Here is a 115343-nt window from a genome sequence, read left to right as displayed (position 1 = left end):
AGGCCGCACTCGTACCAGCCTACCTCGCCTGGAAAGGCGTCAAGATCCCTTCGATCCTGACCATTCACAACCTGGCCTATCAGGGGCTGTTCCCGCGGGAGTCGCTGCGGCGGATCGGGGCGCCCGAAGCCTCGTTCCACATCGACGGTCTCGAATTCTACGATCAGATGTCGTTCTTGAAGGGCGGCATCGTTTACGCATCGCATCTGACCACGGTCAGCGCGACCTACGCGAAAGAGATCACGACGCCCGAGCTTGGCTGCGGGCTCGAGGGCTTGCTGCGGCAACGCTCGGACGCTTCGGAATTGACCGGCATCCTGAACGGCATCGACGAAAGCTGGGATCCGCGCGCCTGCGCGCAACTGGCGCAGCAGTTCGGCGCCGGCGATTGGCAAGGCAAGCAAGCCAACGCCGACTACGTCCGCAAGCAGTTTGGTCTTGCGGTATCGCGCGGTCCGATCTTCGGTCTGGTCGCCCGCCTCGTGCATCAAAAGGGCATCGACCTCGTTCTGTCCGCCGCCGACGCGATCGTCGAGGCCGGCGGACAAATCGTCGTCACCGGCAGCGGTGAGCCGTATATCGAACAGGCGCTGGTCGATGCGCATCGCCGCAGGCCGGACGCGATCGGCGTCGTCATCGGTTTCAACGATGGACAGGCGCGGCGAATTTTCGCCGGCAGCGATTTCACGCTGATGCCTTCGCGGTTCGAACCGTGCGGACTGAGCCAGATGTATGCGCAGCGGTTCGGATCGCTGCCGATCGGTCACCAGACCGGCGGGCTGGCGGAGACCATCAAGGACGGCGAGACCGGCTTCCTGTTCTCGCAGCCTTCGGCGGAGTCCTTCCTCGGCGGCGTGCGCCGCGCGTTCGATGCCTTCACTGCGAAAGACCGCCTCGACCTGATGCGTCGCAGCGCCATGGCGCGGTCCTTTAGTTGGGATCTTTCGGCGTCGCTCTACAGCGCGTTGTACCGCAGGACGGTGGGATCGCACGCGGCGTGATGCTGGCCCACACAAAACTGTCATGCCCCGCGAAGGCGGGGCATCCAGTACTCCGCGGCCTCTCCGCTCTATCATCAACGTCTCTGGAATACTGGATCACCCGCTTTCGCGGGCGATGACGACGGGCGGCGCTCAACTCACCGCTGTCCGCTTCGGCTCGACGATCTCGAACATGCGAGGGAATTCGTCCATCAGCATCATCAATTCGCCAAGCCGCATCGGATTGCCGGTGACCTTGATCGCGCCGCTTTCGACCGCTTCTGGAAACGTCGTCAGCTTGGCGATGACTTCGTCGAGCACGCTGCGCGCCAGCGTGAACGTCGCATCGGCGTCCGCCGCCTGTGCGCCCGCCACGTAAGTCAGCGCGCTGTTCTCCAGATTGAGCACGAAGTTTTCGTTGGTGTCCGTAAAATGCCAATTCAACACGATACGCTTGCCTTCGGCTTTGGGGCCGTTGAGGCGCACGCCGAGCACGTCCCATAGCTGCTCGGTGCGCAACGCGGCCAGCGTTTCGCGCGCCATCGCCGCGCGTGCCGGCACCTTCGGCATGCCCAGCCGCAATTCCTGCGCACCGAACAGATAGGCGTTGCGCCAGGTCGAGCTCTCCGAAGCATAGCCGAGCTGCTCGAGCGTATCGGCCAGCATCGCGCGCGCGGCCTGATTGTCGGGATCGGCGAACACCAGATGGCCGACGGCCTGCGCCACAAAGCGAAACTCGCCCTTGGCGAAGTCTTTTCGGGCGCGATCGAGGATCGCCTCCGCACCGCCCATATACTCGACATATTTCCGGCCGGATTCGACCGGCGGCAGCGGATCGAGATTGACCGGATTGGCGTCATACCAGCCAAGATATTTCTGGTAGATCGCCTTCACATTGTGCCGGATATGGCCGTAGTAACCGCGTCCGTGCCAGGCGCCGTCGAGACTCGCCGGCAGACGGATTGTTTCGGCGATTTCGGCCGCGGTGAGGCCGTGGTTCATCAGGCGAATGGTCTGGTCATGCGCGAACTTATAGAGATCGCGCTGCTGTCGGATCATGGTGTCGATCCGATCATGGCCCCACACCGGCCAATGGTGCTGGCCGCACATCGCATCGGCCTTGCCGCCCCACATCTGCAGCGCCTCGCCGAGATATTTCGACCACGCCAATGCATCGCGCACATCGGCACCACGGAACGGCAGCAGATTGTGGAAATTATGCGTGCAGTTCTCCGCCAGATTGAGCAGCTTATAGCGCGGTATGAAGAAATGCATCTCCGCCGGCGCCTCGGAGTTCGGCGCCATCTGGAATTCAAACTCAAGCCCGTCGATGGTGCGCTTGTCGCCGGTTGCAATGATCAAATCGGTCGGACGCAGCAGCGCGACCGATCCCGCCGCCATCGACTTGCCGAGACCGCAATCGACCTGCCCGTGCACGCCCTTGGGCAGCAGCGGCCCGAACTGATATTGCGCCCGGCGCAGCATCGCGGGCCCGGCGATGATGTTTTCGGAGACCGCGTGCTCCATGAAGAAATTCGGCGCTAATATCGGCACCCGGCCGCTCGCCAGGGTTTCGTCGTCCAGCACGCCGCGCGCCCCGCCCCAATGGTCGGTGTGGGTATGGGTGAGGATCACGGCCACGACCGGGCGCTTGCCCCGGTGCTGGAAGTACAATTCCATCGCGGCGCGGGCGCCCTCGATCGAGGTCAGCGTGTCCACCACGATCACGCCGCTGTCGCCCTCGATCAGCGTCATGTTGGCGATGTCGAGCCCCCGCACCTGATAGACGCCGGGGACCACCTCGAACAGGCCGTGATGCATGTTGAGGCGCGACTGCCGCCACAGGCTCGGATCCACGGTCGCGGGGGCTTCCTCGGCCGAAAGAAAACCATAGGGCTCGAGACTCCAGACCACCCTGCCCTGCGGCGAGGTCACCTTCGCGTTTTCGATGGTGCCGAGGAAGCCCCGCGCCGCATCGTCGAAATCGCGCGTGTCCGAAAACGGCAGCGCCTTGAGGGTCACCGCATGCTGCGCAATGACCGGCGCGGAAGCTTGCTTGGGAGTTTCCTTGCGCGTTTCCGCACTTGTTGTTTGGGTCATACTCGTTCACTCCCTCGCGTCGTGACAGAATCCGAAAACAGCTTCAGCGGAACTCCAACCCTTCGAACTCGCCATTGCTGCGCCACGTGTCGATATATTTGAAATAGGCCAGCGGGCCTGCGGGATGGCCGACATTCAGCTTGGCCGCCGGACCGGGTTCGCGCCCCTCATTGTTGTAATAGCCGGGGGTGCAGTCCGGCGCGCCGATCATCCGCCCGGCGCCGGTCAACAGCAGTTCGACCCATTTGTCCTCGGCCTGCCTGGTGACTTCGATCTGCCTGAAGCCGTTTTGCTGTGCGTGCCTGACCATGACGGCGATAGTCTTTGCGGCTTCGGTCAAATTATGCGGCACGTTGGAGATCAGGTTTGCGCCCTGCGTCGGCTGCACGAAGAAGGCATTCGGAAAACCGTGGACGTGGATACCGTGCTTGGATCGCATCCCCTCGGCCCAGTGCTCCGACAGATTGACGCCACCCCGGCCCGTCATGTCGAACCCGGATCGCCGCCTGTATTCGGTGCCGACCTCGAAACCCGACGCGTAGATGATGCAGTCGAGCTGGTATTCCCTGCCCGCGACGACGACGCCCTTCTCGGTGATTTTCTCGACGCCCTTGCCGTCGGTATCGACCAGCTGCGTGCCCGGCGTGTTGAACGCCTGCAGATAGGAATCGTGGAAGCACGGCCGCTTGCAGAGCTGGCGGTACCAGGCCTTGAGCTTTGCCGCGGTCTCGCAGTTATCAACGATGGTGTCGATCCTGGATCGGATCTCCTCCATCTTCTCGAAGTCGGAGTCCTCAAACGCGGCCAACATCTTGGCCGGAACCCGCTCCTCGCGCGGCAGCTGCATGATCTTGGCCCGGATCCGCCGCGACAGGTCGGTCCAGCCGTCCTGGACCAGATCTTCCTCGGCATTGCCGCCGGCCTGGTTGGCCGTGAAGTTTTCCAGCCAGCGCTGCTGCCAGCCGGGCGTGGCAATCCCCGAAAACCATTCCGGATCGATCGGCGCGTTGGCGCGGACATCGACGGAAGACGGCGTGCGCTGGAAAACGTAGAGTCCTTTGGCCGCGCGTGCCAGATGCGGCACGCACTGCACGGAGGTGGCGCCGGTACCGATGATGCCGACGCGCTTGTCGGCAAGCTTGTCCATGCGCGCGCCCAAGGGATCGCCGCCGGTGTAATCGTAATCCCAACGGCTGGTGTGGAACGAATGTCCCTTGAAGGCCTCGATGCCCGAAATGCCCGGGAGTTTCGGCACGTGCAGCGGCCCCGTGCCCATGCCGACGAACTGCGCCGTGAAGACGTCGCCGCGGTTGGTGGTGATGATCCAGCGCGAATGCGCTTCATCCCATTTCAGGTCGGAGACTTGGGTATGGAACAACGCGTTGTCGTAGAGGCCGTATTGCTTTCCGATCCGCCGGCAATGCGCGAGAATTTCCGGCGCGTGCGCGTATTTCTCTGATGGCATGTGCCCGGTTTCTTCGAGCAGGGGCATATAGACCATCGAGGCCGTATCGCATTGCGCGCCGGGATAGCGGTTCCAGTACCAGGTGCCGCCGAAATCGCCGCCCTTCTCGATGATGCGGATATCCTTGATCCCGGCTTCCGTCAGCCGCGCGGCGGTGGCAAGGCCCGCAAATCCGCCGCCGATGAAGGCGAAGGTGACATGGTCGGTCCTGGGATCGCGCGGGGTGACGGGCGTATAGGGATCGTCCAGATAATGCGCGAGCTGTCCCTTGACCTCGATGTACTGGTCGTTGCCGTCGGCGCGGAGCCGCTTGTTGCGCTCCTCCATATACTTCGCCCGCAGCTGCTCCTTGTCGAAAGCGCGGCTGCGCAGGTTTTGCGGTTCGTCCGTGACCGTCATCCGAAATTGCCTCTGATCTGCTGCAGATATACCCCGTAGCCGACACGCAGTAAGCGTCCGCACGGCGAAAAGATCAACCAGGAGATCAGTAAGGCGTCAGTGCTGCGCCCAGAGATAGGCTGCGGTCGCCGCGAAGCCGAGCGCGGTTCTCACGGCATGCAGCCCTCCCCAATGCACGATCAGTCGGCGAGATTCCGGGCCAGCATCGGCGGCGGCGATGGCATTCAGCCTGCGGTTCGTCGGCATGATGCCGAACAACGTGTAGGGCCAGTTGGCCAGCATGAGAATCGCGCCGACGGTCCAACGCCAATCGCCGGTCTGCCACGCCGCGGTCAATCCCAAGACGCCTGAGATCACCGCGCAGCTCGCCTGCATCACAAAGCCGCGCGCATAGCTGGGTTTCCATTGCGTCAGCAGGCTCCTGTCATCAAGCAGCAGACGCGCCGGCTGTTCGGCGAAATTGATGAAGAAGGCCGCGCCGGCGAAGGCCGCGGCGACGACGGTGGCCAGTTGTCCGATGAGCATCATTACGCACTCCGATATTGACAATATGTTGTCATTTCGTATACTCATTGCCAATGAGAAGCAAGCCACATACGCCAGCCGGACAGGCCCTGACCGGGCTGATCCTCGCCATATTCCGGCTCAACGGCCGGCTGTTGCTGGCCGGCGACCGGCTCGTCGCCGGCCTCGAACTCACCAGCGCGCGCTGGCAGGTGCTGGGGGCCATTGCGCTGGCCGAGCGGCCGCAGCCCGTGGCGTGGCTGGCGCGCAACATGGGACTCAACCGTCAGGGTGTTCAGCGCATCGTCAACGAAATGCGGGATGAAGGCCTGCTCGAGCTGCAGCCCAACCCGCATCACCGGAGGGCGCATCTGGTCGTGCTGGCCAAGCGAGGGAAGGAAGCGTTTGAGGCCGCCACGAGGCTTCAGGTGCCGTGGGTGAATGCACTCGCCGAAGGCGTCAGCCTGAAGGATCTTGTGACGACGCAGAGAGTGGTTGCGAAGCTGTGCGAGCGGCTGGAGTCAGGGTTGAACGAGGAGGCTAGCGAGCGCGGATAAACTCTCAGCCGCACTCTCCGTCATGCCCGATGTCCCGGGCATCCACGTCTTTCTGCACCAAAGGAAGCAAGACGTGGATGGCCGAGTCATCTGGCGCGAAGACGCGCTTCGCGCTTGCCCGGCCATGACGAGGAGCGATATCACTCCGGAACGACGCTACGCGTCACTTCTTCACCTTGCTCGCATCCATCTTGATACTCGTGTCGAGCATCTTGGTCGAGAACGCGGTGCCGACCTCGAACGGCTTCTCCATGCCAAGATAGGTCTGCACCAGTTCATAGTCCTTCTTCATCCGCTCGGCGTCGATCCAGCCCAGCGCCTTGGTGGTGGTGAAATCGTCGGTCATCAGGAACTTGATGCGCTCCCACTGGCGTTCCTGGTTCTCCTTGTCGAGCCCCGACGCGGCATCGAGCAGCGCCTTCAGGCAGGGCGCGACGTCGGCGACGCAGGCGGCAAACGCCTTCTGGCTGACCTTGACGAACGCATCTGCAATTTTCGGATTCTTTTCCAGATAGGCGCCGTTGACGATCAGCGAGTTGCCGTACGGGTTGAGCCCGATGTCCTTCCAGTTGACGTAGCCGAGGTCGGCACCGAACTCGATCACCTTGAGATCGTGTTCGTTGTAAAAATCGCTGATGATATCGACGGTATGGCTCTTCAGCGCCGCGATCTTGGCGGTCGGCCCGACATTGACGAAACTGACCGCGTCGGGCGCGATACCGGCGGCCTTGGCGAACGCCGGCCACATCACCCGCGACGCGTCGCCGGGCGGATTGCCGATCTTGTGGCCCGGAAAGTCCTTGGCGCTGTTCACGCCATAGCTCTTCAGCCAGTAGAACGTCTGCCCGGTGTTGGCGTAGATGCTCATCAGCGCCACGACGTCGGCACCCTTGCTGCGCGCCACCAGCATGGTCGCGAGATCGGCGATGCCGAACGGCGAACCGCCGGAGCCGACCTTCAGCGACGACACGCCGGAACCCTTGCCGGTCTCGATGGTGAGATCGATGCCGGCTTTCTCGTACCAGCCCTGCGCCTTGGCATAATAGAACGGCGAATGGTCCGCGGTCGGCGCCCAGTTCAGGATCAGGTTGACGGCCTCGCCGGCATGAGAGGGAGCCGCCTGGACCGCAAGCGCAAGCGCCAGTGACGCAATCTTCAAGCCCTTCATGGCATCTCTCCTGGTTTGCAGACTGGTAATATCCCGGCCTTGTCGTTGCACGCCCACGACGTTACCAATGCAACAAGGACGAGACGAATTGTCAACTGTTTGGTTGGAAATGCCTATAAGACGAGCTGATAGCACCGGGCCCAAGCGGCGCGATCCGGCGGCGACGCGGGAGAAGCTTCTGACGGCGGCACGCCGTGAATTTGCCGATAGTGGCCTCGCCGGTGCCCGGGTCGACGAGATCGCGGCGCGCGCCGGCGTCAACAAGCAGCTGGTCTATCATTACTTCGGCGACAAGGACGCGCTGTATCTGGCGGTGCTGGAGTGGGTCTATGAGGAAATCCGCGCCCAGGAACGCAAGCTCAACCTCGAAGGCCTGCCGCCGCTGCAGGCCATCAAGCGGCTGATCGAGGCCTCCTTCGACCACCTCGCCGCCCATCCCGACTTCATCGTGCTGCTGAACGACGAAAACCGCGGCGGCGCCCGGCATGTGCGCGGCTCCCGCAAGCTGGCGGCAATGCATTCGCCGCTGGTCAGTATGGTCTCGGCCATCCTGAGCGAAGGTGTCCGCGCCGGCGTGTTCCGCAAGGGGATCAATCCGGTGCATCTCTACATTTCGATCGCCGGGCTGAGCTATTTCTACTTTTCGAACACGCCGACCCTGTCGGCAATCTTCGGCAAGGACCTGTCGAGCCCGACGGCCCGGAAGGCCCGCCGCAAGCATGTGGTCGACCTGGTGATGCAGTCGCTGCGGCCGTAACGTTCGGCGTCATTCCGGGGCGCGTCGAAGACGCGAACCCGGAATCTCGAGATTCCGGGTTCGATGCTTCGCATCGCCCCGGAATGACACCCTCCTAATCAACCAACTGGTTGAAACCTAGGCCGCCCCGCGATAGACTGCCACCGCGCGCCCGGGAACCGGACGCGCCCCAACGAGGAGTACGCAGTGTCTGGCGATGCAGGGCGATCGGCGAGGACGGTGGCGATCATCCTGATCGCGCATCTGGCCGTGATCGTGCTCTGGCAGGTGCTGGTCGACGCCTTCCAGGTGCCGAAATTCATCCTGCCCTCCCCACTTGCCGCGCTCTCGACCCTGACGTCGGCCAAATATGCCTGGCTCTCCAACCTCTGGGTGACGGGCGCCGAAATCCTCGGCGGCTTCTGCCTCGGCGCGCTGGTCGGCGTCATGCTGGCGGTCATGTTCACCTGGTCGCCGCTGATCAGCCTGTTGCTGCTGCCGCTGTTCGTCACGCTGAACATGATTCCGAAAGTGGCGCTTGGACCGCTGTTCATCGTCTGGTTCTCCTACGGCATCTTTCCGAACATCCTGATCGCGTTTTCGATCTGCTTCTTCCCGATCCTGCTGACGACCGCGCGCGGGCTGAGCGAGGTCGAGCCCGACCTGCTGGATCTCGTGAAATCGCTGCGCGGCTCGCGCTGGACGCTGTTCCGGAAGATCCAGCTGCCGGGCGCCCTGCCTTACGTATTTTCAGGCATGAAGGTCGGCGCCATCCTGGCGGTCGCGGGCGCCATCGTCGGCGAGTTCATCGCCTCGGAGCGCGGGCTCGGCTATCTCATGATCCAGGTGCAGGCCTCACTCGATACGCCGGCGATGGTGATGGCCGTCATTCTTCTGACCCTGCTCGGCGTGGCGCTGTACGGCCTGGTGCTCGGCCTCGAGCGGCTGTTCGTGGTCCGTGACGTCAGGCTGCAATAAGACAAGGGAACAGGCATGCTGCTGACACGCAACCACCTGCCGGAGACGATTCCGGATATCGCCGCCCTCGACGAACTGCTGTGCCGTCCGAGCCAGGCGCTGATCGACGACCTGCGCAAGGTCGATGGCGACATCATGGTTTTGGGCGTTGCGGGCAAGATGGGGCCAACGCTGGCGGGGCTTGCCAAGGCCGCCGCACCTGACCGGCGGGTTATCGGCGTCGCACGCTTTAGCGATGGCAGCGTCAAGGACTGGCTGCAGGCCCGTGGCGTCGAAACGATTAATTGCGACCTGCTCGATGAGGCCGCCATCAAGGCGCTGCCAAAAATTCAAAACATCATCTTCATGGCAGGGCGCAAGTTCGGCGCCGAGGGCGATCTTTCGCTGACCTGGGCGATGAATGCGCATGTCCCGGCACTGGTGGCGCAGGCCTTTGCCGGCTCGCGGATCGTGGCGTTCTCGACCGGCTGCGTCTATCCCTTCGTGCCTGTGAGCGGCAAAGGCGCCGACGAGGACCTTGCGCCAAATCCGCCCGGCGAATACGCGCAATCCTGCGTCGGGCGCGAGCGCATGTTCGAATATTTCTCGCGCAAGCATTCGACGCCGGGCCGGCTGTTCCGGCTCAACTACGCGATCGACATGCGCTACGGCGTGCTGCACGACATCGCGAGCAAGGTGCTGCAGGGCAAGCCGATCGACGTCAGCCTCGGCCATGTCAATTTCATCTGGCAGGGCGATGCCTCCTCGCAGGCGCTGCGTTGCCTGGCACATTGCGACACGCCGACCTCGCCGATCAATGTCAGCGGCCACGAAATTCTCGCGGTGCGCGACCTCGCCGCCAAATTCGGCCAACGGTTTGGAATTGCGCCAGTCATCACCGGCAAGGAAGAGCCGACGGCGTGGCTGACCAATACGTCGCAGGCCGTCAAACTGTTCGGCCTGCCGGTCGTCGACACCGATCAGCTGATCCGCTGGACCGCCGACTGGGTGTCGCGGTCGATGCCGAGCCTCGGCAAGCCCACCAAGTATGAGGTGCGCGATGGCCGGTACTGAGCACGTCGAGCTCATCGAACTCGGCGTCGGCGATGCGCCGGCTGGATTGCTGTTGTCGACGGAGGCGCATTGGAACCAGAACGAGGCCGACTGGCGGTTTTTCCTGAGCAAGGGAATCGTGTTCGGCGTGCGTGACGGCAAGCAACTGGTCGCGACCGCGGCGCTGTTGCCGTACTCCGCCGGCAATGCATGGATCAGCATGGTGTTGGTGACCGCGAGCTGGCGCCGCCGCGGTGTCGCGACCCGGCTGGTCGACGCCTGCCTCAACGCTGCGACAAAGCGCGGCCTCACCACCTGGCTCGACGCGACGCCTGATGGAGCCAACGTCTATGGCCCGCTCGGCTTCACACCGACGCTGCAATTGCGGCGGCTGCGGCTGGAAGCCCCGAAAGGCGTGAGCGCCGCACAATCGCTATCGAATTGCAGCGTCGCCGATTTCATCGCGCGCGATGTCAGCGCCATGGGATTTGACCGCGGCGCTCTGCTGACCGAGTTCGGCGGCCGCGCCGGCTCCCGCATGGTATCATCAGGCAACGCCGTTGCGCTGGTCCGTGACGGCCGTACCGCGCGCCATGTCGGACCTGTCTTTGCCGAGACCCACGACAGCGCGCTGACCCTGGTCGACGCCATCGTACGGTCAGAGCAAGGCCCGTGGCTGCTTGACGCCGTGCATTCGCAGGACGATTTCCTGCGCGGCCTCACCGAAACCGGCTGGACCATCGAGCGGCCGTTCCAGCGCATGCGGTTCGGCCGCGCCACCATGCTGGCCGCGGAATTGCCGTTCGCGGTCGCCGGCCCGGAATTTGGATAGGGATTTTCATGCACCACAGCGAAATCAAATCCGGGGTACGAAAACTGGTCGCCGACGGCACGGTGATCCCCGCGCATCCGCTGGCGCTCGATGCCAACCGCACGCTCGACACCAGGCACCAGCGCGCGCTGTCGCGCTACTATATCGATGCCGGCGCCGGCGGCCTTGCGGTCGGCGTGCATACCACGCAGTTCGCGATCCGCGATGTCGGACTCTACAAGCCCGTGCTGGAGCTGGCGGCGCAAACCGCGGCCGACTGGACCAGGCGGCCGCTCGCGATGGTCGCGGGCCTCGCCGGTCCGACGCAGCAGGCAATTGCGGAAGCTCAGATTGCGCGCGGCATCGGCTACCACGCCGGCCTGCTCAGCCTTGCCGCGATGAAATCTGCTTCCGAAGACGAGATCATCGCACATTGCGAGGCGGTGGCGCGCGAGATTCCGCTGGTCGGATTCTACCTTCAGCCCGCGGTCGGCGGCGTCATTCTCAGCGCAAACTTCTGGCGGCGCTTTGCAGCGATCGACAATGTCATCGCGATCAAGATCGCGCCGTTCAACCGCTACCGCACCCTCGACGTGCTCCGCGGCGTCGCCGCCGCGGGTGCGCTCGACCGCGTCGCGCTCTATACCGGCAATGACGACCATATCCTGCTCGATCTGATGCTGCCGTTCGACTTGCGCGACAAGGGCGTTACCACCCGCACGTACTTCAAGGGCGGGCTGCTCGGCCACTGGTCGGTGTGGACGGCAGCCGCGATCAAGCAGTTCGAGATGTGCAAGGCCGCGCGCTACAAGGACACCGTGCCGGCGGATCTATTGGCGCTCGATGCCCGGGTGACCGATTGCAACAGCGCGTTCTTTGACGTCGCCAATAATTTCCACGGCTGCATCGCCGGCTGCCACGAAATCCTGCGGCGGCAGGGACTGATGCAGGGGCTGTGGTGCCTCGATCAGGCCGAGGGGCTGAGCCCCGGCCAGATGCAGGAGATCGACCGCGTCTGCCGCGAGCACGCCGATCTCTCCGACGACGCCTTCGTCGCCGACTACTTGCAGAAATGGCTGGCATGACGGCGGAAGAGCCCTTCATCAGCCTGCGCAACGTTCGCAAGGTCTACCGCTCGAAAGGTACGGAGTTTCTGGCCGTCTCCGACGTCACCATGGACGTCAGCGAGGGCGAGCTGGTCTCGCTGGTCGGACCATCCGGCTGCGGCAAGACCACGGTGCTGAAGATTCTGGCCGGGCTGCACGAGGCCGACGGCGGCACCATCAAGATCGGCAATACCAGAACCCCGTTCGATCCCGCGCGCGACATCGGCATGGTGTTCCAGCAGGCCTTGCTGCTGAAATGGCGGACCATTCTCGACAACGTGCTGCTGCCGGCCGAAATCGTCGGCCTGCCGATGAAGGCCGCGCGCGCCAGAGCCCGCGATCTGCTCAATCTCGTGGGCCTTGCCGGTTACGAGGACAAATATCCGCAGCAACTGTCCGGCGGCATGCAGCAGCGCACCGCAATCGCACGCGCCTTTATCCATGATCCCAAACTGATCCTGATGGATGAGCCGTTCGGTGCGCTGGACGCGTTGACGCGCGAACAGATGAATCTGGAAATGCTGCGGATCTGGCGCGAGAGCGGCAAGACCATCATCTTCGTCACCCACAGCATCCAGGAAGCCGTGTTCCTCGCCTCGCATTGCGCGGTGCTCACATCAGGCCCGGCGCGGATGGCGGAGTACTTCCCGATCGAACTGCCGTTTCCGCGCGATCTGCCGATCAAGACCACGGATGAGTTTGGCGCCTATGTGCGCCGGATTTACGGGAGTTTGGGGATGGGGCCGAGCGGGTAGATTTAGCCGTCATTGCGAGCGCAGCGAAGCAATCCACCTCTCAACATGCCGCACTATGGATTGCTTCGCTTCGCTCGCAATGACGGGCCGCTATTCATACGACACCGGCCCGGTGTCACGATAGGCCCAGCAGCTTTCGCGCGGCAGCGACACCGGGGTCTCGGTGCCGACCTGATGCCGGGCGGCGGTGCCGAGTTCGACCACCTCCAGCCGGCGACCGAACAATTCGATGCCATAGGCGGTTTGCGTGCCTTGGTAGCGGCGATCGAGCACGCGGGCGGGGAAAGTATTGGCGCCGTTGCGCTGGCCGATCGTGATGTTCTCCGGCCGCAGCGCGATGCGCACCTTCTCGTCCGGACCCAGCGAATGCAGCAACGCCACCTCGCCGCGGCGTCCGTCGCCGAAATCGACCGTGCCAAATTCGCCGTTGCGCGATACCAGCGTGCCCGGGAGTTCGTTGGTGGCGCCGGTGAAATTGGCGACGAACAGATCCGCCGGCCGGTTATAGATCGCGTCCGGCGTATCCATCTGCAGCAATTTGCCGTCGCGCATCACGCCGATGCGATCGCCGAGCACCACGGCTTCAGCCTGGTCATGGGTGACATAGAGCGCCGTCATGCCGGTTTGCTTGAGGATGACGCGCAGATCGTCGCGCAAACGCAGCCGCAGCTTGGCGTCGAGATTCGACAGCGGCTCGTCGAGCAGCAGCAATTGCGGCCGGTAGACGATGCTGCGTGCCAAAGCGACGCGCTGCATCTGGCCGCCGGACAGCGCCACCACCGGGCGCTCGGCATACTCCGACAGGCCGACCAGTTCGAGGGCTTCATCGACCTTGCGGCGGGCATCGCTGCGCGAAATCTTGCGATGCTTGAGCGGATAGACCACGTTCTGCCGCACCGTCATATGCGGCCACACCGCATAGGACTGAAACACCATGCCGAGCTCGCGAAGGCGCGGCGGAACAAGAATGCCGTTGGCGGGCGCCGACACGATCCGGCCGGCGATACTGATTTCGCCATCGGTTGGATGTTCCAGCCCCGCGACGCATCGCAGCGTCGTGGTCTTGCCGCAGCCGGACGGACCGAGCAGCACCACGATCTCGCCGGCCGGCACGGCGAAGCTGACGCCGTCGATCGCCGGGCGGCCGACCGCAAACTGCTTGCGCAGGTCGGTTACCTCGAGAGTCGCCGTCATGAAGAAGCCTGCGTCATGCGTGGATGCTCACTGCCGGTGACCGTAGGTCTTGTCCCACTCCGCGACCCATGGCTCGTGCAGCTTGACGTATTCGTCGAACTTCGGGAACCAGACCTTGACCACCTTGGGATCGAAACCCTCGGGGTAGACCGGCGCCACCTTGAGCGAGGTCAAATTGCCGAGCTCCTTGATCATGAAGGTTTGCCCCTCCTTCGACAGGCACCAGTTCAGGAACAGCTTTGCCGCATTGGGATTGGCGGCGGTCTTTGGAATTCCCGTGGCGTAGGGATTGACCGGAGCGCCTTCGGGCGGGAAGAAAATCTTGATCGGCGCGCCGTCCTTCTGTTTCGGATAGATCGCATTGTAGAGCAGCGGACCCATCGCGACTTCGCCGCGCACCAGCGAGTCCGACATCGGCGCGCCCGACGGATAAAGGATCGGACGGGTCGCCGCCTGCTTGGCCCAATAGTCCTCACCCAGCACCTGGCGCTCGAACATGACGCGGGTCCAGGTGGTGCCGCCGGACCGGGCGAACACCTGCCCGGTCTGCTTGTCGTATTCCTTCTTGGTCAGATCCATCCACGACTTCGGCGGATTCTTGACCAGTTCAGTGTTGTAGGCGATGGACCAAACCAGGGTCACGCGCGGCCATAGTTTGGGAGAAATCAGCGAATCCGGGTTGTAATCCGCAGCATTCGGCGGCGCGTAGTCCTGGAACAGGTCGGCCAGCGGCTGCATCAGCGCGCGATCGGAATGATCGACCACGTCGGCGATCAGCTTGCCGGCAGCGGCCTCAGTCTTGACGCGGGTAATGAGCTGGCCGCCCGGCGCGCGCACCATCTCGACCTTGATCTCGGGGAAGCGTTTCTGAAACTCCTTGATCACCTGCTGCTCGACCTCGGCGAAATTCGCCGTGTAGAACACCAGTTTCCCCTCCTTCTTCGCCGCCGCGATCAGTTCGGGCGAACCGAACTCCTGCGCCTGCGATGGTGCGCCCCACAGGATGCCGAGACCGGCGACGCCAGCCAGCGCCATTTTGGTGAAGATCCGTCTATGCATAGCAATCCTCCCTAAAGTTTTTTATCCGGTGCGGGCGACGCCGCTCTGCGTCGCCTCGCGCGACAGCCAGTTGGCGCCGCCGATGAGAACACCGAGCAGAACCGTCTGCACCAGGCTGAATGCGGCGGTCTTGCCGAGATTTCCGCCTTCGTAATAGTCGAGCAGCAGCACCGACATCACCATGGTGTTGCTGGTGTAGAGAAACAGCGACGAGCCGAGTTCTCGGATCGCCAGCACGAACAACAGCGTCATCGATGCGATCACGCCCGGCCGCGCCAGCGGCAGCACGATGGTCCGGATGGTGGCGAACATGCCCTTGCCGCAGACCCAGGCGGCCTCCTCCAGCTCGCGATGGATCTGCATGAACGAGGTCGACAGCGCCTTGACCGTGTCGGGCATGAACCGCGCAATGAACGCCAGCGCCAGGATCCAGATCGTGCCGTAGAGGCCGCCGGGGATGCCGATCCAGGCCCACAGATAGGCGACGCCGACCACGAGGCCGGGAATCGCGACCGGCACGGTCGAGATCAGGTCGATCCAGCGCCGCCCCGTCACTTGCGTGCGGTGTATGGTGTAGCCGATCGCAAACGCCAGCGCGCCGCCGACTACCGCCGTGACCACGCCGACCTCGACCGCATTGTAGATCGACCGCAGCGTCAGCGGATTGTCGAAGATGCTGTTGAAATGCACCATCGAGTACTGGCGCATGTCGAACAGGCTGGCGACGTCGCGGATGAACATGAACTTGCGGAACGCCGCCACGATCAGCGCGAGCAGCGGCAGCACCACCACGATCAGGAGGTAGACGATACCGATGGCGAACGTGAACCAGCGCCAGCGCCCGAGATCGAGGCTGCGTGGCCGGAACGCCTTGCCAGCCACCGTCGTGTAGCTGCGGCCGCTGAGCACCCTGTTCTGCAGGAACACCAGCGCGCCGGTGACCACCATCAGGATGATCGCAACCGCGGCGGCCGTGTTGTAGAGCGGCGGTGACCAATTGGTGAGCTTGAAAATATACGTGGTCAGCAACGCCAGATTGGTCGACGACCCCAGCACCGCCGGAATGCCGTAGATGCCGAGCATCACGATGAACGACAGCAGCATGCCCGAGATGATCGCCGGCATGATCAGCGGGAACGTCACCGAGAACAATGTCGCGAACGCGCTGGCACCGGAGATTTCGGCCGCCTCTTCCAGGCTCGGGTCCATGTTACGCAGCGCCGAGGAAGTGAACATGTAGACGTAGGGCGCGTAATAGATGCCGAACACGAACACGAGGCCCCACAGCGAATAGAAATCGACGCGCCAGTCGAGCCCGATCCATTTGAACATGGTGTTGATCAGGCCGGTCTTGGGAGAGCCGAGGATCGCCCATGCCACGCCCGCGACCAGCGGCGGCGCAAACAATGGCAGGATGCTGGCGGCGGCGATAAAGCCCTTGAACGGCGTGTTGGTGCGTACCACGATCCAGGAGAACAGCAACCCGATCACGACCGCAATCGCGGTGCCGCCGCCGCAGGCGATCAACGTGTTGACCAGCGCCTCGCCGACATTGGGATTCGCCAGCACCACGAGAAAATTCGCGATCGAAAGATGGCGGAGGCTGATGCCCTCGACCACCGGGTTGGTGTCGGTGAGCGCCCCCAGCAGCAGCATCAGGATCGGATAGATGACGAGAAAGCCGAGAATAACCAGCAGGAGCACAACCCACAGGTTAGCCCACACGCGCCGACGCATCCCCTCACTGGCGCTACGCATGACCTCGCTGCGCCGGTTCGCCTGTCCGTCCAAAGCGCTTCCCCTTGGCCTGCGACCGTCCGTTTTCGGATCTTGCGCCCGCAATGCGCGGCGAGCCTAGTCGATCAGGCGGCGGGCGGGAAGTAGCACAAAGTCGGCGGCTCAAAATGCCGCGGAAGCCCGCCTTCGCATACGCATCATGCAACGGCGTGCCTGTGGAACATCTCGCGTCCGTAGTACACGCCCCTTAAGGGCGTTACCCGCGCCGACCGTGGAGAGCCCGATCTCGATGTCAGAAGTTGCGACCGCCAAGCCGCCTACCACGCCCGGTATCGACGGCTTGCCGCCGGAACTCCGGCGCTGGGCGGTCGCGGCGATCTTTACCGCACTGGCGCTGGCCTCGCTCGACACGGCGATTGCCAACATCGCGCTGCCCGCTATCGCCGCCGACCTCCATGTCAGCCCGGCCGATGTGGTCTGGGTCGTCAATGTCTATCAGATCGCACTGGTGGCGACGCTGCTGCCGCTCGGCGCGCTCGGCGAAATCGTTGGCCATCAGCGCATCTATATCGGCGGCCTGTTGCTGTTCACAATTGCCTCGATCGGCTGCGCGTTAGCGTGGTCGCTGCCCAGTCTGGTGGCAGCGCGGGCGCTGCAGGGGCTCGGCGCCAGCGGCATCATGGCGGTGAATGCGGCGCTGGTCCGCTACGTCTACCCGACCCATATGCTGGGCCGCGGTTTTGGTCACAACGCGCTGGTGGTCGGCACCGCGTTCACGCTTGGACCGACGATCGCGTCCGGCATTCTGGCGCTGGGTCCCTGGCCGTGGCTGTTCGCGATCAACATTCCGTTCGGCCTGATCGCGGTGTGGATCGGCTTGAAGACGCTGCCGCCGACGCCACGCGCGACGCACGCATTCGATTTTGCGAGCGCCGCGCTGACCACAGGCTGCCTCGGCCTGTTCATCATCGGGATCGGAAGTGCGGCACACAGCGCACCACCGGCGCTGGTAACGGCCGAACTGGCCGGCGCCATCATCCTCGGCTGGATCATGATGCGGCGGCAGGCGGATCACCCGGCGCCGATGCTGCCGATCGATCTGTTCCGGCGCCCGATGTTTGCGCTATCGGCGGCGACGTCGGTGTGCACCTTTGCGGTTCAGGGCATCGCTTTCGTCTCGCTGCCGTTCTATTTCGAAGACGTGCTGATGCGCACCCAGGTCGAGACCGGTTTCTTCATGACGCCGTGGCCACTGGTGGTCGCGATCATGGCGCCGATCGGCGGCCGGCTGTCCGACCGCTATCCGGTCGGCATTCTCGGCGGTATCGGCCTCGCATTGCTATGCGCGGGAATGGTGTTGCTGGCGACGCTGCCGGCGGACCCCGGCGTCGCCAACATCGTCTGGCGCATGGTGGTGTGCGGGATCGGCTTCGGCTTTTTTCAAACTCCCAATTTGCGCGCGCTGATGTCGAGCGCGCCGTCGCATCGCAGCGGCAGCGCCAGCAGCATCGTCGCGACCGCACGGCTGACCGGGCAAACGCTCGGCGCGGCGTTCGCCGCACTGTGCTTTGCGCTCGGCGGCCACGATGGCGCGACGCTTGCTTTGGCACTCGGCGCCGGATTTGCCGCGCTCGGATGCGTGATGAGTTTCCTGCGTCTGGTGGTAAGCGCGCCGCAAGATTGATTGGAGGGAATGTGCCTACCAGGCAGGCAAACCCTGGCCGACCATCGCGAACATGACGGCCATGTGGCGCCCCCTGCGCCCACGAAACCCCGGCCCTTCAATTTTCTTCCGCGCTGCAAACGCATTTTCTTGATTTGAACTATTCCAGATTGCGGTCCAGTGTCCCCGCCGGGTTCAATTGATGAATTGAGCTAACAGGGGAAACGCGATGGCAAACCTCACTATCAACGGCAAATCAATCAATGTGGACGTCGAGGACGACACCCCGCTGCTATGGGCGATCCGGGAGAATGTCGGACTGACCGGCACCAAATACGGCTGCGGCATTGCACAATGCGGGGCCTGCACGATCCATATTGACGGCGTCGCAATGCGCTCCTGCGGCATCTCGGTCAGCGAAGCCGTCGGCAAGCAGATCACCACGATCGAAGGTCTGGCCGCCAGCGATGGCGCACTGCACAAGGTGCAGCAGGCCTGGATCAAGAACGATGTGCCGCAGTGCGGCTATTGCCAGACCGGCATGATCATGGCGGTGGCGGCGCTGCTCAAGGACAAGCCGAAGCCGACCGACAAGGACATCGACGAGACCATCACCAATATCTGCCGCTGCGGCACCTTCCAACAGGTGCGCGAGGCAATCCACGCCGCCGCGAACGCTTGAGGGGGATGTCATGAACAAGCACATCACGCCCACGCTCAACCGCCGCGCCTTCGTCATTGGCACCGCCGCCGTCGCCGGCGCCGGGCTTTCGGTCGGCATGGATATCCCCTTCGGTGGACCGACCGTGGTCCGCGCCGCCGACGGATCGCCTGAAGTCAACGTCTGGGTGGTGATCCGCCCCGACGACACCGTCGTGATCCGCATCGCCCGCTCGGAGATGGGACAGGGAACGCTCACCGGCCTGGCCCAGCTCGTCGCCGAAGAGCTCGAATGCGACTGGTCGAAGGTCACCACCGAGTATCCGACACCGGGTCAAAGTGTCGCACGCAAGCGGGCCTGGGGCGATTTTTCGACCGGCGGCAGCCGCGGCATCCGCACCTCGCAGGATTATGTCCGCAAGGGCGGCGCCACCGCGCGCATGATGCTGGTCCAGGCCGCGGCCAATGAGTGGAAGGTGCCGGTTTCGGAATGCACCGCCGCCAACAGCACCATCACGCACACACCGACCGGCAAGAAGACGACCTATGGCAAGGTCGTGGAAGCCGCGGCCAAGCTGTCGCCTCCCGCAGATGCCGACGTCAAGCTGAAGGATCCGAAGGACTGGAAAATCGCCGGCAAGGGCGTGCTGCGGCTCGATACCGCCGACAAGACCACCGGCAAGATGATGTATGGCATCGACGTCAAGCTGCCGGGAATGCTGAACGCCGCGCTGAAGGATTGCCCGGTCTTCGGCGGCAAGCTGAAGAGCTATGACGAAGCCAAAGTCATGGGCATGAAGGGCGTCAAGAAGGTGGTGCGGGTCAACGACTCCACCGTCGCCGTCGTCGCCGACACCTGGTGGCACGCCAAGACCGCGCTCGACGCGCTGCCGATCGTCTGGGATGAAGGCGAAAATGCCAAGGTGTCGAGCGAGTCGATCGCCAAGTGGCTGGCCGAGGGCCTCGACAATTCGCAGCCCGCTTTCATCGGTAACCAGAACGGCGATGCCAAAGCCGCCATCGCCGGCGCCGCCAAAAAGATCGAGGCGGTGTACAACTATCCCTACCAGAACCACGCCGCGATGGAGCCGCTGAACGCCACCGCGCTTTACACTCCCGACAAGTGCGAGGTCTGGACCGGAACGCAGAACGGTGAAGCGGCATTCGCCGCGGTGATGGAAACCTCCGGCCTGCCTGCCGACAAATGCGAGGTTCACAAGCTGATCCTCGGCGGTGGCTTCGGCCGTCGCGGCATGACGGACTATGTCCGGCAGGCCGTCTCTATCGCCAAGCAGATGCCGGGCACGCCGATCAAGCTTTTGTGGTCACGCGAAGACGACATGCAGCACGGCACCTATCATCCGGTCACCCAATGCAAACTGACCGGCGCCTTCGACAAGGACAACAATCTGACGGCGCTGCATGTCCGGATTTCCGGCCAATCCATCCTGTTCACCGTGCGTCCGGCGGCTCTGGTCAACGGCATGGACACGGCCGCATTCCAGGGCCTCGCGCCCACCGGCGATTGGGCGATCGGGTATAGTTTTCCGAACCTGCTGGTCGAGCACTCGATGCGCAACCCCCACGTCCCGCCGGGCTTCTGGCGCGGCGTCAACGTCAATCAGAACGCGATCTATCTCGAGTGTTTCATCGACGAGCTGGCGCTTTCGGTCGGGGAAGATCCGGTCGCGTTCCGGCGCAAGTTGATGGCGAAGCATCCCAAACACCTCGCGGTGCTCAATGCGGTGGCCGAAAAAGTCGGCTGGGACAAGCCGCCGCCAAAGGGCGTCTACCGCGGCATCTGCCAGCACATGGGTTACGGCAGCTACGTCGCCGGTGCCGCCGAAATCTCGGTGACCGACGGCAACAAGATCAAGGTGCACCGTATCGTCGCTTCCACCGATCCTGGCCACGTCGTCAATCCGGCGCAGATCGAGCGCCAGATTGCAGGCTCGTTCGTCTATGGCCTGTCGGCTTTGTTCTACGGCAATTGCACCGTCAAGGACGGCCGCATCGAGCAATCCAACTTCGACACCTACAATTCGATGCGGATCGCGGAGATGCCGAAGGTGGAATCGGTCATCGTGCCGAGCGGCGGCTTCTGGGGCGGCGTCGGCGAGCCGACGATCTGCGTCGCGGCGCCCGCCGTGCTCAACGCATATTTCGCGGCAACGGGAAAACGCATCCGCTCGGTGCCGCTGAAGGATCAGGACATCAGCTTCGCCTGACACACGCGGGCGGCGGCCTTCACCGGCCGCCGCTCCACTAACCTTTCGGATATCAGCTGATGAAAGCGTTTTGCGTTGCCATCGGAATTACAACCCTCGTGGCGTGGAGTTCGCCGCTGCTGGCGGCTTCAGTCCCTCCGCCTGGTGCTGCGGCCTGTTCCGGCTGCCACGCCGCTGGCGCCGTGCCGGCCTCGCCGGTTTCGCGGCTGTACGGCCGTGACGCCAGCGATATCATGACCGCGATGACGGGATTCCGCGACGGTTCGCTTCCCGGCACGGTGATGAACCGCATCGCCAAAGGCTTCTCCGACGACGAGCTGCGCGCGATTGCGGCGTGGCTCGCGGCACAGAAGTAAGGGGCCACCATGGGTATCAACCATCGCATCAGCCGCCGGGAATTCGTTGGCGCCGGTGCTGCCGCCGTGACGGCACTGGCGTTTCCGCGGCCCGCATTCGCGCAAGCCGCAGCGCGCGTCGTCGTGATTGGCGGCGGCTTCGGCGGCGCGAGTTGCGCCCGCGCCCTGAAACAGATCGAACCGAAACTGCAGGTCACGCTGGTCGAGCCGAACCGGACCTTCACCGCCTGCCCGTTCAGCAACAACGTGATCGCCGGACTGCGTTCGCTCGAGGAACAGCAGTTCGGCTATGACAAGATCGCCGCCGGCGGCGTCACAGTGGTGGCGCAGGCGGCAACCGCGATCGATGCCAAGGCGCGGACCGTTGGGCTCGCCGACGGCACGTCGCTCGCCTACGACCGGCTGGTGCTGTCTCCCGGCGTCGATCTGCGTTTCGAAGCGCTGCCGGGCTACGACGAAGCTGCCGCCGCAAAGATGCCGCACGCCTGGAAAGCGGGCGAGCAGACACTGCTGCTGCGCAAGCAACTCGAAGCCATGGACGATGGCGGCCTCGTCGTGATCGCCGCACCGGCCAATCCGTTCCGCTGCCCGCCGGGACCTTACGAACGCGCCTGTCTGATTGCACATTATCTGAAGACCAAGAAGCCGCGCTCGAAGCTGATCATCCTCGACGCCAAGGACACCTTCTCCAAGCAGCGCCTGTTCCAGAACGCCTGGAAGGAGCTTTATCCGGGAATGATCGAATGGGTGTCGCTGTCACAGGGCGGCAAGGTGAACTCCGTCGATCCGGCGACCAACACGCTGATTACCGATTTCGGTAACCACACCGCGCAGGTGGCGAACGTCATTCCGCCGCAGCGCGCCGGACGCATCGCCACCATCGCTGGCGCGACCGACAATACCGGCTGGTGCGCGATCGATCCCGTCACTTTCGAATCCAAATCGGCGCCGAACATCCACGTCATCGGCGATGCCTGTATTGCCGGCTCGATGCCGAAATCCGCGTTCTCCGCGAATTCCCAGGCCAAGGCTTGCGCGAGCGCGGTCGCCACGCTGATCGCGGGCCGGGCGCCCGAGGCGCCGAAGCTGATCAATACCTGCTACAGCCTGGCAGCCCCCGGCTACGGCTTCTCGGTCGCCGGCGTCTACCAGCCGAAGAACGGGCTGTTCGCCGACGTCGAAGGCGCCGGCGGCGTCAGTCCGGCGGATGTGCCGCGCGACTTCCGCGCGCGCGAGGCCGACTATGCGAATTCCTGGTTCGCGACCATCACGGCGGAAGTCTTTGGCTAAGCTGCGCATGTCGGGTCAGATCCTTGCGGGCGCACTGCTCGCTTTGCCCGGCCTAGCTGCCGCGCAAGAGCTGCGCCGCTACGCCGTGACAGGCGACGCCATTGCGATGTCGCTGACCGGTGCGCCCGGCGATCCCGCGCGCGGGCGGACGACCCTCCTCAACCGCCAAAGCACCTGCATCCTCTGCCACAACGGACCGTTTCCGGAAGAGAAATTTCAGGGCGATCTGGCCCCCAACCTCGCCGGCTCCGGCAGCCGCTGGTCGGAAGGGCAGTTTCGGCTGCGGCTGGTGGACGCGAGCCGCCTCAATGAAGCGACGATCATGCCGTCCTATTATCGCGTGGACGGCCTGCATCGTGTTGGTCCGGTGTGGCGCGGCAAGCCGATCCTGTCGGCGGAACAGATCGAAGATATCGTGGCTTATCTGGTGACGCTGCGCGAATAGGAAGTGACGATGCAACACAAGGATTCCACACGCCGCCAGTTCCTCGGCCTCGCCGGCGGCGCGGCCGTGCTCGGCGCCGTCCCGATCGCGACGGTGCGGCCGAGCGAAGCGACGCCCGCCGAACTCGCATCCGCGATCCGCAGCGTCACCAATGGCGCGCAAGTGCGCACCGGCAAGGTCAAGCTCGACGTGCCGCCGCTGGTCGAGAACGGCAACACCGTGCCGCTGACCGTCAACGTCGCGAGCCCGATGGCGCCGGAGGATCACGTCCGCAGCATCCACATCTTCAACGAGAAGAACCCGCAGCCCAATATCGGCAACTTCCATCTCGGTCCGCTTTCCGGCCGCGCGCAGGTGTCCACACGGATTCGCCTCGCCGACAGCCAGAAGATCGTCGCCATCGCGCGGTTGTCCGACGGCTCGTTCTGGTCGGCCAGCGTCGACGTCGTGGTGACGCTGGCGGCCTGCACTGATGAGGTGATCTGATGGCCTCCGCACTGATCAACGTTCCCGCCAAAGCCAAACGCGGCGATATCATCGAGATCAAGACGCTGATGTCGCACATCATGGAAACCGGCTATCGGCATACCGCCACCGGCGAGGTGGTGCCGCGCGACATCATCACGAGTTTTGCATGCCGCTATAACGGCACCGAGATTTTTCGCGCCGATCTGTTTGCTGCGATCGCCGCCAACCCGTTCATCACCTTCTTCACCACCGCGACAGCGAGCGGCAAGTTCGAGTTCGAATGGATCGGCGATAACGGCTTTTCCGAAACCGCGTCGGCCTCGATATCAGTCGAATGAGATTGGCCGGCCTCATCGCTCTGTCTGCTCTGCTCGCGGTGGATGCCGCCGGCGCTGAAGTTCCGCAAGCAGAACGCCGCTCCGGTTATAGCTTCATGGCGCCGGACACCAGGGCGATGCAGGACGACGACACGACAAATCCCGGCATGCTGTGGGTGCTCGACGGAGAGAAATTGTGGGCGGGCAAGACGGGCGCTGCAAACAAGGCCTGCGCCGATTGCCATCAGGACGCGCGCGCGAGCATGAGGGGCGTCGCGGCGCATTATCCCGCCCTCGACAAGGCGCTCGGCCGTCCCGTCGACCTCGAACAGCGCATCAATCTGTGCCGCGCCACTCATCAGCAGGCGACGCCGCTTCCTTACGAGGGCCGAGAATTGCTGGCGCTGACCGCCTTTGTCGCGCAGCAATCGCGCGGGGCTGCGATCCAGACCCGCAGCGATCCGCAGCTAGCGCCGTTCGTCGCCAAGGGCCGTGAGTTGTTCATGCAGCGGCAGGGCCAGCTCAATCTCGGCTGTACCAATTGCCACGATGAGAATTGGGATAAACGCCTGGCCGGATCGTCGATCACGCAAGGACACCCGACGGGTTACCCGCTTTATCGGTTGGAGTGGCAATCACTGGGATCGCTGCAGCGCCGGCTGCGCGCCTGCATGACGGGCATCCGCGCGCAAGCCTATGATTACGGCGCGCCGGAACTGGTCGAGCTGGAGCTTTATCTGATGTCGCGTGCCCAAGGCATGCCGCTGGAAGCCCCCGCGGTGCGGCCTTAGTTACCGCTCCGCGAACGCCTTCTCAACCACGAACTGCGCCGCCTCGCCGTGATTGCCTTCGACAAAGCCCTTGCCGCCCAGCAGCGTGCGGGTGTCGGCGACCAGCGCCGGGCTGCCGCAGATCATGACGCGGTCGTGCGCGGCTTCGAGCGAGGCAAGCCCGATATCCGCGAACAGCTTGCCGGAATTGATCAGGTCGGTGATGCGGCCGCGGTTGTGGAAGGGATCGCGGGTCACCGTCGGATAATAAATCAGCTGGTTGCGCACGAGTTCGCCGATCAGCTCATCGTTCGGCAGTTCCTTGGTGATCATCTCGCCATAGGCGAGTTCGGCGACGCGGCGGCAGCCGTGCAGCAGCACCACCTTCTCGAAGCGCTCATAGGTTTCGGGATCCTTGATCACGCTCAGGAACGGCGCGAGCCCGGTGCCGGTGCCGATCAGATAGAGGTTGCGGCCGTCCTGCAGATTGTCGATCACCAGCGTACCGGTGGCCTTGCGGCTGACGATGATCTCGTCGCCTTCCTTCAGATGCTGGAGGCGCGAAGTCAGCGGCCCGTCCGGCACCTTGATCGAGAAGAATTCGAGCCGGTCTTCATAATTGGCGCTGGCGACGCTGTAGGCGCGCAGCAGCGGCTTCTCGCCGACCTTCAGCCCGATCATGGTGAACTCGCCGTTGCGAAAACGGAACGAGGGATCGCGCGTGGTGGTGAAGCTGAACAGCGTGTCGGTCCAGTGATGGACGCTGAGAACGCTTTCCTGATTGAAATTGCTCATCTTTCGATCCGATTGGAGGCAGATTGCGTCGGCAAAATCATTCGTATACGATCATTCGTATACGAATGAATAATCCTTCTTGATCCCGCCGTCAAGCCGCGGGCAAGATGGCCGGCAACGCCCTGAAGGCATTGATCAACAAGGAAAATCCGATGGCGCACGACGCACCCCTGGCAAGCGGCCCGAGCAAGCTGGTGATCCGCAATATCGGGCTGCTGCTGTCGGGTATGCTGGAAAAGCCGATCCTGGATGCCGACACCATCGTGGCCGAGAATGGCAAGATCACCGCTATCGGGCGCCTCAAGGACGTCGATACCGAGGGCGCCACGACTGTCGTCAACGCCAACGGCACCACGGTCGCCCCCGGCCTGATCGACAGCCACGTCCATCCCGTCGCCGGCGACTGGACTCCGCGGCAGAACCAGATGGGCTGGATCGACAGCTATCTGCATGGCGGCGTCACCACGATGATATCAGCCGGTGAAGTGCATATGCCCGGCCGTCCCCGCGACGTCGTCGGCGTCAAGGCGATGGCGATTTTCGCGCAGCGCGCGTTCTGGAATCTGCGGCCCGGCGGCGTGAAGATCCATGCCGGCGCGCCCGTGATCGAAAGCGAGATGGTCGAGGACGATTTCAAGGAGCTCGCCGCGGCCGGCGTCAAGCTGCTCGGCGAAGTCGGCCTCGGTGGCGTCAAGGACGGCCCGACCGCGCGCAAGATGGTGGGCTGGGCGCGCAAATACGGCATCCAGAGCACGATCCACACCGGCGGGCCTTCGATCCCTGGTTCCGGCCTGATCGACAAGGACGTGGTGCTGGAAGCCGACACCGATGTGGTCGGTCACATCAATGGCGGCCACACAGCCCTGCCCGACGACCAGATCCGCTGCATCTGCGAGGGCTGCAAGCGCGGCCTGGAGCTCGTTCACAACGGCAACGAACGTTCGGCGCTGTTCACGCTGCGCACCGCGCGCGAGATGGGCGACCTGCACCGCGTCATCCTCGGCACCGACGCCCCGGCCGGCTCCGGCGTGCAGCCGCTCGGCATTTTGCGCATGGTGTCGCTATTGTCTTCGCTCGGCGAACTGCCGGCCGAGATCGCCTTCTGCCTCGCCACCGGCAACACCGCCCGCATGCGCGCGCTCGACTGCGGCCTGATCGAAGTCGGCCGCTCCGCCGACTTCGTCATCATGGACATGGCGCAGCACTCACCGGGAAAGAACCTGCTGCACAGCGTGCAGCTCGGCGACCTGCCCGGCATCGGCATGACCATCATCGACGGCATCGTCCGCACCCAGCGCAGCCGCAACACGCCGCCGGCGACACGGCTGCCGGAGATCGTCGTCGGACATTAGACGCTCACGCGCCGCGGCATCGTGGAGTCCGTGTAGTGACCAAAGCGACGTTAGCGTCGCGGTCAGGCGCCCCGCGCCCTGGATAAGGTCGCGGACGGCAGCTCTGCGAATTGGCGCCGATAGATTTCCGCGAACCGCCCGAAATGCGTGAAGCCATAAAGCGCGGGCACAGCCGTGACGCTTGTCTGCTGTCCGGGGCGCGATAAAGCGCGGCGCGCTGCATGGAGACGAAGTTCGGCGAGCAGCGCTGCTGGCGGACGGCCGAAAGCCTCCACGCAGCTTAAATGAAGCGTTCGTTCTTTTGCGGCAACTGCGATGCAAAGTTCGGTAATGCCTGGCGGATCGTCGAGCCGTCCATGCCGAAGATCAAGAACGGCCCTCGCAACACTTGCGCGGCGGTGCGAGGGCTCAATGAGCTCTGCAGTGTCCCGGACAATGTCAAAAATGCCGGTCTCGATCTGCGACAAGCTTTGCCCGCCCAGATGATCATTCGGCTGCGCCTGGAGTCTTTGCAACAGAGACGTAAGGTGCCGGCTACTGTCGAGAAAAAAGAAGGCCATTGATATTGACGTATTCAACGGCAGAAAGCGCGATCAGAAAGTGATACAAGCGATATCCCGGCGCAGCGTTTTCATCGGGGCATTTCTCATGATGAGCATTTCCTTCATTCCCGCCGCGAGCGCTCAGAACAGCGACGCATGCACGCAAGTCGCCGATGCCTACGGCCGGATCGTCACGATCTGCCGGTAAGGTCTTCTAAACGACAGACAAGAACCGCGGCGCTCTGGAGCTCTGCGGCTTCCTAACCAGCACTCGGCTTAACGAAACGCATTCAGCGTTTCCGAACGGAGGAGGCAAAAATGAAGCTCTCGATTTCGTTGTCAGCGCTGCTGATCGCCGGGTCCATGGTCGCAAGCACTGAACAGGCCAGCGCCGTCGTGTACTGCCAGTACATCTCTTATCCGGCGGGCTGCGTCGTAAGGCCCGGCGTCCGATTGGTGGCGCGCCCGGTCGCACGGGCCGTGGTGACACCCGGTGTCGGTGCCCGAGGTGTCGGAGTGCGTCCGGGCACGCCTATGAACCGTGGTGGTCCGGTGAACCGCGTCGGCAGGCGCTGAGGTCTGCGGGTTGATCTTCCGGAAAGCAGAGATGCGCGCCCGCCGGATCCAGGCCGGTCTGATCCTCGCGATCGGGATCGCCGCATTTTCGCCCGCCCAGGTCAGCGCGGACGAGAACGGTTATTCGTGCTGGTTGCCCGGGCAGTTTGGCAGTCTTGCGGCCGCGCCCGGCGTGCCGGGCTGGGCGATGGCGGAGGTGTAATTACCACACCTCGGTTGCGGCTCCCGGCGCCGTCGCTGCCGCCCGGCAGATCCAGGTCGGCAGATTTCCCGCAAACGTGAATGTCAGCTTGAATGCAAGTCTGACCGGACATGCGGACGCCATCCTGCTCAACCCCAGCTATACGTTCGCAACGCCCGTGCCGGCGGCACGGAGTGGGGGCAGAAGACAATCCGGACACTCTGGAAAATCGGCCCTTGATCGCTGGATCGCCATCGCGCCCGGCGCGTCGGGCCAAATTTTGTGATTTCGCCTCCAAAGCCATGAACGAATTGCCGGCCGGTCACGTCAAATGCGGACGGCCTGCGCCGCAGCCTGCTGCGCCGTCCGAGCATTCGAGGGACATTTGAAGAATTTGCCGCAAATTGCCGGCGGGGTGGCGGGTGCGGCAGTGGGCTTTGCCGCCACCTTGCTGATCGTCGAACTCGTCGGTTCTGGAAACCGCGCCGACCCCATCGGTTCCGCGCTGCTGGCGGTGTTCGTCTTCGCGCCGGCCGGGGCGATCGCAGGCCTCGTACTCGGTACCAAGCTCGCGATGCGGATGCGCGGAGGCGAGAATACCGGCAGCCTAGCCGGCAACAGCTTGAGGGCATTCGGTGCGCTGATCCTGCTCTGCGCCGCCGCCGGCACGGCATACTACGTCTACGCGGTCACGACAGCCACGCCGTGGCTCAACCCGAACGCCGCCACCCCGCTTCTCCAATTCGAAGTCCGCCTTCCCGCGGGCGCGGCGTTGCCGGCTGCCGCGGCAGACGTCGCGGTCGAGTTGCAGACCGATCAGAACAGCATGCCGGGCGTACCGAGGCTCAACCAGTTTCGCCGCGACGGCGAGCGGCCGGTGATCGCAGGCGACGTCGAGCTCGCCTTTCGTACCGCCCATCGCCAACTGGAGGTCAAGATCAAGGGCCAGCCCGCCCGCGTGTACCGCATCGGACTGACCGCCAAGGCGCCGCACGCCGCTCAGCTCGGACCCTGGCAACCGAACGCCGACGGCAGCGAAATCCGGTATCGGGCCAAATGGCCCGGACGCGATTGACCGGCCGCCGCCGTGCCTCCCAGCGCGGTGCCGTTAAGCCGCGCCTGCCATCTGCTCGTGCAGCGCTCGCTCACCGTGACGCTGTTCAAGGGCGGCAATGGTCACCTTAAGATTGTCGCGCCGCTCGATCAGCGTCCTCGCCAGTATGGGATATTTGACGTCGGATCGGTCGGAAACCCGGGCGCGCTCTTCTTGGGCTGCGATTTCAGATTCGATCAGTTGAACCGTGCGAACAAGATCAGCCAGCATCTTACCTATTGCTGCGACCTCTCGCACTGCACTTTCGCGCGCTGTCTCAAAACGAGCTTGTATGTTCATTTTCGTGCTCCCAATGGCCTGGTTCGGCACATCTTGTGCATGGATGCCGAACAGCTGACACACCCATCGCAAGCCGTTTGCCAGTTACGGCCCGTAAGAACACGGTGATCGGAACCGATCGGCGCCAGGGGCGCCTTCGGCCTCGCGCCGCCTACATCGGAAAGGAACCTGCACACATAGTTTTCCTCCAGTGGCCCCCGATAAGAGATGGGGTTTTCACAGCGCAATATCCGTCGAGAAATAAGTTCTTGTGATCGGAGTGGATCTTACAACCATGAATATCCGAACCAACTGTTGGTGGAATGTTTTTCCAACCCTGGAGAGCCCCGTGGGCGAAGTCATCCGTTTTGTTCCGAAATCCGAACTCGAGCGAGCCCGCTTAATCCGGGAAGCCCGTGCGATCTACGAAAGCATATTCCCATCGGATCATACCGTCGGCAGCGCGGAGCATGACCGCAGGGAATGAGCGCCCGAATTGCGCTGACGGTGCACTCAATGAAAGTTCGGCTCGGAAGACATTGATCGAGCGCTATCGCCGAATCAGTGCACTGTCACCGCAATACGCAATAACAGACAGAGGTCATGCGAGCGTTACACCACATGGCCTCTGTTGGTCCCCGTCGGCGCGGGAATTCCATCCTCTCTCCAATAAAACGCCGATCGCGTCCGGACGGTTCCGCGCCAGCTGATGTTTGGTAGCGCCTTGGGAACCGCAACCTTTTTTGCTTACGTGAATTTAGTTCATGGGCCTCAATGCATGATTTATCGCCAGCCGACGCCATTCTTGTCGTCGCCACCCTAGGGACCGGAGTCCCGATCGAGATCGCTGCGTTCATCCTCATAGGGTTGATCTGAGATCGTTCCGCGAGCTTACTTTGAAGTTCAGATCGGCGGGCCGGGCCGATTACTACGGGAGCAGATCGACCCGGGGCGTGAGATGGGCGAGGCTTGAATGCCAAATTCTGGAATGTGCGCTGCCGCTGACATGACGAACCAACAAGAGGTCGCGTGCCCGGTGCAGCTTCGTCCGGCCAAGCGTGAGCGCTAATGCAACTCGAAATGAATGTCCGTTCCCGCAAACGGTGTGCGGCGCTAACCCTCATGCGGAAATCTGAAAAGAAGGGGTAAAATCCCCAGGGTCCACATCCGAGGAGCATCAACATGAAGCGACACATCCCGGAGGAATTTTTCACCAGGTTGATCGACTGGAGTCCCTTCGTGCTCTTGGGCAACACGGTGCCACCCCGAGTTCCTGATGAAGATGAGGAAGACGAAGAAGACGAAGAGGACGAAGAAGGCAACAGCGACCAACCACCGGTCGTGCGCGAGCCCGACGAAGACTAGGATAGCCTGCAATTGGCAGTTGGCGTATAGTGCCTCGCATGAGTTGGGATGCGAAAGACGTAGCGCTGCTCAAAGAACTCTGGGCTGTAGGACAGAGCGCCGCGCAGATTGCGCGCCGTTTCGGATGTAGCCGAAACGCGGTCTGCGGCAGGCTAACTCGTTTGGGCCTGAAACGCGGTCACAAGCCGCCAACAGCAAAACCCAATATAAGGGCGGTCCCGAAGCGAAGGTCGGTGTTGTTGGCCGACGGTGCCCGACCGGTGGCGAAGGATGTGTTGCGGAAGGCAGTCGTGAGGCAGCCTAAGAAATTCAGCAAGCGCGAGCTTTACGCCATGCTAGCTGACGCCGTCAGGAATACGGGCTAGCCCGCCCACCGCGACATCGTTGCGGCGCTGCCTCCGCACCTCGTTCAGTTCGAACGGTTTCCTTGATGCCGGCAATCCCCGATGCACCTGAACGCGCCATGCGGTAATCCGATCTCGGGCCTTCGCTCCAACGAACCCCATCTGAGGCCACCCGCTGGCCATTACAGTGTGCTAATCTGAGCCGGCACGATCCCCTGTCTTCGGCCCGGAGCCGTTGCACCGTGACCCATGATCATAACCCGGCATGGAACGAGGATAGCCGCTTCTCCGGTGCCCTCGACGATGTGATCATCATCCCGCTTGTTTCCGTCGCGCTCGCCGCAAACAAAATCCTGCGTTTCATTCTTTCGATCTTGATGCGGCTGCTCGATTACGCCTTCCCGTTGGCAATGCAGGTTGTCTGGCTTCCGCTCTTCGCAGTCAGGGTTCTTGGCAATGTCACCGTTACTGTCATAAACGGCGCATTGCGCTTCCTGCCCCTTTCCGAGACGAAACGTCGGCAGTGGAGTACATCGATCCGCCGGAACTGGTCGTGGCTCCGGCGGAAGATCAGTTATCGGGCCTTCGAACATGCCGTGTACGTTGCCTTTGAAAGCGGCATGGCGTGGGTATTCCGAAAATGCCGGCATCTGACACCGAACACCGCATTGCTCGTGATCCTGGGCGCGGTGCTTTGGCTCCCGCTCTCTTTCGGGGCTGCAACGGCGATGCACGCGGTATTGTTTGCCAAGGTCACGTCCTGGCCAGCCTGGATGCAACTCTTGCATCCGCTCGCAACGGTCATCGCCAAGAGCAAACTGTTGGTGCTGCCGGTGTACCCGGCAGCCTGGCCACAGGCCAGGAAACATCCGTTCGTGCAGCGCGTATTCAAGAGCTATGAAACCTTCAGGTGCCTGTATGTGATCAAAAAGATCGGTTTTCGCTATCGGCAGGCAGAGACCGCCGGCATCGCGGCGGTCGAGAGGCTCGAGCGCACCGCCGGCCTCGCATCGGCGGTCAGGTGGCTGCGCGGGGCGCATGTCGCCGAGCGGTTCGGCGTGGAAAAGCCCACGCAGAAGTTGCGTTCGTTCTTCTCGCGATGGTCAATTCAGTTCTCGGCCGAATACTACGAAGCGAAGGAACGGCAGCCTCAGATATCCCACCATTAAACGGCAGCAAGCTACGAACGCAGAGATGATCATCCATCTCGCGCGGTCCACGGCCGTGGCTGGCGGCTTGGCCGGCGCCAGGTATCAAAACGACACGCCGCCGGGATCGAAATGGATCGCCCGGCGGCGCTTATTCCTGAACTGGGACACTAAAATTCCCAGCACTGCATAGACTGCACGTCTCGTGCCACAGGGCCATGACACCCGGTTGTGGCTCATGCGCGGCCAGCAACCGGGTCGAGACGACCAGGTCGACACACATCACGGTAAGCTGGCGGCGCTCGGCTCCGGGTGCAAGCGAGGCCTTTCCGGAGACAGCGGTGGCTGCGGCAGACGGCGACTTCCATGAGCTCCTCCCTGCTCGCATCTTCAGAGCACCACGACTTGTGAGCCTTTTGCAGAATGGCCGCGAGGGCACGGGAAACGACGACCGACTGTACGTGAAGGGCAGCTTCCAGACCAAAAGCGAGCAGGACCCTGACGCGCAAAGGGCCTCGTATAAGCCCGCCGAAGCCGATACTATTTCACTATTTCCGATCCAGAGCATCGAGGTGGACATGCACCGTCGTGAATTTCTGGCAGCTCTTGTCGTTACGTCGGTAGCGCCACAACGCGCGGCACAGGCACAGTCGACCCGCCGAACCTGGCGTATTGCAGTGGTCGAGCCGACATCGGCGCAACTCAACGCGACCAACCTCGCTGCCTTGCGGCGCGGTTTGGAAGAGCTTGGATACGTCGAAGGGCGCAATCTTCTCATGGAGTATCGGTCCGCAGACGGCAATGCCGCGCTCTACCCCAGCCTTGTGGCCGAAGTGATCGGCCGTAATCCCGACCTGATCATCGCCCGCGGCACACCAGCCGCGCTTGCGGTCAAGCGGGCGACACGCACCATTCCTACGGTCATGATCGTCGGCGAGCCGCTGCTCGTGGTCGACAGCCTCGCGCGGCCAGGCGGCAACATCACGGGCCTCAGCGGGGTGCAGCCCGAGCTTGAAACCAAGCGCATGGAATTGCTCAAGGAGATCGCGCCTTCGACCACTGGCCTCGCTGCGCTCCTTAACATGGGTAATCCCGTCTCCGCGCCACAATTGGAGGAGCTTCAGAAGGGCGCGCAGTCCCGGGGCTGGCGGTTCAGATTGTTCGACGTTCGCAAGCGCGAGGACATCGAGCAGGCCTTTGCTGCACTCGACAACAGCTCCGACGCGATCATCGTAGGGCTCGAGGCCCTGACCCAGGCCCACCGCGGCCTGATCGCAGACCTTGCCGCAAAGAGTCGCCTGCCGGCAATCTACGGCGGCCGGGAGTTTATGGAAGCAGGCGGGCTGATCTTTTATGGGCCGAGTTTCCCTGACGTCTATCGTCGGGTAGCGACGTATGTTGACAAGATCCTGAAAGGGGCAAAGCCCGCCGATTTGCCCGTCGAGCAGCCAACCAAGTTCGAGATGATGATAAATCTGAAGGCCGCAAGGGCGATTGGGCTCGAGGTGCCGCTGTTTCTCCAGCAGCGCGCCGACGAAGTGATCGACTGATTTCAAGCGGCGTCTGCTTCTGCGCAGCTTTGAGACACCCGCCTATCCCGAGAATATGGGAGCACCTCCCACCCCAAGGAATTCACGATGCCAGCGCGGTCCGAATCATCCGCGCGAGATCGGAACTGAGGTAAGGCTTCGGCAATAGCAGCACGCCAGCATCGAGCCGGCCATGATGGACGATGGCGTTCTCGGTATAACCGGACGTATAAAGCACCTTTAGTCCCGGACGGCGTTTCAGCGCCTCGGTCGCGAGCTGACGGCCGTTCAGTCCCCCGGGGATTATCACGTCAGTGAACAGCAGATCGATGCGTTCGGGACGATCAATGATCGCCAGCGCCTCGGCGGCATTGCCGGCGGCCTGCGTGTGGTATCCGAAACGGTTGATCTGCGCCACGACGTATTCGCGCACCAGCGCGTCGTCCTCGACTATCAGGATGGATTCGTCGCCGTGTTCGCCCCCCGAGATGCCCGTCTCGGCGGCCAGCGCGTCCGGGACACCCGCCGCCTGCGGAAGGTAAAGCTTCACGGTAGTGCCGTGGCTCTCTTCGCTGTAGATCTTGACGTGTCCGTTCGACTGTTTGACGAAGCCGTAGACCATGCTGAGACCGAGCCCCGATCCCTTCCCGACCTCCTTGGTGGTGAAGAACGGTTCAAACACCTTGTCGAGCAGGTTGCCGGGAATTCCCTCCCCTGTGTCGCTCACCGCGATCATGACGTAGTTGCCCGGATTAACCTCGCTGTTCATGCTGGCGTAGTTCTCGTCGAGCACGACATTCTTGGTTTCGAGCGTCAGCTTGCCGCCGTTCGGCATGGCGTCACGCGCATTCAGTGCAAGGTTCAGAATCGCAGTCGAGAGCTGACTGGGATCAATCAGGGCCGGCGCGGAATCGTGCACCAGCATCGATTCGATTTCGATCTGCTCGCTGAGGATCGGTCGTAGCAACCGTACTGCATCGATGACCAGGACGTTGACGTCAGTGTTGCGCGGCTGCAGCGGTTGTCGACGGGCGAAGGCCAGCAGATGCCGCGTCAGGTCGGCCCCCCTCGCTGCGGCGGCGCTAATCATATCGGTGATCTGACCGAGATGCGGACGATCCTTGACCGCCTCGCCGAGGATTTCGATGGTTCCGGTGATCACGGTCAGAATGTTGTTGAAGTCGTGCGCGACACCACCGGTGAGTTGGCCGATGGCTTCCATCTTCTGCGCTTGGCGGACCTGGGTCTCGTTGGCCTCTATCTCCTGAAAACGTTTGACCATGGCCTCGGCCTTGCGCCGTTGTCGGATTTCCTCCTCAAGTGCCGCATTGGCCTGCTGAAGTTGCATGCGTGTCGGCAGCACCAGGATCCGCGGCAGCAGCAGCAGCAGTGCCGCCGTGATCACAACCGATATCAGCGCCAGGACGCCTTTGGTAAAGGCCTCGATGCCGTAGGCCGGCACCCACAGAGTGAGGATCGACAGCAGACGGGTCACCCCGCAGACTGCGGCGAAGATGGCGAACGTCCAGAATACGCCGCGGAACATAACATCACGGCGCCGCCACACGAAGAACGCGAGGACGAACGCGGTAGCAAAGAAGGCGCCGGCGAGCATGGCGTCGGAAACGGCATTCAGCCAGATCAATTCCGGCTTCCACAGCAGGCACGCGCCATGCGGGGTGAGCGTCGACATGTCCACAATATCCTATTTGAGTTGAGACAATGTTAGAAAGCCCACTCGATAGACCTTTCCCAATCCCTGCTCACCCGCATCAGGGAAGCCGAGCGACCACGCGATGGTCGCGCTGCCGAGAACGCCGAGGAATCGCGCCGGTTCATGACAACTCCGTCCCGGGCTAAGGCCGATATTTTCGATACTCAGAACGATAGCACGCAGGGGCTCCGCGGCGTGGGAGATAATCCGTGGTGCACCGCCCCCGCGGTCCCACCTTCCCTGTCCTGACCGGCGGATGATGTCGGGTATTGGCGCTTTTTCGGACCTGAAAGGTCTGGCTGAAGTTGCTCCTTGCTGAGGGCAAAGCGGACTTCCAGTTGCGCACTCAGGCTTCTCAGTTTGACCCAAACCGGACATTTCACCTGTCGGCACTTGGATTGCCGGCGTGGCTATCGCCGAGTTGGTGGTCACATGCCGTTCGCCAGACAGCCTAAGCCTGCTATAGTTCGGCGATAGCGCGGAGAGCGACCAGCGAGGTCACATGCGGCGACGCCAGTTCATAACTCTTCTGGGCGGAGCAGTGATGTGGCCGTTTACGGCAAGAGCACAACAGCCGGCAAGAATACCGCGCGTCATAAGTCTCGCCCCGGTCCACGTTGCGTCGCAGGCGGAAGGAACCCGCAGGATTTTGAGGGAGCTCGGCTACGTCGAAGGACGTAATATTCGTCTTGAGTTTCGGGACGCGGCGGGGAATGTTGATGCGCTCCCTCGGCTGGCGCAAGAGTTAGTACGAGAGGGTGGCATCGACGTCATTCTCGCGATAAGCACGCCAGCCGCGCTGGCTGCTTACAGGGCAACTCAAACAACTCCGATTGTCGCGCTCACCGCTGTTGACCCAGTCGGGTCGGGATTGGCGGATAGCCTCGCGCGTCCCGGCCGCAACGTAACCGGTATCGCGGTTTTTTCCGAGGAAACCACAGAAAAGCGCGTCGAACTGATGCGGGAGGTTGTCCCGCGCGCCCTCCGCCTCGGGACGGTCACGACAAAGCTAAGCAGCGGTGCACAGAGCCTGGCGCCTGTCCTGGAGACCGGCCGTAAGCTCGGTTTTACGGTCGAGTCCATCAACATCGATGACCCCGCTAATCTTGCGAAGGCTTTAGGCCCGGAAGTCCTTACCAGATTTGACGCCCTCGTGTTTGTCCCAGATGCCTTGATCAGTGCTCACATGGCAGAGGTCATCAAGCTGGTCGGCGCGAGCAACAAACCTGCGATCTTTCCTTCGCCCGATTGGGTCGCTCATGGCGGCTTTATGTCGTTCGGGCCGGACTTCTCCGACGCCAACCGTCACCTGATCGCGCAGCTTGATCGCGTTCTGAAAGGCGCGAAGCCGGGCGACCTGCCTTTCGAACGACCTACCAAATTCTATCTCAGGATTAATCTCCGCGTCGCAAAAGAACTGGGCATCGAGCTGCCTCCAACCGTCCTCGCGCGCGCCGACGAGGTGATCGAGTGAGCCTGCCGACTTTCGCTTACATCTTCGAGACATGGCGACCGGCCCTGACGAGTCCGTTTACAGGGAAGAGGACATCGTCGAACGACGGCCAAAGTGACGCGATTGACCCACATCGGAAGTCCGCTTTCGGGGAATGGTGCGCCTGATCGTGTCCAATGCCGATCATCCACGCAGTGCCCAATCAAGACAGTCGTCTAACCGGCGGACCGCGCTCCTCGCGGTCGAAGGACCTACTCGAGACGACGTATTCGATCTCACCGCGCGTCATGCCGATATCCATTAACGCCCGATCGCTCAGGCTGCACAATTCATCCCCTAAGCGTCCGCGTTGACGCCATTCTTGAAACGCACCCCAACAACTCCTGAGGGAGCTAAAGATGCGCGACGCAGAGTCGGTCGTGTGTCCCAATCCGCCTGCACTGTGGGTCATGCTCATTGCGGTATCTCCCGGGGCAGGTGCTACCCCAGAAGAGGATGCCAAGGCGGGGCACGACCCGCTTAACATTGGGCTTACATTTACCTCACCAGCGGCTTACTCTTTGCGCTCTAGCGGTGCCGGAGCTCCCTATTGACGATGGGAGCTGTCCCAAGGGAATGGCAGTTTGCGCTATCTTTTCGGGGAATTCGCATTTGACACCGACCGGCGCGAGCTATGGCGCGGGGCGGACGTCGTCGCCATCGCGCCCCAGGTATTCGACCTACTCGATTACCTGATCCGCAACAGGGAGCGCGTCGTCAGCAAGGATGATCTCATCAGCGCGATCTGGAATGGGCGTATCGTATCCGATGCAGCACTAACGACCCGCCTGAATATCGCCCGGAGCCTGATCGGCGATACCGGGCATGAACAACGCCTCATCAAGACCTTACCGCGCAAGGGCTTCCGTTTTATCGGTCCCGTGCTGGAGGCGCAGGGGCCAACAGGCGAAGCAATTGCCTACATCCCGGTAGAACCGTCGAAGGCCGCTCTTACCCTTCCCGACAAACCCTCCATCGCGGTACTGCCGTTTCAGAACATGAGCGGCGACCCGGAGCAGGAATACTTCGCAGACGGCATGGCCGAGGACATATTGACCGGGCTTTCACGCCACCGCTGGCTGTTCGCAATCGCTCGTAACTCAAGCTTCACATACAAAGGTCGTGCAGTGGATGTGCGCCAGGTCGGGCGCGAGCTGGGCGTACGGTATGTGTTGGAGGGGAGCGTCAGGCGAGTCAGTAGCCGCGTCCGGTTCACTGCGCAGCTCGTCGATACGGCCACCGGCAACTATGTGTGGGGCGAAAAGTACGACGGCGAAGCGGAAGACTTGTTCGACTTGCAGGACCGGATCACCGAGGCAGTCGTGGGCATTCTGGAGCCCACAATCCAGCTTGCTGAAATCGAGCGCACACGGCGAAAGCGGCCCGAGAATTTGGGCGCCTACGACTACTATCTGCGCGCCCAGGCGCTGACCGACGCACTCACGCGCGACGCTGTTCAGGCCATGCTGAGCAACTGCCTTCAAGCGATCACACTTGATCCGACGTTTGCTCCGGCGTACGCCCTGGCGGCACGCACTTACATACAAACGTACACGCAAGGTTGGGGTGCTGACGAGCCGAGGGAACGTGCCGAGGTTCTCGATCTCGTCGAACGTGGTCTTCGCGCTGACCGCCTCGATCCGATCATGCTCGGCACTGCCGGTCATTGCTTTGCCTGGTTCGCTCATGACCTTGCGAAGGGCATCGCCTACATCGACGAGGCGTTATCCGTAAACCCAAATCACGCACACGCCTACTTACAAAGCGGCATCGTCAGAACGCGGACTGGTGATACGGAACTTGCCATCAAGCATCTCAATCATGCGAGACGCCTCAGCCCGCGAGATTCACGTGGTTACGCGATCTTTCAGGCGTTGGCGGTGGCACACCAGGTCGGTGGGAACCTCGAAATGGCACATGATTGGGCCCATCGAGCCGTGCAGCACAATCCGAACTATGTGCCCGGCTGGTCCGCTCTTGCTTCGAGTGCAGCCTCGATCGGCAGACACGCAGAGGCGAAGGCGGCCGCGGAAACGCTGCTCGGGCTCGATCCGCACTTCTCAATAGGCCGGCACATTCGCCGCTATCCGGTCAGCATGCGCGACAAGTTCGAGCCTTATTACGAAGGGCTTCGCTGCGCAGGTGTTCCTGATTAACGCCGCGCCAAGGGCTCCGCTTCGCGCGGGCCCCATTGGGCTCAATCCATCCTCCGAGCTGTTACCGGAACCCTTGTGACAGAACCGCAATGGGGGCGCAGCTTGCGGTTTCGCAATGGAAGGAGCCGCCGCCGAGCCAACCTCGGCGGCGGCTTTTGTGCCGTCAAGCCGCGGTTGATACCTCCTGGTGCAGCGCGCGTTCGTGTGACGGAAACCCGGTGCGCTCTTCTTCGGTGGCGATTTTGGATTCGGTCAGTTGAACGGAGGTCGGCCAGTATCTTACCAAGAACTGCGACCTCTCGTGCTGCACTTTCGCGCGTTGTCTCTAAACGAGCTTGTTCATTTGCCCAATGGCTCGGTTTGGCACATCTCGTGCATGGAATGTTTTTCCAACCTTGGAGAGCCCCATGGGCGAAGTTATCCGTTTTGTCCCGAAATCCGAACTGGAGCGCGCTCGTTTAATCCGAGAGGCCCGCGCGCTGTACGAAAGCATATTCCCATCGGACGATGCCGCCGACAGCGCGCAGCATGACCGCAGGGAATAAGCGTGCCCGAACGACGGCGTAGCGTTTCCTAGAACCTGTACGTCAGGCTGCCCAGCACGGTGCGACCGATGCCGAAGAAGCAGTCGCCGCGCGCAAGGCAAGTGGTGACATGGCGCTTGTCGGCGATGTTGCTGGCATTGACCTGGAGCCGCCAGGGGCCATTCTCGTAACGGATCATGGCGTCGAACAGCGTGTAGTCGGGCGTCCGGATGGTGTCGGTGCCGTCCCAGGACTCGCCGATATAGCGCACGCCGCCGCCGACGGTGACGCCGGGCAGACCGACCAGCGTGAGGCGGTATTTCGCCCATAGCGAGGCCTGATGTTCCGGCACGGTTTCGACGCGCTTGCCGGCGTTGTCGCCGCTCTCGACGATCGCATTGACATAGGCGTAGGCGCCGATCAGGTCGAGCTCCGGCGTGACGCGGGTGATCACCTCAAGCTCGGCGCCGCGAATCCGCACCTGCCCGGTCTGGGCCGAGATCAACGGATTGTCGGGATTGGCCGCCAGCCGGTTCTTTTCAACGGTGTCGTAGATCGCACCGTTGATCGCGGTGCCCGGCATCGGATTGTACTTGAAACCGAGTTCCACCATCTCGCCGCGCTGGGCCTTGCAAATCGTGGCGCAGACGCCGGCGCCGAAGATCGGCGTGAACGATTGGGCGTAGGTGACATAGGGCGTCAGGCCGAACGGCAGTTCGTACATCAGCCCGGCGCGGCCGGTGGTCGCCTTGGTGTCTTCCTTAGGCGATCCCTGCACCTTGTTGGCGACGAAATCCTGGCGCACGCCAAGCACAGCCAGCCACGGTCCGAGGCGCATCTGGTCCTGCGCGTAAAGCCCAAGCTGGCTCTGCCGTACTTCGGGTTCCGGCGACAGCGCGGGCGCCGTGACGCCATTATAGGCGGGCGCATAGAGATCAAACGGCTTGGGATCGACGTCGAATCCCGACAACACACGCTCCTTGAGGCCGCGATAGTCGAAGCCGAACAGCGTCTTGTGCGTCACGGCGCCGGTGGCGAACTTCAGTTCGGCGTTGGTGTCCGAAGTGAAGCTGTCCTTGACCGTTTCACGGTTCGAGATGAAGCGCGTTACGGTGCGCCTGTCAGCATCGAGGAACGGGTTCACCGGGTCTGAATACACGTCCGGGTACATCGTGCGGTAGATGCCCTCGACATGGGCGTAGCGCAGGTTCTGCCGGATCTTCAGGCCATCGCTAAAACTGTGCTCGAACAGACTGCTGACCGCGCCGGTCTCGGTCTGGTAGCGATCAAAGCTCGGATCGCTGGAAAATCGCCGCACCGGAATCAGGCCGTTGGGACCGGGGAACAGCGTGCCCTCGTGCGGCAGGAACGCCGTGGAGGAGCCGGTCGTGTCCTTTTGATAGGTGCCGAGCACGGTCCAGCTGGTGTTGTTGGTCGGCCGCCAGGTCAGCGACGGCGCCAGCACGATGCGGTCATCCTTGACGTAGTCGGTTTGCGAGTTGCTGTCGCGGAACACGCCGACGAAGCGGTACAGCCATTCGCCGTCCTTGGTCAGCTTGCCGGTCGAGTCCAACTGCACCTGCTTGCGGTTGAAGGTGCCGTACTGCACGCCGATTTCGTTCGATGCTTCGGCCTGCGGGCGCTTCGAGACCAGGTTCAGCAAGCCGGCCGTCGAGGTATCGCCGTAGAGCACCGATGACGGACCGCGCAGCACCTCGATGCGCTCCAGCGTATACGGATCCGGCCGCCATTCGTTGAACTGGAAGGTATTCACCACGCGGGTGCCGTCGAGATAGATGTTCGGGTCCTGGCCGCGAATGCGCGGATAGTCGCCGCGCGAATCCGGGCCATAGGCATCGGCGAACACGCCGGGTACGTAGCGCAGCGACTCCTGAACGGTAAGCGCGCCCTGATCGGTGACACGGTCGGCGGTGACCACGGTGATCGATTGCGGCGTTTCGCGCAGCGGCGTGTCTGTCTTGGTACCGGTGCCGCTCTGGTTGGCAAGATAGCCACGCACCGGACCGGTCGCCGTTTCGGATCGCGCAGCGGCCGCAGCGGCGGCGTCGGGCGTAGCCGTTCCGCGCTGGGCGGTGCGGCGACTTGCCGCCGACGCGGCCTGCGGCTTGCGGGCGGGACGCGGACGCGCCGCCGGCCGAGACGGTTGCTCCACGACGACGGCCGGCAATGGACTCGGGGACTGCGCTTGCACACACGTACCGGCCATCATGGTTGCCAGTATCGGCAGTGTGCCGAGCAATGCCGTGCTCTTGAAGTATGTCGTCATATTCCGTCCCCACTCTTGCGAGTGTGACGCAGTAACAACCATGATCGAGGGGTTGAAGAGCGCCGGAGCACAACGACGCTTCTATTCCCGGATTTAGAATTAGTATTTGTCTAACGCGATGCGTATCGACTGGCGCCGCTGCATATTGTTTGCGAGAGTAGAATACGGCGCAGTGTGTTCAATTGAATCGCGCGCATCACAAGTTGGCCGCGGCAGGGAAAGCTGACGTAGGGTGGGCAAAGCGCAAGTGTGCCCACCATTTATGCCAACCGCTCGGTTAGTTGGTGGGCGCGGCGCAAGCGCGACTTTGCCCACCTACGGTGACACCAACGCCCCGTAGTTCTCCGGGTTAGTCACCTTAAGCGACATTGCCTATAAAGCGTTCGCGAACAGCTGGGGGATGGATTTCGGTCATCACACCGATGTCCAGGGGTTGTTTGATCACGAGGCCCGGACTCCTAGGCACTCCGGGCCTCGTTTGATCTCCCGCTGGCAGAATACAGCGCTCACCGGCCCGTCGACGCATCCGGCATGATCTGCAGAAGCGGCTCGGGTCCGACCGAAATTTGACCGGTGAATGGCCGGTCGTGGGCGGCGATCAGCAACACCGAGGCGGCGACGCCGGTCGCGAACAGCGCCATCGCAATCCCCGATGCCAGCCGGTTACCGCAGTGAACGAGCGCGATCACGAACAGTTCGCAAATCGCCTGCAAATAAAGGCTCCACCATTTAACCGGATTGACTTCCGCCTGGCTGATGATGATCCGCTGCCGGCGCGCATCCAGCGCGATTCCCAATGCGCTGATGATTTCGCGCTGCGCGGTCTGCTGGCCCGCCCCCTGCGGCGTCATCGAGACAACGAGTTGCAGCGCCTCGGTGAGAGCGGGAGGAGCTGGCCTCAGCGAGGCTGTCTGCCCCGCCATCATCGGCCATTCAACCTTGGCGGTCTGCTCGATATAGCCGCGAACGAGATCGCGCACCCGGCCCTCCTGTTCGGGCGGCAGGCCGGCGGCGAGCAGCACGGCGGCTCGCAGCGCGCTGGCTTCACGGCTCACCGCCGTACTGGCGCGATCATTGTCGCTCCAGACCTGGGCGGCGGTGAAGGCGACGAACAGGCCGAAGATGATGCCCAGCACGGGCAGCATGCCCGGCGAAATCGCCTGGAATGATTTTGCGCGTTCTCCCGTCGCGAGTGCCGCAACCGCTGCGAAGATCATGATGGCGAGCAGATAAGTAAAAGCGAAGATGGAGAGCGCCATCACTGGCACAGGCAGATTGTGCAACCAGTCGCTCATTGCGCTTCCCGCCCCGTGTCCGGATCCAACCCGACGCGATTATGTGAAATTCCTAGGCTATCCGCAATCACCGCATCTCGTTTCAACAAATCCATCAGCATCTCGCGCTCCCTGGCGTTGAGCGACGCCGGCATTCGTCTCGAGATGGCGGGCGCGTGCGGTGCGGCCTTCCCGGCCGCCGCGGGATCAGAGCCCGGATCGTTTCTTTCACCTGATAGCATTGAGGTGTATGATCACCATCAGCGAACCCCGCCGGCGGCACAGTCAAGAGGACTCAACGAGCCGGGTTAGTTCTGCTGCATGCCGCTGAGCCATGTTGGTACCCACCAAGGCAAACAGGGAGGCAGTACGATGACGATGAGACCAGACCCCACGTTTCACGCGTCGCCGAAGCTTGCGATGGAAGCTCCGCCTGAGAGCTTCGCCTACACCTTGCTGCTCAGCCCGGACTTTTCAAAACCCGACGCGCTTGCCGTGATCGACGTCAAGCCCGGCTCTCCGCGTTTCGGTCAGGTCGTCCACACCGTGACGATGCCCAACAAGGGCGACGAGTTTCACCATTTCGGATGGAACGCCTGCTCATCGGCCTTGTCACCGCTCACCGGGCACGCCTTCCTCGAGCGCCGCTACCTCATCATCCCCGGTATGCGGTCCTCCCGGATCTACATCGTCGATACCAAGCCAGATCCCACCCAGGCGAAGATTCACAAAATCATCGAGCCTGAGGAGGTCTTCAAAAAGACCGGATACTCGCGGCCGCACACGATCCATTGTGGTCCGGATGGTATTTACGTTTCTACGCTCGGCGGCGGTGGCAAGGACGGCACCGATGGACCGCCCGGCATATTCATCATGGATTGCGAGACATTCGAAGTGCTCGGACGGTGGGAAATCGATCGCGGTCCTCAAGAGAAGCACTATGATTTCTGGTGGAATCTGCCCCGCGACTACATGGTGAGCAGCGAATGGGCGCTGCCGCCGCAGTTCGAGAACGGAATCGTGCCGGAGGATCTGCTCTCGAACAAATACGGCCATCGGGTCCACTTCTGGGATCTGCGGGCCCGGCGAAACGTCCAGACCATCGACCTCGGTGCCAACCATCAAATGGCGCTGGAGGTGCGTCCGGCGCATGATCCCGTCAAGGAGTACGGCTTCCTGGGCGTCGTGGTCGACACCACGAACCTCGAAGGCTCGATATGGACCTGGTGGCGCGATGGCGGAAAATTTCACATCGAGAAGACGGCGACGATCCCGCCCGAGCCCGCGGCGAAGGACCAGTTGCCACCGCTGCTGCAGGGCTTTGGCGCCGTGCCGCCGCTGGTGTCCGACATCGACCTGTCGATGGATGACAAGTTTCTCTACGTCGCCTGCTGGGGGACCGGCGAGATGCGTCAATACAATGTCAGCGATCCCAGAAAGCCCGAGCTTGCCGGATCGGTCCATATCGGCGGCATCGCACGCCGCACGCCTCATCCGAACGGCAAGGCCTATGCCGGCGGACCTCAGATGGTCGAGATCAGCCGCGACGGCAAACGCGTCTACTGGACCAACTCGCTCTACTCGACCTGGGACGACCAATTCTATCCGCAGGGCATTCCGGGCGTCGAGGTGATGGCGAACGCAAACCCGAAAGGCGGCCTCGAACTGGCAAAGGACTATTGCGTGAGCTTCCCCGACGGATACCGCGCGCATCAGATCAGGCTCGATGGTGGAGACTGTTCGACCGATTCATTCTGCTACCCGTCGGCTTGAATGTGAGCACGGCGGATTGGACACCGGCTTGGCTCTGGCTGGCTGTCATCGCGAGCGGCCTCTACCACGGCGTAAATCCGGGAATGGGATGGCCGCTCGCTGTATCCGCCGGTTTGATGGAAAGGACGACGCGTGCCCTCGGCGCCGCGCTGGTGCCGCTGACGGCCGGCCATCTGCTGGCGATGCTGCTGGTGCTCCTGCCCTTTGCGCTGCTGGTCACCCTCGTCGAATGGCAGCGCCAGATCCAGATCGGCGCCAGCTTCCTTGTCATCGGGTTCGGTATCTTCCGCCTTGTCGATCGGCGCCATCCAAGAGCGTTGGCGCGGATACGGCCGACGCAACTGGGGCTGTGGTCCTTTGCCGTGGCAATCGCGCACGGTGCGGGGCTTATGCTGGTGCCGATCTATCTCGGGCTCTGCCGGGAGGCCGACCTCGACAAAGGCCACGTGGCAGCTTTGAGCCTCATCAACGCCAATCTCGGTATGGCCGGGCTGGTCGCCTTCGTCCACGCCATCGCGATGATTGCGGCCGGCGGATGCCTGGCGTGGCTGGTGTACCGTTATCTTGGCCTCAAATTCGTATCGCGGAGCTGGTTCAATCTGGATACGTCATGGGCCGTTAGCCTCATCCTTGTCGGAGCTGTTGCACTGGTGCTCAGCCTCGCGGAGTAGTGCGGACGCTCTGGCGTCACTGCTCACACTGATTAAGGCACGCGTCCGCGTCAGCGCAACTTGTCCAGCAGCGCCATCAGCGTCTCGCGCTCCTTGGCGTCGAGCGGCGCCAGCGTTTCCCGGGTGATCGCCAGTGCATTGGGCGCGGCCTTTTCGGCGAGCTGCTGCCCCGCCCGTGTGAGGCTCACCAGCAGCCGGCGGCCGTCCTCCGGATCCGGGCTGGTCTCGGTCAGGCCGCGCGCCGTGAGGCGGTCGATCACCCCCTTGATGGTGGCAACGTCCATCGCAGTCAGTCGGCCCAGGAGATTTTGCGAGCACGGACCGGTCTCGGTCAGTTTCGCAACTGCGGCCCATTGCGTCGGCGTCAAATTGATGCCGATTTCGCGGGCGAAGATCGTCGAATGGCGTTGCCAGACCTGGCGCAGGATGAAGCCGACCTGCTCGTCCAGAATGTAGGACGGCCGCGTAGGCTTGACGCTCCGTTTTGCCGAAACACTCCTGCCCATCTGCGCTCTCTCTTCTTGTTTGCCGCCGCCGGTCACAGCGACAGATGCGCGTCGCGGATGTCCGGACGTGCGTCGAGTTCAGCCATCGTGCCGCCATAGCAGATCTTGCCGCGCTCGATAATGTAGGCACGGTCACAGATCAGCCGGGCGAAATGCAAATTCTGTTCGGAGACGAGGATGCTGACGCCTTCCTTCTTCATGGCCAGGATGGCATCGACCATCTGTTCCACGATCTTCGGCGACAGCCCTTCGGAAGGCTCATCCAGCAGCACCAGGGATGGATTGCCCATCAGCGTTCGCGCGATCGTCAGCATCTGCTGTTCGCCGCCGCTCATGCGCCCTCCAGGACGCCCGCGCATCTCGCCAAGGTTCGGAAACAGCATGAACAGCTTTTCGCGGGTCCAATGCGGCGCATTGGGACGCTTGGGCTGACGGCCGACCTCGAGATTTTCCTCGACCGTCAGATCCGTGAAGATGCGCCGCTCTTCCGGCACGTAGCCGAGCCCGCCGCGCACGATCGCATGCGTCGGCTCGGTGGAAACGTCCCTGCCTTCGAACAGGATACGGCCGGAGCGCTGCTGGACCAGACCCACGATGGAACGGAAGGTGGTGGACTTGCCGGCGCCGTTGCGGCCGAGAAGCGCGACCACTTCGCCTTCGCCGACCTCAAGCGCAATATCGAACAGGATATGCGCCGGGCCATAATAGCTGTTGAGGTCTTGCACCGAGAGCTTCATGCACCGGCTCCCTCGCGGTGGCGCGAATCATAGACCAGTCCCTCGCCGAGATAGATGGCGCGGACCTGCGGATTGCCGCGGACCTGTTCGGGTGTGCCCTCGGCGATCAGGCTGCCGCGGTTGAGTACGAGAATGCGATCGGCATGCTCGAACACCACGTCCATGTCGTGTTCGGTGAAGAGCACGCCGATCGACTTTTCACGAGCGATCTGCGCGGTGAGCCGCATCAGTTCGATGCGCTCGCGCGGCGCCATGCCCGCGGTCGGCTCGTCCATCAACAGAAGTTTTGGCTGGTTGGCGAGCGCGATTGCGAGTTCCAGCCGCTTCAGATCGCCATAGGCAAGCTCGCCGCAGGGACGCCCAGCATAGGCGCCCATGCCGACGAGGTCGAGCAGCCGGCCGGCTTCCTCGCGGGCGTAGCGCGCCGTCGAGCCCCAGAGATTGAATAATTGCCGGCCGTAGGACACCAGTGCGACCTGCACATTCTCGCGCACGGTCATGGTCGGGAACGTCGCCGTGATCTGGAACGTGCGGCCGACACCGAGCCGCCAGACCTGGCGCGGCTTTTTACCGACGGTGTCTTCGCCGAGCAGATTGATCCGGCCGCTGTCGGGGGTGTTCTGGCCGTTGAGCATGTCGAAACAGGTGCTCTTGCCTGCGCCATTGGGTCCGATCAGCGCCAGGATTTCGCCGGCGCGCAGCGCAAACGAAACGCTCCGCACGGCGTGAACCCCGCCATAGGATTTGCTCAGGTTCTCGACCGACAGCAATGTGGGGATCATGCTCATTCGGCGGTCTCGATCCGGGACGTGGCCAAGGACGACTTAGACGATGATTCAGACGTTGAAGACTTGCGGCGATTGCGGATCGTCTCCAGCACCCCGACGATGCCCTTGGGGAAGGCCACCACGATCAGCACGACGAAGCCGCCGAGCACAAGCTTGGACAAATCGGTCTGGCTCACCAGCCAGATGTTGAGCGCCTTGAAGACGATGGCGCCGACCACGGCGCCGGAGACGGTCTCGACGCCGCCGAGCAGCACCATGACCAGCGCATCGACCGACAGCGAGATGCCGAGGCTGTCGGGGAACACGCTGCCTTTCAGGTAGGCGAACAACGCGCCGGCAAATCCGGCGACCGTGCCCGCGATCACGAAGGCGGTCCATTGCACGCGCTTGCCGTTGATACCGATGGCTTCACTGCGCAGCAGTGAATCCCGGGTTGCGCGTAGCGCGAAACCGAACGGCGAGAACACGATCACTCGCAATATGGCCACCGCGATCGCGGCGACGCCGAGCGACAGCCAGTAGAAACTCGCCGGACCCGCCGCCCATTTCTCCGGCCAGACGCCCAAAATGCCGTTGTCGCCGCCGGTCACCGTGACCCACTGGAACGCGATCGACCAGACGATCTGCGCAAACGCCAGCGTCAGCATCGCGAAATAGACGCCGGACAATTGCACGGCGAAGAAGCCGAAGATGGCTGCGCCGAGCAGACCGAGCAGCGGGCCGATGAGAAGGGACACGATCATCGGCAAGCCCGCCATCTTGGCCAGGAACGCAACGCCATAGGCGCCGAGCCCGAAATAGGCGGCGTGGCCGAACGAGGCGAGGCCGCCGACCGACATCAGGAAATGCAGGCTGGCGGCAAAAATCACGAAGATCGCGATTTCCGAACCGACGGTGAGCGCGTAATTGCCGGCGAATAGCGGCAGCATCGCCGCGACTGCAAGCCCGGCCATCGCCAGCCACCGTTCATTTGACGTCAGCGGCCGCCAGGGATTGACGGTCAGCCCCGGCGTGCGACGCGCGGCGGCTTCCGGTTTGCCGAACAGGCCCCAGGGACGGACGATCAGCACCACCGCCATCACCAGAAACACCAGGATGATGGAGATCTTCGGGAAGATCAGAATGCCGAAGGCGTTGAGTTCCGACACCAGCACCGCGGCCACGAACGCGCCGATGATGCTGCCGAGCCCGCCGATGACAACCACGACGAACACGTCGACGATGATCCGCAGATCGAGCGCGTGATGCACCGCGTCGCGAGGAATCTGCAGCGCACCGCCCAGCGCGGCGAGAAAGACCCCGAGCGCGAACACGCTGGTGAACAGCCATTTCTGATTGACACCGAGGGCTGCGACCATGTCGCGGTCCTGCGTCGCCGCGCGCACCAGCACACCCCAGCGGGTACGCTGGAACAGCAGCCATAGGACGCCAAGCACGACCGGACTAAGCCCGATTAGGAACAGGTCGTAGGTCGGGATGTTCTGGCCGAAAAAATCGACCGCGCCCTTGAAGCCCGGCGCGCGGCGGCCCAAGAGATCATCGGGCCCCCAGATCAGCACCACGAGGTCCTCGACCATCAGGGTCAGGCCGAAAGTCGCAAGCAGCTGGAACAGCTCCGGCGCGTGATAGATCCGCCGCAACAGCACCATCTCGACGATCACGCCGACCACGGCCACGATCAGCGCCGCGACGACGATGCCGCCCCAGAACCCGAGCGCGCCGGAGAAGCGCTCGGTCAGCGTGAACGCGACATAGGCGCCGAGCATGTAGAACGCGCCATGGGCGAAATTCACGATCCGCGTCACGCCGAAGATGATCGACAGACCCGATGCGACCAGAAACAGCGACGCCGCGCTGGCGAGACCGGTCAGGAACTGAACGAAGTAGAAGGCCATGGGCGGTCTGTTGCTCGCGCGTTGGTCAGGTCGGTGGCTTCATCCTTCGAGACGGCGCTTCGCGCCTCCACAGGATGAGGTCTTGCTAACCTCTCCCCGCTTGCGGGGAGAGGTCGAAATTCAAGCGCAGCTTGGATTTCGGGTGAGGGGGACTCTCCACATGCTCGTTCGCGGAGAGAGCCCCTCACCCCGCCCCTCTCCCCGTAAGAACGGGGAGAGGGAGAAGAAGATCAATCCTTCGGACGAAGCTTTTCGACTTCGGCATCGCTCGGGAGATAATCAGTGCCCTTGCGATAGACCGAGTTCACCATCACGCCCTTGCCGTCCTTCAGCGCGGTCTTGCCGACGTAAGCACCAAGCGTCGACTGGTGATCGATCTTGCGGAAGGTAATTTCGCCGAACGGTGACGGCATCGACAGCCCTTCGGTCGCGGCGATCAGCTTTTCCGGATCGGTGGAGTTGGCTTTGGCAAGGATCGCCGCCGCCGCCTTGATCGTCTGGTAGCCGACGATCGAGCCGAGGCGCGGATAGTCGTTGAACTTGGCCTGATAGGCTTTCAGGAACTTGTCGTGATCAGGCGTCTTGATGTCGTACCAGGGGTAACCGGTGACGATCCATCCCTCAGGCGTTTCGTCCTTCAGCGGATCGAGATATTCCGGCTCGCCGGTGAGGAAGGACACCACCGAGCGCCCCTTGAACAGGCCGCGGGTGTTGCCCTCGCGGACGAGTTTGACGAGATCCGCACCGAAGGTGACGTTGAGGATCGCCTCGGGATTGGCGGCGGCGACAGCCTGCACCACCGGGCCCGCATCGATCTTGCCCTGCGGCGGCCACTGCTCGTCAACCCACACGATATCGGGGCGCTTCTCCGACATCAGCTTCTTGAACACGGCGACGGCCGACTGGCCGTATTCATAGTTCGGCGCGATCGTGGCCCAGCGTTTCGCCGGCAGCTTGGCGGCTTCTTCCACCAGCATCGCCGCCTGCATGTAGTTGGAAGGACGCAGGCGGAACGTGTAGCGGTTGCCCTTCGACCAGGTGATGGCGTCGGTCAACGGTTCTGCTGCGAGAAAAAACACCTTCTTCTGATTTGCAAAATCGCTGACGGCAAGACCGATGTTGGACAGGAACGTACCGGTCAGCATCGCGACGTTCTCGCTCGACACCAGTTCGTTGGCCGCGGTCTGTGCGTCGGCCGGCTTGCCGCCATCGTCCTTGGAGATGACGACGAGCTTCTTGCCGTTGATGCCACCGGCGGCGTTGACTTCCTCAACCGCGAGCTGCCAGCCCTTGCGGTAGGGTTCGGTGAAGGCGGGCAGCAGCGAATAGCTGTTGATCTCGCCGATCTTGATCTCTCCGCTCTGCGCCATGGCGGCATTCGCCATGCCCGCAACCGCGATCGCCAATCCTGCTCCCAGCAAATAACTCCGTCGCATACCCTCACCCTCCAATGTTGAAGAAATTATCGTAATCCGTCTTCGCCTTTGACTTCAGCAACCGTCAATCCACCGACGCGCGGCAGCGGTCGGCCGCTGTCGGTGACCGCGACCGCCACCATGATCTCGTTGGCGCGCGGCGCGTCGTTGATCTGCACTTCCATGCCGTCGAAATGGCTGCGCACGAAGGCCGCGTCCTTGTGGCCGAGCGGAATATCCAGCGTGGTGCCAGGACCGCTGCGCTTCTTCGACGACGGAATCAGCGCCGCGCCCTTGCTCAGGACCTTGCGCACCGGCGCGCCCATCTTGGGATGCAAAATCGCGGCCGCGTGTTCGAGTTCGCCGTTCTCGCCGACTGCTGCGGCCTTGCCGTAACTCTGCGCCTTGGCGCCGTCGATCCCGAGGGCTGCGACAGCCCGCTTCGACAGCAGTTCGCCGAGTTCCTCGCCGATCGCGATCAGGGGCGAGAGGTCTTCGACATATTTTCCGGCAAAGGGATTTTCGATCACGGCAATCGCCGCGGCACGCCGCGTCGGCGGCGCGATCGTCTTTCCCATCTCCAGATGGGTTTCCTCGACCACCGTGACGATCTTGCGAATGATGGCGCTCATTGGCCTTTTTCCCGCTCAAGCATGAACTGCACTTTCTATCGCGCTTCCGTGATGGGCATGCAACGCAGGCGCCTGGCCACCAGTAGTTCCGACCACGAGCGTTTCGCCAAGCAGGCGTAACGCCGCGCCTTCGATCAACCCGGCTGCGAACAATTGTTGCGCGCGAAGAGCCCCCGCCTCCAGCGCGGCTTCGACATCGCCTTCGGTCAACGGCCCGACGTCGCGGGTGACGAGGCGCGGACCGAGGTCGCTGTCGGGCTGCAATTCATTGGCCGGGCAGCGGACAATCGCGGGATGACCGGGCAAATCGACGGCATTGGCGATGATGGTGGCGGCGGCATCGGCCATTGAGGCCGTTCGCGCCAGCACGGTGACGGCGTCGGCGATGCCGAGCGAGAAGCTGCGACCATGCCGCCCACTGGTCGCGACGCCCCGGACCGGATCGTCGGCATCGACGATCATCATGCGCATCAGGCCGTGGCGGTCCGGCCGGTCCATCAGGCCGACGCTGAATTGTTCGCCGCCGGTCAGATGCAGCGCGATGTCACCGCCATTATTGACATAGGCGCGATCGAGACGCGCCGCGCCCAGCATCGCGCCGAGAATCTCTTCCGCGACGGAGCCGGCCACCGCTGCCATCGGCGTGATGAAATGACCTGACGCAAACGGAGCGACCGCCGCATGCATGCGGCGCGCGACGACGCCCCGCAGCGTACACCGCGCCGGATCGGCGGCCTGGCGCAGCGTCGCCAATTCCTCGCAGAGTTCATCAAGCAAGCCGGTAAAGCGCCGCGCTGCAGCATCATGGGCGGCTCGGACCTCCGCCGCGTTCCCCTTGGCCTCGATGATCAGATCGATCGGACCGTCCTGCAAATGCAGCCGTTTCCCGTCAGGAAGAAGCGCAATTTGCGGGAGGCGTTTCATGCGTGCCGTCCCGGAATGTAGGGCATCGGGCGGATCTCGGTGTTGTCCTTGAGTGAAGCCAGCGGCCGGACATAATCCATATGGCCGCCGAGCGCCGCATAGTCCGAGAGCCGCAGCGTGAATTCGATCGGCGCCACCAAGGCAGGCGTCGGCACATAGCCGAAGGCGCCCGCCGGCATCTGCGTGACGTCGACCATGAAGGTGATACCGCCGCCAGGCCAGACATAAACCGGCGCACCACCGCTGGTGACCCGTGTCAGCGCGTCCTTGACCGACCGCGTCAGCCGCACCGGATTGTCGGTGACCCCGGCGCGCAGCGATCCGCCGGCGCCGCCCATGAACAACACCGTGCATAGCGCCGGTTCGCAATTTTCCTGGATACGCTCGACCGAGAGTTTCAGATCGAGCGGCATTTGCGTCTCAACCGGCCTGAGCGCCTCGTCGAGCACGTAATAGGCCGCATGCTCGCCGGTGGTCGACACCATCAGCATGGTCAGGCCAGGCCGAGCCTCCTTTGGATTGAACGGGCCCAGCACCGACAAGGGATCGGAAATCCTGGTGCCGCCCCAGCCCGTGCCGGGCTCGGCGACCTGGAAATAACGGCCCGGCGTCGAGCGCCGCCCCTTCATCTTGATCCCGGTATCGGGAATATCGAGCAGCTTGCCGGCCTGATGCTCCGAGAGAACGCCGGTGATGTGGTCGTCAACTACCACGACCTCATCGACCTTGCCGTGCCATTGCTTGGCGAACATGCCGATGGTCGCCGAGCCGCAGCCGACCCGCATCCGCTCTTCCGCGACGCCGTTGACAACAGGCGGATAGCCGGCCTGCACCACCACGGTGGCGCCGCCGTCGATCGTCAGTTCGACCGGCTTGCAATTGGAGAGGTCCATCAGCGCGTCGCAGGTGACGCGTCCTTCTTTCTTGGAACCTCCGGTCAGATGATGCACGCCGCCGAGCGAGAGCATCTGCGAGCCATATTCGCCTGTCGTGACGTGGCCGATCGCCTCGCCCTGCGCGCGGACGGTCGCGGTCTCGGGGCCGAGATGGCGATCGGTGTCGATCTTCACCTTGACGCCGCAATAGCTGAAAATGCCTTCGGTCACGACCGTGACCATGTCGACGCCGTCAATCTCCGAAGACACGATGAAGGGCGCGGGCTTGTAATCGGGGTACGTCGTGCCGGCGCCGATTGCGGTCACGAATACATTGGGCTCACGGACGAGCTTGCCGTCCCAATCGCCGCCGCCGGCCTGGAACGGCACCAGCTTTCCGCCATGCGACACCGTTCGTTCCAGCACGATGTGCGGATCGACGCGTACCAGTACGCCGTCGTGGTTGGCGTAGCGATCGCAAGCGCCCGCCGCGCCCGGCTTGATGTAGCACATCACCGGACAGGCATCGCAGCGGATCTTGTCGCCACCGGCAGTCGTTGTATCCGTCATCGTGAACAAGCCTGCTCGCTGGGAGGCGCCGATCATACCCGCATTCCCGCGGGAGCGATCATTGTTCGTATACGAACGATGTTGCGCGCGGACGGAAACCCTGTCAAGCGGGCGGAACAGCGAAAAAGCGCGGTTGCCGCATAAAAACTCATTTGCCTCGTGCCGTTGTTTATAAAGTGGGCGGCAGTCGGCTCGCGGAACGCACGGCTTGCACGTTTGTATACAAACGGTATCTTCGAAACACATTCCGCACGATATTTTGCAGCGCAACCGGACTTAGGGTTTCTTGGGGATCAAGGCGCAGAGCATGACGCAGAGCACGATGCGCCTGACCGTCAACGGCAAAAGCTGCGATGTCGACGCCGCGCCCGACACCGCATTGCTCTATGTGTTGCGCAACGACCTCGCCTTGAACGGACCGAAATATGGCTGCGGGCTCGGCGAGTGCGGCGCCTGCGCGGTGCTGATCGACGGCGAGGCGGCGCGTTCCTGCGTGATCCCGATTGAAGGCTGCGCCGGGCGCGACATTGTGACGCTCGAAGGCCTCGGCTCGCGCGAGCATCCCGATCTGGTTCAGGAGGCCTTCATCCGCGAGCAGGCCGCGCAATGCGGCTACTGCCTGAACGGCATGATCATCAGCACCAAAGCGCTGCTGATGCGCAACGCGCATCCTTCCGAAGCCGAAGTAAGGGAAGCGCTGCGCTACAATTTGTGCCGCTGCGGAGCGCATATCGAGATCATCCGCGCCGCGATGCGCGCCGCGGGCCACGCCGTCGAGGCCCGCGACTGATGGCAACGCCGGAGACTCCAGCGAGCAGCGAAGCGCCGGGATCGCTGTCGGTCGTCCGCGCGACAGAGACGGGCGCATTCGAGACCTTCATCAAGATCACAGCAGATGGCTCGGTCACTGCCTACAACGGCCATGTCGATCTCGGCACCGGAATCCGCACCGCCCTCGGACAGATCGTCGCTGAGGAACTCGACGTCTCCTTTGCCCGCGTCGTTGTCGTGCTCGGCGACACCTCTGTCGTGCCCAACCAGGGCGCGACGATTGCCAGCGAAACCATCCAGATCACGGCAGTGCCGCTGCGCAAGGCCGCGGCGCAGGCTCGACGATTTTTGGTCGCGCGTGCGGCGGAACGGCTGGAGGTGCCGATCGAGGATCTCTCGATTGAGGATGGATTGATCCGCGGCAAGGACAACCGCACCGTCAGCTATGGCGAATTGATCGCCGAGGATATCATTCGCCTCGAACTCACCGACGACGTTCCGGTGAAAGACGTCAGCGCCTATTCCGTCGTCGGGCAATCGGTGCCTCGCGTGGACCTGCCGGCGAAGGCCACCGGCGAACTGGTTTACGTTCACGACATGCGCGTGCCCGGCATGCTGCACGGCCGCGTCGTTCGGCCGCCCTATGCCGGCATCGATGCCGGCCCGTTCGTCGGCACCAGCCTGATCGCGGTTGATGAAGCCTCGATACGCGATATTCCCGGGCTGGTGGCCGTGGTGAGGATCGGCGATTTCATTGGCGTGGTTGCCGAGCGCGAGGAGAACGCGATCAAGGCGGCGGCGCAGCTCAAGGTGAGCTGGAAGCCGGTGCCTGTTCTGCCCGACCTTGACGATCTCCAAACGGCGCTGCGCGCCAATCCGTCGACGCCGAGGACGCTGATCGACAAGGGCGATGTCGATGCCGCCATCGCGTCCGCCGCCAAGCCGATGGCGCGGACTTACGTCTGGCCGTATCAGATGCACGGCTCGATCGGTCCGTCCTGCGCGGTCGCCGATTATCAGCACGGCGCGATCCGGGTGTGGTCCGGCACGCAAAACCCGCACATCCTGCGCGTCGACCTTGCCCTCCTGATCGAACGACCGGAAGCCGAGATCGATGTTGTCAGGATGGAAGCCGCCGGCTGCTATGGCCGCAACTGCGCCGACGACGTCACCGCCGACGCGCTACTGCTGTCGCGTGCGGTCGGACGTCCCGTCCGCATGCAATTGACCCGAGAGCAGGAGCACGCCTGGGAACCGAAGGGCACCGGGCAATTGATGGACGTCAATGGCGGGCTGAACGCCGACGGCAGCGCCGCCGCCTATGATTTTTCAACGCGCTATCCCTCGAACGGCGCGCCGACGCTGGCACTGCTGCTCACCGGGCGAATCGCGCCGGAGCCCGCCGTGTTCGAAATGGGCGATCGCACCGCGATCCCGCCTTACGATTACGATCACATGCGCGTGGTGGCGCATGACATGCCGCCGATCGTGCGCGCCTCCTGGTTCCGCGGCGTCTCGGCACTGCCCAACACTTTCGCGCATGAATCCTATATCGACGAGCTCGCCACCGAGGCCGGCGTCGATCCGATCGAATATCGCCTGCGCTACCTGAAGGACGCGCGTGCCGTCGATCTCGTCAATGCGGTGGCGGAGCGCGCGGGCTGGAAACCGCGACCGGTACGACAGTCTGAAGCCGAGGGCGACATCGTGCGCGGGCGCGGCTTTGCCTATGCGCTCTATGTGCACAGCAAATTCCCGGGCTATGGCGCGGCGTGGTCGGCATGGATCGCCGACGTCGCGGTCAACAAGGCGACCGGCGATGTCAGCGTCACCCGCGTGGTCGCGGGCCAGGATTCCGGGCTGATGATCAACCCGGAAGGGGTGCGCCATCAGATCCACGGCAACGTGATCCAGTCGACCAGCCGCGCGCTGATGGAGGAAGTGTCGTTCGACCGTGCACAGGTCACGGCACGCGAATGGGGCGCCTACCCCATCATCAAATTCCCTGACGTGCCCAAGATCGACGTGCTGATGCTGCCCCGGCAGGATCAGCCGCCGCTCGGCGTCGGCGAGTCCGCCTCGGTGCCGAGCGCTGCTGCCATTGCCAACGCGATCTATGATGCGACCGGTGTGCGCTTTCGCGAATTGCCGTTCACGCCGGAACGCATTTTGCGGGGATTGCACGGCTACGCGCCGGTGGTGCCGGAGGCATTGCCTGCGCCGCAGCCCGCGCCTGATCTGAGCAAATGGCAAAACCCGTTTGCCGGACGGCGCGGCGTGCTGGCGACGGCGGCGGCATTATGCGCGGCGGTGATCGGCGTCGGCGCCGCCGTGCTGCCGTGGCGCGCGATCGCGCCGATCGCGCGGCCGGATGCGTCAGTCTATTCGGCGGCGACCATCGCACGCGGCCAGCAACTCGCCGCGCTCGGCAACTGCGCGGTCTGCCACACCAGCATCAATGGCGTGCTCAATGCCGGCGGCCGGCCGCTGGAAACGCCGTTCGGGATTATCTACAGCACCAACATCACGCCCGACGTCGAAACCGGCATCGGCGCATGGTCCTATCCCGCCTTCGAGCGATCCATGCGCGAAGGCATTCATCGCGATGGACGGCACCTCTATCCGGCGTTCCCCTATACACACTTCGCCAAGACGACCGATGCCGACCTGCAGGCGCTCTACGCTTACCTGATGGCGCAATCGCCGGTGCGCGCGGAAAATCCGGAAAACAAGCTGGCGTTCCCGTTCAACATCCGCCCGCTGCTGGCCGGATGGAATGCGCTATTCCACCAGCCAAAACCGTTCCAGGCGGATGCGAGCAAATCAGACTTATGGAATCGCGGCGCCTATCTGGTCGAGGGCCTCGGCCATTGCAGCGCCTGCCATTCGCCGCGCAACGCGCTGGGCGCGGAGAAGCAAAGTGCTTACCTCGCGGGCGGCTTCGCGGAAGGCTGGGAAGCACCCGCCCTGACGTCGCTGTCGCAGGCGCCGATCCCCTGGAGCGAGGATGAACTCTACGCCTATTTGCGAACCGGCGAATCGCGGCTGCACGGTGTCGCCGCGGGACCGATGGCACCGGTCGTGAAGGAACTCGCCGCACTGCCCGATCAGGACATCCGTGCGATGGCGGTCTATCTCGGCTCGTTCAACGAGTCCGCTACCGATAAGCCCGCGCAGGACGCGCTCGCCGCCAAACTCGAGGCCGCGACCAGCACCAGGCTTGTTGCGGCTTCGAGTGTCGGCGCCCGGATCTACCAGGGCGCCTGCGCGGTCTGTCACGAGGTCGGCGGCGCGCCCCTGTTTGGCAGCCGGCCGTCGTTGGCGCTGAACAGCAATCTGCACAGCGCCGTGCCCGACAATCTGATCCAGGTGATCCTGCACGGCATCAAAGCCCCCGTGACCAGCGACCTCGGTTATATGCCCGCCTTCAAGGACAGCCTGACCGACGGCCAGGTTGCGGAGCTGGCCGCCTACCTGCGGCGACAATTTGCCCCGGATCGGCCGGGATGGGGCGATATCCACGCAACCGTTGGGCGAATCCGGCAGGAAATGGCGCGCTGAGCTGCCATGCCGCCGCCAAAAGCCACTGGTTGGGCCGCCGCGGGCGCGATAGAGTTCCAGCATGGCAGTCACAGATATTGCATCCCGGACCTACAACCACGGCTGGCGGCTCGATCCGATCGTGCGCAGCCTGCTGGATACCGACTTTTACAAGCTGCTGATGCTGCAGATGATTCGGGAATTCTACCCGGATCAGCAGGTGACGTTTTCGGTGATCAACCGCAGCAAGCATGTGCGGCTGGCCGAGATCATCGATGAGGGCGAGTTGCGCGCCCAGCTCGACCACGCCCGCTCCATCCGCTTCACCAAGAAGGAACTGATCTGGCTCGCCGGTAATACGTTCTACGGCAAGACCCAGATGTTCTCCCCGGAGTTCATCAACTGGCTCGCCAATTTCCGCCTGCCCGAATACGAGCTGCGCAAGGTGGACGGCCAGTATGAACTGCATTTCCACGGGCCGTGGACCCACACCACGATGTGGGAAATCCCGGCGCTCGCGATCCTGAACGAACTGCGCTCACGCCAGGCCCTGAAAGGCCAGGGGCGGTTCGCGCTCGACGTGCTCTATGCCCGCGCCAAGGCAAAACTCTGGACCAAGGTCGAGCGGCTGCGCAAATTGGAAGGCCTGCGTTTGTCGGACTTCGGCACCCGCCGCCGTCACGGTTTTCTGTGGCAACGCTGGTGCGTCGAGGCGGTCAAGGAAGGCCTCGGCTCCTCGTTCACCGGCACCTCCAACGTGCTGCTCGCGATGGACAATGATCTCGAAGCGATCGGCACCAATGCGCATGAATTGCCGATGGTCGCAGCGGCGCTCGCCAATGACGATACGGAACTGCGCTGGGCGCCCTATCGCATCCTCGATCAATGGCGCCATACCTATGGCGGCAATTTGCTGATTGCCCTGCCCGACGCCTTCGGCACAAAGCCGTTCCTGCGCGATGCGCCGGAATGGGTCGCCGACTGGACCGGCTTTCGCCCCGACAGCGCGCCGCCGATTGCGGCTGGCGAAGACATCATCACGTGGTGGAAGCAGAAGGGCCGTGATCCCCGGGAGAAGCTGCTGGTGTTCTCCGACGGCATGGACGTCGGCTCGATCGAAGAGACCTATCGCCATTTTACCGGACGGGTCCGTGTCAGCTTCGGCTGGGGCACCAACCTCACCAATGATTTCGTCGGCTGCGCGCCGGATGGATCGGCCGATCTCGATCCGATCTCGATCGTCTGCAAGGTAACGTCAGTGGATGGACGGCCGGCCGTCAAACTGTCGGACAATCCGGAAAAGGCGACAGGCTCGCCGTCCGAAGTCGAGCGATACATACGCGTATTCGGAAATGCCGGCCGCGTCCGCGCCGCCGTGCACGTCTGAACCGGCAACACGCAATCCCTGGCTACCCAAACGATTTGACGAGGCCCGCATGCCCGCACCCAAGCCGCCTGCCTTTGAAACCCTGAGCCTGCATGCCGGCCAGCGCCCGGATCCCGTCACCGGCGCCCGCGCGGTGCCGATCTATCAGACCACGTCCTACGTGTTCCAGGATTCCGACCATGCCGCCGCGTTGTTCAACCTCGAACGCGCCGGACATATCTATACGCGCATTTCCAATCCGACGACCGCGGTGCTCGAAGAGCGGCTTGCCGCGCTGGAAGCCGGCGTCGGTGCGATCTGCACCGCGAGCGGCATGGCGGCGCTGCATCTGGCGATCGCCACATTGCTCAATGCCGGCGACCATATCGTGGCGTCCTCCTCGCTCTATGGCGGCACCATCAATCTGCTCGCGCACACCCTGCCGCGCTTCGGCATCACGACGACATTCGTGAAACCGCGTGCGCTCGACGAGTTCCGCGACGCCATCAAGCCGAACACAAAGCTTGTCATCGGCGAGACCATCGGCAATCCCGGCCTCGAAGTGCTGGATATTCCGGCGGTCGCGGAGATCGCCCATGACGCCAAAATTCCGCTGTTGATCGACAACACCTTTGCGACGCCGTTCCTCAGCAGGCCGATCGAACTCGGCGCCGACATCGTGATGAACTCGGCGACCAAATGGATCGGCGGCCACGGCATCGCAATCGGCGGCGTCATCGTCGATGGCGGCCATTTCGATTGGCACGATTCCGGAAAGTTCCCGGTCCTGACCGAGCCCTACGCCGGTTATCACGGCATCGTCTTCGACGAGCAGTTCGGCCAGGCCGCCTTCATCATGCGCGCCCGAACCGAGGGCTTGCGCGATTTCGGTGCGTGCCTGTCGCCAACCAATGCGTTCCAGCTGCTGCAGGGCGTCGAGACGCTGGGCGTTCGCATGGAACGGCATATGAGCAATACGCTCGCGGTGCTGGAATTCCTGAAGGCCAACAAGGCGGTCGAGTGGGTGCTGCATCCCGCGCTGGAAAATCACCCCGACCATCAATTGGCGCTGCGGCTGCTGCCGAAGGGCGCCGGTTCGATCGTCAGCTTCGGCATCAAGGGCGGCAGGCCCGCAGGCAAGAAATTCATCGAGACGCTGCGCATGGTCAGCCACCTCGCCAATGTCGGCGACGCCAAGACGCTGGTGATCCATCCCGCCAGCACCACGCATCAACAGATGGATGCGGCGCAACTCAAGGCCGCCGGCGTCGGCGAGGAGCTGGTGCGGCTATCGGTCGGCATTGAAGCCGCGGCTGATATCATCGACGATCTCGGCCAGGCGCTTCGCGCATCGCAGAAGGTGTGAGCCATGCAACTGTCAGTCAAAGGATCCGATATTTTCGTTGCCACCGGCGGGCGTCCGTTCGATCCGTCGTTGCCCGCGGTGGTGATGCTGCACGGCGCGGGTTTCGATCATTCGACCTGGGCGCTGCACAGCCGGTGGTTCGCCCATCATGGCTACTCGGTATTGGCGCCGGATCTGCCGGGCCATGGCCGCTCGTCGGGCAACGCGTTGCCGACGATATCAGACATGGCCGACTGGACCGCGGCACTGCTGGATGCGGCCGGCGCGCCCAAGGCAAAACTGGTCGGGCATTCCATGGGGTCGCTAATCGCGCTGGAAACCTCGGCGCGACATCCGGACAAGGTTTCTGGCCTGAGCCTGATCGGGACGGCGGCAACGATGACCGTCGGGCCTGATCTGCTCAAGGCCGCGGAGTTCAACAATCCCGATGCGATCGACATGGTCTCGATCTGGGGTCTCGGTTTCAAGGCCGAACTTGGCGGCAGCCTCGCGCCGGGATTATGGATGCATCAGGGCGCGCAGCGCGTGCTGCAGCAGACCCGTCCGGGCGTGCTCTACAACGATCTCAACGCCTGCAATTCGTACGAGGGCGCGCTCGCGGCAGCTGCGGCGGTCAAGGTGCCAGCGACGTTTATCCTCGGCGAGCGCGATATGATGACCCCGGCAAAGGCCGGCAAGACGCTGGCGGCGGCAACGCCCAACGCGCGCGTCGTGGTGTTGCCGGGCGCCGGCCACATGATGATGGTCGAAGCGCCGGATGAATTGCTGGCGGCGCTGCGGGAGTGAGATAGCCAAGACGACGGTCGCTTCTCCCTTCTCCCCTTGTGGGAGAAGGTGGCGCGAAGCGCCGGATGAGGGGTCTCTATCCTCATCACGGATCTTGCCGTGAGGAGAGAACCCCTCACCCGTCCGCAACGCTACGCGTTGCGTCCACCCTCTCCCACAAGGGGAGAGGGGAAAGCAGTGTCCGCTGATGCATTATTTACTGCCGCGCCGCGCGCTTGCGCTCCACCGGATGAATATCCACCGCCCGCAACCTGCCCATGCGGAGCACGTCCATTTCCAGCTTGCGATCGATGCGGTCGCGGTCGAGTGCGCGGATCAGGTCGTCGACGCCGTTGATCTCGATGCCGTCCAGTTTGATTACGACATCACCCGGCAACAGACCGGCCTGCGCCGCAGGGCTGTCAGCCTCGATCTGCGCCAATAGCGCACCCATTGTGTTGTCAACGCCGGCCACCACCGCGTGCCGCCGCGGGATCGGTGCGGTCTGGCCGGACACGCCGATATAGGCGCGGCGCACATAGCCGTGGCGGATGATCTCCGACAGCACGAACTGCGCGGTGTTACTGGCGACCGCAAAGCAGATGCCTTGCGCGCCCTGAATGATCGCAGTGTTGATCCCGATCACCTCCGCCGCCGACGACACCAGTGGCCCGCCGGAATTGCCGGGATTCAGCGCAGCGTCGGTCTGGATCACGTCCTCGATGGTCCTCCCGCTCACCGAGCGGATCGAACGTCCCAGCGCCGATACCACACCCGCGGTCACCGTCGACTCAAACCCCAGGGGATTGCCGATTGCAACCACGAGCTGGCCGCGTCGTAGGCTTTTGGAGTTGCCGAGCGAAGCATAAGGCAAATCGCGCGCGCCGTCGGCGCGCAGCAAAGCGAGATCGGTGTCGGGATCGACGCCGAGCACATGCGCGTCGGTGACAAAACCTTCGGTATCCCGCAACCGGATTTCTTTCGACGATCCGACCACGTGGCTGTTGGTCAGCACCAGGCCATCCGGCGAGATCACGATGCCCGACCCGAGGCCGCCGCGCTCCCGCGCCGTGCGCACTTTGGGGCCGGTTTCGACGCGAACGACGGCGGGGCCGACGCGCTCGGTCACGCCGATCACGGCGTTGGAATAGGCATCCAGCAGGGCATGGTCGTTATCAAGGGCGTGTTCGGTCGCGCGCAATGACGGAGCGTCATCGGCGTTATCTGGGGTAAAATCCAACATGGCGAATTCCTTCGCCCGTCAGATGGTTACGGGATTACCTTGCCGCAAGAGCCTCAACCTCCGCGCAAACCTGCCCTGAGCTTACGTGGCCCGCCGCAAGTTCGGCGGCTTCGCCTTGACCGGATCGAGCAGCGACCAGTCGCCCTGTTCCAGCGTATAGCCTTGCGGGAACGGCGCGCGGAGCTCCAGCCCGAGCGACCGCAGCACGCGATCGTCGCGGTAGTAGCATTGCAGCACGACGCGAACGAGGGTTGCGGCGGCAGCACCACCCGATGCGCGGAACTCCTGCGCCACCGCATCGCGCCGCGCCGTGTCGAGGTCGGCGAGCGGCTTGCCGGCCAGGCGCGCAAGGTGGTCGAGCGCCTCTCGTACCAGCGCCGTGTCACGCCCGAGCGTCGCCAGCATGTCGGCCTGGATCGCGGGGTCGTCGGCGCCGGGTACCTTGTACTCGTCGCTGGCGGGGATGATCATCGCAGCGACGATGCGCAGATCGTCGCGCTGGGCTGAGGTCAGTTCATTTGATACGGACATGGCGGCCTCAGTCGAAGAGATTGGCTAGACGTTGCTTCATCTGGTCGGCGACGTAGAGCGCGATCGCCTGGATGGTCGAGGTCGGGTTCACGCCGCCTGAGGTCACGAACACACTGCCGTCGACGATGAAGAGATTCTTCACGTCATGCGACCGGCCCCATTCATTGACCACGGAGCGCGCCGGATCAGTCCCCATCCGCGCCGTGCCAAGCAGATGCCAGCCGCCCCATGGAATCGGGTCGTTGATGCAGAGGTCGGTGGCACCCGCGGCTTCGAGAATTTCCTTACCCCGCGCCAGTCCGTGCGCCATCATCTTCCGGCTGTTCTCGCTGATCGTGTAATCGATTTTCGGTGCAGGAATGCCGTGGCTGTCTTTCAGCACGGGATCGAGCGTGACGCGGTTATGTTCCTCGGGCAGATCCTCGCAAATCGCCGAGACCCCGAGCCGATGGCCGTTGAGCTTGCGGAAGACGCGATGGTGATCCGCGCCCCACGGCAGAATGCCCTTCTGCTCGCTCGCGACGGCTTCGAACACCGGCCCTGCGCCGCGGCCGAACTGGATGCCGTAGCCGCGCACGAAGCCGCGCGAGAGGTCTGTGTCGTAAAACTCCTTGCTCCAGAGGCAGGTCGGCGGCGCGCGGTTGCTGTCGGTCGGCTCCTTCACGAATCCGTAGATTTGCGCATAGGGATGGAACATCAGGTTCTTGCCGACCAGGCCGGACGAATTGGCGAGGCCATTCGGAAAACGGCCGGAGACCGAATTCAAGAGCAGCCGCGGCGTGCCGACGCCGTTGCAGGCGATGATCACAACCTCGGCCGGCTGGAATTGCTCGACGCCATCCTTGTCGTAGTAGACGACGCCCGAGGCCATGCCCTGCTCGTTGGTCAGGATCTCGCGCACCCGGCAATGGGTCTTGAGTTCGACGCCGGCACGGATCGCGTGCGGCCAATAAGTGATGTCGGTGGACGCTTTTGCGCCTTGCGCGCAGGCCGGCGTGCAATGGCCGAGATTGATGCAGCGCGCCCTGCCCTCGTAGTCCATCGTCGCGACCGTGGTATCCGACGGCCACCAGTGCCAGCCAAGCTTGTTCATGGCCTTGCCGATCAGCGGGCCGGAGAGCCCGAGCGGCTGCGGCGGCATCGGCGGGTGCGTCAGCGGCGAACGCGGATCGCCTGATAGCCCCGACACGCCCATCATGCGGTCGTTCTCTTCGAAGAATGGGGTCAGCGCGTCGTAATCGATCGGCCAGTCGTCGGCGACGCCGTCGAGTGTCTTCACCTTGAAATCGGACGGATGCAGCCGCGGCCAGTGCGCGGTGTACATCACCGTCGAGCCGCCGACGCCGTTGAAATTCACCACCTTGATCGGCGAGTTGTCGTCATTGATCGGGTAGTCCTCGGGCCGGCCGCGAATGTTCGGGCTGGTCGACCAGTCGCCATAAAACTTCGCCTCCCAGTCACGCCCGGTGCTCGGATAGTCCGAAGAATTCATCCAGCCGCCCTGGTCGAGGCAGAGAATGTGCATCTTGGTATCGGCCAAGCTCCAGGCGACAGCGGCGCCGGAGGCACCGGCGCCAATGATCAGGACGTCAACGGGATCGTTCATTCCATTTCCTCTTGTCATTCCGGGGCGCGAAGCGAACCCGGAATCTCGAGATTCCAGGTTCGATGCTTCGCATCGCCCCGGAATGACGAGTTCAATTCACAATCCTTACCGGCAGCGAACGAACGCCGCGGATGAAATTCGAATAGAGCCGCTGCGGCGGCCCTGTGATTTCGAACCTGAGATCCCGTTGCAACACTTCCTCCCAAAGAATGCGGATTTGCTGTTCGGCGAGCCGGTCGCCGACGCAGCGGTGGATGCCGGCGCCGAAGGCGAGATGCTGCCGGGGTTTGGCGCGGTCGACAATGAATTCGTCGGGGCGATCGATCTTTTCCTCGTCGCGATTGCCGGAGATGTACCACATCACCACCTTGTCGCCTTTTGCAATTTGGCGGCCGGCCAACTCCACATCGTTGCGCGCGGTGCGGCGCATATGCAGTACCGGCGTGTGGTAGCGGATGGATTCAGAGACGAGGTTGGGAATCAATTCGCGCCGGCTGCGCACCAATTCGAACTGCTCGGGGTTTTCGACCAGCGCCATCAGCCCGCCGGTCATGGAATTGCGCGTGGTGTCGTTGCCGCCGACGATCAGAAGCGCAATCGTCCCGATGAATTCGCGTGCCTGCAGATTTTGGGTCGCCGGCGAGTGCGCCAGCATCGAGATCAAATCGAAGGTTGGTGCTGCGTTGGCGCGGGCATCCCATAATTTGCGAAAATATTCTCCCATTTTGGTGAGTTCGGCGATGCGCTCCTCCGCCGAATGCACGACAGCATCCGGCGCTTCGACATTGGCGATCGCAACATCGGACCACCAGGTCAGCCTCTCGCGGTCCTCCCAGGGAAAATCGAACAGCGTCGCCAGCATCATGTTGGTGAGATCGGTCGAGACCCGCGCCACCCAGTCAAACGTCTCGCGGCGCGGCAGCGCATCCAGCACGTCCGAGGTCCGCTTGCGGATCAGCGCCTCAAGGTTGGCGAGGTTCGACGGCGCCACGATGGGAGCAACGGTGCGGCGATGCGCGGTATGGCCCGGCGGATCCATGCGGATAAAGTTTGCAAACTCCTGGCCGAGGGGCTGATCGGTGATCTGGATACCGCCGAGTTCCGAGCTCGACGAATAATTCTCGTGGTCGAGTTCGACGGCAAATATGTCGTCGTAGCGCGTTACCGACCAATACGGCCCGAACGGTGAGGCCTCGCAATAATGCACGGGATCATCGCGGCGCAGCTGCGCGAACAGCGGCCGCCAATTGTCGTCCTGGTACAAATGGGGATCGCTGACGTCGATCGAGGCCAGCTTGCGCAGCGCCTGGGCCATCGTGTCCCTCCCCTGTTTCCGTCGCCGCTTGCCGGGCGCTCCTGCCTTCGACGATAGAGGCAGACATGGCCATGAGTAAAGGCGCGAGAGGCAGCCCGGCGGCAAACCTGCAACCCTGCCACGCGTCCAGGCGGGGTTTGTCCACCGGCGCAAGAACGGATAGTTTTGGTGCCAAGGACATGCATTAAGAACAGACTTGGGAGCAACGCCGATTCCGGATCTTGACGTCATCATCATCGGCGCCGGCCTTTCCGGCATGTACCAACTCTACCGGCTGCGCGAACTGGGCTTGCGCGTGCAAGTATTCGAGGCGGGCACCGATGTCGGCGGTACCTGGTACTGGAACCGTTATCCCGGAGCACGCTTCGATTCCGAGAGTTATTCCTATGGTTATTCCTTCTCCAAGGAGTTGCTGCAGGAGTGGGACTGGTCCGAGCATTTTGCAGGCCAGCCGGAAACATTGCGCTACTGCAACTATGTCGCCGACAAGTTCGATCTGCGCCGGGACATCCAGTTCGAAAGCCGCGTCAAGGCCGCCCATTACGAGGAAGAAAGCCGGAGCTGGACGATCACGCTGGAAGACGGCAGCCGGTTTAACTCCCGCTTCCTGATTACGGCGATCGGGCCGCTCTCGACACCTACGCTGCCGCGAATCGAGGGTCTCGGCGACTTCAAGGGCGCATCGTTCCACACGGCGCGCTGGCCCAAGGAGCCGGTGGATTTCACCGGCAAGCGCGTCGCTGTCATCGGCACCGGCGCAACCGGCATCCAGACCATTCAGACCATCGCCAAAGAGGTCGGACACCTGACGGTGTTCCAGCGAACGGCGAATTGGGCGGCGCCGCTGCACAACGGCAAGATCGACGCCGAGACGCAGAAGAAAATCAAGGCCGGCTATCCCGAGATATTTGCCCGCTGCCAGGAGACGTTTGCCTGCTTCGTCCACACGCCTGATACGCGCGGCGCGTTCGAGGTGTCCGACGAGGAGCGCGAAGCCAACTATGAGCGGCTCTATGGCGAGCGCGGTTTTGGGATCTGGCAGGGGAATTTCAAGGACATCCTGATCGACCGCAAGGCGAATGCGACAATCAGCGATTTCGTCGCGCGGAAAATCCGCCAGCGGGTGAAAAACCCTGAGGTCGCCGAGAAGCTGATTCCGAAGAACCATGGATTCGGCACACGGCGGCTGCCGCTGGAGACGTTTTATTTCGAGGTCTACAACCAGGACAATGTCGAGCTGGTCGACATCAAGGAGACACCGATCGAGCGGATTACGCAAGCGGGCATCAAGACCAGCGCGAAGGAATTCGAGTTCGACATCATCATCTATGCGACCGGGTTCGACGCACTCACCGGCAGCTTCGACAAGATCGACTTCCGCGGCGTCAATGACGCGCGGCTGAAGGAGAAGTGGAAGCACGGGCCGCAAACTTATCTCGGCATCATGGTCCACGAATTCCCCAATATGATGATGCTGATGGGGCCGCACACCGCGCTCGGCAACATCCCGCGCAGCATCGAATACAGCGTCGATTGGGTGACCGGGCTGGTACGCTTTGCGTACGACAAACATCTGACACGACTGGAAGCGACCACCGCCGGTGTGGATTCATGGACCGATCACGTCAAGGCGCTCGGCGTCGGGCTGTTGTCCAACGAGATCGATTCCTGGATGACCGGCATCAACTCCAACGTCGAAGGCAAGCAAACCCGCATCATCGCCCGCTACAGCGGCAGCGCCCCGGCCTACCGCGCGCGGTGCGACGAGGTGGCCGCGAAGGGGTATGATGAATTGAGGTTGGGGTAGATTTCAATGTCGTCCCGGCGAAGGCCGGGACCCATACGCCGCGGCGCCAGTTGTTTTTCGCACGCTGTTCGACGGCCTCGCTTCAACAATAGATGACCGGGGTTATGGGTCCCGGCTCAAGGCCGGGACGACGTGGAGAGATTTGTCACCACGCATCGATACACGGCCGCTTGCGTCCCTTTCGCGGCTCCGGCTTCGGCACCGAGCGCAGCCCCGACATGATCCAGTGCCTGGTGTCAGCGGGATCGATCACCTCGTCGATCTCCAGCACCGAGGCGATCGAGACCGCCTTGCCGTTGGCATAGAGCTCGGCGACCTTGGCCTTGTAATATTTCTCGCGCTCTTCGAGGTCCGCAATCGCTTCCATTTCCTTGCGGAAGCCGAGCCGGACATAGCCTTCCAGGCCCATGCCGCCGAATTCGCCGGTCGGCCACGCCACCGTGAAGAACGAGGCATGAAAGCCGCCGCCGATCATGGCCTGCGCGCCGAGGCCATAACCCTTGCGCAGCACCACACCAAACAGCGGCACCGTGAGGCTGGCGCCGGTCACGAACATCCGCGCGACGTGGCGCACAATGGCGGTCTTTTCCGCTTCTGGCCCGACCATGAATCCCGGCGTATCGCACAGCGACACGATCGGAATATCGAAGGCATCGCACAGCTGCAGGAAGCGCGCGGCCTTGTCGCCGGCAGGCGCGTCGATGGCGCCGCCAAGATGCTTTGGATTGTTGGCGATCAAGCCGAACGGCTTGCCCTCGATACGGATGAAAGCCGTGATCATGCCGACGCCGAAATCGCGGCGAATTTCGAGTACTGATCCCTCGTCGGCGAGAAGGTCGATGACGGTCCTGATGTCATAAACCCTCAGCCGGTTCTCCGGGATCGCGCGCCGCAGCAGCCGCTGGTCCGGCGCCTTCCAGTCCGTCACCGTGCCCTGGAAGTACGACAGATATTTTTGCGCGGCGGAGGTTGCTTCCGCTTCGTCTTCGACCAGGATGTCAATGACGCCGTTCGGCGACTGGAACGACACCGGGCCGACTTCGGCCGGATGATAGACGCCAAGCCCGCCGCCTTCGATCATCGCCGGCCCGCCCATGCCGATCGAGGCATTTTTGGTCGCGATGATCACGTCGCAACAGCCGAGCATCGCCGCGTTGCCGGCGAAGCAATAGCCGGACACGACGCCGATGACAGGCACCAGTCCCGACAGTTTTGCAAATTGCACAAAGGACGGCCCGTCGAGACCGGTCATGCCGAGCCGGTCGGTATCGCCGGGACGGCCACCGCCACCCTCAGCGTAAAACACCAGCGGCATCCGCCATTGTTCGGCAAGCCCCAGCATGCGGTCGATCTTCTTGTGGTTCATGTGGCCCTGGGTGCCCGCCAGCACGGTGTAGTCATAGGAGATCACCATGCAGCGGGCGCCTTCCGCGCCGAATTTTTCGGCGTTGACGGTGGCGACGCCGGAGATCAGGCCGTCAGCCGGCGTGTTCTGAATGAGGTCGTCGACCTTGCGCCGCCGCCGCTGCGCGGCGATCGCCAGCGAGCCATATTCGACGAACGATCCTTCATCGACGAGCTGCGCGAGGTTTTCGCGTGCCGTGCGCTGGTTGGTCTTGCGACGGCGCTCGACCGAGGCCGGCCGGTTTTCGTCCAGCGTGATGGCGTGGCGCGCGATCAATTCGGCGAGGTCAGGGCGGATATGATCGAGATCGACATCCTCTTCCTCCGCCACATCGTGGGCATCAATCTCGGCCGGTTCGAGAAACAGGATGGCCTCATCCTGCATCAGTGTGACGCCGGCTTCCGCAGCGATCCTGGTCACCTTGCCGCCATGCGGCGCGGTCACGAGATGCTCCATCTTCATGGATTCGAGCACGGCAATTTGCTGACCCGGACGGACGAGATCGCCTTCCCGTACCTCGATCGCGACAATCGTACCCTGCAGCGGCGCCGGCACCGGGACGGAGCCGGCCGGACCGGCTGACCCAGCCGAGGCTTCGCGGGCCTCGGGAATGGACACGGCCGCGCCCGCTTCCAGCAGCTCCGGCGCCGAGAGATCGTTCGCCGCATGCACCAGCGCGGCGACATGGGTATCGATAAAGCCGGTATTGATTCGGTTGGCGACGAAATCCGGATGCGCCAGCACCGCGCCGAGGAACGGGATATTGGTGGCAACGCCGCCGATGCGGAATTCACGCAACGTGCGGGTGGCCTTCTGCACCACGTCGGCCCAATTCGGGCCGGTCGCGCGCACGATGACCTTGGCGAGCAGCGAGTCGAAGGCGGCGCTGGTCTTGTAGCCGGAATAGCCGAACGTATCGACGCGCACGCCGGGCCCGGCCGGCAGGTCAAACATGGAGAGCGTGCCACCGGTCGGCTTGGTGACGCCGTTCTCGTCCATCACCTCCATGTTGACGCGAAGCTGCATCGCGTAGCCGCGCGGTTTTGGGATGTAGGCCTGCGCGAGGCCGAGCGAGCCCAGCGTCGCGCCGCCGGCAACGGCGAGCTGCGCCTGCACCAAGTCAACGCCGAGCACCTCCTCGGTCACGGTGTGCTCGACCTGAAGCCGCGGATTGGCCTCGATGAACGCGAAGGCCTGCGCATCGCCCTTGGCGTCGCCATCGACCAGGAATTCGAAGGTGCCGAGATTGTCGTAGTTTGCGGCGCCCGCGAGTTCCCGGGCGGCGTCAATGATGCGCGTGCGCAGACTGTTGCTCAGCGACGGGCTCGGCGCCACCTCGATCAGCTTCTGGTTCCGTCGCTGGACGGTGCATTCGCGCTCCCACAAATGGCTGATCGCGCCGTGATGGTCGCCGATGATCTGCACCTCGATATGGCGGGCGTTTCGGATCAGGCGCTCAACATAGACGCCGTCGCTGCCGAAGGCCGCCTTGGCCTCGGACTGGCAGCGCGCATAGGCTTCTTCCAGCTTTGCCGCATCGTCCACGATCCGCATGCCGCGCCCGCCGCCGCCGGCGATGGCCTTGATCATGACGGCGGCGCCGGCGCCCAGGGACGCAAAGAAGGCCTTGGCCTCGTCGAGCGTCGTCGGGCCGCCGGTACCCTCGATGATGGGCACGCCGGTCTCCTTCGCCAGCGCCTTGGCCTTGGCCTTGTCGCCGAACAGATCCAGCGCCTCCGGCGACGGGCCGACGAAGGTGATGTCCTCTTCCGCGCAACGCCGGGCCAGCAAAGTGTTTTCGCTTAGAAAGCCGTAACCGGGATGCAGTGCATCGCAGCCGGTGGCCTTGGCAGCGGCCACGACCGCCTCGATGTCCAGATAGGCCCGCGCGCCCCGCCCCGGGATTTCATGCGCCGCGTCAGCGGAGCGGACATGCAAGGACAGCGCGTCGTCAGCGGGGTAGATCGCGACGGTGGCAAGGCCGGTCTCGCCCGCGGCCCGCGCAATTCGAATGGCAATCTCGCCGCGGTTGGCGATCAATAGCTTCTGAAAGGGCATAACAACTTCCGCAAAAGGATTATCGATCCTTCATGGTCGGATCGAGCACGATACGCAAGGACTCTCCCAGCGCATTGAATGCCAACGAGACCACCAGAATGGCAAGCCCCGGGGCATACATCTGCTCCGGCGCGATTTCCATATACTGATAGGCCCGGGCCAGCATGGCGCCCCAGCTCGGGTTTGGCGGCTGGATGCCGAGCCCGAGGAAGCTGAGGCTGGCTTCCGCCAGCAGCGCCGCCGCCAGCAGCAGCGTGACCTGGACGATGACAGGCTGCAGCGCGTTCGGCAGCACATGTTTCCACAGGATATGCCAGGCCGGTGCGCCAAAGCACCTGGAGGCGTCGACATAGAGCTCCTGCCGCACGATCAGCGTCCGCGCCCGGACGATTCGCGCCAGCGCCGGGAACATCACGATCCCGACCGCGATCATGCCGTTGGTCAGGCCGATGCCGAGCGCGCCGGTGACGGCGATCGCCAGCACGATGGCCGGGAATGACAGGAACGTATCGATGATCCGGCTGATGATGTCGTCGGTCCAGCCGCCGAAGAACCCGGCGGCCAGGCCGACCGGGAGACCGATCGCGACCGCGACGCTGACCGCGAGCAGGCTGGCATAGACCGTTGCCGGCGCGCCGTAGATCAGCCGGCTGAAGATGTCGCGGCCGAGATCGTCGGTGCCGAGCAGATGCCCGGGCCCTGGCGCCGCCAGCATGTTGTTGGCATCCTGCGCGGTCGGCAGATAGGGCGCGATCCAGGGTGCGCCGATCGCGACGATCACCAGCACCAGCAGCACCAGGATCGCCAGCGCGGCGCGCAGATCGCCCGCCAGCCAGCGGAAAAACCGCCGCAGCCGGCTCGGCTGGACCAGTCGCTTGGGGGTTTCGAGCGCCAAATCCGTCATTGTTCGATCCGGGGATCAACGGCCGCGCACAGCAGGTCCGCGATCAGGTTCACCAGAATGACCACGATCACCATCGTAAAGACCACGCCCTGCACGATCGGAAAATCACGCTGGATCGCGCCGCGCACGATCAGGCTGCCGAGGCCGGGAATCGCAAACACCGCTTCGATCACCACGGTCGCCGCCAGCATGCGGTTGACCAGGATGCTGATGATCGTGAACAGATTGACGCTGACATTCTTCAGCCCGTGTTGCCAGAGGATGCGCGTCATCGAGAGGCCCTTGGCGTGCAGGGTGCGCACATATTGCGATGACAGCACTTCCAGCAGCGATCCCCGCAACTGCCGCGCCACCTCGGCCATGCCGTAGGCGGCAATCGCAATACCCGGCAGCAGGGCATGCCGGATCGCCTCGATGGGCGAAACGCTGAAGGATTTCGCGCCGGTCGCCGGCAGCCAGTTCAGCTTCAGCGAAATCTCGGCGACCAGAATCATCGCCAGCCAAAAGCCGGGAATGGCGACACCGAGCGAGGCGATCATGCTGACCGTCTTGTCGACCCAGCCATCGGGCTTGATCGCCGCGATCACCCCCATTGGAATTCCCGTGACCAGCGCCAGCACCAGCGCGATCGCGACAATCAGAAGCGTGTTGGGAAAGGCCCGCGAGATCGAGGTCGCGACCTTCTCGCCGGTTAGCAGTGATTGCGAAAGGTCGCCTTGCACGACATTCGCCAGCCACGCGCCGTACTGCACCAGGAACGGCCGGTCGAGGCCGTAGACCTTCCGGATTTCGGTAATGCGCGCGTCGGTGGCGTTGTCGCCGGCCAGCGTCACCGCGACGTCGCCGGGCACCAGTTTGAGCAGCGCAAACACCATGAAGGTCGCAAGCAGGATCACGGGCAGCGCCTGCAGCAGGCGCCCGCCGATGACCCTTGTCGGACTTCGTCGCGCCATTCGGTCAGCTTTCCAGCCAGACGTCGTCGTATTTCGGCTTGCCCAGCAGGTTCGGCCTGTAGCCCTGCACCTTCTTGTTCATGGCAACCAGCTCGAACTGGAACGCGAGCGGCGCCACGAAGGCGTTTTCCATCACCAGCCGCTGCACGGTCGCAAACGCCTTGCGGCGCAGCTCGATGTCTTCGGAGGCGCGCGACTCCTTGATCGCAGCTTCGAGCTCCGGCGGCACCGCGCCCCGGCCGCCATTATAATAGGCGTCCTTGGTGAACATCAGCGAATAGGTCAGGCTGGGATCGGGCCGCCCGGTCCAGGCCGCGAGAATGCCGGAGCCGCGCTTCTCGGCGCCGAAGAACGCGGCAGAGGCTTCCGCGATCGGCGCGTTCAAGAAGCGCACATTCATGCCTGCTTTTCGGAACTGCTCGATCAGGATTTCCTGGCGCTGCACCGAATCCTGATCGGGATAGCCGACCAGCTCGATCGGCAAGCCGCCCTTGAAGCCGGCCTCGGCGAGCAGCTTCTTCGCCTTGTCGGGATCGTGAGGATAAAGCCCGGCGACGGACTTGTCGTAGGCCCAATGCGCCTTCGGCAGGTTCATGTAGGCCGGCTCGGCAAGGCTTGCGAGTGCCGCCTTGACGAAGGTTTCGCGGTCGATCGCAAAATTGAAGGCCTGACGCACCTTGATGTTGTCGAAGGGCGGTTTTGCCCAGTTCAGGAAAATCTGGAACACGTACAGCGTCGGCCCGTTGAAGATCTTGATATTGCTGGCGCGCTCCACGATCGCCTTCTGCCGCGGCGGCAGCTGGTACATCAAATCGTTCTGGCCGGCGGTGACCGAGCGTGAGCCGGTCGTCAATTCCGGAATGATCGAGAACTCGATACCGTCAGGGTAAGGACGGTTCGGCTTCCAGTATTTCTCGTTGCGCTTGATGACGATCTTCTCGCCGTCCGCCCAGCTAACGAAGGTATAGGCGCCGGCGCCGACCGGCGTGCGCGCGACATTGCCGGCCGCACTGGCCTTGACCGCGGTCGGCGACACCATCATGCCGGCGCGGTCGGAGAGAATGCCGGGCAATGCAGCGTCGGGTGTGCTCAGCTTCAACGTGACCTGCAACGGACCGGTCACCGCAGCCGATTCCATCGCGGCAAGATCAGCCTTGATGTTGGATTTCGGATCGCTCTTGTTGCGCTCCAGGTTGAACTTGACGGCCTCGGCATCGAGCGGCGTGCCATCGTGGAAGGTCACACCGGAGCGGATGTTGAGCACCAGCGTCGTCGGGTCCGAAAAGCTCCAGCTCTCGGCTAGGCCGGGCTTGGGCTTGAGCGTCTCGAAATCCCATTCGGTCAGCGTGTCGTACATCGTGAACAGGAAGGCATGGTCCGAACCGGCGCCGCCGGTTGCCGGGTCAAGGCTCGACGGATTGGCAGGCGCCGAGATGCGCAGGATCCCGCCGCGCTTCGGTGTTCCTTGCGCAAATGCGTGGCCGCCGAGGGTTGCACCAGCCAGCGCGCCCGATATCAGCGCCATTACCTCGCGTCGCGTCGTCTGTGTCATGGCAATTCCTCCGGCGGTTTTTTGTTAGTTCGGTGAAAAATTCGGGCGGTCGGCGAAATGGCAGGCGACCCAGTGATCGGGCATCAGCTCGCGCCAGTCCGGCGTCCTTTCGGCGCAGACGGCTTGCGCATACTGGCAGCGGGTGCGAAAGCGGCATCCCGACGGCGGATCGATCGGGCTCGGGATTTCGCCCTGCAGGACGATGCGATTGTTACCGCGCATGGTCGACGGCAACGGCCGTGGCTCGGCCGACAGCAGCGCCTGGCTATAGGGGTGCAGCGGCCGTTCCGAGACCTTTTCGGTCGGGCCTAGCTCGACGAAACGTCCCAGATACATCACCGCGATCCGCTCGCTGATATGGGACACCACGGCGAGATCGTGGGTGATGAAGACGTATGTAAGCCCAAGGTCGCGCTGCAGTTCGGCGAACAGATTGAGCACGTCGCCGCGGATCGACATGTCGAGCGCGGCTACCACCTCGTCACAGACGATCAGTTTGGGGCGCAGCGTGAGCGCCCGGGCAATCACCACGCGCTGCTTCTGGCCGCCGGACAGCTGGTGCGGATAGCGCTCGCCGAGGTCCTGCGGCAGACCGACCCGGTCCATCGCCTCATGCGCCCGCTGCAGCCGCTCGGCCTTCGATCCTGCGCGCGCCAGTTCGAGCGGCTCCAGCACCGACGATAGTATCGTCATGCGTGGGTTCAGCGCGGCATTCGGGTCCTGGAAGATAATCTGGTAGTCGCGGCGATGGCTTTGGAACTGCTGCCGCGGCATCGCCAGCGGATCGACGCCATTGTGCAGGATCGCGCCGCCGCTGGGTTTGAGCAGGAACACCAGCGCACGGCCGATCGTGGTCTTGCCCGATCCGGATTCGCCGATGATGCCAAAGGTCTCGCCGCGACGAACGTCAAAACTGACGCCGTCGACCGCCTTCACAATGGCGCGGCGATCGGTGGTTTGAAAGCCGACCTGGAGATCGCGCACCGAGACGATGGCATTATTGGCGGTTTGCGGCGTCATGGGCTGGCCACCATCGCTGCGATCGGTGCCGTCGCCGCGTGCTGAAGGGCACCGGGCAGATCGAGTTCGCGAAAGCGCCAGCATCGAACCTTGCGGCCGTTGCCGGCATCGAGCAGCGCCTGCTCCTTCTCGCAACCGGCGACCGCATGCGCGCAGCGCGCCTTGAAACGGCAGCCATTGGGCATGTCCATGATCGACGGCACCCGGCCCGGGATCGACGGCAGCTTGCCGTGCCGCGGGCTCAGATGCGGCAACGAGCGCAACAGGCCCGACGTATAGGGATGCAGCGGCCGCACCAGCGCGTCATCCACCGCGGCGTCCTCGATCACCTCGCCCGCATACATCGTAATCATGCGCGTGCAGGTTTCCGCGACGACGCCGAGATCGTGCGTGATCAGCATCAGCGCCGTATTGGAAGTCTCGCTGAGGTCGCGCAGCAACTCCAGAATCTGGGCCTGCACGGTGACGTCGAGTGCCGTGGTCGGCTCGTCCGCGATCAACAGTTGCGGGCCACAGATCAGGCTTGCTGCAATCATCACGCGCTGGCGCATGCCGCCCGAGAGCTGGTGCGGATAATCGTCGATGCGCCGCTCAGGCGAGGCAATGCCGACCCGGCGCAGCATCTCGAGCGTCCGTTCCCTCGCCTCTTCCTTGCTGACGCCGGTATGCACCCGCAGCGTCTCGGCGATCTGATGGCCGACCGTAAACACCGGATCCAGCGCGCTCATCGGCTCCTGAAAGATCATCGCGATGCGACGGCCGCGGATCGCCCGCATCTCCCGCGTACTGCAGGACGCCAGATCGGTGCCATCGAAGTGGATCGATCCATCGAGCCCGGCAAGGTTGTTCGGCAACAACCGCAGGATCGACAGGCCGGTGATGGTCTTGCCGCAGCCGCTTTCGCCGACAATGCCGACGCGCTCGCCGGGGCCGATGTCGAAATCGATCTTGCGGGTCGCCTGCCAGACGCCGTGCGAGGTCTTGAAACGGATGCCGAGGCCGCGCACCGACATCAGCGCTTGCGGGCCGCCCGCAACCACTTCCGATCCGCGCTGTGCCGGCTGGGCCGCTGCCATCAGCCCGCCGCCCGCTTCTTCTCTTTCACGAGCTGTTCCTCCATCAGCATCTCGGTTCCGATGATGCCCTCGCGGGCCAGCTGATCGATCTCGGCATCGGAAAGTCCGAGCAGCCCGTCGAGAATTTCTTGATTGTGTTCGCCGAGCGTCGGCGGCGCGCTTCGGATCGGAAACGGCTTTGCGCCCTCACGGAACGGCATCGAAGGCTGGGGGTGCTTTCCGATAAAGGCGCGATCAACCTCCTGGATAAAGCCCCGCGCGTGCAGCTGCGGATCCTGCAACAGCTCGATCGGCAACCGCGCGACGCCTGACGCAACGCCCGCCGCCTGCAGCGCCTTCATCGCCGCCTCCGGGTCGCGCGCTGACGTCCAGGCCGTGATAGCGGCCTCGATCTCTCGCTCGATGGCGCGCCGTCCCACCGCCGTCTTCAGCCAGGCATCGGTGGCCCAATCGGCGCGGCCGAGCAGCTTCGCAAGCCTTGGCCACATCGCATCGCTGGAAACCGCGACCACGATCCAGTTGTCGACGCCGGCGCAGGGGAAGCAGCCATGCGGCACGAAATCCGGATGGCGGTTGCCGTATTTTTTCGGCTCCTTGCCGTCGATGGAATGCGCTGTTATCCACGGCGCCGCAAACGGCATCATGCATTCGATCTGCGCGAGATCGATGAACTGGCCCTTGCCGGTGAGTTTCGCGTGAATGAGTGCGGTCAGCACCGCGGCGCAACCGTTCAAGCCACCGACTGCATCGCCGAACGCGGTGTGGCTCATGACAGGCGGGCCACCGGCATCGCCAACCACGCTCGGCAGGCCCGAGCCCTGTTCGAGTGTCGAGCCATAGGCGCGGCAATCGCGGTGCACGCTGCCGGCGCCGAACGCCGACATCGACATCATGACGAGCTTCGGATTGAGCTTGCTCAGCACCTCATAGCCGAGCCCGAGCTTCGGCAACACCTCGACGGAGTAATTGTCGACGACGACGTCGGCATCGGCCAACAGTCGTTTTGCGAGATTAAGGCCTTGCTGGCGAGTGAGGTCGAGCGTGATCCCGCGCTTGTTGCGGTTCATGATGCAGTAGCGCACCGATTTCTCGTACATCTGTTCGAGAACATAGGCCGGCCGCCGGTCCACCCCGCGCCACCAATCCGGATATTGCGTTGCCTCGATCTTGATGACGTCGGCGCCGAGATCGGCCAGCGTGCGCGTGCAGATCGGGCCGGCCCAGCCCATCGAGAAATCGATCACGCGGATGCCTTCCAGCGGCAGGCGATCTGATCCCTGCTCTGCAGGCACCGGCACCCGTTTCGCGGCCTCGCTGACATGCGCGCAGCCGAGCATTTGCTCGCCGATATCAGGAACCGCGCCGCCGCGACGTGGCGGTGTTCCGGTCAAGCGTTGCATCGAGCCCGCCGTAAAGCCGGTTTCGTCGCCGATCATAACCGGCACGATCGCGCCACGCGCCTTCTTCTCCTCGTCTGCGATGAGGACGCCGACATCGGGCACCGGCACGATCGGTATTTTGCGCTGCATGCCCTCGGCAAACCATTCCTGCGCGGTGCGCTGTTTCAGTTTCGGAATGATCTTGCCCTCGATCAATTCGATATGCTCCAGGCGATCGACGCCCATGAACAGCGCCGGGTCGTCGCGCAGTTCGGGCAACCCCAACATGTCGCCGAAGGCACGCCATTGCGCGGGGGTGACCGTGGTGACGCCGAGCCAGCCTTGCTTCGTCTCATAGATGCCGACCGGGAACGTCGGCCAGAAGCGGTTGACGCCGATGCGCCGCATGATGTCGCCGCGCACGAACGACTCGAACATGATGTATTCGGTCACCGCGATGCTGGATTCGAAGATGCTCAGGGAGTTCGACCGTCCCCGCCCGTCCTGCATCTGGCCCAGGACCGAAGAAGCCGCCGCGATAAAACCCCAGAGGCCGGCGAAGATGCCGGTCTGGAAATCCGGCGCGTGCATCGGCGGCCCCTCAACCGGCCCGACCAGCTTTACCAGTCCGGTCAGCGCACGTATCGTCGAGTCCGTCGCTTCGAAATCTGCATACGGCCCCTCGCGGCCGAACCAGCTTACGTCGAGATGAATGAGGCCGGGATTGCGCTGCTTGATAACCGCGAGATCGAAGGCCGGACAATCCGCCGCATCGATGTCGCGGCCATCGAGCAGAATGTCGCACGCCGCGATCAATTCGGTCAGGCGCGATGAAGCGGCGGCGTTGCTGGAATCTAGCGCCACGCTCGACTTGTTGAAGTTAAGAAACGCAAACCAGGCGCTGTGACCTTTCGGCGTCAACGGCGCGGTGCGGCGAAGCGGATCACCCGCGGGCGGTTCGATCTTCTGCACGGTCGCGCCGAAATCGGCGAACAGGCGCGCGCAATAGCTTGTCGCCGCCGCGCTCCCAATCTCGACAATCCGCAGATGCGACAACGCGCCCATCACGCTTCCTCATGGCCAAACGACCAGCGTCATGCGCGCGCCGGTTCAGTTTTTTGTTGCTGACCATGAAACCTTGCCCGCCTGTCGATGCAAGCGGAATTTTCTTCCGTGATACGGAATTGGCGAACGATGCGAAGTGCTTAACTGCAATCCAGTTGCGCTTCGAACCAGTTTTGAAGCGAAGCCGAAAGCGGCGGCCATGCGCGCAGGAAATTTCCGAATTTGCCGGCATTGACCCGGTAGATGGCGCGCAACTCCTTCTCGACCGCGGGAAGATCGACGCCGGTGCAACGGCCCTCGCTGACGATCGTGCGTCCATCGACAACCACCTCGCGCAACAGCGACGCGTTGCCTCTCGCGAACAGCAGTTCAATAGGATCGACCGGCATGATCTGGTCGCGATCGAGCCGGTCGAGATCGATCGTTACGAAGTCTGCCGGTGCGCCGGGCGTCAACGCGCCCGTACCCGGCGCGCCGGTCGCCTTGCGGCCGTTGGCGACGGCAAGGCCGAAAAAATCCGCTGCTGTCCAGGTTCGCTTGAAGCCGAGACCGCCGTGGAACATCTGCACCAGCCGCATCTCGCGCAGCACGTCGTCGTCCTCATCCAGCGCCAGGCCATCTACGCCGACCGCAATGGCACAGCCGCAAGCGTGCGCGGCGGCGATCGGCGCGAGGCCCGAGCGCAAATGCATATTGGAACTGAAATTGGTGACGATGCGCGCTCCGGACGCGGCGATCATCTCGATTTCATCCTGCCGCGCATGAATGCAATGCGCCAGCGTCAGCCGATCCGACAGGAAGCCGATGTCGCGAAGGTAGGGAACGATACCGTCAGGGAAATGCTCATCCGCCCAGGCGCGTTGATAGATCGTTTCCAACAGGTGCATGTGGATCCGGCGGCCGGTCAGCGCCGAATTTTGGGCGACCGCCTCCAGCAGCGGCTTTGAACACCACTGCATGCCCGCAGGACCCAACTGCACGTCGACCTTGGGACTTGCAATTGCCGCGGCGATCGCATCGGTCAGCTCGATATAAGCCTTGGGCGACATCGGCGCACGGACGAACAATTCCTCGATCGTCTTGTGATCGTCGCTGGGTAACTCCGACAGTACTGGCTCACTATCGCCATAGACGATCGGATTCTGGTCGCGCACCGCAAGGGCGAACGCAATGCGGATGCCGACATCGGAGGCCGCCCGTGCGATCGCCTTGGCTTCGTCGACCAGCGGCATGGTTCCGCTCGGCCGCGTGTAATGCACCATCATCGACGCGCACCCTGCCCGCGCCGAACGCGCGAGTGCGGAGGCTGCGGTGAGATAGGGATCAACGGGTGTGCCGAGCGCGGATCGCAGGATCCAGCTTTCCAGCGGCATCCCGATCGCGCCAAAGGACGACGCGGTCGGCCGCGCATGGTCGTGGGCATTGACGAAGGCGGGAAGGATAAGGGAACGCGGGCCAGTCGCGGGCGGCATTCCCTCATCAATGGAGGTGATCAAACCACCGTCGTGCCGCAGCACGGCGTTTTCGAGCAGGCCGCGATCAGGGCCGGAGAACAGGCTGTGTCCGGCGATTTCCATGGGCATGACAGCGCACTCTCCGGATTGTCATTCCGGGATGGTCCGAAGGACCAGACCCGGAATCTCGAGATTCCGGGTTCGATGCTTCGCATCGCCCCGGAATGACAAGGCTAATTCGCCGTATATTTCAACTCCCTTTCCGCGCGCGGCGGCAGGAATTCACGCGAGAATATTTCCGACGCCGCCGGCGCCCGGGCAAGCTGATAGCCTTCGACGATGATGCCGATGGCGCGGGTCATGCGATCGTCCTTGACGTCGCCGACGCCGATTTCCTTCATCTCGGCCGAGACGATCAGCTTGTCGAAGGAATATTGCAGCCGGCGCTTTTCGACGTCGACATTGATCAGATTGTCGTAATTCAGCACCGCTTTCATGCCGGCGTTCTGGTCCTTCGCCACCGCGATCATGCCCTTGTTGACGGCGCGGACGAGGCCGGCGACGGCCTTCGGATTGGACGCGATCAGCTTGCGGGAGACCATCAGGCCGTTGGAATAGAGATCGAGGCCGTAATCACCGAACGAGAACCACTTATAGTCCTTGTCAGGATCCTGGCGGTTCAGCACGAGGTTAAAATAGCTGGTGATGTTGAACACGAGCGCAGCATCAATGTCGCCCTTGATCAGCATCGGTTCCTGCAGGTTGGGCGCCATGTTGGAGATCTTGATCTTCTCGCCCTCCAGCTTGTTCTTCTGCGCAAACACCGGCAGCAGCCGCGTGGTCGGCGTGCCCTGCGCGCCGCCGAGCGTGCGGCCTTCGAAATCCTTGATGGTGTTGATGCCGCTGGTCTTCTTCGTAACGATTGCAAACGGCGGCTGGTTCCAGATCTGGTAGACCATCACCGGCGCGTCCTGCGGCTTGGTCGAGGCGTTCTGGATGATGGCGTTGACGTCGCCAAAGCCGGCGTCATAGGCGCCCGACATGATGCGCGTCACCGTCGCACCCGAGCCCTCGCCCTGGTCGATCACGACGTTGAGGCCCTCTTCCTTGAAGTAGCCATTGTCCTTGGCATAGAAAAACGCAGCGTCGCTGCCTTGGGTTTTCCAGCCCAGCGTGAACTTGATGGTGGTTTCCTGGGCGTTCGCGGCGCCTGCGAACAAAGCTACTCCCAACAGCGCGGCGCCAATTTTCGTTAACATCGTGAACCTCCTCGACTGGGTTGGATGGCATTTGGTGAAATGGTCATGTCGCGATCAGGTCGTTCTTGCGGGTGGCCCAGCCGGTGACGCGGCCCTCGATCAGCGAAAAGATCACGTAGAGCGCGACGCCGAGGCCGGCGAGCACGAACAGGCCGGCGAATACCAGCGGCACGTTGAAATTCGAGGACGCGGTCATCATCACGTTGCCGATGCCGCGGTTCGACGCCACTGTCTCGGAGAGAACCGCGCCGACAAAGGCGTAGCTGATCGCAACCTTCAATGACGCAAAGAAGAACGGCATGGTGCGGGGCAGACCGACGTTCCAGAGGATATCGAGCTTGCTGGCGCCCAGTGCCTTGAGCACGTCTTCGAGTTCGGGTTCCGTGGTCGCGAGCCCCGTCGCGATATTGACGACGATCGGGAAGAAGCAGATCGACAGCGCGGTCAGCACCGCCGGCACCGAGCCAGAGCCAAACCACAGCACGAAGATCGGTACGACCGCGACCTTGGGGATCGACGAAAAGCCGACCAGCAGCGGATAGGCCGTGTCGTATGCCGTCTTGGAAACGCCGATGACGGCGCCGAGCACCACCCCAAGCCCGACACCGAGAACGAAGCCGATCATCGTCGTCGCCAGCGTCTGCAGGATATGCGGCCACAACAGCGGAAACTTCTGGTACAGCGTCACGAAAACTTCCGACGGCCGCGGCAGCACCAGGTCGGACATCCCGGTCATCACGCAAAACAGCTCCCAGGCGACAAAGAACAGCACGATGAGTGCCGCCGACCAGGCTTTTTGTCTGATATCGCTTGCCGTCATGAGGCCGCTCCCTCGGCTGGCGCGCTGCGCGCATCGACGATGAAGGTGCGCAGCTTCTGGTTCAGCGCCACGAAATCAGGCTCGAACGTCATCGCCACCGTGCGCGGGCGGCTGAAGGTGACCGGGCTGTCGTCGACGATGCGGCCGGGCCGTGCGCTCATCACGCAGATGCGGCTGGCGAGGAATGCAGCCTCGCGCAGATCGTGCGTCACCAGCAGCACGGTCGCCTTGTGGGTCATCCAGAGCTCTTGCAGGATCGACCACAGTTCCTCGCGCGTGAACTGGTCGAGCGCGCCGAAGGGCTCGTCGAGCAGCAGCATCCGCGGTTCGTGGATCAGCGCGCGGCACAGATTGGCGCGCTGAAGCATGCCGCCGGAGAGCTGCCAGGGAAAACGGCTGCCAAAGCCCTTGAGGCCGACCTGCTCGAGCAGCGCATTGGCCTTGTCGCGGAATTCGGTCTTGCGAAGCTTGCGGAATTGCGAGCGAAACGGCTCGACGATCTTGAGCGGCAGCATGATGTTCCGCTCGATCGTCATCCAGGGCAGCATGGTCGGATTCTGGAACGCCATGCCGACACGCAGCGCCCGCGCCGCGACTTCCCGGCCGCCGACGATCACGACGCCGGTGGTCGGCTGAACCAGCCCGCTGGCCAGCCGCAGGATGGTCGACTTGCCGCAGCCGGACGGGCCGACCAAGGCAACGAACTCGCCGTCGGCAATCCGAAGCGTGGTTTTCGACAGCGCCGGCACGGCGCGTTCGCCCCGGCCAAAGGTGACGGACGCGTCCGACAGCTCAATTGCGATGGGTGCAGCGGGGGCCGGAACGGGCGCGCCGGAGAATTCCGAATCTGGTTGCATGCGCATCATGGCTGGAAGTGCATGCAAGCCGGATGCCAGCAAAACTCGCGTTTGAAATCAATGGGATCGCAAAAGGACGCGCAAACCAGCGGACTCCTTTTAGGCAATCCGGCCGCCAAACTGCATGCAATTCAGGCGGTCAATTGTCTCCCATTTGTGATATGAGGGCGCATTCGAAGCACTTCTTTCAAAGGATTCGCCGATGGCGCCTCGTTCGGCCGGCAAGACTGCGGAATCATCCGACAAGGTTGGGGTGATCTGCCGCGCGCTGCGCCGCGCCATCATCGAGCAGGCGCTGGAGCCCGGCGCAAAACTGCCGGAGGATTCGCTCGGCGAACGCTTCGGCGTCAGCCGCACCATTGCACGCCACGCGCTGGGGCAACTGGCCGCGGAAGGCCTCGTCGAACTTCGCCGCAACCGGATCGCTGTCGTGGCAACGCCGAGCTGGCAGGAAGCCCGCGACGCCTTTGATATCCGGATCGAACTCGAACGCCTCGTGGTGCGTCAACTCGCCGGCAAACTGACCAAAGCCCAGATCGCCACGCTGAACGCCCATGTCGACGCCGAGGATGGCGCCCGCGACGGCACCGATGCGGTATCCATTCGTCTTGCGACCGAATTCCACATCCTGCTCGCGCAGATGACGAACAGCCCGATCCTCGTGCGTTACGTCAGCGAGGTCGCCTATCGCTGTTGCCTCACTCTATCTCTGTACAGCCGGCCGCATTCGTCGGAATGCGCGATCAATGAGCACCGCGCGATTATCGCAGCCCTGGTCAAGGGCGACGAGGCCAAGGTGATGAGCCTGATGCACAGCCATCTGGATTCCGTGGCGAACCGGGCCCTGGTGGCGCCGGCTCCGCAGCGCGGCCGCGATTTGCTGGATATTCTGGCGCCGTACGCCGATGAGGGCGAGAGCGACCGCGTGGTGAAAATGCCGAAGGTGGTGAGGGCGAGGTAGCAGCCGTCATTGCGAGCGCAGCGAAGCAATCCATATCGCGGCATAACGGATAGATGGATTGCTTCGTCGCTTCGCTCCTCGCAATGACGAAATCACGACCTACGCCTCAATCCCTCTCTGCACCAGAATGCGTTCCGCGCTATCATTCCAGACGTCCATCTTCACGATCTGGCCGCCCCTCACGACAAAGCGATCGACATAGCGGTTGCCCTCGAATGGCGTGCCGTCGATCCATTCGCCGTACAGCGTGCCGATACTGTAGACCACGGTCTCGTCCGCACCCGGGCAGACGTCGAAACGGTCCATCTTCTTCTTGACCCAGCGGTAGCGCGCTGCGTTGAAGCCGGTCGGCCCGCGCGGATGATCGAATTCGCGCCCGCCGGTAAAGGTGATGATGGTACCCGACTTCATGTAGGCCGCCGCCGCATCCGGATCCGGGATCATCGATGCCGTGAGATAGGCTTCGACCACTTCGGCATCCGAAAGGGTGCGCTTTTCAGCTTTGGCGGAAATGGACATGGCGGCTGCTCCTGATCCCAGAATACTACAATCGGAGCCTCCAATTGCATGCACATATTTTGAACAGTTTGACCTATAAACTGCACACAATCTGGGGCTGCCTCTAAAGCACTCTTCCGCTAGGCTCCCCTCACCTCAAACCAGCCAAGAAACAGCTAAAGTCCTGATGAGCGCGCGAACCGCCTTCGACCTGATCTTCCGCAACGCCCGAACCCGGGCTTCGGCTACCCCGGTCGATATCGGCGTATCGGAGGGACGGATCGCCGCCATCGAGGCACATCTGGCCTGCGACGCACCCGAAATCGAGATCGGCGGCAAGCTCGCCCTCCCCGGCTTCGTCGACACCCACATCCATCTCGACAAGGCCTGCCTGCTCGGTCGCTGCGGGCACGACCATGCCACCGTAGGCGAGGCGATCGCCGCGGTTGCCGCCATGAAGCGCGAATTCACCGTCGAGGACGTCTATGCCCGCGGCGCGCGCGTGCTCGAACGCGCCATCGTGCACGGCACCACACGGATGCGCACGCATGTGGAAATCGATCCACGCATCGCGCTACGCGGCTTCGAGGCGGTCAAGGCATTGAAGCGCGACTATGCCTGGGCGATCGATCTGTCGATCTGCGTGTTCCCGCAGGAAGGCCTGACCAACGATCCCGGCGCGGAAGAACTCCTGATCGCCGCACTGCGCGACGGCGGCGAAGCAATCGGCGGCTGTCCCTATATGGACACCGACCCGAACGCGCATCTCGAAAGGCTGTTCGATCTCGCGCAGGAATTCGACGTCGATGTCGACCTGCATCTCGACTTCGATCTCGATCCGTCCTGGTGGCATCTGGAGGAAGTCTGCCGGCAAACCGAGCGGCGCAACTATCACGGCCGTGTCGCCATCGGTCACGCCACCAAGCTCTCCGCGCTGCCACCGGATCGCCTCAAGGCCGCGACCGAACGGCTGGCGAAGGCCGGCGTCGCGGTCACCGTGCTGCCGGCAACCGATCTCTATCTGATGGGCCGCGACGCCACCCACAATGCGCCGCGCGGCCTCACCGTGGCGCACCGGCTGGTCGAGAACGGCGTGCTGTGTTCGGTCGCGACCAACAACGTGCTCAATCCTTTTACGCCGTTCGGCGATGCGTCGCTGCTGCGCATGGCCAATTTCTACGCCAATGTCGCCCACGCCGGAATCAGCGAGTTCGACGCCTGCCTCGATCTGGTGACGGACTTGCCGGCGCGCCTGATGAACCTGCGGGATTACGGCATCGCGCCAGGCAACCCTGCCGATCTTGTCATCCTCGACACCGACACCGGCCCGAACGCGATCGCAGAACTGCCCGACGTGCTGATGGGCTTCAAGAACGGGCGTCAGGTATTCGAGCGACGCCAGCCGACGCTGTTTCCGCCGCAGGCTTAGGCGGCGCATCTGCCGCATACGGGCATCGCGCTACCCGCGATTGACGCCCCTGCCAATCCGTTGTTGTTATCGGTCAACGAAAACAACAGCCGGGCAGGAAATCATGACCAAATCATCCAAGATCAGAAGCGTTGAAACGCTCTCCTGCGACGCCGGCTGGCGCAACTATCACTTCGTCAAGATCATGACCGAAGACGGCATCGTCGGCTGGAGCGAGTATGACGAGGGTTTTGGCGCGCCCGGCGTCACGGCGGCGATCGAGCGGCTGTCGGCGCGGGTGGTCGGCAAGAACGCCTTTCAGCACGAGCGGATTTACGCGGAACTGTTTTCCGCAACGCGCCCCGCTGCCGGCGGCGTGGTGGCGCTGGCGCTCGGCGCCATCGAGAACGCGCTGCTCGACGTCAAGGCGAAGGCGCTCGGCGTGCCCTGCTATGAACTGCTGGGTGGAAAAATCCGCGACCGTGTCCGGGTCTACTGGTCGCATTGCGCGACCTGGCGCATCAATCATCCCGATTGGTTCAAGCCCGCAATCACCGATCTCGACGGTGTCAAGTCGATAGGCCGCGAAGTCCGCGAAAAGCGCTTCACTGCGCTAAAGACCAACATCTTCGTCTACACCGACGGCAAGCCGCAGGGCTGGCGGCCCGGCTTCGGCTCGCCATTCGAGCCGGAGATCAACGTCGATCGCACGGTGATCCGCAATCTCTGCATGCACCTCGAAACTATCAGGGACGGCGCCGGGCCCGATGTCGATCTGCTGCTCGACCTCAACTTCAACGCCAAGACCGAGGGCTATCTGAAGATCCTGCGCGCGATCAAGGATATGGATATGTTCTGGGTCGAGATCGACACCTTCAATCCGCAGGCGCTGGGCTATATCCGCCGCCAGAGCCCGCATCCGATCTCATCCTGCGAGACGCTGCTGGGCCTGCGCGAATTCCTGCCCTACTTCAACGAACAGGCAATGGATGTCGCGATCATCGACACGCCGTGGAACGGGGTGTGGCAATCGATGAAGATCGCCGCCGCCGCCGAGCATTTCGAGGTCAACGTCGCCCCGCATAATTTCTACGGCCATCTCTGCACCATGATGAACGCGCATTTCTGCGCCGCGGTGCCGAACTTGCGGATCATGGAGACCGATATCGACCGGCTGGCGTGGGACCACGAACTGTTCACCCATCTGCCCGAGATCGTCGACGGCCACCTTGTCATTTCCGATCGGCCGGGCTGGGGCACCGAACCCAACGAGGAAGGCCTGCGCGCCCATCCGGCAAAGAGCAAGGGCGGATTGTTGAATTACGGGCAGAAGAAGTAGCGGAACGGTATGCGTCGTCCCGGCCTAGTGCGCAATTGCGCACGGGGGCCGGGACCCATAACCACCCGCCTTCATTTTGCGGAAGGCATCGACCATATCGCTTCATCGATAGATCACGCGGTATGGGTCCCGGCGTTCGCCGGGACGACGGAGAGATAGTTCAATTATCCCCCGGCTTGCTCGCAAACGCGCTCTCGATCACGTCGCCGATCGGCTGCCAGGCGTTGCCGTCGAATTGCACCAACCGCATCTGCTTGATGGGATGAAAATCCGCAGGTCCCGTGTTGATGGCAATGCCCGGCAGAATGATCGGGCTCTGATAATTCTTCAGCGACGCGGCCTGCCGCATGATGTTCTCGCGTGACAGGTCGTCGCCGGACTGCGTCAATACCTGGACCAGGGTTTCGGCCGCGGCATAGCCGAAGATGGCGTAACTATCCTCCCTGTCACCATCGGGATAATACTTGTCCATGAATGACAGCCACGCCTTGATCGAAGGGTCTTCCTTCCAGGTGGTGTCGCCGGCGTCCTTGAGGAACGAGGTCGAGATCACGCCGGCGGCGTTCGCAAGCCCGGCAGGTCTCAGCGCATTCGCGATCGAAGCCGCCGCATTGACCAGCACCACCACCGGATACCAACCCAGTTCAGCCGCTCTGCGGATGGCGCGCGCCGAGATTGGCGGTGCGCAATTGAGCACGAGCACTTCGGCCCCGGAATTCTTGAGGATGTCGACCTGCGCATCGATCGACATATCGGCCTCGATGGCGATGTCAGCCACGATCATGCGGGCAGTGACGCCGAGCCCTTCCTGCAATCCCCTGAACAGATCGCGTCCGAACTGATCGTTCTGCCAGAGCACCGCGATCTTGCGGCTCGGATAGGAGGCCTGGATGTAGTTGGCGTAGATCCGTCCCTCGGCGCGAAACGTCGGCTGCCAGCCCATCGACCACGGAAATCGTTTGGGATGCGCCCACTCCTCGTCGCCGGACGCGACAAAGAGTTGCGGCACTTTCTTCTCGTTGAGGTAGGTCCGCGTCGCCAGATTGCTCGGCGTGCCGAACGAGCCAAACATCAGCAGCACGTTCTCCTGCTCCACCAGTTGACTTGTGTGCTCGGCTGCCATCTTCGGATTGGAACTGTCGTCACGGGAGATGAATTTGATCTTGCGACCGTTGATGCCGCCGTGATCATTGATCATGTCGAAATAGGCGGCTTCAGCCCTGCCGATCGCCGCGAACGCGGCCAAGGGTCCGGTATACGGCATGACGTTGCCGATGCGGATTTCGGTATCGGTGACGCCGCCGCCATGGGCCTGTCGCGCCGATATCGGCATGCCGGCGAACAGCGCGGCGGCTAACAGGGCCAGGATAGTTCCAGCTTCTTTTATTGTTTTCATGAACATGGCCTCACGCTAACTCAAGCTTGTGACGCCTAACCCAGCGCTTGGGACAATACTGCCCAATCCGGCGCTGTTGAAATCAATTTTTGTGTTCAGCGCAGGGTGATGTCCAGCCACCCGAGCGCATTGACGCTGACGCGGTCGCCGCTATCGACCAGCACCGTGGTGGTTTCCGCCTCAATGATGGCAGGACCGGTCAGGGAATGCCCGGGCTGCAGCGCATCGAGCGCATAGACCGGCACCTCGCGCCAGCCGCCAAAGAACGCCTGACGTTTGCCGCGTGGCGCGCAAGCGCCGGCGGACGCCGCCGGGCGCGTGTTCTGATCGTTTGGCGCGACGGCGCCGACCGCCGCGACCCGCGCGTTGACAAACACGACCTCCTGCCCGGGCGAGGCATAGGTATAGAGTTCCTCGTGCTTGCGATGAAAGCGCTGCTCGATCCGATCGACGAGGTCGGCCGCATTCCAGTCGAGACCGTCAAGCGAAACGTCGATCTCGAAAATCTGTTCGCCGTAACGCATTTCGGCGGAGCGTTCGATCGACAGCGGCCCGTTGAACCATGAGCGCAGCCGACCGGTAGCCGCCTGCTCCAGTTCGCCGAACAGCTCACGCACTTCGCCGGCTGAAATACGCGCCGCCTTGCCATAATGCGTGCGGCTCATCTCATAGCGCAGATCGCTGGTCAGCATGCCCCATGCCGACAGCACGGAGGCCACCGTCGGCACGATGATGCGTTTGATCTCCAGTTCACGCGCAACCTCGGCCGCATGCAAGCCCGCCGCGCCGCCGAAACTGAGCAGCGCGAATTTCCGGGGATCGACTCCGCGGCGCAACGTCATCAGGCGGATGCCGTCCGCCATGTTCAAATTGATCATGCGGTAAATACCCGCGGCGGCCTCGACGCGCGAGAGCTCCATGGATGCGGCGACACGATCGACCGCGGCTTCCGACGCCGCGCGGTCGAGCGGGCGCTGCCCGCCCATGAAGGCGGCGGCATCGAGATAACCGAGCACGACATTGGCGTCGGTGACAGCAGCGGCCTGCCCGCCATTGCCGTAACAGGCCGGGCCCGGAATCGAGCCGGCGCTTTCCGGACCGACCCGCAGCGTGCGGCTGCCATCGACGCTGGCGATCGAACCGCCGCCGGCGGCGATGCTCGCAATATCGAGGCTGCGCAACGCAATGCGCTGGCCCGCGAGCAAGCCGTCGGCGGAGAGTGAGGCCTGTCCGTCCGAAATGAGAGAGATGTCCGTGCTGGTTCCGCCCATGTCGAACGGCACGAGATCGGGAATGCCGAGCAGCTCAGCACAGCGCCGACCGCCTGACATCCCGCCCGCCGGCCCTGACAGCACCGTGCCCGCGGCGAGGCGTGAGGCTTCCTCGACCGGCGCCATGCCGCCATGCGACAGGATCACGAACAGGCTGCCCTTGAGGCCAGCCTCCTTCAGGCGCCGCTCGAGATTGGTGAGATAACGCCGCACGATCGGTTCGACATAGGCGTTCACGATCGTGGTCGAGACGCGCTCATATTCCTTGATCTGCGGCAGCACGTCGCTGGAACGCGACACGCTGACGTCAGGCAATTCCCTGGCCAGCCGTTCGACTGCGGCAAGTTCATGGACCGGGTTGAGATAGGAATGCAGGAAGCAGATCGCGACCGAGGTCGCGCCGGATTTCCGGATGCCAGCGATGGCCTCGTCAAGCGAGCGCTCATCCAGCGCAGTCAAAACCTCGCCATTCGCCTTGAGCCGTTCGCGAACGCCAAAACGCAGTTCGCGCGGTACCAAGGGCTCCGGCGGCGGCGAACGCAGATCGTAGCGGTCGGGCTTGAGGCCTTCGCGCATTTCGATCACGTCGCGATGGCCCTCGGTGGTCAAGAGCGCGACCTTGGCGCCCTTGCGCTCCAGCAACGCGTTGGTCGCAACCGTCGTCCCGTGCACCAGCCGATCGGTAGCAGCTAGCATCTGCGCACGCGTCGTGTTCAATCGCCGCGCCAGTTCTTCGAGGCCGGTCATGACGCCGATCGATTGGTCGGCGGGTGTGGATGGCGATTTTGCGAATATGGTTCGCCCGGATGCATCCGTGGCCACCAGGTCGGTATAGGTTCCGCCGACGTCAACTCCGATTGTGTACATCGTCAGCCACGTCGCTCCACGGAAACACTGGTCAATCCCTGCTCCGCATCGCGCCGCCGCGCTTCCGCTGAACGTTTCGACGGTGGCCCCCAGCCACCGCCGCCGGAGGAGCGTATCTCGAGGCAATCACCGGGATGGAGCTCGATGCCGACTTCCTTGGTGCGCAACACGCGCGGCTCGCGGCCTTCGGACAGCAGGCGGTAATGATGCGGCTCGCCGTCCTCGCCGCCGAGCATGCCGCTGGGACCATGGCGAGCGCCGTCGCCCGCGGTGTTGCCGCGTGACGGCTTTGCGGTCTCCAGCACCAGATCGAGGGCAACGCCGAGGCCGCCGCGGAACTGCCCGTCGCCGCCCGAGCCTTCGCGGAATTCGTGGCGGCGGAAGTGCAATGGAAAGCGCGCCTCGGCGACTTCGAGACTGCCGAATTTGAGTCCACCGACGCTGTGCCATTCCCCGATCGACGAGTAACCGTCGCCGCCGGACGAAGCACCGCCGCCCGGTCGAGCCTGAAACAAATGCCAGATAAACTGCTTTCCGGTACGCGGATCCTCGCCCTGAATCGCGATTCGGAATCTGCGGCTCCATCCGGCCATCGCGCGTTCCGGACAGGAGGCGGACATGGCCTTCACAATCGCTTCGACGATCTCGTTGGAGGGATGGCTGGTGCACAAGGTCACCGGCCGGCCCGGATCGGCCCAGACGATCGTCCCTTGTTTGGCGATCACCTTCAGCGGCCGCAGCGCACCGGTGTTCTTGGGGATGTCAGCGTCGATCAGATAGGCAAAGGCCATCGCGACCGCCGCCTGCATGTTGGCATGCGAGGAATTGACAAAACTGGTCGACTGCGGATCGGACTGCGTCAGGTCGACCTCGACATCGCTGCCCTTCTTGGTGACCTTGGCCGCGATCCTTATATCCGTGCGGCCATGGCCGTCATCGTCGAGAAACGCCTCGCCGTGAAAGACGCCGTCCTTCCAGGTCGAGACCACGGCGCGGGTCTGCGCTTCGGTTGCATCCAGAATCGCTTCGATCGCGGCTTCGACGACCGGTGCGCCGAATTCGCTGAACAGTTTTGCGACACGCCGCTCGCCGAGATGCGCCGCGCCCAGCATCGCAGCAAGGTCGCCGCGAAACTCGCGCGGGTTTCGCACATTCAGCGCCAGCATCTCGAGCAGATCCTCGCGCGGCCGCCCCGCCTCGGAAAGTCTGATCGGCGGAATGCGCAGGCCCTCCTGCCAGATTTCCGTTGCCCCGGGATTGTAGGCGCCGTGGGTGGCGCCGCCGATATCGCTTTGGTGGGCGCGGACGATGGTCCACAGCAGCCGCTTGTCGCCGTCGAACACCGGCACGAAGACGGTGAGATCAGGCAGATGGCTGCCGCCATAATAGGGATCGTTGAGCAGGAAGACGTCGCCCGGCTTGACGTCCTTGAACCGCTCCTCGACCGCGATCGTCGCCCATGGCAACGCGCCGACATGCACCGGCAGATGATCGGCCTGGGCGATCAGGCGGGCGCGCGTATCGCAAATCCCCAGCGAAAAGTCGCGGCTGGAATTGAGGATCTGCGAATAGGAGGTGCGAAGCATGGCTTCGCCCATCTCTTTTACGATCGAACTGAGTCGATGCTGGACGACGGACCGTGTGATGGGATCGATCTTGGCGGACATTCTTGCCTTGTTGTTCTTGCTTGCCTTGTTGTTCTTGAACCTAGAGCGAGGCCGACACTTCCGATATCGCGCCCGATACGGCATCGATGATCGCACGTATATCGGCATCCGTCATCGGGGTCGACAATGCCATCAATCCATTGCCCGCCGCCAGCACGCCACGATTGAGCAGCGCCTGGTTGAAAACCACCTGACGCCCGGCTTCCGCTTCGGTCGGATAGGCCGAGCGATAGTCGCGCACCGGACGATCGACGAGATGTATCTTCAGGAGCGAGCCGAGCCCGACGGTGCGGCCGGGAACGTTGTGGCGGCGGAACGCCGCGTCGATCCCTGATCGAACCGCCTCCCCCATTGCATCGAGCCGCGCGAACGCCGCCTCGTCCAGCAGCTCCATCGCCGCGATACCGGCGCGCATCGTCACCGGATTGGCAGAGAATGTGCCGCCATGCGGCAGCGCAGGCTTGCCCGGCCGGGGGTCGAACACGGCCATGAATTCCCTGTGGCCGCACACCGCGCCAACCGGAAACCCGCCGCCGATGATTTTTGCGAGCGTGGTCAGGTCGGGGTCGATATTGAACAGACCCTGCGCGCCGCGATAGCCGAGACGGAACGTAATCACTTCATCGAAAACGAGCAGCGCGCCGACCTCGCGCGTGACCTTGCGCAGCGCCTCCAGATAGGCCCGATCGGCCGGCGCCAGCCCGGCGCGATTGGGCATGGGATCGACAAGGACGCAAGCGAGTTCAGGGCCATGCTCACGGATCAGGCTGACCGCGGCCTCGGTGTCGTTGAACGGAATGGTCAGGACATCCGCGAGCACATTGTCCGGCGTGCCCTTGGCGTAGGCGACGGACACCGGCGCGTTGCGGCCCCAGGCTTCCGGCGTCGGATCGAGGCTGACCTCGGCATAATCGTAGGAGCCATGATAGGCGCCCTCGCATTTTGCAATTTTGGGGCGGCCGGTATGGGCGCGGGCGGCCTTCAGCGCCATCATGACAGCTTCAGTGCCTGAATTGCAGAACCTCACCTGGTCGACCGACGGCAATCGCGCGGCGAGCAGTTCGGCAAGGTCCACCTCGGATTCGGTCGGCATCCCGAACGCCGATCCCAGCGCAAGTTGCGCGGTCGCGGCCTTGATCAACACAGGGTGTGCATGGCCGTGAATCTGCGAGGTGAAATTGTTGATGCAATCGATAAACTCGTTGCCGTCGAGGTCCCACACCCGACATCCCTCGCCGCGCGCGGCGTAGATCGGATACGGTTTCATGAAGACGGTGGTGCGCGTATTGCCGCCGGGCAGGCTCGCCAGTGCGCGGTTGTACATTTTTTGCGATGAAGAATTTGAATCCGGATACATGCGATATTCCGCCAGCGCTTGAACTTCAGCCTGATCTTGTAGCCGCTTATGAAGAAAACCGGAAACGGCCTGCTAGGTATACAGCAAAAACAGCGTTGTCCCGATGATCAGCGCCGCGGCCATGAACAGCAGCACGGCAGGCAGTCCAAGGAACGCCGCGACCACGCCGGTTGCCGATTGCATCAGCGCCGCCCCCAGGAAGAACGCCAGATTGACCGCCGACAGCGCCTTGCCGGTGTTCTGCTCGTCGACGAGTTGCCGCGTCATGCCGAACACCAGCGGCTGGGCCGACATGGCAAAACCGATCAACACGAGCAGGACAATGTCATACTGAGCCGGCATCGCCGCTACGCCGAACAGGACCGAGACCGGAAAATGCGACGCGCCCGCCGCCATCAAGGCGAGCAGCAGCGCCGCCAGGAAATGCGAGGCCGCCAGCACTTCGCGGCGATGGCCAAATCTCCGGTCGAAAATACCGATCAGCGCCGGCCCGATGATCAGCGCCATCGTGAACAGTCCAAGTGCGTTGCCGGCGCCGATCCGGCTGAGCCCCTTGATCTCCATCAGCCACGGCCCGCCCCACAATCCCCGCAGCACCAGCACGGCCGCCAGCGAGACCAGCGCAATGGCAATCAGGCCGCGCAGCCGATACGACAGGCCGATGCGCAAGACACTGGCCATCTGCAAGAGCGGCGACGAGCGATCGGCATGCTCAGCCCGCTGGTTCGGCACCAGGGCATAAACGGCCAGTGCGACCACCACGCCGAAGGCAGCGGAAATCCAGAACCCTGCCCGCCATCCCCAGAGTTCGACGACAAAGGCGAGCGGGCTCGACGACAGCAGCATGCCGATATTTCCGATCGACAGGATCAGTCCGGACCACAGGCCGAACCGCCCCGGGGACAATTGCTTTGCGGCCAGCGTCATCGGACACATCAGCATGCCCGAGTTCGCAACCCCGAGCAGGAATTGTCCGAACAGAAAACTCTCCGGCCCCGTTGCCAGGCCCGATGCCAACGCGCCAACGATGGTACCAATCAAGAGACTGAGGGAAACCGGCCGGACGCCAAAACGGTCCATCGCGGCGCCGGCCGGTATCTGCGATGCGGCGAACGCGAAATGATAGATCGAGGTCAGGCTCGCCAGCACCTGCGGCGACGTTTTGAAATCCGCGGCCATCACGTCGAGGCTGACGGCCGGGATCGTGCGCAGCAGGGTCGACAGCATGTGACCGCAGGCCAGCGCCAGAAGCGCAAAAATCAATGCGCGGATGTTGACATCCGCGTCGTCGGCCTTGCCGCCGTCCATGTTCCGTTTCTTCCCGGCCTTGTTGCAGCCGGGCGTAACACCGATACGCCGGGAATGCCAACCTCCATTCCCGGCGGGCAGATCAGTGTTTGTGGAACACCAGCGTCCGCAGTTCGATGCTTTCGCGCGGGGGGGCATCAGCCGGCGTCGTCGGATCGATGAAGGCGGTGTGCGGGCCGAACCGCGTACGCCCGTCGGTGGCGGAATCGTAGCACTTGAGCAGCAGCGCCTCGTCCGCGGTCATCTCCGGAATGTAGTACCAGCGATGGTCGGGGTTGTACTTCACGGAATAGGTTTCGCCCTGCCGGTTCGGATAGATCAGGTCGGAGGCGACGAGATCGCCGGGCGCCACGGTGTGGCCATCCAGCATCGCGAGCGGCGCATCGCGCAGCGGTCCGCGGATCGGCCGCCACAGATTGATCACCTGGACCCGGCCCTTCAGGAGTTCGTCCGCCTCGTCAGGCAGATGTTCACGAACCCGGTTCGCCCCTGACAGTTCGGTCTGGTCGACATGGACCCGCGTGGCCGGCTGGCGCGGGCCGGCGCCCCGCACGTCGGCCGCACCCTCCACGCGCTTGCGAACGGTATGGTCGAATATCACGACGCGATCGGCTTTCAGCGTTGCGCGGAGAAAAGCTTCGGCGGCGGGATAGTAGACGTTCCGCACCTCCTTATCGTCGTAGAAATTCCGGACGCTGGTCGGGTGGCGGACCAGGGCAAAACCCTCGCGGTCCAGCGAAAGACTGCCGGCGATCAGGCGGGCGTCGAAGATAGGAACTTGATGGGGTTCGGGCAGCGCCGTCGATCTGGGCTCGCCCGGCGGCGGATCGAAGGCGTATGTACGCGGCTTTCCGGGGGTGGGCGCGAGGTAGTTGAGCTCGCCGGTGACGAAGGGAAGCGACTCGAGTTTTGCTTGTTGCAGGCCCATGGCATTCTCCTGGACTCTATTGTTGGTTCGATTTGATTTTGGCTGGCCCGCACTCTCCCGCAAGGCCGCGCTGCAAATAGCAAGATTGCCGTTCCCGCAGGTACGAAACGCGAAATATCCTTGTCGCGCGCACCGGCTCTCCCGGATGGATAATTCTGCGCTTCACGGGTTCGTCAGACCGCAAAACGCAAGCCTCGCCATGCCCGGGGAGAACTACCCTCCTGGCCCGTATGGCGTTACAGCACTGAGCGGTGGCAAAGACGCCGCATCCAGGGAGGAAAAAAATGGACGTCACCATGAAGGGCCGCGTTGCCGCCGTCACCGGCGGCAGCAAGGGTATCGGGCTCGCCGTCGCGCGGCGCTTTGCCGAGTCAGGCGCCAAGGTCGCGATCCTGGCGCGCGGCGCACAGGACTTGAAGGCCGCGCGCGAGGCACTCGCCAAGGAAGGCGTCGAGGTTCGCGACTATGTCTGCGACGTCTCGAAGGCGGCGGATATCGCCAAGGCCCATGACAGGATCGCCGCCGATCTCGGCCCGGTCGACGTCCTCGTCAACAATGCCGGCACCTCGCGCGCGATGGCGTTCGAGACCGTGACCGACGAAATGTGGCAGGACGACCTCGACCTGAAACTGTTCGCCGCGATCCGTTTCAGCCGGCTGGTCTGGCCGGGCATGAAGGCGCGCAAATGGGGCCGCATCATCAACGTACTGAACATCGGAGCCAAGGCGCCGGCTGCCGCGTCAACCCCGACCTCGGTCTCCCGGGCGGCCGGCATGGCGCTGACCAAGGCCATGGCGAACGAAGGCGGCCCGCACAACGTCCTGGTCAATGCGATGCTGGTCGGGCTGATCGTGAGCGATCAATGGGTCAAGCGGCACGCCCAGAAGGCGCCGGATACGGATTTCGACGCTTTCACCCGCGACCTCGCCAAGGGCGTCCCGCTCGGGCGGATGGGCACGGCGGAAGAATTCGCCAACCTCGCCTGCTTCCTCGCCTCGGAGCAGGGATCATACATCACCGGCACGGCCATCAATGTCGATGGCGGCCGGTCGCCGGTGGTCTAGCGGCACCCCGGCTCTGATAGGGTCAGAACCGGAATCCTGCTTTATTCTGGCGCGTTTCGCTTACACGAACCGCTGACCACTTCGCTCGAAAACGCTACGGCCCGAGCAAAAAAGGCCTCCGTCGCCGGAGGCCTTTTCGCTATCAGACCGCGTCCTTGGCGGCCTTGACCGGACGGGCGCGAACGATCTTGCGCGCCGGCTTGGCCTTGAACATCATTTCTTCGCCCGTGAAGGGGTTGGTGCCCTTGCGAGCCTTGGTCGCGGGCTTCTTGACCACGACGAACTTGGCGAAGCCGGGTACGAGGAACACCCCGTTCTTCTTCAGCTCCTTGTGGCCGACGTCAACGAGCGCGTCCATCACGCCCTTGACTTCCTTCTTCGAAACTTCGGTGGACGTCGCGATCTTCTCGATCAGCTGCGACTTAGACATTTGGGTAGCCATGGTTGCTCCATTTGATTCTGGAAGAGGCACGATATGGCGGAAATTGCCTAAAAAAACAGGCTTTTCGACATTCTGCACAACTATATCGCTATTTGACTTGCACTGATTCGCGGGAAATAGGCTAGTTTTTAAGGCTTTGGCGGTGCATTAAACCGGTTGAATGCGGCGAAATGCCTTGTCAGACAGCCTTTTTCGACGATCTCCGGCCACTCCCGCGCCTGATCGCCGTCATGGCGAGCGATGGTTTTGGTGCCGAATAAAACGGCGGCGATCGCGACGCTGATGCGCACGTCCGGATTTCCGGAAGGATTTTCCGAACCGGGCGGCGATTAGAAAATGACTCCAGTTCCCCTTCCATCGTAACATCGAGGAGAGCCCGCCGCCGGCTGAACGGCGCACCGCCTGATGTACCCTTCGGAGAGTTTCGCATGGATTTGACCCGCCTCGAGATCAATCGCCGCACCGCGCTGCTGACATCAGCCGCGATTGCCGCCAATGTCATCAATCCGATGCGGGCCTTCGCGCAGGAAACGCCGAAGAAGGGCGGCGTATTCAACGTCCATTACGGCGCCGAGCAGCGTCAGCTCAATCCGAGCATTCAGGCGTCCACCGGCGTCTACATCATCAGCGGCAAGATTCAGGAAAATCTGGTTGACCTCGACGCCAGCGGCAAACCCGTCGGCGTACTTGCCGAAAGCTGGGAAGCCTCGCCCGACGGCAAGACCGTCACCTTCAAGCTGCGCAAGGGCGTCACCTGGCACGACGGCAAGCCGTTCACTTCGGCCGACGTCGAATTCACCGCCATGAACATGTGGAAGAAGATCCTCAATTACGGCTCGACGCTGCAGCTGTTCCTCACCGCCGTCGAGACGCCGGATCCGCAAACCGCGATCTTCAAATACGAGCGGCCGATGCCGCTCAATTTGCTGCTGCGCGCGCTGCCCGACCTCGGCTACATCTCGGCGAAGCATCTTTATGAGAGCGGCGACATCCGCCCGAACCCGACCAATCTCGCGCCTGTCGGCACCGGCCCGTTCAAATTCGTCAAATACGAACGCGGCCAATACATCATCGCCGACCGCAATCCGGACTACTGGCGTCCCAACGCGCCCTATCTCGATCGCATCGTCTGGCGCGTGATCACCGATCGCGCCGCTGCGGCAGCGCAGATGGAAGCCGGCGAACTGCATTACAGCCCGTTCTCGGGCCTCACGATCTCGGACATGGCGCGGCTCGCCAAGGACAAGCGCTTCGTCGTTTCGACCAAGGGCAATGAAGGCAACGCCCGCACCAACACGCTCGAGTTCAACTTCCGCCGCAAGGAACTGTCCGACATCAAGGTCCGCCGCGCGATCGCGCACGCGATCAACGTGCCGTTCTTCATCGACAACTTCCTCGGCGACTTCGCCAAGCTCGGCACCGGCCCGATCCCCTCGACGTCGACGGATTTCTACCCCGGACCGAACACGCCGCAATATCCCTACGACAAGGCCAAGGCCGCGGCACTGCTCGACGAGGCCGGCTTCAAGGCAGGCGCTGGCGGCACGCGGTTTTCGCTAAAACTGCTGCCGGCGCCGTGGGGCGAGGACATCTCGCTGTGGTCGACCTTTATCCAGCAATCCCTGGGCGAGATCGGCATACCCGTCGAGATCGTGCGCAACGATGGCGGCGGCTTCCTCAAGCAGGTCTATGACGAGCACGCCTTCGATCTCGCGACCGGCTGGCATCAGTACCGCAACGACCCCGCGGTCTCGACCACGGTCTGGTATCGCTCCGGCCAGCCCAAGGGCGCGCCCTGGACCAACCAGTGGAACTGGACCGACGCGGCCGTCGACAAGACCATCGACGATGCGGCGACGGAAGTCGATCCCGCCAAGCGCAAGGCGCTCTACGCCCAGTTCGTCAAGGAAGTGAATACCGAGCTGCCGGTCTGGATGCCGATCGAGCAGATTTTCGTCACTGTGATCTCGGCCAAGGCGCGCAACCACTCCAACACCCCGCGCTGGGGCTCGTCGAGCTGGCACGATCTTTGGCTTTCCTCCTAGGCCGATATCCGCCAATTCTCCCTCTCCCCGCTCTTGCGGGGTGAGGGGCTCTCTCCTCAATCTCGATCTATCGATAGACCTGTACCCCCCTCACCCGGCGCTACGCGCCGACCTCTCCCCGCAAGCGGGGCGAGGTTGAAGTACCAACGCTCCGATTCAATTGCGCAAACCGGTGTCCACTTCGTTCGAAAACGCTATAGATACCTTATGCGCATCCTAGGCCTTGCGGGGCGACGGCTCGCCGCCTCGATCCCGACCCTGTTTTTGATCCTGATCGGCGTGTTTCTGCTGCTGCAGTTCGCGCCGGGCGACACCGTCGATGCGATGATGGCGCAGATGGGCGGCGGCGACGCCGCAACCGCGCGCGATCTGCGCAAATTTTACGGCCTCGACCTCTCGGTGCCGGCCCAGCTCGGCAACTACCTCTGGCGCCTGGTGCGGCTCGATCTCGGCTTCTCTTCGATCTATGGCAAGCCGGTGGCTTCGGTCATCCTGGAGCGGCTGCCGCCGACCATTCTGTTGATGACGGCGTCGCTGTCCTTTGCGTTCTTCTTCGGTCTGTTGTTCGGCGTGATCGCGGCGCGTGGTGTCAACCGCTGGCCGGATACGCTGATCTCAACGCTTGGTCTCGTATTCTACGCCACGCCCTCATTCTGGTTCGGGCTGATGGCGATCGTGGTGTTCTCGGTCTATCTGCAGTGGCTGCCGCCCGGAGGTTTTGAGAATATCGGCACGGTGCAAGTAGGCATCTGGCGCACGCTCGACATCGCCCGCCACCTCGTGCTGCCGACACTGACGCTCGGGCTGATCTTCCTGGCCATTTATTTGCGCATCATGCGCGCCTCGATGCTGGAGGTGCTCAACCTCGATTATGTCCGCACCGCCCGCGCCAAAGGCCTCGACGAGACCCGCGTGGTGACGCGACACGTGTTGCGCAACGCCCTCCTCCCGATGGTGACGCTGATCGGCCTGCAGGCCGGCACGATGCTGGGCGGGTCGGTGGTGGTCGAAAGCGTGTTCTCCTTGCCGGGGCTCGGACGGCTGGCCTACGAGTCGGTCGTGCAGCGCGACCTCAATACGCTGCTGGGAATCGTGTTCGTCTCCGCCCTCCTCGTCATCGTCGTCAACTTCGCCGTCGATCTCCTCTATGCCCGGCTTGACCCGCGCATCTCGGCGGAAGGGTAGAACGATGGATGCGGTCAAACGCTATTTCCGCAGTCCTGCCGCGGTCGCAGGCCTGGTGCTGCTGCTGATCGTGATCACAATGGCGGTCAGCGCGGGCTGGTTCTACCCGCGCGATCCGCTCGCACTGGCTGGCCGGCCCCTGATCTGGCCATTCTCTAATCCCCGATTCCTGCTCGGCACCGACAATTCCGGCCGCGATATCGCAGCACAGATCCTCTACGGCGCGCGGATTTCACTGCTGATCGGCGGCGTCGCCACGGCGATTGCGATTCTGATCGGCATCTTCGTCGGCGCGTTCGCCGGCTATTATGGCGGCTGGGTCGATACCGTGCTGATGCGGATCACCGAGGCCTTCCAGACCTTGCCGAACTTCGTGCTGCTGCTGGTTCTGGTCGCCGTGTTCGGGTCGACGCTGACCACAGTCACCATCGCGGTCGGCGTGGTGTCGTGGCCGGCGCCGGCGCGGCTCACCCGCGCCGAGTTCCTGTCGCTGCGCAACCGCGAATTCGTCCAGGCCGGCCGCACGCTTGGCATGAAGGACATTCAGCTGATCCTCGGCGAGATCCTGCCCAACGCACTGCCGCCGGTCATTGTCTACGCCAGCGTGGTGATGGCGGTCGCGATCCTGCTCGAAAGCGCGCTAGCGTTCCTGCGCCTGTCCGATCCCAACGTGGCGTCCTGGGGCAACCTGATCGGCCTCGGCCGCGATGTGCTGCGCGTGCAGTGGTATGTTTCGGCGATCCCCGGCATCGCGATCCTGGTCACGGTGCTCGCTGTGTCGCTGGTCGGCCAGGGCCTCAACGATGCGCTCAATCCGAGACTGAAGAGCCGATGAGCGAGCCGCCGAGCACCGTCCTCTCGATCGAGCACCTCGGCGTCCGCCTGCCGGCGGGCGCGGACCGGCGGCACGCATTGTCTGATGTGTCGCTGTCGATCGCATCGGATGAAATCCTCTGCGTGGTCGGTGAATCCGGTTCCGGCAAGTCGATGATGGCCAACGCCATCATGCGCCTGCTGCCCAACGACGTAACGATCGATGCCGGCCGGGTGATGTTCGAGGGCCGCGACCTCGCCTCCGCCACCGTCGCCGAAATGCGCCAGGTGCGCGGCGCCGGCATTGCGATGATCTTCCAGGAGCCGATGACCGCGCTCAATCCACTGCGCACCATCGGCGATCAGATCGCCGAGATGTTTTCGATCCACACCGAACTGTCCAAGACCGAAATCGCCGCCAGGGTTTTGGCCCTGCTCGCCGACGTGCGGATTCCTGATCCCAAGGTCGCGGCGAAGGCCTATCCGCACGAATTGTCGGGCGGCCAACGGCAGCGCGCGATGATCGCGATGGCGCTTGCGCTCGACCCAAGGCTCCTGATCGCGGATGAACCGACCACCGCGCTCGATGTCACGACGCAGGCCCAGATCCTGAAGCTGATCCGCGACCTGCAGCAACGACGCAAGGCTGCGGTGCTGTTCATCACCCATGATTTCGGCGTCGTCGCCGAAATCGCCGACCGCGTCGTGGTGATGCAGCACGGCGCGATCGTTGAACAGGGCCCGGCCAATACGGTGCTGAACGATCCCAGGCATGCCTACACCCAGCAACTCATCGCCGCCGTGCCGCCACTGAAGGCGCCGCCGCCGCGCTCGCTCTCGACCGAGAACATTTTGACGATATCGGATGTTTCCAAGACCTACCGCACCGGCGGTTTCCTCGGCCGCGGCGCGCGCGTGACGCCCGCGGTCAAGGACGTATCGCTCTCCCTGCCCAGAGGAGCGACGCTCGGCATCGTCGGCGAGTCCGGATCAGGCAAATCGACGCTGGCGCGCTGCATCGTTCGGCTGATTGATCCGGACAAGGGAGCGATCCTGCTCGAGGGCAATGACTGGGCGAAGATGTCGCGTGAGAACGTCCGCCGCGAGACCCGTCACATCCAGATGGTGTTCCAGGACCCGTTCGCCTCGCTCAATCCGCGCCGCAAGGCGGCCGAACTGGTGGCGCAGGGACCGATCGTGCACGGCACGCCGCGCGCCAAGGCAATCGCGGATGCGCGGGAATTGTTTGCGCTGGTCGGGCTCGATCCTTCCGCCGGCGACCGGTTTCCGCATGAATTTTCCGGCGGCCAGCGGCAACGCATTGGTCTTGCACGTGCGCTCGCGCTCAAGCCGGCCGTGCTGGTCGCGGACGAACCGGTCTCCGCGCTCGATGTTTCGGTGCAGGCGCAGGTGCTGAAGTTGCTCGCCGAATTGCGACAGCGGCTCGGCCTCTCCATCGTCTTCATCACGCATGATCTGCGGGTTGCCGCGCAAATCTGCGATCTCGTCGCCGTGATGAAGGATGGCGCCGTGGTGGAGCAAGGCCTCGCGGGCGAAGTGTTCGGCAACCCGCAGCATCCCTATACGCAAGCGTTGCTGGCTTCGATCCCCGGCGGCGACTTCACGCGCAGGCGCGACGCCCTGATCGTCAGCTAGAACGTTCGCTGCTCAGCGGTCACTGCGGCCGGCGCGAGGCGAGAAAATACTCCGCCCATCGCAGCAACTCGAAACGATCGCCCTTCATCAATTCCTGCGCGTCGCGCTGCCGGTAGAGCACCAGCATCCAGGGGGCGATTTTGCGCAGCAATCCGTGCATCACGAACGGCACCGGTTCCGTGAACGGCAACGCCAGTTCGCTTTCCGGCACGCCGCGGACCGCCTTTGACAATTCGTTGCCAAGCGGGATCGTCAGCGCGACCGCGCGGCCGTTGCAGCCGGTCCAGCCATAGGCGTTCGGGCCCAACCGATGGATGCGCGGCAAGAAGTCCGCCGTCATCCCGACATAGCCGTTCCAGACATAATCGAACGAGACCTCGCCGATCTGTGGCCACAGCCGCTGCAGCCGCTCCGTCACAACAGCCTTGATCCGTTCGACCTTGTTGCCGGGGCCGAGCACGGCGCCGCCGGTAATCAGGCGATTTCGCGCGTCATAGCGCGCGAAATACAATTCGCCGTGGGTATCGGAGAGCGCTTGCCGGCCGGGGATGATCGTCTTGCGGACATTGTCCGACAGCGGTTGCGTCGACATCTGCCAGGACAGCACCGGCATCACCTCGTGTGCCATGTCGGGCACAAGCGATTTCGAGAATTCACCGCTATAGGCGTTGCTCGCAACCACCAGCGCACGGCCGCTGATCTCGCCCTTTTCGGTCTTTACCACCCAGCGATCGCCGCGACGCTCGAAACTGATTGCCGGCGAACGGGCGTAGATACGCGCGCCAAGGGCCAGCACCGCGTGTGCAAGCCCGCGCGCCAGCGCCAACGGATTGATGTGGCCGCCGGTCTTGTTCCAGAAGCCGCCGTACCAAGCGTCCGACCCGGTCATGTCGCGCGCCTGCTCGCGCGACAGCAGTTCAACCGGCGCGCCGAACTTCGACCATTGCCGCACACGCCTTTCCGCAATCTTGATGCGGCCCGGTGAATGCACCGGCTGCACCCATCCGGCCTGCTCCTGCTCGGCCTCGATCTTGTAACGCCGCGCCACCTCGAACAGCGTCGACGCGCTGTCGCGCAGCATGCCGACGAAGCGCTCGCCGACCGCACCGTGTTTGGCCATGATGTCTTCCGGATCGGGCCGCGACAGCGTCGGAATTACCTGGCCGTTGTTACGACCCGACGCGCCCCATCCCGGCTCCGCGGCTTCCACGATCGCGACATCGACCCCGGCCTCGCGCAGATGCAACGCCGTCGATAACCCCGTGAAGCCCGCGCCGATCACGATCACATCGGCCTGCTGCACGCCGACCAGTTCCGGAAGCTCAGGCCCTGATGGCGTCGCCGCTGCCCACAGCGAAGGTGGCCAGCGGACTTCGGCGCTATTCATCGTGATCCTTTCTTGCGGGCGGCAGATCGAATCGTTAGCTTAGTACGCATCATCAGCCCGGGGAAATAGCAGAGTGGCACTCAAGAACGTCGTCGGAATAGATCACGCCGTGGTCATGGTGAAGGACCTCGACAAATCAGCTGAAAATTACAGGCGGCTCGGCTTCACGGTGTCGCCGCGCGGCACCCACAGCGCGCATATGGGATCGGGCAATTACACCATCATGTTCGACCCTGACTATATGGAATTGCTCGGTGTCTTGACGCCGACAGAACATAATGCTCCGGCGCGCGCGTTTCTCGAAAAGCGCGGCGAGGGCATCGAGCGCATCGCTTTTACCGCGGTGGATTCCGCCGACGGCGCCGAAGAAATCCGCGCGCGCGGCTATCCGCCGGTTGGACCGACCGATTTCGAACGGCCGGTGACGATGCCGGACGGCACCGTCTCGGCGGCAAAATTCCGGACGTTCCAATGGCCGACCGCGGAAGCGCCGGGCGGCGTGCGCATCTTCGCCTGCCAGCACAAGACGCGCGAGACGGTGTGGATTCCCGAACTGATGAAGCATGCCAATGGCGCCAAGCGCCTGCGGCAGGTGCTGATCGTTTCGCCGGAGCCCGCCAACGACGCCGCGCATATGTCGCGGATGATCGATCGCGAAGCGAGAACCGAGCAGGACGGCGCCATCGCAGTACCCTCGGGCTCCGATCGCGCCGACTTCGTGTTCCTGACCAGGGATCAACTGAGCAAGCGCTACCCCGAGGTATCGCTGACCGGTCTGCCCGAGCGTGGCGGCGCGGGACTGGTGATTGAGGCCGACGTCACCGCAGCCGAGAAGGCGCTCGGCGCCACCGGGGTTCGGAGCGGTGGCGGCGTGATCGTGCCACCCGCCGCTGGCAACGGCACCCTGCTCGCCTTCGTCAAGGCGTAGCCAACCGCGCTTGTCGCTGTATCAGGGGACAGCCGGATCATGGCGAAGGGCAAGGGCGAACCGGACGGCGACACGGCAACGACCCGCCGTGGCCGCCCCCGTTCCGCCGAGACGACCAACGCCATTCTGCAGAGCGCCTACACCCTGATGGCAACCACGGGCCTTGCCGCCACCAGCATCGATGCGGTGGCGCGGGATTCGAATGTCTCGAAGATGACCATCTACAAATGGTGGCCGTCGCGCGAGGCGCTGCTGATCGATGCGTTCCTGAACCATGCTTCCTTGATGCTGCCGCTGCCGAGTACCGGCACGCCGGCAGACCGCCTGAGAAGCCACGCCGCCGCCTATGCGAAGGCGCTGCAGGGTGAGTTCGGCAAGGTGCAGCTCGCGGTGATCTCCGAATGCATTTCGAACACCGGGTCGGCGGAAATCTTCTACGAGCGCTATCTGCAATACCGAAGGACAGCCCTGGTCGAACTGATTGCGGCCGGCCAGCAGGACGGCAGCATCGGAGCGGCGGGCGCGCCGGAAGACCTGTATGACGCAATCTATGGCAGCCTGTTCTATCGCTACATCTTCGGCATCAAACCGATCTCGCCGGCGCAAGCCCGCAACCTCGTCGACACGCTGCTGATCATCAAGAGCCGCTGACGCTCGGGGCGTGCTTACGCCGCTCGCGGCGGAACCAGGCCCACGTCTCGCGCGTCACGGCCAGATAGCCCTGCCCCCGGAACGCAATCCGGTCGTCGACCATCCGGTTCAATTTCGGCAGCGCATGGAAGGGTATCGACGGGTAGGCGTGATGCTCGACGTGATAGGGCATGTTCCATGCGAACCACTTCATCACGGTGCCGGTATAGGTGGTGCGGGTGTTGTCGAAGGCGCTGCGCGTTCGTTCGCATCCGGTGTGTTCCGCATAGAGGTAGGGCCGCAGGATCAACTGGCCGATCAGCAGCGGAACGATCCAGACCCAGAGCAGGATAGCGGTAAGCAGCGCGAGCGAGATGAGCAGCAGCAGCGCATAGCCCGCGAGATAGAGGCGCGCTTCCCGCACGATGATGTGGCGCTTGTTCTCGGGAATCCAGGGCAGCGCGACCTTGCCGGTCAGGGCGTGACGCAGCATCAGCGCCTCACGGCCGGCGATCTGGACAAGACCGCTATAGGCGATCGCGAGTTGCGTGTCCGAGGCTGGCTTGGGGCCGACGATCAATTCCGGATCCTTGTCGGGATCCTGCGTGTAGCGATGATGGTCCCAGTGAAACAGGCAATAATATTCGTAGCGATGCGCGATCATGAAGGCCGACAGATGGCCCACGACAAGATTCAGCGCGCGGCTTCGGAACGCGGTCTTATGGGCGGTCTCGTGCATCGGCATGAACAGGAAGGCCACCAGATAGGCCTGCACGACGATCAGCGGCAATGCCCAAGCCAATCCATAATTCGACGAGACCAGCCATATCAGGGTCCCGACGATGGCAATTGCGCCGTAATGGCTGACGGTGCGCACGGCGCCTCGAACATCCGATCGTTCCGAGAGTTCGCGGAGCATCGCGGGACTGAGCGGCTTCTCCCGGAGTTTTGGTTCAACTGACGTCACGATGTTCATGGTTGCAAACGCCTCATTGGATGGGTTCTGTTTTTCAACGTTTCAGGAACGCCGATATCTCGGCGTTGATGAATGCGCGATCCGCGGGATAGTTGATCGGATTACCGGCGCGGTGACCATGGATCGACGGAATCGGGTGAAGTTCGGCGGACTTCGCATTGACGAGCTTGCCGATCTCGTCCTCATTGTCGCGCACGTCGAAGTAACGGTCAGTCTGCCCCGGCATCAACAGCACATGCGCCCTGATCGCTGCGAGCGCGCGGTCAATGTCGCCGCCAAATTCCGGGCACTGGCTGATGTCGCCACGCTGCCAGATGCCGATCTGCGCGAGCAGATCGCTGGCGTCGCGCCGTGCGAAGGCTTCATCCCAGGAACGCGTCAGATAGTCTTCCAGCGACGTGAATCCTCCCTCGCGCCAGACCTCATCCCTGTAGAAGGCATGCGACATCGCCCAGCCCGCATAGATGCGCCCCATGGCGCGAAGGCCGGCGGTTGGTTTGGCGATGAAGCGGCCGCCCCTGAAATTGGGGTCTGTGGTCAGCGCCGCCTTCACGCCCTCGAGGAACACGTGATTATAGGGCGAGCACCGCGCGCTGCCGCAGACGATGGCGGCGCGCTCCACCATGTCGGGATGGCAGGCCGCCCAATGGTAGGCCTGCATGCCGCCCATCGACCAGCCATAGACCAGCGCGATCTTCGAGATGCCGAATTGCTCCACCAGCAACCGGCGCTGAACCGCGACCGCGTCGTGATAGCTGATCGCCGGAAACGGGGTGATCCCGGAATTCGACGGCGAGGAAGACAGGCCGTTGCCGAACAGATTCGGGATGATGATGAAGTAGCGCTCGGGATCCAGGATACCGCCTGGCTGGATCAGCCATTCGGTGTCGAAGTGCTGCGCGCTGAACGACGTCGGATAGACAATCACATTGTCCTTCCGCGCATTCATGCTGCCATAGGTCTTGTAGGCGAGACGCATGGAAGGGAACACGACGTCAGACTGAAGCGGGACGTCGCCCGCCTCGAAGACCTGATAGTCGCCGCTGGTCGTCATGTGCCCGGCTCCGGTGCCTCGACATTAACTGTACTAATAGTACATTATATAGATACGATTGCAAGCCCGCGGTGCGAAGGCGTTGGCCATCGCGGGTAACGCGCGTGCCATTGCAGGAACACGGTTTGACGGCGCGGCCGCAAGCAACGAATTGCTTCGATGGCACGCAAGCGGCTGATCCGCCGCCTCGGCTCCTCGTCCCTTCCACCATAATACCGCACGAAGGGGGCTAGGCAGGCCACGCACGGACGTTAGTATCGCCGCAAAACAAGCCGACCCAGGGAGAGAAAAACAATGAAGAATCATCTGATCTCGCGCCGTTCCGTTCTGGCCGGCACCGCCGCCGCAGGCGCGCTGAGCCTGACCGGCTTCCCGGCCCGCGCGGCCGAACCACAGTGGAAAAAGTACGCCGGCACCAAGCTTGAGGTGATCCTCGCCAAGGGTCCGCGCGGCGACAATTTTCAAAAGAACATCAAGGAATTTACCGAACTCACCGGCATCCAGGTCGAATCGGAGCAGATCCCCGAGCAGCAGCAGCGCCAGAAGGCCGTGATCGAACTCGCTTCGGGCAAGCCGAGCTTCGACGTGGTTCATGTCAGCTACCACGTGCAGAAGCGCCAGTTCGAGAAGGCCGGCTGGCTCGCCGACATCTCGGGTTACATGAAGGACCCGAACCTCACCGCGCCCGACCTGGTCGAAAGCGATTTCTCCGCCGGAGGCCTGCAATACGCCAAGAACGACAAGGGGCAGATGCACTCCCTGCCGTGGTCGGTCGACTATTTCATCCTCTATTACAACAAGGAGCTGTTCCAGAAGAAGGGCGTCGCGGTGCCGAAGACCTTCGACGAGATGGTCGCGGCCGCCGAAAAGCTCACCGACGCCAAGGAAGGCACCTTCGGCTTCGTCGGGCGCGGCCTGCGCAACGCCAACATGACGCTGTGGACCAACTTCTTCCTCAACGCCGGCGGCGAATTCCTCGATGCCAAGGGCGGCATCCTGACCGACGGCCCGGAGGCGATCGAAGCCACCAAGCTGTACCAGACGCTGCTGACCAAGGTCGCGCCTCCCGGCGTCGCCGGCTTCAACTGGATGGAGTCGATGGCCTCGTTCACGCAGGGCCGCTCGGCGATGTGGATCGACGGCGTCGGCTGGGCGCCGCCGCTGGAAGACCCGGCCGCCTCGCGCATCGTCGGCAAGGTCGGCTACACCGTCGTGCCCAAGGGGTCCAAGGGACAATATTCGGCAACCTATGGCGACGGCATCGGCATCGCGGCCGCCAGCAAAAACAAGGAAGCGGCCTATCTCTTGTGCCAATGGGCGGTCTCGAAGAAGCAAGGCGCGCGATTGCTGCAGGCCGGCGGCGGCGTGCCGTTCCGCAACTCCATCCTCAACGACCCCGAGATCCAGAGCGGGGTCAAGATGCCGAAGGAATGGCTGCAGTCGGTGATCGATTCCGCCAAGATCAGCAAGCTCGGCCTGCCCGTGATCATTCCGGTCGCCGAATTCCGCGATCTCGTCGGCGCGGCCCTCACCTCGACTCTCTCTGGTGCTGATCCCGCGACGGAGTTGAAGAAGGCTCATGAGCAGTTCCGCCCGATCCTGGAGCGCAGTGAAAAAGCGTGAAGGCAATAGCAGAAGTCACTCCGGCCGCGGCTGATCCCGCGCCGGGGCAGGAATGGCGGCCGCCGACCTACTGGCCGTTCGTGGTGCCGGCGCTGGTCGTCGTGCTCGCCGTGATCGTGTTCCCATGGGTGTTCACGATCTGGATGAGCCTCAACGAGTGGAAGGTCGGCTCGCCGACCACCTTTGTCGGCTTCGCCAATTATGTTCGAATGCCGAACGATCCACGCTTCGTCGAAGCGGTCGGACACACGCTGCTTTACACCGCCTTGTCGGTGCTGCTGCCGCTGATCCTCGGCACCTTTGCGGCCGTGGTGTTTCACGCCAAATTTCCCGGCCGCGGTTTTCTGCGCGGGGTCTTCATCATGCCGATGATGGCGACACCGGTGGCGATCGCGCTGGTCTGGACCATGATGTTCCACCCGCAGCTCGGCATCCTGAACTATCTGCTGTCGCTGGTCGGCCTGCCGCCGCAATTGTGGGTGTTCCATCCCGGCACCGTGATCCCCTCGCTGGTGCTGGTCGAAACCTGGCAATGGACTCCCCTGGTGATGCTGATCGTGCTCGGTGGCCTCGCCGCGATCCCGACCGAGCCCTATGAGAGCGCGCAGATCGACGGCGCCAGCGTCTGGCAGGTGTTCCGCTACATCACGCTGCCGCTGATCACACCGTTCCTGTTCATCGCCGGCATGATCCGCATGATCGATGCGGTCAAGAGCTTCGACATCATCTTCGCCATCACCCAAGGCGGCCCCGGCTCGGCGTCGGAGACCATCAACCTCTATCTCTACAGCGTCGCCTTCATCTATTACGACCTCGGCTATGGATCGGCGATCGCGGTGATCTTCTTCCTGCTCATCGTGGCCATGGCGGCGCTGATGCTGCATCTGCGCCAGCGCACGATGTGGACCGAGATCGGGAGCGGCGCATGAGCCTCCGTCAGATCCTCGGCAAGATCGGGTTGTGGTTTGCGATCTTCGTGGTCGCGTCACCCGCGATCCTGTTCTTTCTCTGGATGGCCTCGCTGTCGGTCAAGTTCGAGGTCGACAACGCCGCCTACCCGCCGGTGTTTTTCCCCGAGCGCTTTGCCTGGAAGAATTATGCCGACGTGCTCGCCTCCAACCGCTTCCTGACCTATTTCATCAACAGCCTCGTGGTAACCGGCACCGCGACCGGGCTCGCGATGCTGGTCGGCGTCCCCGCCGGCTATGGCATCGCGCGGATGGCGGCGCATAAATCCGCGATCGTGATCCTGATCGCCCGCATCACGCCGGGATTGTCTTATCTCATCCCGCTGTTCCTGCTGTTCCAGTGGCTCGGACTGCTCGGCACGCTGGTGCCGCAGATCATCATCCATCTCGTGGTCACGGTGCCGATCGTGATCTGGATCATGATCGGCTATTTCGAGACCACGCCGCTGGAGCTCGAGGAAGCCGCCCTGATCGACGGCGCCACGCGCTGGCAGGTGTTCCTTCACGTGGCGCTGCCGATCGCGCGTCCGGGGCTTGCAGTTGCCTTCATTCTCGCGGTGATCTTCTCCTGGAATAATTTCGTGTTCGGCATCGTGCTGGCGGGACGAGAGACGCGGACGCTACCAGTCGCCGTCTACAACATGATTTCGTTCGACCAGTTGAGCTGGGGTCCACTCGCGGCCGCCGCGCTCATCGTGACCTTCCCCGTTCTGTTGCTCACGGTCTTGGCGCAGCGGCAGATCGTCGCCGGACTGACCGCAGGCGCTGTCAAAGGCGGTTAGCCGCAATCTCCGGTGCAAGCGCCTCCAATACTGCGGCTGAGTTGGTGACCCAGCCGAAGATGCCGCCCTGGGCCTTGATCATCTTCAGGCCCATCTCGTGGAATTCGGGAAAATAGGATGCGCAGCCGTCGGCCAGCACCACGCAGCGATAGCCGCGGTCGTTGGCCTCGCGCACCGTGGTGTTGACGCAAACTTCTGTCGTGACGCCGCACACCAGCAGATTCTCGATGCCGTATTTCTCCAGGATGTCGCCGAGTTCGGTGGCGTAAAACGCGCCCTTGCCGGGCTTGTCGATCACGATCTCGCTGTCGAGCGGATAGAGTTCGGGAATGATGTCGTGGCCGGCCTCGCCGCGGATCAGGATCCGCCCCATCGGTCCGGGATCGCCGATCCGCAATGACGGCGCGCCGCGTTCGACCTTGGCGGGCGGCGCGTCGGACAGATCGGGCAGATGTCCCTCGCGGGTGTGGATGACCAGCATGCCGGTTTCGCGCGCCGCTGACAGCACCGAAGCGATCGGCTTCACCGCGCGCGCCAGCTGCGACACGTCGTTGCCCAGCGTCTCGCCGAAGCCGCCGGGCTCCATGAAGTCGCGCTGCATGTCGATGATCAGAAGCGCGGTCGCCGCCCACTCAAGCGCGATGGGCTCCGGCTCGGCGGCGACCTTGCCGATGGATGGCCCCTTTGAGTTCGTCATGATGCAAGCGCCCGACCGAGAGTAATTTCCGGTGAGATTAAGCAAGGCGCATGCCATTGTACAATTCTTGCGCAAGCCGGCAATGAGTTGGCACGCTTGTTGCTAAATATCGCGGTATCGCAACGTCGAAACGCCGGCGGTCTGCCGCAGCGCCACAAATTCGGGAGGAACACATGAACGGACTTGGAGGCCTCAACAAATCGCCGGAAGGCGTCGTCATCGGGCTGGTTCAGCTGCAATTGCCTGTTGTCGTGACCAGGGCGGACCTCGCGCGGCAGACCGAGCGCATCGTCTACATGGTCGGCAAGGCGCGGCGCAATCTCGGCACCATGGATCTCGTCGTATTTCCCGAATATTCGCTGCACGGCCTGTCGATGGATACCAACCCCGAGATCATGTGCCGGCTCGATGGACCGGAGGTCGCCGCCTTCAAGCAGGCCTGCATCGACAACAGGATCTGGGGCTGCTTCTCGATCATGGAGTTCAACCCGAACGGCAATCCCTACAATTCCGGCCTGATCATCGATAACAACGGCGAGATCAAGCTCTACTACCAGAAATTCCATCCCTGGATTCCGGTCGAGCCGTGGGAGCCCGGCGATATCGGCATTCCCGTGATCGAGGGACCGAAAGGCGCCAAGCTCGCGTTGATCATCTGCCATGACGGCATGTTCCCGGAGATGGCGCGCGAATGCGCCTACAAGGGCGCGGAGATCATGATCCGCACCGCCGGCTACACCGCGCCGATCCGCGAGAGCTGGCGCTTTACCAACCAGGCCAATTCGTTCCAGAATTTGATGGTGACCGCCAACGTCTGCATGTGCGGCTCCGACGGCTCGTTCGACTCCATGGGCGAAGGCATGATCGTGAATTTCGACGGCAGCATCATCGCCCACGGCACCACCGGCCGCGCCGACGAGATCATCACCGCCGAAGTCCGCCCTGACCTCGTGCGCGAGGCGCGGATTCACTGGGGCGTCGAGAACAACATCTACCAGCTCTGGCACCGCGGCTATGTCGCGGTGAAGGGCGGCGCGATGGATTGCCCGTATACGTTCATGCAGGACATGGTGGCGGGCACGTTCCGGCTGCCATGGGAGGATCAGGTCAAGGTCACGGACGGCACATCGTGCGGTTTTCCGGCGCCGACAAGGATGTTCGGGAAAACGGCGAAGGCGGCGGAGTGATTGCTCACGCCGTCGTCCCGGCGAACGCCGGGACCCATAACCCCGGTCATCTGTTGTTGGAAAAAGCCGTCGACTATCGTGCGCAACAACAACCGCCGCGGCGTATGGGTCCCGGCTCGAGGCCGGGACGACGGCGTTTCTTGTTGCTGCACCGGGCACAGAACACACCTTCGCGATCTCGCGGCCTGATACGCCCGAGCTTTGCCAGAAACTTCCCGCCCTCCTCAAACAGAGGGCGCAGGGAAGACCGGGTGCGCGCTGCACCCGCGGTCTCGTGTGCGGTTTGCACTAAGTAGGCTGCACACGAGCATACAGGGCAGCGGAGAACACCCGGCCTTCCCTGCGCAATGGCTTTACGGCTTATGCCGTGATCTCCCCGGAGACGAGTTCTTGGTTGACTCCGTCGCTGCCGTTCCCGCTTACGCTTCTCCGGCAACTTGACGCCTGCAACGGGCGCCAGGACCACACGGTTTTGCCGTACGCTTATCCACGCCGTCGTCGAGGCGTAAACCAGCGTCCACCGCAACCCGTCCAACGTCCGTGACGACGGCCGACGCCCTTCTGAGTAGGACGGGATGG

General features: G+C 63.1%; 101 protein-coding genes (1 of these 101 running past the window's edge). 51 read left to right on the top strand and 50 right to left on the bottom strand.

Features of this window, described 5'->3' with window-relative positions:
* On the top strand, positions 1-1001 hold the 3' portion of the coding sequence (gene glgA, locus JQ629_RS13365) for a glycogen synthase GlgA (protein WP_212265069.1). It extends 424 nt beyond the left edge of the window; 1001 of the gene's 1425 nt are visible here — the last part of the coding sequence; the start codon falls outside the window, past its left edge; it ends in the stop codon at positions 999-1001.
* Between the two features lie 132 nt (positions 1002-1133).
* On the opposite strand, the gene JQ629_RS13360 is transcribed toward glgA, so the two are convergent.
* The 3 genes from JQ629_RS13360 to JQ629_RS13350 form a co-directional block, all read right to left on the bottom strand.
* Positions 1134-3080, bottom strand: a complete 1947-nt coding sequence (locus tag JQ629_RS13360) for an alkyl/aryl-sulfatase (RefSeq protein WP_212413071.1) — start codon at positions 3078-3080, stop codon at positions 1134-1136.
* Positions 3081-3123: 43 nt separating this feature from the next.
* Positions 3124-4944, bottom strand: coding sequence for a flavin-containing monooxygenase (locus tag JQ629_RS13355; RefSeq protein WP_212413070.1), 1821 nt, complete (start codon positions 4942-4944; stop codon positions 3124-3126).
* A 96-nt stretch (positions 4945-5040) separates the two neighbouring features.
* Positions 5041-5469, bottom strand: coding sequence for an anthrone oxygenase family protein (locus tag JQ629_RS13350; protein ID WP_212413131.1), 429 nt, complete (start codon positions 5467-5469; stop codon positions 5041-5043).
* 53 nt (positions 5470-5522) lie between these two features.
* Between JQ629_RS13350 and JQ629_RS13345 the strand changes: the two genes are divergently transcribed.
* Positions 5523-6005 carry a MarR family winged helix-turn-helix transcriptional regulator gene (locus tag JQ629_RS13345; protein WP_212413069.1) on the top strand — a complete coding sequence of 161 codons (483 nt, stop codon included), beginning with the start codon at positions 5523-5525 and terminating at the stop codon, positions 6003-6005.
* A gap of 163 nt (positions 6006-6168) precedes the next feature.
* On the opposite strand, the gene JQ629_RS13340 is transcribed toward JQ629_RS13345, so the two are convergent.
* Positions 6169-7173, bottom strand: coding sequence for an ABC transporter substrate-binding protein (locus tag JQ629_RS13340; protein ID WP_212034590.1), 1005 nt, complete (start codon positions 7171-7173; stop codon positions 6169-6171).
* Positions 7174-7282: 109 nt separating this feature from the next.
* Between JQ629_RS13340 and JQ629_RS13335 the strand changes: the two genes are divergently transcribed.
* The 6 genes from JQ629_RS13335 to JQ629_RS13310 all read left to right on the top strand — a co-directional run bounded on the left by JQ629_RS13335 (position 7283) and on the right by JQ629_RS13310 (position 12591).
* Positions 7283-7930: a TetR/AcrR family transcriptional regulator gene (locus JQ629_RS13335; RefSeq protein WP_212413068.1), complete on the top strand. Its 648-nt coding sequence runs from the start codon at positions 7283-7285 to the stop codon at positions 7928-7930.
* A gap of 186 nt (positions 7931-8116) precedes the next feature.
* On the top strand, positions 8117-8887 hold the full coding sequence (locus JQ629_RS13330; RefSeq protein WP_212208475.1) for an ABC transporter permease: 771 nt from the start codon (positions 8117-8119) through the stop codon (positions 8885-8887).
* Between the two features lie 15 nt (positions 8888-8902).
* Entirely contained in the window at positions 8903-9940 is a 1038-nt protein-coding gene (locus JQ629_RS13325) for an NAD-dependent epimerase/dehydratase family protein (RefSeq protein WP_212413067.1), read from the top strand.
* Positions 9927-10751, top strand: a complete 825-nt coding sequence (locus JQ629_RS13320; protein WP_212413066.1) for a GNAT family N-acetyltransferase — start codon at positions 9927-9929, stop codon at positions 10749-10751. Before JQ629_RS13325 ends, JQ629_RS13320 begins: the two co-directional genes overlap by 14 nt.
* Before the next feature lie 8 nt (positions 10752-10759).
* Positions 10760-11815, top strand: coding sequence for a dihydrodipicolinate synthase family protein (locus JQ629_RS13315; protein WP_212413065.1), 1056 nt, complete (start codon positions 10760-10762; stop codon positions 11813-11815).
* Positions 11803-12591 carry an ABC transporter ATP-binding protein gene (locus tag JQ629_RS13310; RefSeq protein WP_212413064.1) on the top strand — a complete coding sequence of 263 codons (789 nt, stop codon included), beginning with the start codon at positions 11803-11805 and terminating at the stop codon, positions 12589-12591. The genes JQ629_RS13315 and JQ629_RS13310 overlap by 13 nt, the downstream gene beginning before the upstream one ends.
* Before the next feature lie 90 nt (positions 12592-12681).
* On the opposite strand, the gene JQ629_RS13305 is transcribed toward JQ629_RS13310, so the two are convergent.
* Genes JQ629_RS13305 through JQ629_RS13295 form a run of 3 tightly spaced genes read right to left on the bottom strand, consistent with a single transcriptional unit; the run spans position 12682 to position 16602 of the window.
* Positions 12682-13785, bottom strand: a complete 1104-nt coding sequence (locus JQ629_RS13305; protein WP_212413063.1) for an ABC transporter ATP-binding protein — start codon at positions 13783-13785, stop codon at positions 12682-12684.
* A 27-nt stretch (positions 13786-13812) separates the two neighbouring features.
* Complete coding sequence (locus tag JQ629_RS13300; protein WP_249135019.1) at positions 13813-14844, bottom strand: ABC transporter substrate-binding protein; 1032 nt, start codon at positions 14842-14844, stop codon at positions 13813-13815.
* Between the two features lie 21 nt (positions 14845-14865).
* The gene (locus tag JQ629_RS13295) at positions 14866-16602 is read right to left on the bottom strand and encodes an ABC transporter permease (RefSeq protein WP_212413062.1); all 1737 of its coding nucleotides are present in this window, start codon (positions 16600-16602) and stop codon (positions 14866-14868) included.
* A gap of 268 nt (positions 16603-16870) precedes the next feature.
* On the opposite strand from JQ629_RS13295, the gene JQ629_RS13290 reads away from it, so the two are divergent.
* The 9 genes from JQ629_RS13290 (at position 16871) to soxA (ending at position 24799) form a co-directional block, all read left to right on the top strand.
* Positions 16871-18265, top strand: coding sequence for an MFS transporter (locus JQ629_RS13290; RefSeq protein WP_212413061.1), 1395 nt, complete (start codon positions 16871-16873; stop codon positions 18263-18265).
* A 208-nt stretch (positions 18266-18473) separates the two neighbouring features.
* Positions 18474-18926 carry a (2Fe-2S)-binding protein gene (locus tag JQ629_RS13285; protein WP_192734853.1) on the top strand — a complete coding sequence of 151 codons (453 nt, stop codon included), beginning with the start codon at positions 18474-18476 and terminating at the stop codon, positions 18924-18926.
* A 10-nt stretch (positions 18927-18936) separates the two neighbouring features.
* Complete coding sequence (locus JQ629_RS13280; RefSeq protein ID WP_212413060.1) at positions 18937-21132, top strand: xanthine dehydrogenase family protein molybdopterin-binding subunit; 2196 nt, start codon at positions 18937-18939, stop codon at positions 21130-21132.
* A gap of 59 nt (positions 21133-21191) precedes the next feature.
* Positions 21192-21488 (top strand): c-type cytochrome, encoded by a 297-nt coding sequence (locus JQ629_RS13275; RefSeq protein ID WP_249135018.1) that lies wholly within the window; start codon positions 21192-21194, stop codon positions 21486-21488.
* Between the two features lie 9 nt (positions 21489-21497).
* Positions 21498-22778: an NAD(P)/FAD-dependent oxidoreductase gene (locus JQ629_RS13270; RefSeq protein ID WP_212413059.1), complete on the top strand. Its 1281-nt coding sequence runs from the start codon at positions 21498-21500 to the stop codon at positions 22776-22778.
* 7 nt (positions 22779-22785) lie between these two features.
* Entirely contained in the window at positions 22786-23223 is a 438-nt protein-coding gene (gene soxX, locus JQ629_RS13265) for a sulfur oxidation c-type cytochrome SoxX (protein ID WP_212413058.1), read from the top strand.
* Positions 23224-23232: 9 nt separating this feature from the next.
* Positions 23233-23709 carry a SoxY-related AACIE arm protein gene (locus JQ629_RS13260; protein WP_212413057.1) on the top strand — a complete coding sequence of 159 codons (477 nt, stop codon included), beginning with the start codon at positions 23233-23235 and terminating at the stop codon, positions 23707-23709.
* Positions 23709-24029 carry a thiosulfate oxidation carrier complex protein SoxZ gene (gene soxZ, locus JQ629_RS13255; RefSeq protein ID WP_212413056.1) on the top strand — a complete coding sequence of 107 codons (321 nt, stop codon included), beginning with the start codon at positions 23709-23711 and terminating at the stop codon, positions 24027-24029. Before JQ629_RS13260 ends, soxZ begins: the two co-directional genes overlap by 1 nt.
* On the top strand, positions 24026-24799 hold the full coding sequence (gene soxA, locus JQ629_RS13250) for a sulfur oxidation c-type cytochrome SoxA (RefSeq protein ID WP_212413055.1): 774 nt from the start codon (positions 24026-24028) through the stop codon (positions 24797-24799). Before soxZ ends, soxA begins: the two co-directional genes overlap by 4 nt.
* Here the strand turns inward: soxA and JQ629_RS13245 are convergent, their stop codons facing one another.
* Positions 24800-25573: a ferredoxin--NADP reductase gene (locus JQ629_RS13245; RefSeq protein ID WP_212413054.1), complete on the bottom strand. Its 774-nt coding sequence runs from the start codon at positions 25571-25573 to the stop codon at positions 24800-24802. It lies immediately after the preceding gene.
* A 152-nt stretch (positions 25574-25725) separates the two neighbouring features.
* On the opposite strand from JQ629_RS13245, the gene JQ629_RS13240 reads away from it, so the two are divergent.
* A complete protein-coding gene (locus JQ629_RS13240) occupies positions 25726-26925 on the top strand; it encodes an amidohydrolase family protein (RefSeq protein WP_212413128.1) in 1200 nt (399 codons plus the stop codon).
* A 62-nt stretch (positions 26926-26987) separates the two neighbouring features.
* On the opposite strand, the gene JQ629_RS37890 is transcribed toward JQ629_RS13240, so the two are convergent.
* Positions 26988-27200, bottom strand: a complete 213-nt coding sequence (locus tag JQ629_RS37890; RefSeq protein WP_502752893.1) for a helix-turn-helix domain-containing protein — start codon at positions 27198-27200, stop codon at positions 26988-26990.
* A gap of 9 nt (positions 27201-27209) precedes the next feature.
* Between JQ629_RS37890 and JQ629_RS37505 the strand changes: the two genes are divergently transcribed.
* The 4 genes from JQ629_RS37505 (at position 27210) to JQ629_RS13220 (ending at position 29299) form a co-directional block, all read left to right on the top strand.
* Positions 27210-27488, top strand: a complete 279-nt coding sequence (locus tag JQ629_RS37505) for a hypothetical protein (RefSeq protein ID WP_283815930.1) — start codon at positions 27210-27212, stop codon at positions 27486-27488.
* Positions 27489-27785: 297 nt separating this feature from the next.
* The gene (locus JQ629_RS13230) at positions 27786-28043 is read left to right on the top strand and encodes a hypothetical protein (RefSeq protein WP_212265088.1); all 258 of its coding nucleotides are present in this window, start codon (positions 27786-27788) and stop codon (positions 28041-28043) included.
* Between the two features lie 31 nt (positions 28044-28074).
* Complete coding sequence (locus tag JQ629_RS13225; RefSeq protein WP_212413052.1) at positions 28075-28245, top strand: hypothetical protein; 171 nt, start codon at positions 28075-28077, stop codon at positions 28243-28245.
* 364 nt (positions 28246-28609) lie between these two features.
* Complete coding sequence (locus JQ629_RS13220; protein WP_212413051.1) at positions 28610-29299, top strand: hypothetical protein; 690 nt, start codon at positions 28610-28612, stop codon at positions 29297-29299.
* A 33-nt stretch (positions 29300-29332) separates the two neighbouring features.
* On the opposite strand, the gene JQ629_RS13215 is transcribed toward JQ629_RS13220, so the two are convergent.
* Positions 29333-29617, bottom strand: coding sequence for a hypothetical protein (locus JQ629_RS13215; protein ID WP_212413050.1), 285 nt, complete (start codon positions 29615-29617; stop codon positions 29333-29335).
* A 1161-nt stretch (positions 29618-30778) separates the two neighbouring features.
* On the opposite strand from JQ629_RS13215, the gene JQ629_RS13210 reads away from it, so the two are divergent.
* The 4 genes from JQ629_RS13210 (at position 30779) to JQ629_RS13195 (ending at position 34003) form a co-directional block, all read left to right on the top strand.
* Positions 30779-30961 (top strand): hypothetical protein, encoded by a 183-nt coding sequence (locus JQ629_RS13210; RefSeq protein ID WP_212413049.1) that lies wholly within the window; start codon positions 30779-30781, stop codon positions 30959-30961.
* A gap of 38 nt (positions 30962-30999) precedes the next feature.
* Complete coding sequence (locus JQ629_RS13205) at positions 31000-31326, top strand: GcrA family cell cycle regulator (protein ID WP_212413048.1); 327 nt, start codon at positions 31000-31002, stop codon at positions 31324-31326.
* 221 nt (positions 31327-31547) lie between these two features.
* Positions 31548-32474: a hypothetical protein gene (locus JQ629_RS13200; RefSeq protein WP_212413047.1), complete on the top strand. Its 927-nt coding sequence runs from the start codon at positions 31548-31550 to the stop codon at positions 32472-32474.
* 320 nt (positions 32475-32794) lie between these two features.
* Positions 32795-34003, top strand: a complete 1209-nt coding sequence (locus tag JQ629_RS13195; RefSeq protein WP_212413046.1) for an ABC transporter substrate-binding protein — start codon at positions 32795-32797, stop codon at positions 34001-34003.
* Between the two features lie 82 nt (positions 34004-34085).
* Here JQ629_RS13195 and JQ629_RS13190 read toward each other — a convergent pair whose 3' ends face one another.
* Positions 34086-35675 (bottom strand): ATP-binding protein, encoded by a 1590-nt coding sequence (locus tag JQ629_RS13190; RefSeq protein ID WP_212413045.1) that lies wholly within the window; start codon positions 35673-35675, stop codon positions 34086-34088.
* Between the two features lie 565 nt (positions 35676-36240).
* Between JQ629_RS13190 and JQ629_RS13185 the strand changes: the two genes are divergently transcribed.
* The gene (locus tag JQ629_RS13185) at positions 36241-37170 is read left to right on the top strand and encodes an ABC transporter substrate-binding protein (protein WP_212413044.1); all 930 of its coding nucleotides are present in this window, start codon (positions 36241-36243) and stop codon (positions 37168-37170) included.
* A 181-nt stretch (positions 37171-37351) separates the two neighbouring features.
* Here the strand turns inward: JQ629_RS13185 and JQ629_RS13180 are convergent, their stop codons facing one another.
* On the bottom strand, positions 37352-37600 hold the full coding sequence (locus JQ629_RS13180) for a DUF1127 domain-containing protein (protein ID WP_212413127.1): 249 nt from the start codon (positions 37598-37600) through the stop codon (positions 37352-37354).
* A 172-nt stretch (positions 37601-37772) separates the two neighbouring features.
* Between JQ629_RS13180 and JQ629_RS13175 the strand changes: the two genes are divergently transcribed.
* Together JQ629_RS13175 and JQ629_RS13170 are read left to right on the top strand one after the other, a co-directional pair.
* Positions 37773-39344, top strand: coding sequence for a winged helix-turn-helix domain-containing tetratricopeptide repeat protein (locus JQ629_RS13175; RefSeq protein ID WP_212413043.1), 1572 nt, complete (start codon positions 37773-37775; stop codon positions 39342-39344).
* A 407-nt stretch (positions 39345-39751) separates the two neighbouring features.
* Entirely contained in the window at positions 39752-39889 is a 138-nt protein-coding gene (locus JQ629_RS13170; RefSeq protein ID WP_212413042.1) for a hypothetical protein, read from the top strand.
* Between the two features lie 28 nt (positions 39890-39917).
* On the opposite strand, the gene JQ629_RS13165 is transcribed toward JQ629_RS13170, so the two are convergent.
* Positions 39918-42155, bottom strand: a complete 2238-nt coding sequence (locus JQ629_RS13165; RefSeq protein WP_212413041.1) for a TonB-dependent siderophore receptor — start codon at positions 42153-42155, stop codon at positions 39918-39920.
* Between the two features lie 506 nt (positions 42156-42661).
* Positions 42662-43450 (bottom strand): bestrophin-like domain, encoded by a 789-nt coding sequence (locus JQ629_RS13160; RefSeq protein WP_212413040.1) that lies wholly within the window; start codon positions 43448-43450, stop codon positions 42662-42664.
* 351 nt (positions 43451-43801) lie between these two features.
* On the opposite strand from JQ629_RS13160, the gene JQ629_RS13155 reads away from it, so the two are divergent.
* On the top strand, positions 43802-45202 hold the full coding sequence (locus JQ629_RS13155; protein WP_212413039.1) for a selenium-binding protein SBP56-related protein: 1401 nt from the start codon (positions 43802-43804) through the stop codon (positions 45200-45202).
* A gap of 2 nt (positions 45203-45204) precedes the next feature.
* Entirely contained in the window at positions 45205-45873 is a 669-nt protein-coding gene (locus JQ629_RS13150) for a hypothetical protein (protein ID WP_212413038.1), read from the top strand.
* Positions 45874-45923: 50 nt separating this feature from the next.
* On the opposite strand, the gene JQ629_RS13145 is transcribed toward JQ629_RS13150, so the two are convergent.
* The 8 genes from JQ629_RS13145 to JQ629_RS13110 form a co-directional block, all read right to left on the bottom strand.
* On the bottom strand, positions 45924-46379 hold the full coding sequence (locus tag JQ629_RS13145; RefSeq protein ID WP_212034622.1) for a MarR family winged helix-turn-helix transcriptional regulator: 456 nt from the start codon (positions 46377-46379) through the stop codon (positions 45924-45926).
* 32 nt (positions 46380-46411) lie between these two features.
* The gene (locus JQ629_RS13140) at positions 46412-47116 is read right to left on the bottom strand and encodes an ABC transporter ATP-binding protein (protein ID WP_212413037.1); all 705 of its coding nucleotides are present in this window, start codon (positions 47114-47116) and stop codon (positions 46412-46414) included.
* The gene (locus JQ629_RS13135; RefSeq protein ID WP_212413036.1) at positions 47113-47904 is read right to left on the bottom strand and encodes an ABC transporter ATP-binding protein; all 792 of its coding nucleotides are present in this window, start codon (positions 47902-47904) and stop codon (positions 47113-47115) included. Before JQ629_RS13135 ends, JQ629_RS13140 begins: the two co-directional genes overlap by 4 nt.
* Positions 47901-49799 carry an ABC transporter permease gene (locus JQ629_RS13130; RefSeq protein ID WP_212413035.1) on the bottom strand — a complete coding sequence of 633 codons (1899 nt, stop codon included), beginning with the start codon at positions 49797-49799 and terminating at the stop codon, positions 47901-47903. The genes JQ629_RS13135 and JQ629_RS13130 overlap by 4 nt, the downstream gene beginning before the upstream one ends.
* 230 nt (positions 49800-50029) lie before the next feature.
* The gene (locus JQ629_RS13125; RefSeq protein ID WP_212413034.1) at positions 50030-51235 is read right to left on the bottom strand and encodes an ABC transporter substrate-binding protein; all 1206 of its coding nucleotides are present in this window, start codon (positions 51233-51235) and stop codon (positions 50030-50032) included.
* Between the two features lie 26 nt (positions 51236-51261).
* Positions 51262-51846, bottom strand: coding sequence for an amino acid synthesis family protein (locus JQ629_RS13120; protein WP_192734881.1), 585 nt, complete (start codon positions 51844-51846; stop codon positions 51262-51264).
* Between the two features lie 15 nt (positions 51847-51861).
* Positions 51862-52770 carry a UPF0280 family protein gene (locus tag JQ629_RS13115; protein WP_212413033.1) on the bottom strand — a complete coding sequence of 303 codons (909 nt, stop codon included), beginning with the start codon at positions 52768-52770 and terminating at the stop codon, positions 51862-51864.
* Entirely contained in the window at positions 52767-54215 is a 1449-nt protein-coding gene (locus JQ629_RS13110) for a 6-hydroxynicotinate reductase (RefSeq protein WP_212413032.1), read from the bottom strand. The genes JQ629_RS13115 and JQ629_RS13110 overlap by 4 nt, the downstream gene beginning before the upstream one ends.
* A 307-nt stretch (positions 54216-54522) precedes the next feature.
* Here JQ629_RS13110 and JQ629_RS13105 point away from each other — a divergent pair, with 307 nt between their 5' ends.
* The 5 genes from JQ629_RS13105 (at position 54523) to JQ629_RS13085 (ending at position 62044) form a co-directional block, all read left to right on the top strand.
* On the top strand, positions 54523-55005 hold the full coding sequence (locus JQ629_RS13105; RefSeq protein WP_212413031.1) for a (2Fe-2S)-binding protein: 483 nt from the start codon (positions 54523-54525) through the stop codon (positions 55003-55005).
* Entirely contained in the window at positions 55005-58547 is a 3543-nt protein-coding gene (locus JQ629_RS13100; RefSeq protein ID WP_212413030.1) for a molybdopterin cofactor-binding domain-containing protein, read from the top strand. The genes JQ629_RS13105 and JQ629_RS13100 overlap by 1 nt, the downstream gene beginning before the upstream one ends.
* A gap of 61 nt (positions 58548-58608) precedes the next feature.
* Entirely contained in the window at positions 58609-59913 is a 1305-nt protein-coding gene (gene pncB / locus JQ629_RS13095) for a nicotinate phosphoribosyltransferase (protein WP_212413029.1), read from the top strand.
* A gap of 49 nt (positions 59914-59962) precedes the next feature.
* Positions 59963-61258 (top strand): O-acetylhomoserine aminocarboxypropyltransferase, encoded by a 1296-nt coding sequence (locus JQ629_RS13090; RefSeq protein ID WP_212413028.1) that lies wholly within the window; start codon positions 59963-59965, stop codon positions 61256-61258.
* 3 nt (positions 61259-61261) lie between these two features.
* The gene (locus tag JQ629_RS13085) at positions 61262-62044 is read left to right on the top strand and encodes an alpha/beta fold hydrolase (protein WP_212413027.1); all 783 of its coding nucleotides are present in this window, start codon (positions 61262-61264) and stop codon (positions 62042-62044) included.
* A 196-nt stretch (positions 62045-62240) separates the two neighbouring features.
* On the opposite strand, the gene JQ629_RS13080 is transcribed toward JQ629_RS13085, so the two are convergent.
* The 4 genes from JQ629_RS13080 to JQ629_RS13065 all read right to left on the bottom strand — a co-directional run bounded on the left by JQ629_RS13080 (position 62241) and on the right by JQ629_RS13065 (position 66718).
* Positions 62241-63266 (bottom strand): S1C family serine protease, encoded by a 1026-nt coding sequence (locus JQ629_RS13080; RefSeq protein WP_212413026.1) that lies wholly within the window; start codon positions 63264-63266, stop codon positions 62241-62243.
* Positions 63267-63347: 81 nt separating this feature from the next.
* A complete protein-coding gene (locus tag JQ629_RS13075) occupies positions 63348-63797 on the bottom strand; it encodes a gluconate 2-dehydrogenase subunit 3 family protein (protein WP_212413025.1) in 450 nt (149 codons plus the stop codon).
* Positions 63798-63804: 7 nt separating this feature from the next.
* On the bottom strand, positions 63805-65403 hold the full coding sequence (locus JQ629_RS13070) for a GMC family oxidoreductase (RefSeq protein WP_212413024.1): 1599 nt from the start codon (positions 65401-65403) through the stop codon (positions 63805-63807).
* Positions 65404-65494: 91 nt separating this feature from the next.
* Entirely contained in the window at positions 65495-66718 is a 1224-nt protein-coding gene (locus tag JQ629_RS13065) for a cytochrome P450 (RefSeq protein ID WP_212413023.1), read from the bottom strand.
* Between the two features lie 196 nt (positions 66719-66914).
* Here JQ629_RS13065 and JQ629_RS13060 point away from each other — a divergent pair, with 196 nt between their 5' ends.
* Positions 66915-68525 carry a flavin-containing monooxygenase gene (locus JQ629_RS13060; protein WP_249135017.1) on the top strand — a complete coding sequence of 537 codons (1611 nt, stop codon included), beginning with the start codon at positions 66915-66917 and terminating at the stop codon, positions 68523-68525.
* 145 nt (positions 68526-68670) lie between these two features.
* On the opposite strand, the gene JQ629_RS13055 is transcribed toward JQ629_RS13060, so the two are convergent.
* The 11 genes from JQ629_RS13055 to JQ629_RS13005 all read right to left on the bottom strand — a co-directional run bounded on the left by JQ629_RS13055 (position 68671) and on the right by JQ629_RS13005 (position 84333).
* Positions 68671-71988, bottom strand: a complete 3318-nt coding sequence (locus JQ629_RS13055; protein ID WP_212413022.1) for a carboxyl transferase domain-containing protein — start codon at positions 71986-71988, stop codon at positions 68671-68673.
* Between the two features lie 19 nt (positions 71989-72007).
* Positions 72008-72892, bottom strand: a complete 885-nt coding sequence (locus JQ629_RS13050; protein ID WP_212265117.1) for an ABC transporter permease — start codon at positions 72890-72892, stop codon at positions 72008-72010.
* Positions 72889-73845, bottom strand: coding sequence for an ABC transporter permease (locus tag JQ629_RS13045; protein ID WP_212413021.1), 957 nt, complete (start codon positions 73843-73845; stop codon positions 72889-72891). The genes JQ629_RS13050 and JQ629_RS13045 overlap by 4 nt, the downstream gene beginning before the upstream one ends.
* A gap of 4 nt (positions 73846-73849) precedes the next feature.
* A complete protein-coding gene (locus JQ629_RS13040) occupies positions 73850-75397 on the bottom strand; it encodes an ABC transporter substrate-binding protein (protein ID WP_212413020.1) in 1548 nt (515 codons plus the stop codon).
* Between the two features lie 24 nt (positions 75398-75421).
* Positions 75422-76417, bottom strand: coding sequence for an ABC transporter ATP-binding protein (locus JQ629_RS13035; protein WP_212413019.1), 996 nt, complete (start codon positions 76415-76417; stop codon positions 75422-75424).
* On the bottom strand, positions 76414-77493 hold the full coding sequence (locus JQ629_RS13030) for an ABC transporter ATP-binding protein (protein ID WP_212413018.1): 1080 nt from the start codon (positions 77491-77493) through the stop codon (positions 76414-76416). Before JQ629_RS13030 ends, JQ629_RS13035 begins: the two co-directional genes overlap by 4 nt.
* Positions 77493-79937 carry a CaiB/BaiF CoA transferase family protein gene (locus JQ629_RS13025; RefSeq protein ID WP_212413017.1) on the bottom strand — a complete coding sequence of 815 codons (2445 nt, stop codon included), beginning with the start codon at positions 79935-79937 and terminating at the stop codon, positions 77493-77495. Before JQ629_RS13025 ends, JQ629_RS13030 begins: the two co-directional genes overlap by 1 nt.
* A 140-nt stretch (positions 79938-80077) precedes the next feature.
* Positions 80078-81520, bottom strand: coding sequence for an amidohydrolase family protein (locus JQ629_RS13020; protein ID WP_212413016.1), 1443 nt, complete (start codon positions 81518-81520; stop codon positions 80078-80080).
* A 104-nt stretch (positions 81521-81624) separates the two neighbouring features.
* Positions 81625-82650, bottom strand: coding sequence for an ABC transporter substrate-binding protein (locus JQ629_RS13015; protein WP_212413015.1), 1026 nt, complete (start codon positions 82648-82650; stop codon positions 81625-81627).
* Positions 82651-82693: 43 nt separating this feature from the next.
* The gene (locus JQ629_RS13010) at positions 82694-83470 is read right to left on the bottom strand and encodes an ABC transporter permease (protein WP_211995775.1); all 777 of its coding nucleotides are present in this window, start codon (positions 83468-83470) and stop codon (positions 82694-82696) included.
* Positions 83467-84333: an ABC transporter ATP-binding protein gene (locus tag JQ629_RS13005; RefSeq protein WP_212413014.1), complete on the bottom strand. Its 867-nt coding sequence runs from the start codon at positions 84331-84333 to the stop codon at positions 83467-83469. Before JQ629_RS13005 ends, JQ629_RS13010 begins: the two co-directional genes overlap by 4 nt.
* Positions 84334-84529: 196 nt before the next feature.
* On the opposite strand from JQ629_RS13005, the gene JQ629_RS13000 reads away from it, so the two are divergent.
* Positions 84530-85288 (top strand): GntR family transcriptional regulator, encoded by a 759-nt coding sequence (locus tag JQ629_RS13000; protein ID WP_212413013.1) that lies wholly within the window; start codon positions 84530-84532, stop codon positions 85286-85288.
* A 99-nt stretch (positions 85289-85387) separates the two neighbouring features.
* On the opposite strand, the gene JQ629_RS12995 is transcribed toward JQ629_RS13000, so the two are convergent.
* A complete protein-coding gene (locus JQ629_RS12995) occupies positions 85388-85807 on the bottom strand; it encodes a nuclear transport factor 2-like protein (RefSeq protein ID WP_212413012.1) in 420 nt (139 codons plus the stop codon).
* Between the two features lie 166 nt (positions 85808-85973).
* On the opposite strand from JQ629_RS12995, the gene JQ629_RS12990 reads away from it, so the two are divergent.
* Both JQ629_RS12990 and JQ629_RS12985 read left to right on the top strand, forming a co-directional pair.
* On the top strand, positions 85974-87215 hold the full coding sequence (locus JQ629_RS12990) for an amidohydrolase family protein (protein WP_212413011.1): 1242 nt from the start codon (positions 85974-85976) through the stop codon (positions 87213-87215).
* Positions 87216-87318: 103 nt separating this feature from the next.
* Positions 87319-88533 carry a mandelate racemase/muconate lactonizing enzyme family protein gene (locus JQ629_RS12985; protein WP_212413010.1) on the top strand — a complete coding sequence of 405 codons (1215 nt, stop codon included), beginning with the start codon at positions 87319-87321 and terminating at the stop codon, positions 88531-88533.
* 160 nt (positions 88534-88693) lie between these two features.
* Here JQ629_RS12985 and JQ629_RS12980 read toward each other — a convergent pair whose 3' ends face one another.
* The 6 genes from JQ629_RS12980 to JQ629_RS12955 all read right to left on the bottom strand — a co-directional run bounded on the left by JQ629_RS12980 (position 88694) and on the right by JQ629_RS12955 (position 97327).
* Positions 88694-89929: an ABC transporter substrate-binding protein gene (locus JQ629_RS12980; protein WP_212413009.1), complete on the bottom strand. Its 1236-nt coding sequence runs from the start codon at positions 89927-89929 to the stop codon at positions 88694-88696.
* A gap of 95 nt (positions 89930-90024) precedes the next feature.
* Positions 90025-92067, bottom strand: a complete 2043-nt coding sequence (locus JQ629_RS12975) for a hydantoinase/oxoprolinase family protein (RefSeq protein WP_212413008.1) — start codon at positions 92065-92067, stop codon at positions 90025-90027.
* Between the two features lie 2 nt (positions 92068-92069).
* The gene (locus tag JQ629_RS12970; protein ID WP_212413007.1) at positions 92070-93734 is read right to left on the bottom strand and encodes a hydantoinase B/oxoprolinase family protein; all 1665 of its coding nucleotides are present in this window, start codon (positions 93732-93734) and stop codon (positions 92070-92072) included.
* 40 nt (positions 93735-93774) lie between these two features.
* A complete protein-coding gene (locus JQ629_RS12965) occupies positions 93775-95091 on the bottom strand; it encodes an aspartate aminotransferase family protein (protein ID WP_212413006.1) in 1317 nt (438 codons plus the stop codon).
* A 72-nt stretch (positions 95092-95163) separates the two neighbouring features.
* Complete coding sequence (locus JQ629_RS12960; RefSeq protein ID WP_212413005.1) at positions 95164-96399, bottom strand: MFS transporter; 1236 nt, start codon at positions 96397-96399, stop codon at positions 95164-95166.
* An 82-nt stretch (positions 96400-96481) separates the two neighbouring features.
* Positions 96482-97327: a CmcJ/NvfI family oxidoreductase gene (locus tag JQ629_RS12955; protein ID WP_212413004.1), complete on the bottom strand. Its 846-nt coding sequence runs from the start codon at positions 97325-97327 to the stop codon at positions 96482-96484.
* Positions 97328-97611: 284 nt separating this feature from the next.
* Between JQ629_RS12955 and JQ629_RS12950 the strand changes: the two genes are divergently transcribed.
* Positions 97612-98391, top strand: coding sequence for an SDR family oxidoreductase (locus JQ629_RS12950; RefSeq protein ID WP_212265137.1), 780 nt, complete (start codon positions 97612-97614; stop codon positions 98389-98391).
* A gap of 142 nt (positions 98392-98533) precedes the next feature.
* On the opposite strand, the gene JQ629_RS12945 is transcribed toward JQ629_RS12950, so the two are convergent.
* The gene (locus JQ629_RS12945) at positions 98534-98833 is read right to left on the bottom strand and encodes an HU family DNA-binding protein (RefSeq protein ID WP_192734913.1); all 300 of its coding nucleotides are present in this window, start codon (positions 98831-98833) and stop codon (positions 98534-98536) included.
* 128 nt (positions 98834-98961) lie between these two features.
* The gene (locus JQ629_RS12940; protein WP_212413003.1) at positions 98962-99123 is read right to left on the bottom strand and encodes a hypothetical protein; all 162 of its coding nucleotides are present in this window, start codon (positions 99121-99123) and stop codon (positions 98962-98964) included.
* 138 nt (positions 99124-99261) lie between these two features.
* Here JQ629_RS12940 and JQ629_RS12935 point away from each other — a divergent pair, with 138 nt between their 5' ends.
* The 4 genes from JQ629_RS12935 (at position 99262) to JQ629_RS12920 (ending at position 104532) form a co-directional block, all read left to right on the top strand.
* Entirely contained in the window at positions 99262-100878 is a 1617-nt protein-coding gene (locus JQ629_RS12935; RefSeq protein ID WP_212413002.1) for an ABC transporter substrate-binding protein, read from the top strand.
* 207 nt (positions 100879-101085) lie between these two features.
* Positions 101086-102063 (top strand): ABC transporter permease, encoded by a 978-nt coding sequence (locus tag JQ629_RS12930; protein WP_212413001.1) that lies wholly within the window; start codon positions 101086-101088, stop codon positions 102061-102063.
* Positions 102064-102067: 4 nt separating this feature from the next.
* Positions 102068-102898: an ABC transporter permease gene (locus tag JQ629_RS12925; RefSeq protein ID WP_212413000.1), complete on the top strand. Its 831-nt coding sequence runs from the start codon at positions 102068-102070 to the stop codon at positions 102896-102898.
* Positions 102895-104532 carry an ABC transporter ATP-binding protein gene (locus tag JQ629_RS12920; RefSeq protein WP_212412999.1) on the top strand — a complete coding sequence of 546 codons (1638 nt, stop codon included), beginning with the start codon at positions 102895-102897 and terminating at the stop codon, positions 104530-104532. Before JQ629_RS12925 ends, JQ629_RS12920 begins: the two co-directional genes overlap by 4 nt.
* 19 nt (positions 104533-104551) lie before the next feature.
* On the opposite strand, the gene JQ629_RS12915 is transcribed toward JQ629_RS12920, so the two are convergent.
* Positions 104552-105919: an NAD(P)/FAD-dependent oxidoreductase gene (locus JQ629_RS12915; protein ID WP_212412998.1), complete on the bottom strand. Its 1368-nt coding sequence runs from the start codon at positions 105917-105919 to the stop codon at positions 104552-104554.
* A gap of 73 nt (positions 105920-105992) precedes the next feature.
* Between JQ629_RS12915 and JQ629_RS12910 the strand changes: the two genes are divergently transcribed.
* Both JQ629_RS12910 and JQ629_RS12905 read left to right on the top strand, forming a co-directional pair.
* Positions 105993-106847, top strand: a complete 855-nt coding sequence (locus tag JQ629_RS12910; RefSeq protein ID WP_212412997.1) for a VOC family protein — start codon at positions 105993-105995, stop codon at positions 106845-106847.
* Positions 106848-106886: 39 nt separating this feature from the next.
* Positions 106887-107498, top strand: a complete 612-nt coding sequence (locus tag JQ629_RS12905) for a TetR/AcrR family transcriptional regulator (RefSeq protein ID WP_212412996.1) — start codon at positions 106887-106889, stop codon at positions 107496-107498.
* Here the strand turns inward: JQ629_RS12905 and JQ629_RS12900 are convergent.
* Both JQ629_RS12900 and JQ629_RS12895 read right to left on the bottom strand, forming a co-directional pair.
* A complete protein-coding gene (locus JQ629_RS12900) occupies positions 107485-108453 on the bottom strand; it encodes a fatty acid desaturase (protein ID WP_212412995.1) in 969 nt (322 codons plus the stop codon). The genes JQ629_RS12905 and JQ629_RS12900 overlap by 14 nt on opposite strands.
* A 34-nt stretch (positions 108454-108487) precedes the next feature.
* On the bottom strand, positions 108488-109507 hold the full coding sequence (locus JQ629_RS12895) for an alpha/beta fold hydrolase (protein WP_212412994.1): 1020 nt from the start codon (positions 109505-109507) through the stop codon (positions 108488-108490).
* Between the two features lie 294 nt (positions 109508-109801).
* Here JQ629_RS12895 and JQ629_RS12890 point away from each other — a divergent pair, with 294 nt between their 5' ends.
* Genes JQ629_RS12890 through JQ629_RS12880 form a run of 3 tightly spaced genes read left to right on the top strand, consistent with a single transcriptional unit; the run spans position 109802 to position 112880 of the window.
* A complete protein-coding gene (locus tag JQ629_RS12890; RefSeq protein ID WP_212389040.1) occupies positions 109802-111130 on the top strand; it encodes an ABC transporter substrate-binding protein in 1329 nt (442 codons plus the stop codon).
* Between the two features lie 5 nt (positions 111131-111135).
* Positions 111136-112059, top strand: coding sequence for a carbohydrate ABC transporter permease (locus JQ629_RS12885; protein WP_502752891.1), 924 nt, complete (start codon positions 111136-111138; stop codon positions 112057-112059).
* Entirely contained in the window at positions 112056-112880 is an 825-nt protein-coding gene (locus JQ629_RS12880) for a carbohydrate ABC transporter permease (RefSeq protein ID WP_212412993.1), read from the top strand. Before JQ629_RS12885 ends, JQ629_RS12880 begins: the two co-directional genes overlap by 4 nt.
* Here JQ629_RS12880 and JQ629_RS12875 read toward each other — a convergent pair.
* Positions 112867-113577 carry a cysteine hydrolase family protein gene (locus tag JQ629_RS12875; protein ID WP_212412992.1) on the bottom strand — a complete coding sequence of 237 codons (711 nt, stop codon included), beginning with the start codon at positions 113575-113577 and terminating at the stop codon, positions 112867-112869. The genes JQ629_RS12880 and JQ629_RS12875 overlap by 14 nt on opposite strands.
* Positions 113578-113750: 173 nt before the next feature.
* Here JQ629_RS12875 and JQ629_RS12870 point away from each other — a divergent pair, with 173 nt between their 5' ends.
* Positions 113751-114764, top strand: coding sequence for a formamidase (locus tag JQ629_RS12870; protein WP_212412991.1), 1014 nt, complete (start codon positions 113751-113753; stop codon positions 114762-114764).
* Positions 114765-115343: the final 579 nt, after the last annotated feature.

It is taken from the genome of Bradyrhizobium sp. AUGA SZCCT0222, assembly GCF_018130205.1.
Classification (GTDB): Bacteria; Pseudomonadota; Alphaproteobacteria; order Rhizobiales; family Xanthobacteraceae; genus Bradyrhizobium.
The sequence above is the reverse complement of the archived record's forward strand: the minus strand, read 5'-3'. Positions and strand labels throughout refer to the sequence as shown.

Coding starts and splice junctions, on each gene's coding strand:
- JQ629_RS13260 (WP_212413057.1), top strand. CDS start 23,233: ATGCAACACAAGGATTCCACACGCCGCCAGTTCCTCGGCCTCGCCGGC.
- JQ629_RS13020 (WP_212413016.1), bottom strand. CDS start 81,520: ATGCCCATGGAAATCGCCGGACACAGCCTGTTCTCCGGCCCTGATCGC.
- JQ629_RS12960 (WP_212413005.1), bottom strand. CDS start 96,399: ATGGACGGCGGCAAGGCCGACGACGCGGATGTCAACATCCGCGCATTG.
- JQ629_RS13055 (WP_212413022.1), bottom strand. CDS start 71,988: ATGCCCTTTCAGAAGCTATTGATCGCCAACCGCGGCGAGATTGCCATT.
- JQ629_RS13100 (WP_212413030.1), top strand. CDS start 55,005: ATGGCAACGCCGGAGACTCCAGCGAGCAGCGAAGCGCCGGGATCGCTG.
- JQ629_RS13270 (WP_212413059.1), top strand. CDS start 21,498: ATGGGTATCAACCATCGCATCAGCCGCCGGGAATTCGTTGGCGCCGGT.
- JQ629_RS13230 (WP_212265088.1), top strand. CDS start 27,786: ATGAAGCTCTCGATTTCGTTGTCAGCGCTGCTGATCGCCGGGTCCATG.
- JQ629_RS13125 (WP_212413034.1), bottom strand. CDS start 51,235: ATGCGACGGAGTTATTTGCTGGGAGCAGGATTGGCGATCGCGGTTGCG.
- JQ629_RS13340 (WP_212034590.1), bottom strand. CDS start 7,173: ATGAAGGGCTTGAAGATTGCGTCACTGGCGCTTGCGCTTGCGGTCCAG.
- JQ629_RS12880 (WP_212412993.1), top strand. CDS start 112,056: ATGAGCCTCCGTCAGATCCTCGGCAAGATCGGGTTGTGGTTTGCGATC.
- JQ629_RS13180 (WP_212413127.1), bottom strand. CDS start 37,600: ATGACCCACAGTGCAGGCGGATTGGGACACACGACCGACTCTGCGTCG.
- JQ629_RS13245 (WP_212413054.1), bottom strand. CDS start 25,573: ATGAGCAATTTCAATCAGGAAAGCGTTCTCAGCGTCCATCACTGGACC.
- JQ629_RS13050 (WP_212265117.1), bottom strand. CDS start 72,892: ATGACGGATTTGGCGCTCGAAACCCCCAAGCGACTGGTCCAGCCGAGC.
- JQ629_RS12875 (WP_212412992.1), bottom strand. CDS start 113,577: ATGACGAACTCAAAGGGGCCATCCATCGGCAAGGTCGCCGCCGAGCCG.
- soxX (WP_212413058.1), top strand. CDS start 22,786: ATGTCGGGTCAGATCCTTGCGGGCGCACTGCTCGCTTTGCCCGGCCTA.
- JQ629_RS13280 (WP_212413060.1), top strand. CDS start 18,937: ATGAACAAGCACATCACGCCCACGCTCAACCGCCGCGCCTTCGTCATT.
- JQ629_RS13355 (WP_212413070.1), bottom strand. CDS start 4,944: ATGACGGTCACGGACGAACCGCAAAACCTGCGCAGCCGCGCTTTCGAC.
- JQ629_RS13315 (WP_212413065.1), top strand. CDS start 10,760: ATGCACCACAGCGAAATCAAATCCGGGGTACGAAAACTGGTCGCCGAC.
- JQ629_RS13360 (WP_212413071.1), bottom strand. CDS start 3,080: ATGACCCAAACAACAAGTGCGGAAACGCGCAAGGAAACTCCCAAGCAA.
- JQ629_RS13225 (WP_212413052.1), top strand. CDS start 28,075: ATGCGCGCCCGCCGGATCCAGGCCGGTCTGATCCTCGCGATCGGGATC.
- JQ629_RS12945 (WP_192734913.1), bottom strand. CDS start 98,833: ATGGCTACCCAAATGTCTAAGTCGCAGCTGATCGAGAAGATCGCGACG.
- JQ629_RS12980 (WP_212413009.1), bottom strand. CDS start 89,929: ATGAAAACAATAAAAGAAGCTGGAACTATCCTGGCCCTGTTAGCCGCC.
- JQ629_RS12985 (WP_212413010.1), top strand. CDS start 87,319: ATGACCAAATCATCCAAGATCAGAAGCGTTGAAACGCTCTCCTGCGAC.
- JQ629_RS13030 (WP_212413018.1), bottom strand. CDS start 77,493: ATGGCAGCGGCCCAGCCGGCACAGCGCGGATCGGAAGTGGTTGCGGGC.
- JQ629_RS12900 (WP_212412995.1), bottom strand. CDS start 108,453: ATGAACATCGTGACGTCAGTTGAACCAAAACTCCGGGAGAAGCCGCTC.
- JQ629_RS13290 (WP_212413061.1), top strand. CDS start 16,871: ATGTCAGAAGTTGCGACCGCCAAGCCGCCTACCACGCCCGGTATCGAC.
- JQ629_RS12950 (WP_212265137.1), top strand. CDS start 97,612: ATGGACGTCACCATGAAGGGCCGCGTTGCCGCCGTCACCGGCGGCAGC.
- JQ629_RS13185 (WP_212413044.1), top strand. CDS start 36,241: ATGTGGCCGTTTACGGCAAGAGCACAACAGCCGGCAAGAATACCGCGC.
- JQ629_RS13310 (WP_212413064.1), top strand. CDS start 11,803: ATGGCTGGCATGACGGCGGAAGAGCCCTTCATCAGCCTGCGCAACGTT.
- JQ629_RS13210 (WP_212413049.1), top strand. CDS start 30,779: ATGAAGCGACACATCCCGGAGGAATTTTTCACCAGGTTGATCGACTGG.
- JQ629_RS13325 (WP_212413067.1), top strand. CDS start 8,903: ATGCTGCTGACACGCAACCACCTGCCGGAGACGATTCCGGATATCGCC.
- JQ629_RS13090 (WP_212413028.1), top strand. CDS start 59,963: ATGCCCGCACCCAAGCCGCCTGCCTTTGAAACCCTGAGCCTGCATGCC.
- JQ629_RS13110 (WP_212413032.1), bottom strand. CDS start 54,215: ATGACGGATACAACGACTGCCGGTGGCGACAAGATCCGCTGCGATGCC.
- JQ629_RS13205 (WP_212413048.1), top strand. CDS start 31,000: ATGAGTTGGGATGCGAAAGACGTAGCGCTGCTCAAAGAACTCTGGGCT.
- JQ629_RS13045 (WP_212413021.1), bottom strand. CDS start 73,845: ATGGCGCGACGAAGTCCGACAAGGGTCATCGGCGGGCGCCTGCTGCAG.
- JQ629_RS12920 (WP_212412999.1), top strand. CDS start 102,895: ATGAGCGAGCCGCCGAGCACCGTCCTCTCGATCGAGCACCTCGGCGTC.
- JQ629_RS13295 (WP_212413062.1), bottom strand. CDS start 16,602: ATGCGTAGCGCCAGTGAGGGGATGCGTCGGCGCGTGTGGGCTAACCTG.
- JQ629_RS13025 (WP_212413017.1), bottom strand. CDS start 79,937: ATGGGCGCGTTGTCGCATCTGCGGATTGTCGAGATTGGGAGCGCGGCG.
- JQ629_RS13005 (WP_212413014.1), bottom strand. CDS start 84,333: ATGCGCATGCAACCAGATTCGGAATTCTCCGGCGCGCCCGTTCCGGCC.
- JQ629_RS12905 (WP_212412996.1), top strand. CDS start 106,887: ATGGCGAAGGGCAAGGGCGAACCGGACGGCGACACGGCAACGACCCGC.
- JQ629_RS13070 (WP_212413024.1), bottom strand. CDS start 65,403: ATGAACGATCCCGTTGACGTCCTGATCATTGGCGCCGGTGCCTCCGGC.
- JQ629_RS12990 (WP_212413011.1), top strand. CDS start 85,974: ATGAGCGCGCGAACCGCCTTCGACCTGATCTTCCGCAACGCCCGAACC.
- JQ629_RS13350 (WP_212413131.1), bottom strand. CDS start 5,469: ATGCTCATCGGACAACTGGCCACCGTCGTCGCCGCGGCCTTCGCCGGC.
- JQ629_RS12975 (WP_212413008.1), bottom strand. CDS start 92,067: ATGTACACAATCGGAGTTGACGTCGGCGGAACCTATACCGACCTGGTG.
- JQ629_RS13335 (WP_212413068.1), top strand. CDS start 7,283: ATGCCTATAAGACGAGCTGATAGCACCGGGCCCAAGCGGCGCGATCCG.
- JQ629_RS13215 (WP_212413050.1), bottom strand. CDS start 29,617: ATGAACATACAAGCTCGTTTTGAGACAGCGCGCGAAAGTGCAGTGCGA.
- JQ629_RS13080 (WP_212413026.1), bottom strand. CDS start 63,266: ATGTTGGATTTTACCCCAGATAACGCCGATGACGCTCCGTCATTGCGC.
- JQ629_RS13190 (WP_212413045.1), bottom strand. CDS start 35,675: ATGTCGACGCTCACCCCGCATGGCGCGTGCCTGCTGTGGAAGCCGGAA.
- JQ629_RS13000 (WP_212413013.1), top strand. CDS start 84,530: ATGGCGCCTCGTTCGGCCGGCAAGACTGCGGAATCATCCGACAAGGTT.
- JQ629_RS13140 (WP_212413037.1), bottom strand. CDS start 47,116: ATGAAGCTCTCGGTGCAAGACCTCAACAGCTATTATGGCCCGGCGCAT.
- JQ629_RS12955 (WP_212413004.1), bottom strand. CDS start 97,327: ATGGGCCTGCAACAAGCAAAACTCGAGTCGCTTCCCTTCGTCACCGGC.
- JQ629_RS37505 (WP_283815930.1), top strand. CDS start 27,210: ATGAAGCGTTCGTTCTTTTGCGGCAACTGCGATGCAAAGTTCGGTAAT.
- JQ629_RS13040 (WP_212413020.1), bottom strand. CDS start 75,397: ATGACACAGACGACGCGACGCGAGGTAATGGCGCTGATATCGGGCGCG.
- JQ629_RS13130 (WP_212413035.1), bottom strand. CDS start 49,799: ATGGCCTTCTACTTCGTTCAGTTCCTGACCGGTCTCGCCAGCGCGGCG.
- JQ629_RS13165 (WP_212413041.1), bottom strand. CDS start 42,155: ATGACGACATACTTCAAGAGCACGGCATTGCTCGGCACACTGCCGATA.
- JQ629_RS12895 (WP_212412994.1), bottom strand. CDS start 109,507: ATGACGACCAGCGGCGACTATCAGGTCTTCGAGGCGGGCGACGTCCCG.
- JQ629_RS13115 (WP_212413033.1), bottom strand. CDS start 52,770: ATGAAACGCCTCCCGCAAATTGCGCTTCTTCCTGACGGGAAACGGCTG.
- JQ629_RS12930 (WP_212413001.1), top strand. CDS start 101,086: ATGCGCATCCTAGGCCTTGCGGGGCGACGGCTCGCCGCCTCGATCCCG.
- JQ629_RS13300 (WP_249135019.1), bottom strand. CDS start 14,844: ATGCATAGACGGATCTTCACCAAAATGGCGCTGGCTGGCGTCGCCGGT.
- JQ629_RS12995 (WP_212413012.1), bottom strand. CDS start 85,807: ATGTCCATTTCCGCCAAAGCTGAAAAGCGCACCCTTTCGGATGCCGAA.
- JQ629_RS12970 (WP_212413007.1), bottom strand. CDS start 93,734: ATGTCCGCCAAGATCGATCCCATCACACGGTCCGTCGTCCAGCATCGA.
- JQ629_RS13145 (WP_212034622.1), bottom strand. CDS start 46,379: ATGGGCAGGAGTGTTTCGGCAAAACGGAGCGTCAAGCCTACGCGGCCG.
- JQ629_RS12870 (WP_212412991.1), top strand. CDS start 113,751: ATGAACGGACTTGGAGGCCTCAACAAATCGCCGGAAGGCGTCGTCATC.
- JQ629_RS12890 (WP_212389040.1), top strand. CDS start 109,802: ATGAAGAATCATCTGATCTCGCGCCGTTCCGTTCTGGCCGGCACCGCC.
- JQ629_RS13320 (WP_212413066.1), top strand. CDS start 9,927: ATGGCCGGTACTGAGCACGTCGAGCTCATCGAACTCGGCGTCGGCGAT.
- JQ629_RS13015 (WP_212413015.1), bottom strand. CDS start 82,650: ATGTTAACGAAAATTGGCGCCGCGCTGTTGGGAGTAGCTTTGTTCGCA.
- JQ629_RS12965 (WP_212413006.1), bottom strand. CDS start 95,091: ATGTATCCGGATTCAAATTCTTCATCGCAAAAAATGTACAACCGCGCA.
- JQ629_RS13010 (WP_211995775.1), bottom strand. CDS start 83,470: ATGACGGCAAGCGATATCAGACAAAAAGCCTGGTCGGCGGCACTCATC.
- JQ629_RS12915 (WP_212412998.1), bottom strand. CDS start 105,919: ATGAATAGCGCCGAAGTCCGCTGGCCACCTTCGCTGTGGGCAGCGGCG.
- JQ629_RS12925 (WP_212413000.1), top strand. CDS start 102,068: ATGGATGCGGTCAAACGCTATTTCCGCAGTCCTGCCGCGGTCGCAGGC.
- JQ629_RS13240 (WP_212413128.1), top strand. CDS start 25,726: ATGGCGCACGACGCACCCCTGGCAAGCGGCCCGAGCAAGCTGGTGATC.
- JQ629_RS13135 (WP_212413036.1), bottom strand. CDS start 47,904: ATGAGCATGATCCCCACATTGCTGTCGGTCGAGAACCTGAGCAAATCC.
- soxA (WP_212413055.1), top strand. CDS start 24,026: ATGAGATTGGCCGGCCTCATCGCTCTGTCTGCTCTGCTCGCGGTGGAT.
- JQ629_RS13305 (WP_212413063.1), bottom strand. CDS start 13,785: ATGACGGCGACTCTCGAGGTAACCGACCTGCGCAAGCAGTTTGCGGTC.
- JQ629_RS12935 (WP_212413002.1), top strand. CDS start 99,262: ATGGATTTGACCCGCCTCGAGATCAATCGCCGCACCGCGCTGCTGACA.
- JQ629_RS13035 (WP_212413019.1), bottom strand. CDS start 76,417: ATGACGCCGCAAACCGCCAATAATGCCATCGTCTCGGTGCGCGATCTC.
- JQ629_RS13155 (WP_212413039.1), top strand. CDS start 43,802: ATGACGATGAGACCAGACCCCACGTTTCACGCGTCGCCGAAGCTTGCG.
- JQ629_RS13105 (WP_212413031.1), top strand. CDS start 54,523: ATGACGCAGAGCACGATGCGCCTGACCGTCAACGGCAAAAGCTGCGAT.
- JQ629_RS13085 (WP_212413027.1), top strand. CDS start 61,262: ATGCAACTGTCAGTCAAAGGATCCGATATTTTCGTTGCCACCGGCGGG.
- JQ629_RS13120 (WP_192734881.1), bottom strand. CDS start 51,846: ATGAGCGCCATCATTCGCAAGATCGTCACGGTGGTCGAGGAAACCCAT.
- JQ629_RS13160 (WP_212413040.1), bottom strand. CDS start 43,450: ATGAGCGACTGGTTGCACAATCTGCCTGTGCCAGTGATGGCGCTCTCC.
- JQ629_RS13275 (WP_249135018.1), top strand. CDS start 21,192: ATGAAAGCGTTTTGCGTTGCCATCGGAATTACAACCCTCGTGGCGTGG.
- JQ629_RS13075 (WP_212413025.1), bottom strand. CDS start 63,797: ATGTCCGTATCAAATGAACTGACCTCAGCCCAGCGCGACGATCTGCGC.
- JQ629_RS13285 (WP_192734853.1), top strand. CDS start 18,474: ATGGCAAACCTCACTATCAACGGCAAATCAATCAATGTGGACGTCGAG.
- JQ629_RS13065 (WP_212413023.1), bottom strand. CDS start 66,718: ATGGCCCAGGCGCTGCGCAAGCTGGCCTCGATCGACGTCAGCGATCCC.
- JQ629_RS13345 (WP_212413069.1), top strand. CDS start 5,523: ATGAGAAGCAAGCCACATACGCCAGCCGGACAGGCCCTGACCGGGCTG.
- soxZ (WP_212413056.1), top strand. CDS start 23,709: ATGGCCTCCGCACTGATCAACGTTCCCGCCAAAGCCAAACGCGGCGAT.
- JQ629_RS13170 (WP_212413042.1), top strand. CDS start 39,752: ATGGGCGAAGTTATCCGTTTTGTCCCGAAATCCGAACTGGAGCGCGCT.
- pncB (WP_212413029.1), top strand. CDS start 58,609: ATGGCAGTCACAGATATTGCATCCCGGACCTACAACCACGGCTGGCGG.